This window comes from Rhodococcus sp. NPDC079359 (assembly GCF_040702585.1).
GTDB lineage: Bacteria > Actinomycetota > Actinomycetes > Mycobacteriales > Mycobacteriaceae > Rhodococcoides.
In genome coordinates this window covers 398,395-484,683 of the sequence record NZ_JBFBLH010000004.1, presented here as the reverse complement: position 1 = coordinate 484,683, position 86,289 = coordinate 398,395, and the positions used below count along the sequence as shown (strand labels likewise).

The window sequence follows — 86,289 nt, the reverse complement described above, 5'->3', positions numbered from 1 at the left end:
TCCGAGAAAGCAGCCCGGTTCGTGCGGACCTGCGACTGCTTCAACGTCCCGATCATCACCCTGGTCGATGTTCCCGGGTTCCTGCCCGGCACCGGGCAGGAATACAACGGCATCATCCGACGCGGCGCGAAACTGCTCTACGCCTACGGCGAAGCGACCGTCGGCAAGATCACCGTCATCACCCGCAAAGCGTACGGCGGCGCGTACGACGTGATGGGATCCAAGCACATGGGAGCCGACGTCAACCTCGCCTGGCCGACCGCGCAGATCGCCGTCATGGGAGCCTCCGGTGCCGTCGGATTCGTCTACCGCAAACAACTACTCGAAGCAGCGAAGAACGGTGAGGACGTCGACGCCCTGCGCCTGAGGTTGCAGCAGGAATACGAAGACACCCTCGTCAACCCCTACATCGCCGCCGAACGCGGCTACCTCGACGCCGTCATACCCCCCAGCCACACCCGCGGCCAGATCGTCACCGCACTACGACTACTCGAACGCAAACAAGTCACCCTCCCACCCAAGAAACACGGAAACATCCCACTATGAACGAAGCGAATCATGACGCAGCGAACGACGACGCGAATCCGAGCGAGGTGGTTTCCCCGTCCCCTGCGGCTGTTCGGGTGGTGAAGGGCAATCCGAGCGACGAGGAAATCGCCGCTCTGGTGACGGTTCTGACGGCTGCCCAGGGCGGATCCGAGTCGACGGGCGATTCTCGTCCTCGTGAGCTGTGGGGTTCTCCGGAGTTGCTGCATCGCCGATTCGCACCTCAGTCGGCGTATTCGTTTGCCGCGTCGGGCCGCTACCCACGGTGACGATGCGGTCGTCCGACGCTGTGCCGGGGTCTGTTCGTCTGGTCCTGGCGTCGGCGTCGCCTGCGCGTCTGTCTGTGCTGCGCGGTGCCGGGGTGGAGCCGATCGTCCGGGTGTCGGGTGTCGACGAGGATGCGTTGACAGCGGCGCTCGGGCCGTCGGTGTCGCCGGAAACGGTGGTCACGGAACTTGCCCGAGCCAAGGCCGCCGCGGTGGCCGAGACGTTCTCGGATTCGAGCGACGATCTGGTGATCGTCGGCTGCGATTCGATGTTGGCCATCGGCGGGGAGCTGCACGGTAAGCCACATTCGGTCGAGGTGGCGCGCACGAGATGGCAGTCGATGGCGGGCAACAGCGGCGACTTGCTGACCGGCCACGCTGTGCTCCGAGTGACCGACGGAGTGGTCGTGGCGCAGGCTGCAGCGCACAGCTCGACCGTCGTACATTTCTCGACGCCGTCCTCGGTGGACCTCGAGGCCTACCTCGACTCGGGTGAACCGTTGTCGGTGGCCGGGGCGTTCACGTTGGACGGGCTCGGCGGCTGGTTCGTCGACCGCATCGAGGGCGATCCGTCGTCGGTGATCGGCATCGGCCTACCGCTGGTGCGAACACTGCTCATTCGTGTGGGTACGTCCCTGGCCGCACTGTGGGGCAGCGCCCCGTCCTGACCGTCCGGCTCCGCCGACCGCTGGGCCGGACGGAGCCGAGTCCTGCCGTCAGGGCAGAAGATCGATCAATTCGCGAGCCCACTCCTCGGCCATGGTCTTCGGCTTGATGTTCGACGAGCTGTCGTGCCGAGCATGAGTACCGACCTGCTTGCCGCCGAGCTCGGTGAGCTTCTCGGCGATGATCTCGCCGCCGCGGTTGAAGGTGTCCTCGTAGACCCGGTCGCCCAGACCGAACACCGCGAACTGCAGTCCCGCGAGGTCCGGCGCATCCTCGACGAGCGCATCGAAGAAGGGTTCTGCACCGGTGGGGAGCTCTCCGTCTCCGTAGGTGGAGCAGATGACCACGTGGAAGTCGTCGGTGTCGATGTCGGACACCTCGTACTCGAGCATGTCGCGTACCTCGGCGTCATGATCGCTGAGCACGTCCGCAATCTTGTCGGCGACCTCCTCGGCCGTACCGGTCTCGGACCCGAACAACACGACCACTGCCATGGATCGCTCCCCTTTCTCACACCTGCTCGAACACTCGAACAGTCGGAAAGCATAGCCTCACCGGCGATCCGGTCGAAAATCCGTCCTTGCCCGCCATTGTGACTTGTCTCGAGGTCACCAGAACTCGGGCGTCAGGCCCCATCGATCGAACTCCACCTCGACGAGCCCTCTCAGGTGCTCCTTGCTGGGAAAGCTGTCCGGATCGAGCCCGGTGACGCACAGGGTGGCGCGTTCGCCCGATTCGTTCCACCAGGCGCTGACGCCACCGCCCGTGCGGCGCAGTAGGGCCACGTCGGTGTTCTGCGTGATGGACCTCATCGCCACCGCGGTGGCGTCCAGACCACCGATGGTCCGCAGTGCGACGCCTCTGGCACCGAGATTCGAGCACAGACACAGCGGGGCCGAGCCCGACGCGGCGAGTTTGGCCACGATCGCGTCGGGCAGCAACTGCATCAGCGGTTTGAGGAGCTCGAACGTCGTGGTGACCGTGCGATCGGCCTGGGTTCTGAAGGCGTTTTTGCTCGCCGCTCGAATTGCTCCGAGATCGTCGAGGTACGCCCCTCCCGGCTCGACGTGGATCGAGACGCCGGACGTCGCGTTGGCACGCCGATCACCCGTGGTCCTGGTACTGACCGGGAGGGCGACGCGTACCCGGTCCTCGGTCGAGACTCGGCCGCTGCCGGTCAGTATCCCGAGCACCACCGCGACCAGGAGGCTGTTGGAACTGCCGCCTTTGTTCGCCGCGGCGGCAGACCACTCCGCAGACAGACAATCGACGACGACGGTGCTCGGCGTCCACGCGCCCTCGGCAGGGGCGACGATCGCACGCGGACGGTCGGCACCGGTGCCCTCCGGTGTTCCTGCGCTCGCGTCGGCGGACGCCGTGGACCGTGCCCGTACCGCCGCCACCGCGGTGCGGCCGAGCGCTCGTGCCGCACCCGAGAGCGCTGCACCGACACGGCCGAGACCATCGGAGAGATCGGCACGGGAGATCGCCGTCGCGGACAGGGGACCGTCATCGAGGCCGACGCGCAGAAAATCGTCGGGGACGGCATGTCCGGCCAGCGCGGCCGCGGCTGCGGAGGTGAGTGCCCCGCCGTCGCCGACGACGTGAGAGCCGACCAACGACACGACCGTGCCGCCTTCTTCCACCGACGTGGCCGACAATCGCCACGCCGGTCCCCCGATCGGATCCAACGCCACGGCGGCCTCGTCCTCGATCCACCTGTCGACCGCCGCACGGGCGATCGGTGGCCCGATCACCACCGGATCGGCGGGTCGACGCGCTGCGGTCCAGCTGTCACGGGCTCCGGGCACCCGGGCCCGTCGAACGGATCGATCGATCGGGCCTTCGGCGAGCATTCGCCACATCGATCGCAGCGCGTCCGGAGCGACGGCGCGGTCGAACCGCCAGACGATCTGGTTCACCACCGGTACCCCGAGAACGCATTCCATCCGGAGGAACAGGTCGTCGTCGTACGTCAGTCTTTCCACCCCGCGAGACTATCGCTGCGCGAGCGCGGACGCAGGTGGGCCGCAAATGTGTTTCCCGCCATATGTTTTCCGATCCGAACTGCGGCGGGCGGGACTGATAGGTTGAGGACGTTTTCCACGCCGACGCGACTGCGAGTGACCCTATGAAGTTCGTGATGCCATTCAACGGCAGTCGCGGTGACGTGACGCCCGGTCTTGCGCTCGGCGTCGAACTCGCGGATCGCGGACACGACGTGGTGTTCGGCGCACCACCGAACCTCATGGACTTCGCTCGCGCGAAAACGGCTGAGTCCGAACGAATCGGCGTGGTCTCGTTCGGGCCGGACACCCAGCGACTGCTGGAGTCGGAGTTGATCAGGGTGCGGATCAAGTCGCGTAACCCGCGGACCAAGATGGCGGCACTCGCGGAACTGGCCAATTACGGCTGGGATCAGATGACGGGCGAACTCGAACGGATGGCCCAGGGCTGCCACGCGATCGTCACCGGTTCGCTGGGGCAGGAGATGGCGTTCAACATGGCGGAGCACACAGGCAATGCTTTTGTGGCACTGCACTATTGCCCGCTCCGGCGCAACGACGTCGTGCCCGTGACCCCGGGCATCGCATTACCGGGATACGTCAACCGGTCGATGTGGGCGCTGGCGGAGTCGATGCGCTGGAAATCCATGAAGGCCCGCGAGAACGCGCAGAGGAAGTCCCTGGGTCTGGCACCGACGCGTCATTCGCTGCCTGTTCGGTCCGAACGCTACGGCGGAGTGGAGATTCAGGCGTACGAGTCGGCGCTGTTCCCCGGGCTCGCAGAACAGTGGGGCTCACACCGCCCGTTCGTCGGATTCCTGGGGCTGAGCAGCGCTCGCGTCGACTCCGATCCCGCGTTGGAAGAATGGCTGCAGGCAGGCTCCCCGCCGGTGTACTTCGGCTTCGGCAGCATGCCCGTCCCCGATCCCGCGGCGCTGTTGCGCATGATCGAGAACGTGACCCGAAGGCTGGGCGTTCGCGCTCTCGTCTGTGCCGGCTGGAGCGACCTGATCGGTGCCGATTCTGCTGCTGTCCAATCGAATTCGAACATCATGATCGTCGAGTCGGTCGATCACGCGAGCATCCTGCCGCGATGCGTGGCTGCGGTCCACCACGGTGGCGCAGGCACGACGGCTGCGACGGCGCGGGCCGGCCTGCCGACACTCGTCTGCTGGTTCAGCGCCGATCAGCCGTTCTGGGGAGCCGCGCTGCGCAGGATCGGAGCCGGCACCAGCACGAAATTCTCGACCTTGACCGAATCCGTTCTCCAGCAGGGCATTACCGATATCACCACCGAACGCGCCAGGCAGGCGGCACGCCGACTCGCCGAGTCAGTCGCCCCGACTGCAACTGCAGTGGCCGCAGCTGCCGACATCACCGAGGCGGCAGCGCGGAACCGCTGACGCACTCACCAGAATCGCGCAGCCAACTCCCAGCGACCCAGCGCCTCCGCCAGATGGTCACGCAGTGCCCGGTCATCGACGAATCGATCTGGGTCCATACCGTGGACGGTCACGGTGACGCTCGCGCCCGTCTCGCACAGCCAGGCCGTCAGCCCACCGTCCAACGATCGCGCGAATGCGGCGTCGGCACCCGCGAAGGTCGCCCTGCCCGATACGGCACGAGCTTCGATACCGGCCACCGTGGTGAAGACCTCGGGCAGAGCACCCAGGTTCGACGCCAGGCCTTCCGCACCGTCACGCGGTTGCGGAACACGCGCGACCACGGCGTCGGGCAGCATCTGCACGAGGGCCTGCGAGATGCCTGCGGGTGGTAGACCGGCAGCCTGCCTCGCGGCGAAAGCGGTGAATGCCGCCTTGCTGATTTTCCGAATCGTCGACAGATCGCGGTCGGCCGCGTCGGTGACGGGGACCTCGATCTTGACGATCTTGGTGGCATTGGAGCGAGTGTCGTCGACGGTGCGATCGCTGACCGGCAAAGACCACTGCACCGAGTCTCCGATCGAGGCTCGCCCGGCCTGCCCGGAGGCTGCCGTGAGAACGGCGATGAACAGTGAATTGGACGTGCCACCCCATCGCTGGGCAGCCGCTTTCCAAGTACCTGCGTCCACCTCTGCCACCGCATGAGGCGATACCCAGTCTGCATCCACGGCACCGGCCGTCGGCTGTGAGCGAGTCGGCTGCGAGCGCGGGACAACGACGTCCGGACCGGATCGGGTGGGAATCGGTAGCGCGGACGCAGCGGTGTTCACCAACCAGCCGGCTACGGACCGCACTTGCCCCACGGCGTCTCGCAGGTCCGAGCCGATGGCCGCGATTCCGTCCTCGGTCGGAACCGACCGAGGGTGCACGGACGGGGAGTTCGCAGCCGCGAACGCGGCGATCAGAGCGCCGCCGTCGGCGACCATGTGCGAAGCGACCAACGAGAGCACCGTCCCTCCGTCGGTCAGAGGAGCTGCCGCCAGTCGCCAACCGAGACCGGTCTCGGGATCGATGTCGTCATCGATGCAACCGTCGGCCCAGGCCGACACTTCGGTCGATTCGATGAAGTGTGGGTGAAAATCCAGTGAATGGGAGACGTTCGAGGCCACCCATCGAGCGCGGGCAGTAGGCACCGTCGACGAGACCACTCGGCGCGCGAGCAGACCGCCGGACAGGTTGTCGCGTAGCTTTTCCAGGTCCACTCGCTGGACGGTTTCGTCGAACCACCACAAGAACTGGTTGTAGACGGGATATCCGATGCCGTGATGCATTCGCAAGAATAAGTGATCGGCAAATCCAATTCGAGTCACGCGCCGAACCTACTACATCCACGAAGCAGGGGTAGTGGTGTCAATTCGCCACACCAATGCATTCACATTCGGCAATAGGTGCACGAAAAAGACGTCCCGAATGTGCCCCGGACCATGTTCGATCCATTCAGTGGCGTGGGTCGTGTTTCGGGTCGCACGACAGTTTGCACCACACTTCGATTGTGAACTATCATCACGCTGACCAGCAAAGTCAGTGATTCGTTCATAAGATACGACAATCGGACGCTCCCTCGACTCCCGATCGGCGACCGGCGAGTCAAGACGCTCGACAGTGAGAAGTATTACTTTTTCGCGCTGCGAAATAATTTCGCTTTCGCCCTATCGTGTTCTCTGAACTCACTTCGGGTCGACGGCAACGACGTTGTTCTTTCAATGCGGAAAGCAGCAATCCAACAGCAATCGGATAAAGCGACCGGTCGGCTGCCCGATCATCGCCGACGGGTTTACACGATCGACTCGACCGTAATCGAACGTGCAATACCGAACCAACGCCGCGCACCGCTGACCGAGCCCGGAACGGAAGAGGACTCCCATGGAATACACCGAACTCGCCGACTACCCCCTCCCCGCCGGTCGCCTGACCGAGTGGGTCCCCCGCGTCGACGACGACCGTTGGGAACCGGACCCCCGCGGTCTGTCCTACACGCACCAGGACCATTGCGAGCGCAGCGCTCCGGGCTCGTGGATCGGCACGGTGTTCGAGATTCATCGCCGCTACGACGTCGATGCAGTGCGCGCAACCATCACCGCGTACATGGGTCGTCACGAGGCATTTCGGACCAAGGTCAGGCGCGACGAGGAATCCGGTTCCTGGCTGCGCTACACCGCACCCACAGATGCAGTGCAGGTGACCGACCGGGCCCACACCGAACCCCGGACAGAGACTCAGGTCTTCAGCCATCTGCACTCCTGGTTCGGCGACACCGTCTCCCCGACGGCATGGCCGCACTTCGTCCTCGCGACCATCGAACCGGACGACGCCTCCCGCGCTCTCTCGAACGGGCCGGGAGAGTCGTTTCTACTCGCGTTCGCCGCCGACCACTCGGTGATGGACGCCTACAGCCAGATCTACGCCATCAACGAGATCGACAGGCTCTACGCGCACGCCCTCGAAGGCATCGACCCACAATTGCCCGAGGTCGGCAGCTATGTGGACTTCAGCCAGTCCGAGAGGGCTCTCGGCGAGACGCTGACCGGTGACCACAGCGCCGTGCGCACCTGGCAGGACTTCCTGGCCGTGGAGGACGGACGCTTTCCCGCATTTCCCCTTCCGGTGTCGGTCGACCGGTCGCTCACCGGCCCGGCCGCACAGAGCAGCATCTCGTCCTGGCTGCTGACTTCCGAGCAGTCGGATGCCTTCAACGCTGCATGCCGCAAGGCCGGGTACAACATGCAGGCCGGAATACTGGCCGCTCTGGCGCTGACGAACGTCCGCCTGTCCGGTCGCACGACGTTGCGCACCGTGATGCCGATGCACACCAGAGACGAACAGAAGTGGGCCGCGGCGGTGGGGTGGTACGTCGGGATTCTGCCCATGGAGATCGAGCTCGGTGACGCTCGCACCTTCGGGGAGGCAGTCGCGGCTGCAGCAACTGCAGGCGCGGCGAACAAGGGGTTGGCACGGATGCCGTACTCCAAGATCGCCCAGATCCTCGAGTCGACGGAAATTCCTCGATTCGTGGTGTCCTACATAGACCTTCGATTCCTCCCGGATGCCGAGCAGTGGCAGGACCGCAAGGGTCGGGCTCTGCGGAGCAACTGCCACGCCGAGGACGAGGTCTACTTCTGGGTCAACCGGACGCTCCAAGGGCTCAACATCTCCGCGCGATTCCCCAGCTCGGATGTCGCGTCGACCAACGTCCACCGCTTCATCACCGAGTTCGTCGCCGTGTTGACGGCAGTGATCGACTCCGACAGTGGTACCGATACGGTGCTCACGTCGGCCTCACGGTCGGTGACCGTCGCCGCAGAGTGAGTCGTCGAATCAGCCCGCGGCCCTTATCGAGGAGGATGAAGCGACCATGATCATCACCGCTATGGGCAGATGGAATCCTGCTCCCGGCCGACTGCTCGAATGGCACCCCACTGCGGCTGCCCGTGCGAGTGCCCAAGCGGCACCTGTCGATTCGACTCCGGTCTCGTTTCTCCAGGAGGACCACCTGAAGGCCGCGTGGGCGGCCCGCGAACGCGGCGATGTGCACACCGCGTACACCGGGGTGGCAACCGAGATCGACGGTGACGTGGACACGGATGCGATGAGCCGCGCACTGGCCGCCTACGTGCTGCGTCACGAGGGCCTTCGATGCTGGTTCGAGGTCGAGGGAAACAACGTCGTTCGGCATCTCGCCCCACCCGAGGTCGCGGCGTTCGAGGTGACCGACGCCGGAGAAACCACGGACGACGACCGATTCCAACGGTACGTACGGGGGCGCTTCTCCTCCGAGGCGACCGCGGACGCCTGGCCGGGATTCGTCGTCGGTGTCGTGGCCAGGCCCGGCAGCTTCACCCTGTACTACGGCGCAGATCACGCATTCACCGACGGCGGCTCGCAAGCGTTGGTCATCAGCGAGTTGGCCGATCTGTACGCACTCGAGACCGGCGCGGACGTACCTACCCCGGCAGAGGCAGGTAGCCATCTGGCCTACGCCGCCGACGAACGGGCTCGGGCCGCGACGTTCGGGGCCGATTCTCCCGAAATCGCGGCCTGGCGAGACATTTTCACCCGACACGACGGCCGGATGCCTCGGTTCCCGCTCGACCTCGGCCTCGCGCCCGGCGAGAAAGCTCCGGTCCGCATCGTCGAACGCGACCTGTTGAGCAAAGAACTGACCGCTGCATTCGACGCCGCGTGCAAGGCCGCTGGGGCGCGGATGAGCAGCGGCATATTCGCCGCCGTCGGGATCACCGACTTCGAGTTGGCCGGTAACACCGACTACTTCGGGATCACCGTGCTCAGCACCCGGCAACACGGTGACTACGGACAGTCCCAGGGATGGTTCGTCAACTTCGCTCCGGTCGCATTCGAGGTGGCGGGACACGACAGGTTCTCCGACGTCGCGGCTGGAGCCCACCGAGGCTTCGAGCAGGCCAAGCAGATCGCAGAGGCTCCGGTGCACGCCGTGCTGGGCGCGCTGGCCGCCGACGGCACTCTCGGTAGCGAGTTGGCAGTGAGTCCGAACATGCTCTCGTACATCGACTTTCGCTGGTTCCCCGGCGTCGGACGAGACGCGGATACGCGCGCCAAGCATTTCACCGGCGAGGGTTCGACGTCGAACGCATCGATGTGGATCAACCGAGACGGTGAGCACCTGTACCTGGTGGCCCAGACCCCTGATACCGACGTTGCCGCCGCAGCGGTGAAGCGGTACCACGATCGTCTGGCGCAGGTACTGGAAACCATTGCACGCGAAGGTGATTACAATCTGACGCTCGAAAATCTGGTTCAGGAGCCGGCCGGTGCGGGTCACCTCGATCACTGAGTACACCCCACGCGCGGGCACCGTCGTCGAGTTCACCGCCGTCGTCACCGGGAAACCGCAGCCGTCGACGGTTCCGCCGTCGTTCAACCAACGGTTTCACCTCGGCGATCTGGACGAAGCCGAGCGCGTCTGGATTGCCGGAGCCTTCGAGGTGCAGGGCAGGCTCGACACCCGCGCACTGGGGTGGGCCTTCGAGCGCCTGATCGACCGACACGACACCCTGCGCAGTTCGTTCGTTCGCACGGCGGCGGGAATCGAGCGGACGGTTCACGAACCGGGTGCGGTCGAGATGAGGGAAACCACTCGAACCACCTTCTCGTCGGGGTCGATGCTCCGGAGTCACCTCCGAAGCTCGCTCGAACTACACTGCGACGCACGACGATTCCCGTCGTACACCTGTTTCGGAATCGATCGGCCGGACACCTCGACGGTGTTGTGCGCGTTCGATCATTCCAACGTCGACGCCATGTCGATCGCAGTCGTGGTCGACGAGATCAACACCCTGTACGACGCCTACCGCCGCTGCCCGTCGAACCCGGAGACAGCCCTGCCTCCGGTCGGTGGGTTCGTCGAGTACTGCCGTGTCGAAGCAACCCAGCCACTCGTCGATCCCACGGACGAACGCATGGTGCGGTGGTCGAACTTTCTCACCGAGTGCGGTGGCACCACGCCGCGTTTCCCGCTCGACCTCGGCGTCGCCGAGGGTGAAACCGCGCCTCAGGCAACGACTGTCACGCCCTTGCTCGACGCGCAGCACACCCTCGACTACGCGGAGCTCTGCGCCCGTTCCGGAGCCGGGATGTTCGCCGGGGTCGTCGCTGCGATCGGGCAGGCCTGCGCGGGTATCGGCGGACCGAGCCGCGTGCCGTTCCTGTTCCCGTTGCACACCCGCCATCAGCAGCAATTCTCGCGTGCACTGGGCTGGTTCACCACGAACGCTCCCATGACCGTGGAGGTAGAACACGACCTCACCGACACGATCACCGCGGCCCACACAGCGTTTCGTGCAGCACTGCCACTGAGCACCGTTCCGATCCCCCAGGTACTGAACAACCTCGGTGACGCGTTCACCCTGTCGCGTCGAGACGTGTTCATGGTGTCGTACATCGACTACACCAGAATCGGTGGACACGAACGCTTCGACCGAACCGATGCACACCACATCAGCAACGCCACGGTGTCCGACGACGCGCAGTTCTGGGTTTCCCGCACCACGGCGGGCCTGGCATTGCGGTCACGATTTCCCGACACTGCACAGGCACACTCGGTGATGAATGCGTTCACCGCCGAACTCGTCGCCCTCCTGCGGGTCTCCACAGCGAAACCCGAGAGCGCTGCCCTGACGCCCTGAGGCCCCAACCAACCCACTCCGCAGGCTCCACTCCTGCCCTCATAGAAGTCGTTCCGCAGGCTCCACTCCTGCCCCGTGACAGAGGTTCCGCATAGGATCGACAGTGCAGACCGTCCACCCCCGGGCGGGCCGCCAGCCGAATATCTTCCGTAGGAGCCGATACGTGCCTGTACCAACCGATTCCAACGCAACGTTCGCCGACTATGCGCATCCGGATCGTCTCGTATCGACCGAATGGCTCTCCGCTCATCTCGGTACCCCCGGCCTTCGGGTCGTCGAATCCGACGAGGACGTGTTGCTCTACGACGTCGGCCACATTCCCGGCGCGGTCAAGATCGATTGGCATCTCGACCTCAACGATCCGGTCACCCGCGACTACATCGACGGCGAGCAGTTCTCGAAACTGATGAGCCGCAAAGGCATTTCCCGGGACGACACCATCGTCGTGTACGGCGACAAGAGCAACTGGTGGGCCGCGTATGCACTGTGGGTCTTCACGCTGTTCGGACATCAGGACGTCCGTCTGCTCGACGGTGGCCGCGACGCCTGGTTGTCGGAGAACCGCGACACCACCCTCGACGTGCCCGAGTTCCCCGCCACCGACTACCCGGTGATCGAACGCGACGATGCACCCATTCGTGCGTTCGCCTCCGATGTCCTGGGCTCGCTCGGAACGGTGCCGTTGATCGACGTTCGCTCCCCCGCCGAGTACACCGGCGAGCGCACCCACATGCCCGACTACCCAGAAGAAGGTGCACTGCGCGGAGGTCACATCCCCACCGCCGTGAGCATCCCCTGGGCCAAGGCAGCCGCACCGGACGGACGCTTCCGGTCTCGCACGGAACTGGACGAGATCTACTCCGGCACCTCCGCCACCGACGACGTGATCGCGTACTGCCGGATCGGTGAGCGTTCGAGCCACACCTGGTTCGTGTTGACCCATCTGCTCGGGTACCAGTCGGTGCGCAACTACGACGGCTCGTGGACCGAATGGGGCAACGCCGTTCGCGTCCCGATCGCCAAGGGCGAGGAGCCCGGATCGGCTCCGGCCAGTCGATGAGCGCCTTGCCGGAATCCCTGGCCGAGATAGTCGAGGACTTCGCCGCGGTGGAGGGGCAGGACAAGCTGCAGCTGTTGCTGGAGTTCAGTCGCGAACTGCCTTCTCTGCCCGACCACCTTGCTCAGGATGCGATGGAGCCGGTGCCGGAGTGCCAGTCTCCGCTGTTCCTGTCGGTGGATGCAGGCGATCCGGCGCGGGTCCGGCTGTACTTCAGCGCCCCGCCGGAAGCTCCGACCACGCGGGGGTTCGCCTCGATCCTGGCGCAGGGACTCGACGGTCTCGGCGCACAGGAGATCCTCGACGTTCCGGACGACTTCTACTCGGCTCTGGGGCTGAGCGACGCGGTGAGCCCGTTGCGACTGCGCGGTATGTCGGCGATGTTGGCGCGGATCAAGCGTCACCTGCGTTGACCGGCGACGGCCGCAGGTGGCGTGCCGTCGTCTTGATCGATACAACGCGTCGTCGTTAGACTCCGCGGCAGGGCCCCTGGAGCCCAGTCACCCCGATGCGTACGACGAAGGTTGGTTGCTGCCGATATGGAGTTCACGGAGTTGGCGGACTACGCGGTTCCCGCGGGCACGCTCACCGAGTGGATACCCAGCGTCGGCCCGCAGGCCCGCACTCCGGAGGCTGCTGGCTGGCATCCCGACGCCAGGCCGACGTCCTACGTCCACGAGGCTCACCTTCGTACGAGCCTGAGCAGTCCTCGCCGCGGTCGTGAATCATGGCTCGGCGCGGCCTTCGAAATCGCAGGCCCGCTGGACAAGCCCGCGTTTCGCCAGGCAGTGCTGAACTGGATCGACCGGCACGAGGCGATGCGTTCGAGCGCGTCGATCGACGAGGTGACGGGCGAGATGACGCGGGTGACCGCCGCGCAGGGTGCCATCGACATCTGGCAGGTCGAGCAGGAACGGTGCGCGCAATCGAGTGAGGTGTTCGAGCACCTGCAGTATCTGTTCGACGAGTTCACCTCGCCGTTGATCTGGCCCGCCTACGCCTTCGTGACGCTCGAACCGGTGGACGAGACGCGTCCGGTCACCGTGTTCTTCGCAGCGGATCATTCGATCATCGACGGTCTGTCCACGGTGCTGGTCGCGCACGAGATAGCTGCTCTGTACGGCGAGGAACTCGGTGGTGCGCCCGCTGCCCTGTTCGAGGCCGGCAGCTACCTCGACTTCGGTTCCTCCGAACGCGAGAAGAATGCAGAGCTGGAGCATTCCCACGACGCGGTGCGGATATGGCGGGATTTTCTCGTCGACGGCGAAGGCGAGCTACCGGCCTTTCCACTCGACATCGGAGATCCGAGCCCGGACGATCTGCCGCAGGGCGGTTTGTCCGCGTGGGTGCTCGACCCGGACCAGGCCGACTCGTTCTCGGTCGCCTGCCGCAAGACCGGACACAGTCTGTTCGCCGGGTTGCTCGCAGTTCTGGCCATCACCGGCTCCGAACTGGGCGGCGGCACTCGTTTCCGCACGGTGACGCCGGTGCACACTCGCGACGAGCCGCAATGGGCGTCGGCGCTGGGTTGGTTCGTCGGACTGTGCCCCATCTCTTTCGACATCGCCGGTGCGGACTCGTTCGGCTCGGTGGTCGCGGCGGCATCGGCCGAGGTGAAGAAGACCAAACCGATCGCCCGAGTTCCTCTCGATCGCGTGTTCACCACTCTGGGCTACTCCGCCCGCCCGCGTTTCGTCGTCTCGTTCATGGACGTGCGGTTCGCGCCTGCCGCCGAGCACTGGCCGGACTGGAACGCCCGGGCGTTGCGCAGCAAGCAGTACCAGCACGACGTGTACATCTGGATCAACCGCACGCCGCAGGGAATCAACATCGCGGCTCGCTATCCCAACACCGAGCAGGCGACCGCGCGGGTTCACGAATACGTCGGTGCCTTCCGAAAATTGTTGAGCGATGTGGCGGACACCGGTACCGCCCGATTCCCCCTCACGGGCGACGAGCGATCCGATATCGGACATACCGACACCGGTCAGATCGCTACCAATCAGTAGCTCACCGCGGCTCGCCGCCGGTCAGCTGCAGCTCTGCAGACCGATTGCAGCGATGACAGTGCCGATGCTTAGACTCCGACGTGACGTTCGTAACGAAGCACGCGAGAAACACATCCGTAGGAGGCTCAGTGCCCAGCCATGCCAGTGCTCAGATCACCAAGGTTCTTGTCGCCAATCGTGGTGAGATCGCGGTGCGGGTGATCCGGGCTGCGGCCGATGCCGGGTTGGCCAGTGTCGCTGTGTACGCCGAACCCGACGCCGACGCCCCGTTCGTCCGTCTGGCCGACGAAGCGTTCGCGCTCGGCGGTCAAACCTCCGCGGAGTCGTACCTGGTGATCGACAAGATCATCGACGCCGCCGCCAAGTCCGGGGCCGACGCCATCCACCCCGGCTACGGATTCCTCTCCGAGAACGCCGACTTCGCCCAAGCCGTCATCGATGCCGGCCTGATCTGGATCGGACCGTCCCCACAGTCGATCCGCGACCTCGGCGACAAGGTCACCGCCCGCCACATCGCCGCCCGCGCCAAAGCCCCCTCGGTCCCCGGCACCTCCGAACCGGTCAAGGACGCCGACGAGATCCTCGCCTTCGTCGACGAACACGGCCTACCCATCGCGATCAAAGCCGCGTTCGGTGGCGGCGGCCGCGGCATGAAAGTCGCCCGCACCCGCGAGGAAATCCCCGAACTGTTCGACTCCGCCACCCGCGAAGCAGTCGCCGCGTTCGGCCGCGGAGAATGCTTCGTCGAGCGCTACCTCGACAAGCCCCGCCACGTCGAAGCTCAGGTCATCGCCGACCAACACGGCAACGTCATCGTCGCCGGCACCCGCGACTGCTCCCTGCAACGCCGCTTCCAGAAACTCGTCGAGGAAGCACCCGCCCCGTTCCTCACCGACGCCCAACGCAAAGAAATCCACTCCTCCGCGAAAGCCATCTGCCTCGAAGCCGGCTACTACGGTGCCGGCACGGTCGAATACCTCGTCGGCCAGGACGGCCTCGTGTCGTTCCTGGAAGTGAACACCCGTCTGCAGGTCGAGCATCCCGTCACCGAGGAAACCTCCGGCATCGACCTGGTGCTGCAGCAGTTCAAGATCGCCAACGGTGAAGAACTGTCCATCACCGACGACCCCGAACCACGCGGGCATTCGTTCGAGTTCCGGATCAACGGCGAAGACGCCGGACGCGGCTTCCTACCCGCCCCCGGACCGGTGACCACCTTCCGTGCGCCGTCGGGACCCGGGGTTCGCGTCGATTCCGGTGTCGAATCCGGCTCGGTGATCGGTGGCCAGTTCGATTCGATGCTCGCCAAGCTCATCGTCACCGGAGCGACCCGCGAGGAAGCCCTCGCCCGTTCACGTCGAGCACTCGCCGAATTCGATGTCCAAGGACTTGCCACGGTGATTCCGTTCCACGCCGCGGTGGTCTCCGATCCGGCGTTCATCGGCGACGGCGACTCCTTCGACGTCCACACCCGCTGGATCGAAACCGAATGGGACAACCAGGTTCCCCCGTTCACCGCCGGACAACCCATCGACGACGACGAGGTCCTGCCGCGGCAGTCCGTCGTCGTGGAGGTCGGTGGCCGCCGCGTCGAGGTCTCCCTGCCCGGGGAACTGTCCCTCGGCGGCGGCAACAGCGGCGGGCCTGCGGGCGCGGTACGCCGCAAGCCCAAAGCCCGCACCCGCGGCGGTGCCGGAGCCGGTGCCGCATCCGGCGACGCGGTCACCGCACCCATGCAGGGCACCGTGGTCAAAGTCGCCGTCGACGAAGGCCAAACCGTCGACGCCGGTGACCTCATCGCCGTCCTCGAAGCAATGAAAATGGAAAACCCCGTCAACGCCCACAAAGCAGGCACCATCACCGGCCTGACCGTCACCGCAGGCGACGCCATCACCCAAGGCACCGTCCTCGCAGAGATCAAATGACGTAGCGATGTCCGAGCTTCCGGAGATCCGAATCGGTACGGCTGATCGGGAGAAGGCCCTCGAGGCACTGAGTCTGCACTTCAGTGAGGGTCGGCTGACTGTGCCCGAATTCGACGAGCGCAGTGCCGTCGTTGCTTCGGCGACGACGCGTGGGGAGATCGACAAGGTATTCGTCGATCTCCCCGCTGCTTCGACGTCGCACACACCCGCCCAGCTCGGGAAATCTCCGGCACCGACCGAGGGCGGTGCCGGAATCGATTGGCGCGCAGTGGTGATGCCCCTGGTCATCTTCGGTTCACTGGCATTGTTCTTCCTCACCGACTTCGATCAGAAGTGGCTGTTCTTCCTTCTCATCCCACTGGCGGGTGCGCTGCTGTCGGCAGGCGGTCACTCGAAGAGTCCGAAGAAAAAGAAGAGGGATCGTTGAAGGCGCTTCTGTTCGATGTGTTCGGCACGGTGGTCGATTGGCGTACCAGCGTGGCCCGCGAGGTCGAGTCGCTGTGTGGTCCCGACATCGACAGTCATGCGTTCGCCGACCGCTGGCGCAGTCTGTATCAGCCGGCGATGGAACAGGTTCGGTCGGGCAATCGACCGTTCACCCGGCTCGATGTACTTCATCTCGAGTCACTTCGAGTCGTGTTGTCGGAGTTCGATGTTCAGCTCGACGACAGTGATGTCGCATCCTTGAATCACGCGTGGCATCGATTGGATCCGTGGCCGGATTCGGTTTCTGGGCTGACCCGACTACGCACCGAGTTCATCATCGCGCCGCTCTCCAACGGCAACATCTCGTTGCTACTCGACATGGCCAAGAATGCCGGACTGCCGTGGGACGCAATACTCGGAGCAGAACCGGTACAGACGTACAAGCCCATGCCCGATGCTTATCTCCGAACCGCGGACATTCTGGGTCTCGAGCCGAGCGAATGCATGATGGTGGCCGCACACAACAGTGATCTCGCTGCCGCCGCCGACTGCGGCTTCGCAACGGCATTCGTCGCTCGTCGCCTCGAACACGGGCCTAGTCAGACCACCGACCTCGCCGCGGAATCCGACTGGAATCACAGCATCGACTCGATCGATTCTCTCGCAACGCAATTGGGCTGCTGACAACAATTATCGGGTCAGAGGAATCAGCTGGTGCGCGATCCACGCGTCCACGTCCCGGTGCGAACGGAAGCGAACGATCGTCAACTCCGGGCGGCGCACACTCAGTCGCTGCACTCGCTCGGTAATCGAAGGGTAGGTGTTCCATGCCCATCGAACGATGTGGTCGCGGTCGAAGAATAGCTGCGTCCAGCGTGCTGTACCCGACTGATATTGCCCTCTACGGTTGGGCACACAGCGCTACGATCGCCTCCGCCATGTGGTTCACGAACTCTCGACGCGCCGACTCGGTCAGCCGGTCGAGTGAGAGGTACGGGTTCAGGTCTTCGAGCTCGACCAACAGCAGCGTTCCGTCGACGGTGCGGCATGCGTCCACCCGAGTGATTCCGTGGTCGATGTCGTTCCAGTCGACGAATCGTTGCGCGAACTCTCGGTCCTGAGCAGTAGTCGAGTACGGCTCCAGGTCCCAACGTCGGTCGGGGTCAGGAGCGTACAAGGCGTATTGAACTGTGCGGCCGATGAAGTAGAACGACACTTCGTACACGAAATCGATTCGCGGCTGAATCAGGCTGCCCGGCTCTAATTCCGATAATTCGGCGCGCCCGGAATGACGCATGCCGATCGAGTCGGCACCCCATTTCGGTTTCACCACATAGGTATTCACTTCGGGTAAGCGCGAGACGTTCCGTGGGTCGTCGACGGTAGGTATGACCGGAAAACCATCTGCGAAAAGATCGACCAGGTACTGCTTGCCTCTCTGGTCGCCTTTGCCGGTCAGCTGGGTGAAGACCTTCGTGCCGTTCTCGCGCGCATGCCGAGCAAACATTTCGAAAGCATCCTGGTACCCCAGCACAGGCCCGGAGTTCCGGATGACGACCACATCGAAGCCGTCCATCAGCGCAAGCGCGTCGAGCGGGTGGCAGAGCGCAATGTCGAACCACTCGCGGAGCTGCGACGACAGAAAGATGTCTTCGTCGCAGTAGCGTCGGCCCTTCGACAGATACGCCAGGTCGGTGACGAAGAGAACGCGTGGACGGGGTGCCTGCATCGGGCAGCTCCTACTGGTCTCGAGACATCACGATGTTCGTTTGCGGGCCAACAGAAATGCCTGCGATGTCGACTCGTTTCCCATCGGAGCTCGATGCACGCGGACGTCCACCTCGAAGTTCGCCTCGACGAGCATGCCTGCGACCATGTCGGGGTCGAGTCGGTATGCGTCGTACGAGACCGAGTGTCCGTACGCCTGCTCGAGTCGCACCCGCTCGTTGCCTGCTTGAAATGCCAACAGCAGCAGACCTTCCGGCATCAGCACCCGATGCAATTCGGCAAAGATCTTCGACAATTGGTGCGGAGGCGTGTGGATGATCGAGTACCAGGCAACGATCCCCGCCAGAGAGCTGTCACCCGCGTCCAATGCCTCCATCGATCCGACATCGAATCGCAGGTGCGGGTGTTCGCGCTGCGCGACCTCGATCATGTTGGGCGACAGATCCATTCCCGCTACGTCGAGACCGAGGCGGTGCAACTGGTCGGTAATGCGGCCGGTTCCGCATCCCACCTCGAGAACACCGCCGGTCGACACTCGGTCCGCGAATGTCGCCAACAGTGCATGCTCGAGATGCCGCCCTTCGAGTTCGTCGCGAACCAGGTCGGCGTAGCTCTCGGCAACGGTATCGTAGGCGGTCCTCGTCATCGAAACATGCTGTTGCTCGGCCACAGTGGCTACGGTACCGGCTCACCCGGTGTCGGCAGGTACGAGTGCGTCAGCATCTCGAAGAAGTGCCCGGTCGGGTCGCGGAAATACACTCCGCGGCCTCCGTGGTCGGTGTTGACGGTGCCGGGTTCGGTCATCCGAGGGTCGGCCCAGTGTTCGACGCCCTGGTCGACCAGCCTGGTATAGGCCGCGTCGAACAGATCGTCGCTGACCCGAAACGCGTAGTGCTGAAACTGAATATCGCCGAAGGGGGGTTCGGCGAATTGGATGAGAATTCCATCGGTGAGTTGCACATTGACGAACGGCCCCCATGACGGGGCCTCGGGTAAAGCGAACAGGGTGCAAAAGAACTCGGCCGATGCGGCACTGTTCTTCGCAACGATGATGGTGTGATCGAACGAAATGGACATGCGCTGCCTCCTGGGCAGTACGACGCCTCCATGCCTGACGCAGTCCGTCATCGACACGCGACGCTGAGGACGATGCTCGCACGGACCCCGAATCCGAGTCAACCGGTGAATTCACGGCCGCGATTCGGTCTTCTTCGATGACAGTATTTGCCGAGGAAAGGACCCCACTATGGTCGGTCGACTTCTGTTCATTCACGGTGCCGGCGGATTTTTGGCCGACGCACCGCTGGCCAACGGACTTGCACAGGCTTTGCACCTCGATCTGTGCATGCCCGAACTGTCCGACACCGCCATGAGTTTCGAGGACTGGGCCGAGCCGGTTCGCCGGCACCTGGACCGGCTCGGACCGGAGGATTCGGTGATTGCGCATTCCTTCGGCGCATCGATCCTCGTCGGGGTCCTGGCAGAGAATCGACGGGAACGGCCGCGGCGGGCAACTCTGTTGGCGATGCCGGACTGGACTCCTCGTGGATGGGACGTCGTCGACTACGCGTTCACCGGCCCGGAGCCCGAGACCGACCTGACGCTCGTCCACTGCCGGGACGACGACGTGGTTCCCATTTCTCACCTGGCGTCGAACTCGACGGCTCTCCCGTCGGCGAGAGTGATCGAGTTGTCGACCGGTGGTCATCAGTTCGACGGCATGATCGACGTCGTTGCCGCCGAGATCCGCGGGTTCGAGCGTCCCCGCGGGGACGCTTCTACTGGCCCCGATCCTCGTAGTCGATGACGAGGCCGACTCGGCCGAACATGCAGACTGGGCGTCCGCTCACCGATAGTCGTGGTCGATTCCCGTTGCCCATTGCGAACATTCGACGGCGATCACGTCGTCTCTCCCCCGCAGGAAGTCGCGTGCACCGAAGTCCCCCGAGGCCGATGCCACGGCTGCGTCGACGTGTCGCCGCGCCAGAACGACCGGATGTCCGGGACGGCCGTCGAACACGGCTCTTGCGAGACCGGTTTCCCGCGCAGCAGCGAGAACCGCCCGCACCACCTCCGCTCCCACGTCCGGCGTATCGACCACGTGCACCACCGCGTAGTCCGCGTCCGACGCTGCGGTCAGACCGGCCTCGAACGAAGCGCTCATTCCTTGTTCCCACTGGGGTGCATAAACAGCGATCACACCGTCGGGCACGGGCGCATCCGCCGCTCCCAGCACCACGACCACGCGATCACAGCCGCCGTCACGCAAGGCCCGCACCGCCGTCCTCAGCCACAGCCCGTCGTGGGCGAGCACTTTGGGCGATCCGTATCGCGTTCCGGCACCGGCGGCCAGTATTACTCCGACGGCAAGGTACGACACGATCGTTCCTTTCAGTCTCGGGTGGAGTCTTGGATGTTCGCACAACGTCAACGTCGAGTACGTCCCGAAGTTTGTGCTCGCTCGACTAGCGAGGATAGGCGTGATGACTGATTCTTAGTGCACTTCTCCTGCAGCGTCGCAGGAATCCTGCCCTGTTGCTTCCGCGAGGTGCCCACCCATGTCCGTCAAGCCCACCACACGCAAACGTGTCCATCCTGTCGACGAAGTGCTCCCCGTTCCGAAACTTGCTGCTTACGGGTTCCAACATGTCGTCGCGTTCTATGCAGGCGCGGTCTTGGTGCCGATCATCATCGGCAGCGCGATCGGACTGACCAACGAACAGTTGATCCACCTGATCAATGCGGATCTGTTCACCTGCGGCATCGCCTCGATCATTCAATCGGTCGGATTCTGGAAGATCGGTGTCCGCCTGCCGCTCCTGCAGGGCGTGACGTTCGCCGGTGTCTCTCCGGTGATCGCGATCGCGATGGCGAACGGCGGCGGCACCGAGGGGTTGCTGTACGTCTACGGCGCCGTCATCGTCGCCGGTCTCGTCACGTTCTTCATGGCTCCGTACTTCAGTAGGCTGCTGCGATTCTTCCCACCGGTGGTCACCGGTACCGTCATCACGATCATCGGTGTGGCGTTGCTGCCGGTGGCGGTCAACGATGCGGTGACCAATCCTGCTACCCACGAACAGGATCCGTCCAACGGACGGTGGATGGCCTACGCGATCGGCACGCTGCTGATCATCGTGCTGATCCAACGATTCTTCAAGGGCTTCATGGCCACCATCGCTGTGCTTCTGGGCCTGGTGATCGGTAGCGCCGTGGCGTTCGCTCTGGGAGACATGAACTTCGACGGCACCTCCGAGGCGTCGTGGGTCGGTTTCACGCAGCCCTTCCTGTTCGGTGTGCCCAAATTCAGTGTCGTCGCGATCATTTCGATGATCGTGGTCATGCTCATCATCGCCGTCGAAACCACCGGCAGTGTGTATGCGACGGGTGAGATCGTCGGCAAGCGCATCAAGAAGGACGACATCGCAGCGACTCTGCGCGCGGACGGCGTGGCCACCGTCATCGGCGGTACGTTCAACTCGTTCCCGTACACGGCCTTCTCGGAGAACGTCGGCCTGGTCCGCCTGACCGGCGTGCGCAGCCGTTGGGTGGTGGCCACGGCAGGCGGCATCATGATTCTCCTGGGTCTGCTGCCCAAGACGGCAGCAGTCGTGGCATCCATCCCGCCGCCGGTGCTCGGCGGAGCGGCGCTCGCCCTGTTCGCGACCGTCGCCGTGGTCGGAATCCAGACTCTGTCGAAGGTGGACTTCACCGATCACCGCAACCTGATCATCGTCGCGACGAGCCTCGGTCTCGCGATGCTCGTGACCATTCAGCCGACGGTCTCCGAGGGTGTGCCCGATTGGCTGGAAATGTTGTTCGGCAGTGGCATCGTTCTCGGCGCGGTCTCGGCAATCGTGCTCAACGTCTTGTTCTTCCACATCGGTAATCGCGGGCAGGCAGTCGCCGGTGGTCCGGGTAAGGGCATCACCCTCGACACGGTCAACGAGATGTCCGCCGAGGACTTCGCTGTTACGTTCGGCGGCTTGGTGCAGGGCACTCCGTGGGTGGTCGAACGCGCGTACCAGCAGCGGCCTTTCGCCGATGCGCACGGGTTGCGCGAGGCGTTCCAGGAGGCATTGTTGGCCGGCACCACCGAGGAACAGATCGAGCTGATCAACAGCTACCCCGATCTCGGTAGCGAGGACGCCACCGGCACCCTCAACGCAGCGGACCACGTCGGCTTGTCCAACCTGGAGGAGGACGAACACGACAACATCGTCCAACTCGCCGCCGAATACCGCGAACACTTCGGCTTCCCGCTGGTGATCTGTGCACGGGAGACGGAGCGTTACGATCGAGTTCTGGCCAACGGGTGGTCACGCGTCGAGAACGCACCGTCGGCGGAGCGGTCGTTCGCGATGATCGAGATCGCCAAGATCGCGAACTACCGGTTCGACGACCTTGTGGCCGACGCCAACCCGATCGCGGCCGCGCGGTTCGGTCGCATCAACGACTTCAGATAGCGAGCGAGATGTGCTGCACGAATGGATAGGGCTCGACGGGTTCAATCGGCTCAGTGATCGGCAAGCGATGCATGCACTCTACGAGTGCTGCGCATCGTCGATCTGGGCCCGTCGAGTCGCCCAGGGTCGCCCCTTCGAAAGTCGAGATCTGCTGTTGGACAGGGCGGATCGAGTACTTGCCGAACTACCCGAGGCCGAGATCGACCATGCACTCGACGGTCATCCACGCATCGGCGGCAAGGCCGACAACCCGTCCTCGAAACGTGAGCAGGCCGCTGTGACGACGGCGGGTACCGAGGTGCGCGAGAAGCTGGCGGCGGGAAACCGTGCGTACGAGGACAAGTTCGGCCATGTGTATCTGGTGTGCGCCACGGGCAGGTCCGCGGAGGACCTGCTCGCTATCCTCGAGGAGAGGCTCGACAACGATGCCGAAACCGAAAGACGGGTGCTCCGCGTGGAACTGGCCAAGATCAACCGAATTCGCCTCGGGCGCATGCTGGGACCAGAGCAGTGACGGGGCTGTCGACCCACGTCCTCGACGCCACCTCGGGGACACCTGCGGTGGGGATGCGGGTGCGGTTGTTCCATCCCGAGAAGGGCGAGATCTCCACCGCCACCACCGATGGCGACGGCCGAATCGGCGAGGTGGTGCCGGGGCCGATCGATCCGGGCGTGTATCGCCTCTCGTTCGACACCGGCGATTATTTCGAGGCGACATCGACACCGAGCTTCTATCCCGAGGTGTCGATCTCGTTCACCGTCACCGATCCCGATGCCCACTATCACGTCCCATTGCTGTTGTCCCCCTTTGCTTATTCGACCTATCGCGGGAGCTGACATGACCGACCTGACCGGAAAGATCGTCCTCGGATCCAATCAGTACGGCAAGGCGGAGAACCGCGTGGTGCGGATCTATCGCGACTCTCCCCGGCACGAGATCCACGACATCAACGTGTCGAGCGCCCTGCGCGGCGACTTCTCGCCCGCGCATCTGGTGGGAGATCAGTCCAATGTGCTTCCCACCGACACCCAGAAGCAGACCGCGTACGCGTACGCGAAGACCAAGGGGTTGCTGCATCTGGAGAGCTACGGCCTCGATCTCGCTCGGCACTTCGTCGACGATGTGGAACCCGTCGAAGGGGCCCGCATCGAACTCGAGGAGTACGCCTGGGCTCGCGCGGTGATCGACGGCGTCGAGCACGATCACACGTGGACCCGCAAGGGTGAGGAGATCCGTACGTCGGCGGTGACCGTCGAGGGTAAGGGCGACGCGCAGCAGACGTGGGTGATCAGCGGCTTCAAAGAGATGGTGATTCTCAAGTCCACGGGCTCGGAATTCCACGGATTCCTCGAAGATGACCTGACGATTCTCGAACCCACCACCGACCGCGTGATGGCGACATCGCTGACCGCGCAGTGGCGATACACCACCACCGACGTCGAGTGGGACGCCGTGTACGCGGGTGTGAAGGCGGCGATGATCGAGCGGTTCGCCAATCTGCAGTCGCTGGCCCTCCAGCAGACTCTGTACGCCATGGGCGAGGCGGTGCTGGAGAAGTATCCGTTCATCGCAGAGATCACGATGTCCGCACCGAACAAGCATCACTTCGTCTACGACCTGGGCAGGTTCGGCATCGAGAACAATCTCGAGGTGTTCAACGCGGACGATCGGCCGTACGGTCTGATTCAGGCAACCGTCGAGCGTGAGGATGCCCCGGACGCCGGAAGTGCCTGGCGGACATACTCTGTCGTCGGATAGAGCGCTGCGCTCACGTGTGCAGCGCCGCAGTCCACTCCACCAACGGGGTCAGGGCTCGCCAGGCATCGCGCACCTTCGTGGCGGCCTTGGGTGTCTCCAGCCACGCGGGTGAGCCGAAATGCTTGCCCGCGGTGAGTGACTTGTGGCGCAACAGGTCGATGCGCGGGTGTTCCAGCTCGTATCCCCGCGGCTTGGTCTTGAGCTTGTCGCCGCCGATCTCGTATCCGGCCTTGGTCAGCGTCGCCAGAATTCGCTCGAGTTCGGCACCGCGGACGTCGTCGTCGACGGTGCGGCGGTAGCGGGCGACACCCTCGGTCGAGGAGTTGTAGAAGCCGCCTGCGACGAACAAGCCGGCGGGGTCGATCTGGACGTAGTAGCCTAGACTGTCCCCACGAGCGAGGAATCCACCCTGATGGGTCTTGTACGGCGTCTTGTCCTTCGAGAAACGGACATCGCGGTAGGGGCGAAACACCTTGGCGCTGCCGAATTCCGGTTTGAGGGTCGCGAGCAATGCTGTCATCGGCCCCTTGACCGCGCTGTCGTAGACCTCCTTGTGCTCGCTCCACCAGAGCTTGCTGTTGTCGGCTTCGAGGTCCTCGTAGAAGTCCAGGGCAGCGAAGGGTATTCCGGTGAAGCCAGTCATTCCTCGATCCTATGCGGCCCCGGTGGCCGACGAACGAGGGATGGATTGAAGCGCGAGGTAGACATCGAGCCGGTCCGAGGTGGAATTCAGATCCCGGCCCAGCAACTCCTCCACTCGCTTGATTCGGTACCGCACGGTGTTGAGGTGGACGTGCAACGACTCGGCCGTCCGGTTCCACGATCCACCGGTCGCCAGGAATTCGCGGAGGGTGTCGGTGAGTCCGGCATCGGTGCGCCGGTCGTAGTCGAGCAGTGGAGCGAGTACGTGTTCGACGAACGACCGACGCACGTCGTCCGGCAGGGCCGAGAGCATCGACACCGCCGAGGTCAGTTGCGCACCCGCGGTGACGGTCACCGGGCTCGACCCTTGTCTGCTGACTTCGAGTGCGTGCCGGGCCGACCGCAGCGCGCCGTCGATGGTGATGCCGGTTGCCTCGGAGCTGACCCCCACGAGCAGACGGCTGTGCCCGATGCCGGAGCCCAAGCGAGTCAATCGAGTTCGCAGTGTCTGTGTGAAATCAGGATCGTCGGTGTTCACGACAGCGACGATGTCGCCGTGCGTGCTGCACCCGACGCATCCTCCACCGAAGGAGGTGAGTGTGTCGCTGAGAACCGTACGCAGCATCTCGCGCAGGTCGATCCGTCCGCTGTGAACGACCCTGACGACGACCAGCGAGCGGTCCGGGTCGACACCTGCCTGACGCAGCCGCGTCAGGGCTTCGGGTCTGGTGCTGTCGGCCTCGATCAACGCCACTGCCTGGTCGGCGATTTCGCGTCGGACCAGTCGCCCCTCCTCGCGTCGAGCACGATCGAGCGCGGCGATGGCCGCGAGCTGGCCGAACGCATCGGCGATGGCGGGTGGGAACGTCGCCATGTCTCCCGCCACCGCGAGGAACCATCGTGTGGTCCGCTGCGCGAGCGCAGGCCCGACACCGAAGATGCTGTACACACCTCCGTCACTGAGAGTGGTTGTCGTGGGCAGCCTTTCGGAGGACAGCGCAGCGTGCGTCAGAGTATCGACGTCGGCATCGGAGAACGCCGAGACCTCGGCCACCAGCCGGCGTCCGGTCGCCGTGAAGATCAGACACGCCATCCCGGTTTCCCTCGATGTGTGCAGGGCCAACTCGTCGAGCGCTCTGCCGTCTGCGATCGCGGTGAGCAGCTGGCGTTGCCGAACGAGCGAGCTGTTCAGCGAGGCTATGCGATCTCCGGTGACACGGCCGACGAGAAACTCCGTCACCTCGCCGAACGAGACGGTCTCGGGTACCGCGAGCAGGGGTAGTCCGTGCCGCTCGCATGCGTCGATCAGGTCGGGTGGAACGTGGCCGAGCAAGCCTTCACCGGCGGCCAGTGCCGAAGCCCCCGATTCGGCGACGGCCCTGACGAACATCTCACTGTCCGCGGGCGTTCGATGCCATACGAGACCGGTGATGACCAGCTCGCCACCCGCGATGTAGCGCGACGGATCGGGCAGATCGGTCGTGTAGGTCCAACGCAGCGTGCGGCCGAGGGCGTCGGTATCGGAGGTGAGCAATCGAATGCCGAGCTGCGTGGCGTCGAGCAAGTCCTTGACCTGCACTGCTGTTCCTCCCCCCGGCCCTCGCTGAGCGTGCTCGAAACAGCTGAGCTCGTAGGAAAAACAGTATGTGTGGGTTGTTTCGTGCGAGTTTCGGGCGTATCGCCGAACGACCGAAGATCGGTAACAGATACTCACTACAGTTCGAGGGGACACATCGGGTGTTGGATCTGTCGGCGTGGTGGATCTGCCGGCGAGAACGAGGTGAACGAAGGCCATGGATCTCGGCACTGTCGACGACATTCTGCTTCCCGGCTCCCGCGCGGACCTTCCGCCCGGACGCGCGGACACCGCCGTCCTTGCCGGCGGTACCTGGCTGTTCTCCGAGAAGCAGGACCACTTGGCCACCCTCGTCGATGTCACCGCCTTGGGCTGGGAGCCGTTGACCGTCACCGAGACCGGGCTCGAGATCGCTGCCACCTGCACCATCGAGACTTTGGCGCGCTACTCCTCTTCGTGGCCGGCCACCGCATTGTTCCCCCGCTGCGCAGCGGCGTTGTTGGCCTCGTTCAAGATCTGGAAGACCGCCACCGTCGGCGGCAACATCGCGCTGGCCCTGCCTGCTGGAGCGATGATCTCGTTGACCGCCGCTCTCGACGGTGTCGGGCAGGTGTGGTCGGGTGATGGGCCCGATCACGACTACCGCATCGCCATCGAAGATCTGGTCACGGGCCCGCACGCCAACGCCCTTCGACCGGGAGACGTGCTGCGCAGCATCGATATTCCGCTGCACGCGCTCCAGTCCAGAACGGCGATGCGCAAGCTCGCACTGTCACCGCTCGGGCGATCGGCCGCCGTGGTGATCGGACGGGTCGACGACGGCGGCGAATTCGTTCTGACCGTCAGCGCGTCGACCGTCCGTCCGTTCGTTCTGCGCTTCCCCGGCCTGCCGACGGCGGCCGAACTCGACGACGCGCTCGCTTCCACCATCGGTCTCCAGCACTGGTACGACGACCCCCACGGGGCTCCGGACTGGCGTCGACACATCAGTTGCACTGCAGCGCAGCAGATTCGCGAGGAGTTGTCATGATCGTAGACATCAACGGTGTGCCGACCGATGTCACTCCGCGGCCCGGTCAGTGCCTGCGCACCCTGCTCCGTGAACACGACCACTTCGAGGTGAAGAAAGGGTGCGACGCAGGCGACTGCGGCGCATGCTCGGTGCTCGTCGACGGCGAACCGGTGCACTCGTGCATCTTTCCCGCGTTCCGTGCCGCCGACCGGTCCGTCACCACCGTCGCGGGGCTCGGTACACCGGACGACCTCCATCCGATGCAGAGCCGATTCGTCGAAGCCGCCGGTTTCCAGTGCGGATTCTGCACTGCGGGAATGGTCGTCACCGCCTCGACGCTGACCGAGGAAGATCTGGACGAGCTTCCCGAACGGCTGAAGGGAAACCTGTGTCGCTGCACCGGATATCGCGCCGTGTCCGACGCCGTCTGCGGGGTGGTCAACACCGAGAAGTCCGTCGAAGGTCCGGCGTGTGGACGGTCGCTCGCGGCACCCGCCAGCACGCGCATCGTCACCGGAACCGAGCCCTACACACTCGACCACACCCCTGCCGGGTTGCTGCACGCCACTGTTCTCGGAAGTCCACACGCGCATGCCCGGATCGTTTCCGTCGATACCACCGCGGCAGAGCAGGTGCCGGGGGTGCACCTGATCCTGACTGCGAAAGACAGTCCGGCGACGGCATTCTCGACGGCCCGCCACGACCGCCGCGTCGACGATCCGGACGACACCCGTGTGCTCGATACCGTTGTGCGCTTCATCGGCCAGCGAGTGGCGATCGTGGTCGCAGAATCGGTTGCGGCGGCCGAAGAAGGGTGCCGCGCTCTTGTCGTCGAGTACGACGTGCTGCCGGCAGTGTTCGATCCGGAGTCCTCGCTCGCAGCCGATGCGCCGAAGATCCACGGCGACAAGGACGCGACGGCGCGAATCGCGGATCCGTCTCGCAATCTGGTGGCCGAGCTGCACGGCAGTACCGGGGACGTCGACGCTGCCGTTCGCGACGCGGCGGCGGTGGTCACCGGCCGCTGGACCACGCAGCGGATTCAGCACGTGCACCTGGAAACCCACGGCACCATCGGTTGGTTGGACGAGACCGGAAAACTGAATCTACGCACCAGCACTCAGGTTCCTTTTCTGGTGCGCGACGAGATCTGCGAGATCTTCGGTTTGGCACGCGATCGTGTTCGCGTGTTCACCGCGCGCGTCGGCGGCGGGTTCGGAGGCAAGCAGGAGTTGCTCACCGAGGACGTGGTGGCGCTGGCGGTACTGCGTACCGGTCGACCGGTGCAGTTCGAGTTCACGCGCACGGACGAGTTCACCGTGGCACCGTGCCGTCATCCGTTCCGCGTCGACGTCACGGCCGCCGCGAGCGCCGACGGCACGCTGACCGCCCTGTCGATCGACGTTCTCACCGACGCCGGTGCCTATGGGAACCACAGTGCCGGTGTGATGTTCCACGGCTGCGGCGAGTCGGTGGCGATCTACCGGTGCGCCAACAAACGGGTCGACGCAAAGACGGTGTACACCAACAACATCCCGTCCGGAGCTTTCCGCGGCTACGGGTTGGGACAGGTGATGTTCGCGATCGAATCGGCGATGGACGATCTGGCGCGAGAGATCGACGTCGATCCGTTCGAGTTCCGCAGACGCAACGTGATCGTCCCCGGCGACGACATCGTCGCCGCCCACCACGAGGGAGACGACCTGCAGTTCGGCAGCTACGGCCTCGATCAATGCATCGACCTTGCCGAAGCCGCTCTGCGACGAGGCAACGGCGAGCACGCACCGGCGGGCTGGAAGGTGGGCGAAGGAATGGCGGTGGCCATGATCGCGACCATTCCCCCGCGCGGCCACCGCGCCGAGACCTCGGTGGCACTGCTACCCGAGGGGCGGTACGAGATACGCGTCGGGACTGCGGAATTCGGCAACGGAACCACCACCGTCCACACTCAGATCGCGGCGAGCGAACTGGGCACGTCCGTCGACCGCATCGGAGTCGATCAATCCGACACCGACTCGGTCACCTACGACACGGGCGCATTCGGTTCGGCGGGCACCGTGGTGGCAGGCAAGGCCCTGTATGCGGCGGTTCGCGCGATGTCGGCTCGGATCCTGGATCTGGCCGCCACGGCGACCGGACACCGAAATTCGGACTGCACACTCGGACCGGAGGGCGTGCGCTGCGGAGATCGCTTCGTCACCCTCGACGACATTCTGGCGATGGCGGGAGGCACCCTCGTCACCGCAGGCAACAGTGGCGGGCTGCCGCGTTCGCTCGCCTTCAACGTGCACGCGTTCCGGGTGGCGGTGCACGAGGACACCGGCACCGTGAAAATACTGCAGTCGGTGCAGAGCGCGGACGCCGGAACCGTGATGAACCCGCAACAGTGCCGTGGTCAGGTCGAGGGCGGCGTCGCACAGGCGATCGGAAGCGCGCTGTACGAGGAGATCCGCACCGACGGTGCCGGTCTGGTCACCACCGATTCGATTCGTAGCTACCACGTTCCGCAGTTCGCGGACATTCCTCGCACCGAAGTTCTGTTCGCCGACACCTACGACCGTCTGGGCCCGTTCGGCGCGAAGTCGATGAGCGAGTCTCCGTACAACCCCGTGGCACCGGCTTTGGCCAACGCCATTCGCGACGCCGTCGGTGCCCGGCTGTACGACCTACCCATGTCGTCGGACCGCGTCTGGCGGACAGTCAGCGGTCGTAGAACGTCTGCAGAATGATCGTGCTGCGCGTCTGCACGTTGGCGGTTGCCCGGATCTCCTGCAGCAGGCGTTCGAGCGCCCTCGGCGATTCGACTCGCACCAGCAGAACGTAGCTTTCCTCACCGGCAACCGAGTGACACGACTCGATGGCCGACAGATGCTTCAACCTGGCGGGGGCATCGTCCGGTTGGGCCGGATCGATCGGAGTGATGGCGACGAATGCCGACAGCGGACGGCCGAGGGCCTCCGGATCGACCTGGGCCGTGTATCCACGGATGACGCGCCGGGACTCCAGCCGTCGAACCCTCGATTGAACGGCGGACACGGACAGGGAAGCCTTCTCCGCCAACGTCGCCAAAGTAGCGCGTCCGTCGGAGACAAGCTCGTCGATGATCAAGCGATCGACGCGATCGAGATTTTCACTCACCTGCGCAATGTAGCCCAGATCCGAGACGAATCAGCGGCCACATCCGTTTCTGCTGGTCGAATCGGTGCTTGTGCCTCTTTTTCACAGGAACAGAGGGGGTAGGGCGAGGACCATGACCGCCGACCAACTGACGTGCGTGAGAATCGGTGCCAGAATTCCGCCGGACGCGCGCCGTTGCAGGCCCATCACGTAGCCCAGCAGCACTGCGGCGAAGCCGAGCATCGGGTTGCCCGACGCGAGGGTGGCAATGGCGTAGATGACGGTGGAGATGATCACCGGATGCTTGACCCCGATGGCCGAGTACAGGGCTCCCCGGAAGAAGATCTCCTCGGCGACGCCGTTGAGCAGCGCGATGAAGACGATCAGAACCAGTGACCCCACCCGGGCGTGTGCGAGCACGTTCTCGGTGAAGTCGGCCAGCGGAGGAATCTGCCGAACCACGAGTCCGCCGAGCAAGAAGACTCCGCCCACGGCGAGTCCGATCAGGATGGGGGTGACGATCGGCCGTCTGATCGACCCGCCGACCTGGATACGGCCCAGGTGCAGTGGTCCGGACGCAAATCCACCGATCGTCCAGACTGCGGCCAGCACCAGCGTCAGCGCATAGAATGTCGGGTCACCCGGCTCCGTCTTGAGCGAGAAGTACAGCACCGTCGCGCCGATCACCAAAGTGATCATCACGACGATTCGGCGCTTGCGAAACGCAGCGTCGGACTGTCGGTGATCGCGCTCGACCGGATCGACCAGAGCGGACTTCATCACGTTGAGCGCGGTCGTGGACCACGTTCCCATCACGCCTCCTCGGTATCGGTCAGTCGGCGTACGGCCGACCTCGCGCGTCGATTCACGTCGGCTATCACGTCGAGATTGGTGCGCACCGCTGCCGCGACGGGCTTGGCGTACAGCAGTCGACGCCCGCCGAGGGCTTCGATCAACCCCCAGGTGCGGTCCGAGGATGCCGCGACACCGCGACGTCTGATCCCCAGAGCGTCACCGCCGCTCCAGGCCGCATCGGTGCTCGCGAGCCGAAGCGGATCCTTCAGCGCACACACACCGGGAGGGTCACCGACCATTCCCCGCACACTACGGGCCATGGCGTCGGCAATCGTGGTGAGACCTCGGGGAGGGTCGGGCACGAGTTCACGAATCCGACTCTCCGACGTCGTCATCGTGTTGTGCAGCGACCCGACGAGATCTTCGGCGAGTCCCGCGGGAACCGGAATGATCTTTCCGATGACCTTGCCTGCGAGCGAGGTCGGCACCAGCGGCACCGGAACGCCGATGCGCTGGAGGCCGGCAGCTTCGACATACGCGAACACCAGATCTCGATACGGCACCACATCCGGCCCACCGATGTCGTAGGAACCCGCCGGGACTGCATCGGTGTCGGCGCTTGAGAGCAGATAGTGCAGCACGTCGTCCACGGCAATGGGCTGCACGGGCTCGGCGAGCCAGCTCGGCAGCGGCAGCACCGGCAAGCGGTCGGCGAGGTAGCGCAACATCTCGTACGACGTCGAACCTGCACCCAGGACGATGGCCGCTCTGAGCCAGACCAACTCGACGCCGTCCACCGTCAGAGCCTCGCCGACGTCCGCCCGGCTCGCGAGGTGCTCCGACAGCTGGTCGTCATCGGGTACGAAACCACCGAGGTAGACGATTCGGCGTACTCCCGCCCGCGCCGCCGCCGCGGCGAACTGCTCGGCAGACCGCCGGTCCTGCGCGCGGTAATCGGACTCGCCGATGGCATGCACGAGGTAATAGGCCACGTCGATGTCGCCGGACTGCGCGAACGCGGCAGCGCAGGACTGTTCGTCGGTGACATCGAGCGAGACTGCGGTGACGGAGTCGAAGAAGTCGAAGGTCCGCAGGTTGTCCGGCGTTCGGGAGCCGACGACGACCTCGAACTCGTCGGCCAGCAGAGCTGCCACCAACCGCGACCCGATGTACCCGCTGGCACCGGTGACGAGAGCTCTCATGCTTCGAGGCTAACGGCACTCGGGGCGTTGTGTCGGTGTGGCATTGTCGCTCCTATGGCTCTGGTCTTGGCAGGTGTGGTTCTCCCCGATCCCCTCGGTACCGAAACTGTGCTCCGGCGAGGAGTCGCGGTCGCGCGGGCCGGTGCGGGCTGGATGCTCACCACGACCGCTTTCGCGCTTACCCTGCCCGGCCGAATCGAAGCACTGCTGACGCGCATTGAGATGTTGATGACACGTATCGATCACGTGATCGACTCCGCCGACGCCGTGGTCGCCAGCGTGCAGCGGACAACCGGGGCCGCGGACGAGGTGGTCGCGTCGGCGTCGGTCGCCTCACACACCGCGCTGGAGCTGATCGAGTTGTTCGATCCCATCGCCAAGAAGTCCGAGCCCATGGCCCGCAAGTTCGTCGACAACCTGTCCGAGGAGGAAGTCGACGCCGCGATCGCGATGGTCGATCAGCTCCCCGGACTCCTCGATCACATGGAAGCGCTGCTTCCCATTCTCGCCACCCTCGACACGGTGTCCCCCGAGATTCACGAGCTCCTCGGAGTCACCAAGGACGTTCGACGTGCGGTCATCGGCATTCCGGGATTCAAGTTCTTCCGCAATCGCGGTGAGGACAAGCTAGCCGACGAGGAACGAGACGCCGAGCAGTAACTGCTACTTGACGAAGGCGAAGTCTTCACCCGCATGGAAACGGGCGAGGGTCTCCGAAATCGATCGCCGTGACGGCGGGTGGAAAGCGAAGGCATGCAATGCCGCTGCGACGTAAGCGATTTCGGGTGACTTGATGAATCCGATTCCGCCGAGTGACTCGATCGCAGCGGAACTGCTCCGCACCAGAGCGTCGCGAATGGCGATGCGGTTGAACAACAACCTCACCGAGATATCTTGTCCGCGTTCACCTTCGTCGAAAGCGCGGGCCACGTTCTCGATGGCCGCCATGGATGTCTCCAGTTCGGCCGCCGCTCGAACGTAGCCCTCGTGATCGCCCTTGTCCTGCTCGATCATGCGCTCGAGCAGGGACGTCGCTGCACCGATGTAGTTCGCGGAGATCAACATGCCGAACCACAGGTAACCGGTCATCTCGTGCACGCCATCGGGATCGTCATCTTTGTTGGGCAGAACCAGACTCGCGGGCACTTCGACATCTTCGAGCAGGACTTCTTCGCTTTGCGCGCCGGCCAGAATATCGGTGGTCCAGAACGGCTTCACGCTCATACCTGGGAGGCTGGCCGGAATCAGAGCGACGGCGCGGTCACCGGAGTCGATCTCGACACTGCACGTCAACAGATCCATGGATCGTGCCAGGCTGCACGGCTTCTTGCTGCCGTTGACGATGTAGTTGTCGCCCTTCTTGACGGCGGTCATCGTCGGAATGAACACACTGCCGCCGGTGACGCCCTCGGAGAATCCAGAAGCAACGATCGCCTTCTGCTCGACCAATCCCTTGATCAACGCGCGATCGTCCTCGGTGGCACCGCGAGCGAACTCCGTCAGCGAGGCGAGCGAGAGATGATGCATCGTCGTTCCGGCACCGAGAGAGGGCGAGCGAGACCCGATGGCCCGTTGTGCGCGGACCGCATCGATGGCCGGAGCACCGAGGCCGCCCAGCTCGGCCGGGACCACCAAACCGGTGCCGCCGAATTCGCGAAACTTGTCGATCGCGTCCGAATCGCGCGCCTCGAGTCGGTCCAGCGGGGTTGTGTCCAAATAGTGCAACAAACCCGGCATGTACTTCTCGAGGGTTTCCCTCTCACGCACCATCAATCCAGTCACTGTTCGTCTCCTTGTGTCACTTTTTGATTTCGTACCAGTTTTTGATCACGGCAATTCGGACTTGAATCTACAAGCATTCCGAAGGTGGAACTGGGTGAATTTCTCCAGGTCATCAACGGTACCCGACGTTTCGAGAATGGAAACATAAAAGTTTTCGTAAAGCTTTCCTGAGAAAAGAACTTTGATTATCTTATTGCGACCGTATCCGACGCAATCCTCGATCCATGGGTACATCGGTTCACAGAAATATTCTTTCCATCAATACCCATCGCTATCCGGTACAGCTCCGAATGAACGAGAAATTGGCGAACATTCTATTTCAACTCTGTGAGGAGTTCTGGTCGATAATGGCTGTCAACAGATTGATGAAGAGACTCGGCGGCGACGAGCGCGTGGACTTGCTGCGGGCCGTTCGGGAAGCCGATGTGGCTCCGTACTTCCGCAGGATGGAGTCCGCCGTGGCACCGGTCGTCCGAGTCGAGGGCAAAGACAAGCTCATGCTCGGCTCCAACAACTATCTCGGAATCGCCGACCACCCCAAGGTAGTGGAAGGAGCCCAACATGCGTTGGACACCTTCGGAAGCGCGGTGACCGGTAGTCGGCTGCTCAACGGCACGATGGACCTGCATCTCGAGCTGGAGAACGAAGTTGCCCAGTGGCACGGAACCGACGACGCGTTGGTCTTCACCACCGGGTACCAGACCAACCTCGGAACCATCAGTGCAATCGTCGGACCCGGCGACACCGTCGTAGTCGACTCGGCGGCACATGCATCCATTCGCGACGGCAGCGCCCTTTCCGGCGCGTCGGTGGTCAAGTTCAAGCACAACGACATGGCAGACTTCGAAGCCAAACTCCAACAGCCCGTCGTCGACGACGGTGCCGTGCTGGTCATCGTGGACGGCCTGTATTCCATGGAGGGGGACCTCGCACCGCTCGACGTGGTGTCCGAGCTGTGCATCCGCTATCACTCGGCACTGATGGTCGACGAAGCGCACAGCCTCGGCATCTACGGGCCCGAACTCACCGGAGCCGCCGAACTGTTCGGCATCTCCAAGGACGTCGACGTCACGATGGCATCGCTGTCGAAGAGCCCCAGCTCCACCGGTGGGTTCGTCACCGGTTCGAGCGACTTGATCGACACCCTCCGAGTCAAGGCCCGCGCTTTTCTGTTCACAACCTCCGGCGTGCCTGCCGCAGTGGGTGCCGCGTTGGCATCCGTGCGCCTGATCCGAAGCGACGAGGGGAAAGATCGAGCTCGGCGCGTACTCGACAATGCCGAGATCCTGCGCGGCGGATTGCAGTCGGCAGGGCTCGACGTGGCAGGCCGCTCCGCCACCCCGTACGGAGACACCGCCTCCCCCATCGTCTCTCTCCACGTCGGCGACGATCTCGTAGCCATGAACCTGTGGAAGAACCTGTACGACCGTGGCATCTTCACCAGCGCCGCTTTGCATCCCGCCGTGCCCAAGTCCGGTGCACTGCTTCGCTTGTGCGTGATGGCCACGCACACCGAGCAGCAACTGGCGACCGCCACGGAACAGATCATCGAGGCCGTGGCAGGGCTGCCCGAATGAGTGAGCACACCCGTGGCCTGCGCGTTGCAGTCACCGGGGCAACGAGTGATTTCGCGGCGGCGATACTACCGCGGTTGTTCGAGGATCCCGAGGTGGATTCGGTAGTCGGCATATCTCGTCGCCCAGCTCGACTCGAAGACCCCAAATTCTCCTCACTTCGGTCCGATATCAGGTCATTGGACCTCGAGGAGATTTTCACCGGTTGCGACGTTGTCGTGCATCTCGCGTTCGTGGTCGAGGAGCTCAAGGACAAGGCCGAGACTCACGACATCAACCTCCGCGGCTCACGCAACGTCATCGATTCGGCGTATCGAGCGGGCGTGGCACGAGTGGTGATTGCGTCGAGCATCAACGCATACGGTGCCGACATCGCTCCCGAGCCGCTCACCGAGAACAGTTATCCCGCAGGCGATCCCAACCGTTATTACTTCTACGACAAGGCCGAGGTCGAACATTACGCGGAGTGGTGGCTCCGTAGACACCCCGGCGAGATGACCATCTCCATGTTGCGGTGTACGTACATCGTCGGACCCGACTTCGCCAACGACGGAATCGACCAGTTCACCGGGCCGATCGGTGCCTTCCCGGAGGCGGATCGGGCGTCGTATCAATTCCTGCACCAGGACGACATGGCCGACGCCTTCCACCGCGCAGTCAAGACCGATCTCATCGGCCCGTACAACCTCGGTCCGGTGGACTGGGTCGGTGTGCGCGAACTGGCTGCGATGCAGGGACAGTTGATGTTCGACGTACCGCAGAAAGCCGCAACCCACGTCGCCAATGTCGCGTTCAGACTCGGCCTGACACCCTTTTCCGGGCAGTGGGTCACACCCGGGGAGCCCATCGTCGATTCCTCGGCTCTCGGCCGAGCCACCGGCTGGGCACCGACGCTCACGGCACACGAGAGTGCAGCGATGATGATTCTGCTGCAAGGCAAGTCGCTCCTGCGACGTGGCGACGCCCTGGCACGCGGCATTGCCTGCGAAGCGGCACTGCGCCCGGCATCGGAGGCCGTTGCGCTGAGTCGCGAGGATGTTGCAGCACTGCAGGTGGAGCATCGACAACTCGATACCGGCCGCGGAAGCGTGCACGTCGAAATCCATCGAGCATCCGTCGGAACCGGAGAGTCGGTGGTACTCGTCGCCGACGCCGGTGTGCATGCACGCTATCTCACGTCGTTGGCCTCGGACGTCGCTGCCGGGGGCGTCCATGCTGTGGTGCTCGATCTACCCGGGCACGGCTTGAGCACCGGTCAGCGCGGGCGATCGTCGGCAGCGCAGACCACCGAGGCCGTCGATGCAGCACTACGATTCGCTCGAATCGAGCTCGATACCGCACCGATCTCCGTGCGCAGCGGAACCCGACACGTGGAGGACACACTGGTCAGCGGGATTCTGAGGCGGGCCACCGGCTGGAAGACGATGGAAGAACCGACCAGGCCCGACGGGTTGCTGCCGTCGAAGATTCGGGTCGACGGAACAGCCGGCATTCCGTTCGTGTCGACGGCCGCCGATGCGCTGGCCCTGCGCACAACGACGACGGGACTCACCGCCGCCAGGTGAGTGTCCGACGGACGCGCGCCCACCACGATGCTCCAGCTGTATCGGACGCTGCAACCAGGGGTTCGGCCGACTGCGAGCGATGCTCGCGGGCCAGTCGGTCGACCTCGGCGCGGTTGATCCGCCAGCTCTCCATCCAGTTCTCGACGTCCACCGGGCCGAGCGGCACGATCGGCGGCGTCGGGAACCGAATCCAGTCGACGATGCGAGCGTTCAACTCGTCCAACACCTCTCGTGCCGAATCCTCGCGCCGAATGCCGATCAATGTCGACGGCAGCCGCTCGATCTCCTTGCGCAGCTGCAATGCGGTGGGTAGCAAGGCGTCGGCGGGCAGGTTCTCCCGTTTCAGGTAGCCCCGCACCCACCACAGCTCGTCGCCGGGATCGCCGACCGGGATCGGCTTGCCGGTGCCCTCCAGGCCCTCGAACGCACCGTTGTCCTGCGCCTCGCGAATCTGCTTGTCGACCCAGGACTCGAACGTGACTCCTGGCTTCTTGCGTTCGGTCACCCCGTCGACTGTAGATCCGGTGCCGGGGTCCGCGCCACGGCTGCGAACACGACGAAGCCCCGGCCCGAGTGGGTGGGCCGGGGCCGGTGTCGTGCAGCGGTGCTGGTCAGCCGTACTCGGCGACCAGTCGATCGAATTCCTCGCGGTCGATGACCTGAGGCTCGTTGATGGCGAGAGCCTGCGCGTATTTGCTCGCCAGGTGGTAGTCGCGGCCGAGTGGCCCGTGCTCGGCATCGTCCTCGTCGGACTGGATGCTCGCGCCCGGAGGCACCTCGTTCTGCAGGCCGTTGGTCTTGCTGCCGAGCAGAGCGTCGAGTTTCGCGGAAATCTTCTGCATGATCTCTTGGTCGTCGGTCATGGGGGCGGTGTACCCGAATCGCTCGAATCGACACCGCCGCACGCTCGGGGAACGGCGTGAGGGTTATCTGTCGGTGCCCGGGGGCATGATGATGGGATGGCCAGGCAGAGGACGGGCACCGACGCAGCGGGCGAGCTGTCGGTGATGCAGAAGTTGTCGCGGCCGACCCGGGAATGGTTCACCGGCGCTTTTCCCGCTCCGACGTCCGCGCAGTTGGGCGCGTGGTCGTCCATCTCGAGTGGTTCGCACACCCTCGTGGTAGCTCCGACGGGTTCGGGCAAGACGCTCTCGGCCTTCCTGTGGGCCCTGGACGAGCTTGCGCAGCTGGGTGCGGACAGCACCCGCAAGACCAAAGTCCTCTACATCTCGCCGCTCAAGGCCCTTGCCGTCGACGTCGAGCGCAACCTGCGCGCTCCCCTCGTCGGCATCACCCAGACCGCCAAGCGCCTCGGCCTGAACCCACCGGAGATCTCGGTCGGTGTGCGATCCGGCGACACCAGCGCCGCCGACCGCAGGAACATGATCAAGACGCCGCCGGACATCCTGATCACCACCCCGGAATCGCTGTTCCTCATGCTCACCTCGGCCGCGCGAGACATCCTCGCCGAGGTCGACACCGTGATAGTCGACGAGGTACACGCCGTCGCGGGCACCAAACGTGGCGCACACCTCGCGGTGTCTCTCGAACGGCTCGACGCGATGCTGGACAAGCCGGCTCAACGCATCGGCCTGTCCGCGACGGTACGACCGCACGAAGAGGTGGGCCGATTCCTGGCCGGTGCCGCTCCCATCGAGATCGTCGCTCCGCCTGCACCGAAGACATTCGATCTGACGGTCCAGGTGCCGGTCGAGGACATGACCGAACTGGGCGTCACCGACCCGAATGCGGACACCTCGGCCGCTCCCCCGGCGCAGGGATCCATCTGGCCCCACGTCGAGGAGAAGATGGTCGATCTCATCCTCGAGCACAAATCGTGCATCGTCTTCGCCAATTCTCGACGTCTCGCAGAGCGGCTGACTGCGCGGCTCAATGAGGTGTACGCCGAACGGATCGGCGACGGCGTCGAGACCGAGCACAAACCGCCCTCGCAGGTCGGCACTCCCACCGACGTGAACCACGGTGCCGATCCATTGCTGGCCCGGGCCCACCACGGCAGTGTCAGCAAGGATCAGCGCGCGCTGATCGAAGACGATCTCAAGACCGGCAGGCTGCGCTGCGTCGTCGCCACCAGCAGCCTCGAACTCGGAATCGACATGGGCGCAGTCGATCTGGTCGTCCAGGTCGAAGCGCCGCCATCGGTGGCGAGTGGGTTGCAACGCGTCGGACGCGCAGGTCACCAGGTCGGCGAGATCTCCAAGGGTGTGTTGTTCCCCAAGCACCGCACCGACCTGATCCACTGCGCCGTCACCGTCGAACGCATGACGTCGGGCAAGATCGAGGCGTTGTTCGTTCCCGCCAATCCACTCGACGTGCTGGCGCAGCAGACGGTGGCGGCCTGCGCCCTCGAACCGATCGACGCCGAGGACTGGTTCGATTCCGTCCGTCGCACAGGCAGTTTCGCCACCCTGCCCCGATCTGCCTACGAGTCGACTCTCGATCTGCTCTCGGGCCGCTACCCCTCGGACGAGTTCGCGGAACTACGGCCAAGGCTCGTGTGGGACCGCGACGCCAACACTCTCACCGGCCGTCCCGGCTCGCAACGGCTGGCCGTCACCTCCGGTGGCACCATCCCCGACCGCGGCCTGTTCACCGTCTACATGGTGGGCGAAAAGCAGTCCAGGGTAGGCGAACTCGACGAGGAGATGGTCTACGAATCGCGAGTGGGTGACGTGTTCGCTCTCGGTGCCACCAGCTGGCGGATCGAGGAGATCACCCACGATCGGGTGCTCGTCAGCCCGGCGTACGGCCAACCCGGCCGGCTCCCCTTCTGGCACGGCGACGGCCTTGGCCGGCCGGCCGAACTGGGCCAGGCCCTGGGTGAGTTCCTGCGCAGCACCACCGATCGCAGCAACTTGGCCGACCGGTTGAGCTCCGACGGTCTCGACGCCAACGCCGTCAACAACCTCATCGCATTGCTCGACGAGCAACTCGAGGCCACCGGCCAGCTCCCCACCGACAAGACGATGATCGTCGAGCGGTTCCGCGACGAACTCGGTGACTGGCGACTGGTTCTGCATTCCACCTACGGCCAGCAGGTGCACGCGCCGTGGGCGCTCGCAGTCGGCGCGAGGCTGATCGAGCGGTACGGCATCGACGCCGCCCCCACCGCATCCGACGACGGCATCATCGTCCGGCTTCCCGACACCGACGACCAGCCACCGGGCGCAGAACTGTTCGTCTTCGAGCGCGACGAGATCGCCGACATCGTCACCGAACAGGTCGGCGGGTCGGCTCTGTTCGCATCGAGATTCCGCGAATGTGCCGCTCGCGCACTGCTTCTCCCCCGCCGCAACCCGGGCAAGCGAGCGCCGCTGTGGCAGCAGCGCCAGCGTTCGGCCCAGCTGCTCGACGTGGCACGCAAATACCCGACGTTCCCGATCCTGCTCGAGACCGTCCGTGAGTGCCTGCAAGACGTCTACGACCTCCCCGCCCTCGAGGACATCCTGGCCAGAATCGGCCGACGCCAGATCAGAATCGTCGACGTCGAGACGCCGTCACCGTCCCCGTTCGCCAATTCGCTGCTGTTCAACTACGTCGGCGCATTCATGTACGAGGGCGACAGCCCGTTGGCCGAACGCCGAGCCGCCGCACTGTCACTCGACTCGGCGCTCCTCGCCGAGCTGCTCGGACGCGTCGAACTGCGAGAGCTGCTCGACGACAGCGTCATCACCACCACCGAACTCGAGCTACAGCGCCTCCCCGAGGACCGCCACGCCAAGGACATCGAAGGCGTCGCGGATCTGCTGCGACTGCTCGGTCCGCTGACCGTCGAGGAAGTCGGCCTTCGAACCGACGGCGACGAATACCCGCAGTGGCTCACCGAACTCGCCGATGCCAAGCGGGCGATGGAGGTCTCGTTCGCCGGCAAGAACTGGTGGACGGCGATCGAGGACGCCGCGCGGCTGCGCGACGCACTGGGCGTCCCGCTTCCCATCGGAACTCCGGCCGCCTTCATCGAACCCGTCGACGACCCGCTGGTGGACCTGATCAGCCGGTACGCCCGAACCCACGGACCGTTCACCCTCGACGACGCCGCGGCGCGCTTCGGGGTGGGCACCGCCGTGGTACGCGACGTCCTGCGCAGACTCGCCGTCGACAAGCGCGTCGTCGAGGGCGAATTTCGGCCCGGAGCCACCGGCAGCGAATGGTGCGAGGCCGAGGTCCTGCGACGTTTGCGGCGCCGGTCGCTCGCTGCGGCTCGGCAGGAAATCGAACCCGTCTCCACCGCCACCCTCGGCCGCTTCCTGCCGGCGTGGCAGCACGTGGACAGCCGACGCCTGAGCGGAATCGACGGCGTCGCAACCGTCATCGAACAGCTTGCGGGCGTTCCTGTTCCGGCATCGGCCTGGGAATCGCTCGTGCTCTCGTCGCGGGTGACGGACTACAGCCCGGCGATGCTCGACGAACTGACCTCCACCGGGGAGGTGTTGTGGTCGGGACACGGCGCGATCTCATCGAAGGATGGCTGGGTGAGCCTGCACATGGCCGATACTGCTCCGCTGACCCTCGTGCCCGCTGCCGAATCCGACTTGTCGGAGTTGCAGATTCGTATTCAGGACGCCGTCGCGGGCGGCGGTGCGTACTTCTTCCGACAGCTCTCCGACACCGTCGGCAGTACCGACGACACCGCTCTGCAGGCTGCACTGTGGGAGCTGGTGTGGGCGGGCCGTCTGAGCAACGACACGTTCGCCCCGCTGCGCGCGCTGTTGAACTCCACGACCACCCGCTCGGCCCCGAGTCATCGAGCACCTCGTCGGACACCGCGGTTGCGCTCGTACCGGCAGTTCGAGCGGCCGTCCCTGCCCACCCGCACCGGACCCCCGACCGCGGGTGGACGATGGTCGAGGTTGCCCGAGCTCGAACCCGACCTGACCGTCCGCGCCCATGCGACCGCCGATGTACTGCTCGAACGCTACGGCGTGGTGACCCGCGGCTCGGTGATGAACGAGGGCGTGCCCGGCGGATTCGCCACGATGTACAAGGTGCTCACCGGATTCGAGGATTCCGGTCGCTGCCGTCGCGGCTACTTCGTCGATTCCCTCGGCGGAGCGCAGTTCTCCACCTCCGATGTGGTGGACCGGTTGCGCAGCTACGACGAACCGAAGAAGAACGCCACCGCCGTCGTGCTCGCGTCCTGCGATCCGGCCAACCCCTATGGTGGAGCACTGCCCTGGCCGAAAGCAGGCAGCGGCGAGGCCGGTGTCGGAGACAAGCCGGACGAGACGACGAAGCATCGGCCGGGTCGCAAGGCCGGTGCACTGGTGGTCCTCGTCCGGGGCGAATTGACGATGTTCGTCGAACGCGGCGGAAAGTCGGTGCTGACGTTCGGTGAGAACACCGAGGACATCGGCGCTGCAGCAACCGCTTTGGCGGCCACCGTTCGCCGCGGCGGAGTCGACAAGCTACTCGTCGAGCGGATCAACGGTCACGACATTCACGGCACGGACTTCTCCAAGACCCTGACCGAGGCCGGTTTCTCGGCGACCCCACGCGGCCTTCGTCTGCGTCGCTGAAGCACCGCAATACTCCCCAGGAACGAGAGAGGACACCGATGCCCGAGGGCGATACCGTCTGGCGCGCTGCCAACACCCTGCGCGCCGCACTCGAGGGCAGGCAGCTCACCACCTGCGACATTCGCGTACCCCGTTACGCCACAGTCGACTTCACCGGAGAGACCGTCGATTCCGTCGCCTCACGCGGTAAGCACCTGCTGATCAGAGTCGGCGGCTACGTCATTCATTCGCATCTGAAGATGGAAGGCACCTGGCACGTCTATGCACCCGGCGCTCGCTGGCGTCGCCCGGCGTTCCAGGCGCGGATCATCCTGAACACCGCCGACGCGCAGGCCATCGGTTTCGAGCTCGGAGTCCTCGACATCGTCGAGGACGAGGACGAGGTCGTCGGCTATCTCGGACCGGATCTACTCGGTCCCGACTGGGACCCAGTAGCCGCCCTGACCAATTTGGAGTCGGATCCGGCTCGTCCCGTCGGACTCGCTCTGCTCGATCAGCGCAACATCGCAGGGCTCGGCAACGTCTATCGAAACGAGATCTGCTTTCTGCGTGGCATAGACCCGCGTACACCGGTCGGCGACGCCGGTGACCTGAAGAAGACGATCGACCTGTCCTATCGATTGATCATGGCCAACAAGGATCGAAACCAACGCGTCACTACAGGGGATCGACGCCCGGGCCGACACTTCTGGGTGTACGGGCGCGAGAACAAGCCATGCCGACGCTGCGGAACCACCATCGAATTCGGGCTCATCGGTGACAACCCACTCGAGGAACGGCAGATCTACCACTGCCCACACTGTCAGAACTGAGGTCTGGCGAGATTGTCCGGTCCATGGTGTCCTTTTCGACGAACCCCGTTCGTCCTTCGTGTGTAGGTCGACGAATGGCGCCGACCACGACGATTCCAAGGAGACCTCATGACCGCATACGCAGCGATCGTCTACACCCATGACGCCGACTGGACATCGCCCGAGGTCGCGGACGAGATGGCCGAATACGGTGCATTCAGTGCCGCGGCCGGACCCGCGATCATCGGCGGAGCGGTCCTTCACCCCACCTCGACCGCCACCACGGTGCGCGTGTCGGGCGGGAAGGGAGGTGACGTCCTGACAACGGACGGTCCGTTCGCCGAAGCAAAAGAGGTACTCGCGGGGTTCTTCCTCCTCGAGGCACAGGACCTCGAAGCCGCGATCGCGCTGGCCGCACAGATCCCAGCGGCATGGAACGGAGCAATCGAAGTACGGCCGATCATCCCGATGGCTCAGTGAGCACACCGGCCGAGCACCTGGCGGCCGTGGTCCGTGACGAGGGTCGCCGAGTTCTGGCGACCCTCGTGCGCACCACCGGCAGTCTTGCCGTCGCCGAGGACGCAGTCTCCGAGGCCGTGGTGACCGCACTCGCTCACTGGCCTCGATCGGGTGTCCCCGACAATCCGCGCGCCTGGCTCACGACCGTGGCACGCAACAAGGCACTCGACATCATCAGACGCGAGGCCGGGCGCACCACGAAGGAACGGGAGGCGGCGGATCTCGCCGTGCTGAAGCAGAATTGGAGCGAGAGCGACGAGTCCGCGATCGCCGACGATCTGTTGCGGTTGGTCTTCACCTGCTGTCATCCGACGCTCTCCGTCGACGCCCAGGTGGCACTGAGCCTGCGCACGCTCTGCGGGCTCGCCACGTCCGACATCGCCCGATTGATGCTCGTGCCCGAGGCCACCATGGCCAAACGCCTCACACGCGCGAAGAAGAAGATCGCAGCTGCCAACATTCCGTATCGAGTACCGGACTCGGCAGAGTTACCGCAACGACTCGACGCTGTGGCCACCACGGTGTATTTGATGTTCACCGCCGGCCATCTCGGGGGCGAGACGCTGGTGCGGCCTCGACTCTGTGACGAGGCACTTCGGTTGGCCCGCTTGCTGATCGACCTGATGCCGGACGAGCCGTCACTCCAGGGGCTTCTGGCCCTCATGCTGTTCACGGACTCGCGCCGGGCGACCAGGACCGATGAATCGGGCGGCCTCGCCAGGCTGGAGGATCAGGACAGATCTCGGTGGAATCGAGAGGCTATCGAGGAGGGTGCTCGGTTGATGGACAGTGCACTGCGTCGCAACGACTCTCGGCCCAGCCGCTACACCGTCCAGGCAGCCATCGCAGCATGTCACTCCACCGCAGCGACCTACGCCGACACCGATTGGCCACGGATCGTCATGTTGTACGACGCGCTCGTGGTTGTCGAGAACACCCCGATCGTGGCACTCAACCGCAGTGTCGCCGTAGGGGAAAGCCAGGGTCCTGCCGCCGGGCTCGATGCACTCGACGCCATCGATTCTCTCGGCAGCCACTACCTGTGGCATGCCTGTCGAGCTGTGATGCTCGATCGCCTGGACCGCGCGGAAGAGGCCGAGAACGCACGAACGGCTGCGCTTGCTCTCGACCCGTCGCCGGTCGAGAGGGCGTATCTCCGGGCGCAGCTCGCGCCGTCCTCGCGCCCTGTCGAGCAAAGACCGGAAGAAACCTGAAAGCTCGCTGTCAGGTGCGGCCAAGCCTGTTCACAGCTTCGCCGATCACCATGGATCGTATGTTGACACTTGCGATACTCACCCTGCTGATCATGGCCGTGTCCGGCGCGACCGCGGCTCGTGCACCCCGGACGCTGGTTCGACTGCGCTAGATTGTGCGAACGGGTTCGAGGATTTCCTGGCGGGCCTCGGGAGCGACGACTCGCAGAGCGTCTGCCGATTCATCGTCGGGCTGGCGCTGCGACTCGATCTCGGCTTCCACCCGGGCGCGGTAGGTCTCGACCTCACGGTCGACCATGGCCTCGTCCCAACCCAGCACGGGTGCGATCAACGCCGCAACCTGACCCGCGCAGTTCATCCCGCGATGGGAGTACTCGATGGAAATCCTGGTACGACGCGACAGCACGTCCTCGAGATGCAGTGCGCCCTCGGCTGCTGCGGCGTACACCACCTCCACCTGAAGGTAGGCTGGCGCATCGGTGAGTGGTTGCAGCAGTTCGGGTTTGCCGTCGGCCATCGCCAGCACCTCGTCGATCAACGAACCGTATCGATCGAGCAGATGCGTCACCCGATGTGGATGCAGCTTGTACATCTCGCCCAGATGCGGTGCCTGATTGACCAGGGCGAAGTAACCGTCGGCACCGACGAGGGGCACCTTCTCGGTGATCGAGGACGCCACCCGCACCGGGATGTCCTCGGCCGCCAGATCGACGGCGTCCTCGGCCATGACCCGGTAGGTCGTGTACTTGCCGCCTGCGATGGCGATGAGTCCCGGGGCCACCCGAGCGACCGCGTGCTCGCGAGAGAGCTTGGAGGTCTCGTCGCTCTCGCCTGCCAGCAGTGGCCGCAGGCCCGCGTACACACCGTCGATGTCCGCGTGGGTGAGCGGCGTGACGAGCACGCCGTTGACCTCGCCCAGGATGTAGTCGATGTCGGCTTTGGTGGCGGCCGGGTGCGCCAGATCGAGATTCCAGTCGGTGTCGGTGGTACCGATGATCCAGTGCGCACCCCACGGAATGATGAACAGCACCGACTTCTCGGTGCGCAGAATGATCGCGGCCTCGCTGACGATTCGATCGCGCGGCACCACAATGTGCACGCCCTTCGAGGCGCGTACGCGGAAGCGTCCGCGCATGTTGGACAGCGACTGGATCTCGTCGGTCCACACGCCGGTGGCATTGATCACCACGTGTGCCCGCACCTCGGTGGTGGCACCGGTCTCCGAATCACGCACGCGCACACCGGATACCCGGTCGGCCTCACGCAGGAAACCGACGACCTGGGTGGAGGTTCGCACCACTGCGCCGTAGTGAGCGGCCGTCCTGGCGACGGTCATGGTGTGCCGGGCGTCGTCGACGACCGTGTCGTAGTACCTGATCCCGCCGATCAACGACTTGCGTTTGATCCCGGGCGACATCCGCAGCGCACCCGATCGAGTCAGGTGCTTCTGCTGCGGCACCGATTTGGCCCCACCCATGCGGTCGTACAGAAAAATACCCGCGGCGATGTACGGACGCTCCCACAACCGGTGGGTGAGCGGGAAGAGGAACTTCAGCGGCTTGACCAAGTGCGGTGCGAGCGTGGACAGGGAAAGTTCGCGTTCGTGCAGGGCCTCACGGACCAGCCCGAACTCGAGCTGCTCGAGGTATCGGAGCCCGCCGTGGAACATCTTGGACGAGCGAGACGACGTTCCCGACGCGTAATCCCGCGCCTCGACCAGCGCCACCTTCAGTCCGCGCGTCGCCGCGTCGAGGGCCGCACCGGAGCCGACGACGCCACCGCCGATCACCACCACGTCGAACTGCTCGGTTCCGAGCTGGTCCCACGCCTCCACCCGCTGGTCGGGTCCGAGGAACTTCGTATTCGATCGGTTGCTCATCTCGAACGCTCCATATCCATCGAAAATCCCCGCATTGCTTGCACGTCAGGCTACCGCCCCAGGTCCTCCGGGCGCAGAACCTGCCGTGGTCGAAACAGTCCGGTCGAAGCAGTCGGGTCGGGGCAATCAGATCAGCGCACTCGCATCGACGCCGTGTGCGCGGCACCCAATCGTCGCACTGCCTCTGCCAGCACGGCCGGGGTCGATCCGGCGAAGCTCAACCGCAGCGAGTGACGGTACTGCGCATCCGAAGCGAACGCCGTGCCCGGCACGAAGGCGACTCCGTGATCGAGCGCCGCGTCGAGCAACTCGCCGGTGTCGGTTCCGTCCCGGAAGGTGGCCCAGGCGAACATCCCGCCAGCGGGGCGCGAGACGGTCAGCCGATCACCGAACTCGGCACCGAGAGCATTCGTCAATGCCGTTGCACGAGAGCCGTACTCGCGCCGCAGAACGGCCACATGCGCATCGAGCCACGCGGTGTCGGCGAGCATGTCCGCTGCCATCAGCTGCGTCATCGAGGATCCACACAGATCCGCGCCCTGCTTGAGCAGTTCCACCGCCGCACAGACGCTGGGCGGGGCGACGAACCAGCCGACACGGAGCGTCGGAGCGAGGATCTTCGACGCACTGGAGAGTCGAATGACGCGATCGCTGTGACACGCGATCGGCAGCGGCGGAGCGCCGATATCGGATTCCGTTGTGTCGAAACATATCTCACCGTACGGGTCGTCCTCGATGACCCAGAATCCGTAGCGATCCGCGAGAGCCGCGAGGTGGCGTCGACGCTGCTCGCTCATCGTGACTCCCCGCGGATTGTGGAAGTTCGCGACAGTGTGGACCACCGCGGGACGCAGCCCCGCCGCCAGTCTGCGTTCGAGTTGGTCGGTGTCCATTCCGGTATCGGTGATGGGAATGGACGCGATGCGCGCTTCGGCGATCGAGAACACCTGCAGCGCACCGGTGTACGCGGGCTCGTCGACCACGACGACAGCACCGGGGTCGATCAGGGCCTGCGCGAGCAACGTCAGGGCCTGCTGCGAACCGTGCGTCACGATGACGGACTCGACCGGAACGGGCATTCCCCCGCGCGTGAGCGATTCCCTGGCTGCAACGACGCTACGCAGAGTGCGGTGGCCGGATGTCTCGCAGTACTGCACCGCGTCGGGGCGACGAAGCGCAGCCTCTGCTGCTGCGGCGATGCGGTCGATCGGTATCAGATCGGTGGCCGGTAGACCTCCGGCGAGGCTGATCACATCGTCGCGTGCAGTCAGAGCGAGGAGGTCACGGATGGCCGAGCTGGTGAGCGAGTCGGTGCGGGCGGCCAGGCCGGCGGGACGGTACGTAGTGGACATGAGAGAGGCTCCGGGGCAGCAGGAATGGGGAGACGGCCCGCGGATCCGCTGAGTCGAAGAAGGAGCGGACGGGTGTGTCCGCTCCTTGGACTGTCTCACGTGCTACCGAAATATGAAACGCGATTCTCACATGATGAGATCAGTCCAGATCGTCGTGCGCCATCAACTGACGCGCGGCCTCGATGACCGAACCGGACAGCGACGGGTACACCGAGAACGTGTTCGCCAGGTCGTTGACCGAAAGGTTGTTCTGTACCGCCATCGCGATCGGCAGAATCAGCTCCGACGCACTCGGGGCGACCACGACACCACCGATGACGACGCCGGTCGCCGGGCGGCAGAAGATCTTCACGAAACCACGCTTGAGCCCGCTCATCTTCGCTCGCGGATTCGTTGTCAACGGCAGCATCACCACGCGCGCCGGTACGTCACCGGCGTCGATCTTGGACTGCGCGACGCCGACCGACGCGATCTCCGGCCGCGTGAACACCGCCGAGGCGACGGTCTTGAGCTTGATCGGGCTGACGGCCTGTCCCAGTGCGTGATACATCGCAATGCGTCCCTGCATCGCCGCAACCGAGGCCAGCGGCAGCAGACCGGTGCAGTCACCGGCTGCATAGATACCGGCGACAGCGGTCCGCGAGACGCGATCCACCCGCAGGTATCCGCCCTTGTCGAGTTCGATACCCACCTTCTCGAGTCCGAGACCGGAGGTGTTGGGCACCGATCCGACGGTCATCAGGGCGTGGCTGCCCTCGACGGTGCGGCCGTCCGACAGCGTGACCAGAACGCCGTCGTCGGTGCGAACGACCGAATCGGCGCGGGCGTGCTTGACGAGGGTGACGCCGCGCTCGTTGAACGCGTCCTCGAGCACCAGCGCGGCGTCCTCGTCCTCGTGCGGAAGGACGCGGTCGCGGCTCGAGACCGCGGTGACCTTGACGCCCATCTCGGTGTAGGCCGAGACGAACTCGGCACCGGTCACACCGGATCCGACGACCACCAGGTGCTCGGGGAGGGACTCGAGATCGTAGAGCTGACGCCAGTTGAGGATGCGTTCGCCGTCGGGCTCGGCTCCCTTGACCACGCGGGGACGGGCACCGGTCGCGACGAGCACGACATCGGCGTCGAGGATGCGCTCTTCGCCGTCGGCGAGCACCGCCTTGATCTGGTGCGAGGCCATCCCGACGTGGGAGTCGATCATCTCGGCGCGTCCGGCCAGCAGCTCCACGCCGACGGAGGTGACGCGGTGGGCGATGTCGGAGGACTGCGCCTGCGCGAGGCTCTTCACACGGTCGTGAATCTTCGGCAGCGCGACGGCCGCCTGCGACGGATCGAGGGAGATACCGAGGTCGCTGGCTCGACGCATCTCGGTGCGAATGCCGGTCGAGGCGATGAACGTCTTCGACGGCACGCAGTCCCAGAGAACGCAGGCACCGCCGATACCGTCGGAATCGACGAGCGTCACCTCTCCGCCGTACTGTGCGGCAACCAACGCTGCTTCGTACCCTGCCGGACCACCACCGATGATCACAATCCGGGTCATTGATCCTCTTCTCGCATGCTCGAAATCTCTCGCTGTGTCGCGTCAACGGTATTCCAGAGGCTGCCCTCGCGCGTCGGTAGGGCTGGCTTGCCTTGCCCCGCAGGAGGGCGGACCTGCGGCGACGCACCGAAACACGACCACGAGGCGTCAGTGTGCACCGATACGGTTTAGGCTGGCCGACGTGCCAATTTATGCCGCCTACGGATCCAACATGCATCCGGAGCAGATGTTGCAGCGATGCCCTCACTCGCCCCTGTCGGGAACCGGGTGGCTGCACGGATGGCGGTTGACCTTCGGCGGTGGCGACATCGGTTGGGAAGGCGCGCTGGCCACGGTCGTGGAGGATCCCGACTCGCAGGTCTTCGTCGTGCTCTACGACGTGTCCGAGGAGGACGAGGAGAGCCTGGATCGCTGGGAGGGGTCGGAACTCGGTATTCACCGGAAGATCCGGCTGCGCATCGAGACCGGCCGGGAGCCGGTGCTCGCCTGGATGTACGTGCTCGACGCCTACGAGGGCGGCCTGCCGTCGGCACGCTACCTCGGCGTCATGGCCGAGGCAGCCGAAATCGCCGGTGCCCCAGCCGAATACGTGCGAGACCTACGAACCCGCAACAGCCGCAACGTCGGTCCCGGTACCGCCTCGTAGTTCGAGGGACGGATCAGAAGTAGTTCTTCATCACCGACGCCACCCAAGCCGGCTCGGTCACATCCGCACGTTCCGGAACCATGGACTGCAGGAACGGCTTGACATCGAACACCGGTGTGCCGTCGATCGCGTCGAGACCTCGGACTCGGATGCGCAGTCCGTCCACGTCGACGATCTCGCACCGCGACACCCCGAGATGATTGGGCCGGTCCTTGACCCGTTGAGCGAGGACTCCCACCCGAGGAAGCGTCGTGTCACCGCGGGGGTGCCGAGAACCGGTGGTCGTCTCGGCCGGATCGCACAGGTGGAAGCCGTAGACCACTTCGAGGTGGGAGAATTCCGCGAGACCGAGGGTCGAGTCGGCGTCGAGCACACTGTCGTGGAGGTCGAGGACGGATTCGACCGATCCCCAATTGTCGTCCACCACCTCGACGCGTTCGGATCTGACGATCCCGATCGGCGACACATCGAACGCCATCTCGTCTCCTGCCTCTAGTTCGGATCCAGCGCGATTCCGGTCATCACCTTCACGCCCACGGCCAGTGCTCGTTCGTCGAGATCGAAGGTGGGTTGGTGGATGTCGAGTTGCGGTCCGGTGCCCGGCCACACGCCGAGTCGAGCCATCGCGCCGGGCACTCGTTCGAGGTACCACGAGAAATCCTCGCCGCCACCGGACTGCGCGGTATCGGCCAATGCGTCGGGTCCGACCCTCTCGATCGCCTTCTCGAACGTGTGCGTGGACGCCGGATCGTTGACCACGGGAGGCACGCCGCGACGATAGTGCAGCTCGAAGCGGACACCGGTCGGTGCGAGCAATCCGGTGACGATCTCGCGGACCAGCGGCTCGAGCAACGCCCAGGTCTCGTGGTCGCCGGTGCGGACGGTGCCGGTCAGCATGCCGGTCTGCGGTATGGCGTTGGGGGCCTGGCCCGCGACCACAGCTCCCCACACCATGACCGTGCTGGTCCGCGGGTCGACGCGCCTGCTCAGCATTCCGGGCAGGCCGGTGATGACGGTGCCCAGTGCGTAGATCAGATCGGTGGTCAGGTGCGGCCGAGAGGTGTGTCCGCCGGGCGAATCCAGCCGCAGCTCGACGGTGTCGGCAGCAGAGGTGATCGCACCGAGGCGCACGCCGACCTGCCCCACCTCGAGCCGCGGATCACAGTGCAGCGCAAAGATCTTGGTGACACCGTCGAGCGCTCCCGCGGCCACCGCGTCGAGGGCACCGCCCGGCATGACCTCCTCGGCGGGCTGAAAGATCAGGCGCACCCCGTACTGCAGGTCCGGCAGTGACGCCAGCGCCAATCCGGTCGCGAGCAGCACCGTGGTGTGTGCGTCGTGCCCGCAGGCGTGCGACACCCCCGGCACGGTCGACGAGTACACCGCGCCGGTGTTCTCCTGCAGCGGCAGGGCGTCCATGTCCGCCCGCAACGCCACCCGCGGACCATCGGGCCCGATGTCGCAGATCAACCCCGTTCCACCGGGGAGTGGCTTGGGCGACAGACCCGCCGCTTCGAGATGCTCCATCACGAACGCGGTGGTGCCGAATTCGCGTCGAGCAAGTTCCGGATGTGCGTGAATGTGCCGCCGCCACAGAGGCAGATCTGCCGTGTGCGCGTGAATCCACCGATCGATCGCGTCCTCGCGGGTACTCACGACTGCGCCGCCGAGCGAGCGGTCACGCCGTCGAGCAGACGGGCGCGAGTACCGGGATCGGCTGCGGCGCGCGCAGCAGTTCTGGCGAGACCGAGAGCTCCGTCGAGCAACGCTCGATCGGCCGACTCGGTGACACACGCGGCGGCGAACTCCGGCTGATGGGTCACCGCTCCTCCCGCATCGAGGCCGACGACGGGATGAATACCGGGTAGAACATTCGTCACGTTTCCCATGTCTGTGCTGCCCAACGGGCGAAATCCTTCCAAATCCGGAGCCAGGGGCGACCGGCCCAATGCTTCGATCTCCTGCCGAAAAGCCGCAGCCAGCCACGAATCCGGCGTCAACGCCGCATAGGTCGGCGACACCGTACGGATCTCGTGAGTGCACCCGGTGGCGATCGCTCCTGCCTCGAAACACGCGTACGTCTTCGCCGTCAGAGCGTGGAGCGATTCGGTGGTGTTCGCGCGCAGGTAGTAGAGCAGCTCGGCATGGCCGGGCACGATGTTCGGTGCCACACCCCCGTCGCTGACGATGCCGTGCAGCTGCTGACCCGGCGACAGATGCTGGCGCAGGAGCCCGAGTGCCACCTGACTGATGGTCACCGCGTCGCCTGCGTTGATTCCCCACTCGGGAGCAGCCGACGCGTGCGCGGCACGGCCGGTGAACTTGACCGCGATGTCCGCCAGCGCCAGCGAGGTCGCACCCACGATGTCGAAGGGACCGGGATGGACCATCAACGCCGCGCCGACGCCGTCGAACACTCCTCGCTCGAGCATCAAGACCTTGCCGCCGCCGGTCTCCTCGGCCGGGGTACCGAGCACTCGCACGGTGATCCCGAGCGCGTCGGCGACCGGAGCGAGCGCAAGCGCAGCACCCACAGCCGAGGCCGCGATGATGTTGTGCCCGCACGCATGACCGATCTCGGGCAGAGCGTCGTACTCCGCACAGATTCCGATCACCAGATCGCCGCTGCCGAACGACGCGGTGAACGCGGTGTCGATGCCTGCGACGGCCGTCTCGACCTCGAAATCGTGGGCCCGGAGCGTGTCGAGGATCTTGGCGACGCTGCGATGTTCGGCGAACGCCAGCTCCGGTTCCGCGTGGATCGAGTGCGAAAGCGCAACCACTTCGTCGGTGGCGTCGGCCAGGGCGCGGTCCATCGCCTCACCCACGTCGGCATTGTTCGATTCGTCGATCACGAGAGACAGTGTGTCACTAGCGCGACCGACTGTCGGAACAGCTGTGCCGAGTGACTACTTCCCGAAGCTGAAGTTGCTGTCGTCGGTCGCAGTGTTCAGCGCGGCGAGCAGATCCACGTGCATGCGAGCCTTGATGCCGGCCAGGTTGGCACCCCGGGTGCTCGTCAGTGCGGCGGCCTTGGCGACCGCGTCGGACACCAGCGACTCCTCCGCCGCCGTCGCCTCGACGATTCCGGCAGCCACGGCGTCGGCACCGCCGTACCGACGACCGGTCGTCATCGCCTCGACGGCGGTCTGCTTGGGCAGCCGGGAGTTGATCAGAGCAGACATTCCGACGGTGAACGGCATGTTCAGGTTCACCTCGGGCAGGCAGTAGAAGCCGCGATCGACCCGTTGGATGCGGAAGTCGTGGGAGGTGGCGAACATCGCCCCTGCGCCGAATGCGTGGCCCTGCACAGCAGCGACGGTGGCCATCGGAAAAGCGAGCAACCTGGTGTAGAGAGTGTGCACGCGATCGAGATACCAGGTGATCTTGTCCAGGTTGGCGAACAGCCAGTCGGTGTCGAGGCCGTTGCTGTAGAACTTGCCCGCCGACGTGGTGACCAGCGCCGCCGGACCGGTCGAGGCCTCGACCTCGTCGAGCAACGCGTGGGTGGCGTTGATCCAATCCGGGTGAAAACGGTTCTCGGGATTGTCCGCTCCGTCCTGGGCACCGAGGAACAGGATGTGGACGTCACCGTCGCGTTCGAGATAAGGCATGCAGCGGATACTACCCAACAGTAACTTCCGCCGGTCGCACATCCGTTGCGTCGATCTCCTACTGTTGTTCATCGTGGCAACCACCGACGCACATGCGACCGACCCAGTGACCGATCCCGAGGGTGCCGCGCGCACCGCCGCCGACGCACTCGCCGCAGCAACCGGAGTCGACACCCACACCGTGGCCATCGTTCTCGGTTCCGGATGGCAGGCGGCAGCCGACGTCTTCGGCTCCCCCACCGCGACCGTGCGCATGGCCGACCTGCCCGGGTTCGCGCCACCGTCGGCGTCGGGCCACTCCGGCACCATCACCTCGGTGGACGTCGGCGGCACCCACACACTGCTGCTGCAGGGACGCACGCATGCCTACGAGGGGCACGACCTGCGACGCGTCGTGCATCCGGTGCGGACCGCGATCGCGGCAGGTGCCACGACCGTCGTGCTGACCAACGCTGCAGGCGGTATCCGAGACGGCATGAGCGTCGGGCAGCCCGTGCTGATCTCGGACCACCTCAATCTGACGGCTCGTTCGCCCCTCGTCGGGGCGGAGTTCGTCGATCTGGTCGACGCGTACTCCCCCGAACTTCGGGCCCTTGCGGCCGACATCGATCCGTCTCTCGAGGACGGCGTCTATGCCGGCCTTCCCGGTCCGCACTACGAGACGCCCGCCGAGATCAGGATGCTGCGCACACTCGGTGCGGACCTCGTGGGAATGTCGACCGTGCACGAGACGATCGCCGCGCGAGCGAAAGGCGCACGCGTCCTGGGCATCTCGCTGGTGACCAATCTCGCGGCCGGAATGACCGGTGAGCACCTGAATCACACCGAAGTACTCGCTGCAGGCAAGGAGTCCGCTGCCCGCATGGGATCGCTGTTGCACGAGTTGGTCTCCCGCCTGTGACCGAGAATCTCACCGAGCGAGTACAACGATGGATCGCAGGCGATCCCGACCCCGCTGCTCGCGAAGAACTCGACGGCCTGCCCGATGCCGAACTCGCCGACAGGTTCAGCGGACCGCTGACGTTCGGTACCGCAGGTCTTCGTGGCCCGGTGCGCGCGGGACCGAACGGGATGAACGTGGCGGTGGTGACGAAAACCTCGGCCGGCATCGCAGCCTGGTTGGTCGAGAACGGTCTGGGTGGGTCCACCGTCGTGGTCGGTCGCGACGCCAGGAACGGCTCGGAACAGTTCGCCTTCGCGGCCGCCGAAACCTTCTCCGCCCAGGGCTTTTCGGTGGTGATGCTGCCTCGGCCGCTCCCGACCCCCGTCGTCGCCTTCGCGGTGCGGGCACTCGATGCCGAGCTCGGCGTGCAGATCACCGCGTCGCACAATCCCGCTGCGGACAACGGGTACAAGGTGTATCTCCGCGGCGGCTCGCAACTGATCCCGCCGAGCGACGCCCAGATCGAAGCGCTCATCGAGGCCACTCCCGACGCGATCGAGATTCCGCGCGCGATCGTCCAGCCCGGCGGCTCCGACATCGCTTCTCGGTATCTCGATTCCGTTGTTGCACTGCCACGTTCGAGGGGTCGCGACATCCGCATCGCATTGACTCCCCTACACGGCGTCGGCGGTGAACTTGCGATGGCAGCACTACGTGGTGCGGGGTTCCGCGATATCCGGGTGGTCGAGGAGCAGTTCGAGCCCGATCCAGCGTTTCCGACCGTCACGTTTCCCAACCCCGAGGAGCCAGGAGCAGCCGACGCCGTGCTCGCGCTGGCGGCGGACATCGACGCCGACATCGCGATCGCCCTCGACCCCGACGCCGATCGTTGTGCGGTCGGGGTGCCGACGGACAGCGGGTGGCGCATGCTGACCGGCGACGAGACCGGGGCTCTGCTCGCGAACCATCTCCTCGCCGATGCGCCCGCCGACTCGTTGGTGGCCAACACGATCGTCTCGTCGCAACTGCTCTCGGCGCTCGCTCCGGCGCGGGGCGCTCGCTATGCCCGCACCCTGACCGGATTCAAATGGCTCGTCCGCGCGGGCGAGGGCCTCGTGTACGCCTACGAGGAGGCCATCGGGCACTGTGTGGATCCGAACGTGGTGCGCGACAAGGACGGTATCTCGGCCGCGGTGGTGCTGGCAGATCTGGCCGCCGGCCTGAAGCAGGATCGTCGCACCCTGCTCGACGTACTCGACGACCTCGCGGTCGAGTTCGGGGTTCACCTGGGTGCGCAGGTATCGCGGCGGGTCGCGGACCTCGCCGACATCGGGAACATGATGCACCGGTTGCGCAGCGCACCGCCGACGGAACTGGCCGGCCGGACGGTCACCGTCCTGGACTACGCCCAGCGCGACGACGAATTACGCACCGACGCAGTCGAGATCAGCGGGTCGGGGCTGCGGGTGATCGTGCGGCCCTCCGGCACCGAACCCAAGCTCAAGGCCTACCTCGAAGTGATCGAGCACGTCGACGGCCCCGAGGACCTGCCGAGAGCGCGGGCGGCGGCAGCCGAGATCCTGGCCGAACTGACCGACTTCGCCCAGCACCTCTAGGCGTCGACGACCCGAACGTCAGAACAGCGCCGACTGCACCGCAGGCAGATCTGATGTGAAGGCCCCGAGTTCGATTCGCCGACCCTTCAACGGCGCAAGATCCACGACGTAGGTCTCGTCGTCGACGGTCGCGATCACCGCCTGCCCGACGCATGTCCTGATCTCGAGTCCGTGGGAACCGGTTGCGACATCCGCGGGGTAGGCGACGCGGCTGACCTTCTCGCTCAACGCCTCCCGGCCTGCGGGCGGGACCCATGGTTCGTCGATCGGGGTGCAGCCGGCGACGCCGGCCTCGGTCAGCATCTCGCGGACCTGCTGGGCCCGGACGGCGACGGCGGCCTCGAGCCTGTCCACGTCGATCGGCAGACACAGCGACGCGGCTTTCGCCGCGGACCGCACGGCCTGCCGTAGCCCCATCGATTCGGTCACGAGGTCCTCGGCCACCCGGACGGCCTTGCCGTCGTCGGCATGGGCGACGTACTGCGCGCAGATGGCACCCTGCTCGGCGAGCCGACCCCATTTGCGCGTGTCCGCCGCCGTCCCGATCTTGAAGGTGCCGTTGGCGAACGCCGCAAGGTACAGCCAATGCGGTTGCATCACATGTTTTTCCAGATCGCGCGAGACGAATCCGCTGCGATGCACGGTGTGCACGAATCGAAAGCTGTCCTTGTCGGCGCACGTCGCGCACTGTCCCGACGCGACGGCCCGCTCCCGACCGGGGCACGGCACGTAGCGCGGCGGGCCGTCGGCCCGAAATGCCATGCGCCCGGTGCAGTACCGATCGGTCGAAGCACCCGGCGCACGGAAACCGAGCCTGCGGCCGACCAGTTCGTGGAACTCGATCTGCTCGGTGTCGACGTCGAGCACCCGCAATCTCGGTCGCGGTGCAGGTGACGCCTCCGAGGGCCAGGAGACGCCGAGAACCAATCGACCTGCGACAGAGGGAGTCAGCGCGGACCGAACTGACGATCGCCCGCGTCACCGAGGCCGGGAACGATGAAGGCGTTGTCGTTGAGGCCGTCGTCGATGCTCGCTGCCACCAGTCGCACCGGTAGTCCCGAGGCTTCGAGCGCGGCAACTCCTTCAGGAGCGGCCACGACGCAGATGGCGGTCACGTCCGCCGCACCGCGGCCGACGAGCAGTTCGATCGTGTGGACCATGGATCCGCCGGTGGCGAGCATCGGGTCCAGCACGTAGACGGGCGTCTGCGACAGGTCGTCGGGAAGGGATTCCATGTACGGGACGGGCTGGTGAGTTTCCTCGTCTCGGGCCATTCCGACGAAACCGACGCGGGACTGCGGAATGAGGCTGCTTGCCTTCTCGACCATGCCGAGGCCTGCGCGCAGAACCGGGACCAGCAACGGCGGTCGCGCCAGCCTGGTGCCCTCGGTGACCGCGACGGGCGTGCGTACCTCGAAGGTGTCGATCGCAGCGTCGCGAGTGGCCTCGTAGACCAGCATGTGAGTGAGCTGACGCAGAGCCGACCGGAACGTGGCATTGTCGCTGCGCTCGTCCCGCATCGTGGTGAGCAGGGCTGCGGCCAGTGGGTGATCGACCACGTGTGTTTCCATGCCGACAAGGATAGGACCTGGGCGGCAGGACGCGAACGGCAACTCGGGGGAACCGAATGGCACGTACCCGCGTCGAACCAATTGGGCGTCGCACTCGGCGACCGTGAATCGATCGCATTCTCAGGGGGGCACTGATGGCCGAGCTCGTCGTCGAAACCGAGGGGGTCCTCGCGTACGGTGCGGTGGCGTCGACCATGGCCGAGCAGATCGCCGCGGCAAGTGCCGCCGCCGCCGCGTGCGGCCCCGCGGTGCTGGCTCCGGTCTTCGGTCTGATCGGACAGGAATTTCTCGGTGCGGTCACCGGCACCCATCTGGCGCACACCGACGCCGTCGTACGCCTGGCGAGCACGGTGGCGAGCATCGGTTCCGCGGCCACCGCATCCGCGGTGTCGTACGCCCTCACCGATGCCGGCACCGGCGCAACCGTTGCGGCCTCGGCTGCTGATACCACCGCGGCCTCGGCCGCCGGTATCGCACAGGACGAGCGGTAAGCGCCGATGATCGATCTGCTGGCCCGTCCTATCGTCGATCTGCTCGGAGCCTTCGGGAACGGGGCGCTCCCCACCGGCGGTCCTGCCGACGTACTGCGTGTGTCCTCGGCAGCGATCGAGGCGGCGCAGGGAATCGGCAGGGTCGCGATCACCGAGCTCGCGGCGAACTGGAACGGTGACGCCGCCGACGCGGCCATTCGGTACGCCGAGAACGCTCATACGAGCGCACTTGCCCTCGCCGACCACGCCGACGACATCGCTGCCGTGGTCGACCAGGCCTGCCGCGACACCAATCGAGGCTTTCTCGAACTGCAGTCGATCGTGCACTCGTTCGTGGGAATCGCACTGTCGGCCGGACCGATCATCGCCACCCCGCCGGGGCAGACCATGCTGATCACGGCGGCCATCGAACACCTCGAACGAGCGCTCGTGGTCGTGGCGCGCGTGCGGGGCGAGTTGGCCGTCCACACCGCGAAAGTCGGCGAACTGGCCGCTCCCCCGACAGTTCCCGGCCCCGTAAGCGGCGGACCGACATCGTCCCCCGGCTCACCCTCGAATCTCATGACCTCGCCCGCGACATCACAGGTGATCGAAGCAGGCGAGAAGCTGGCGAAGACGTTCGCGCAGTCCGTCTCCTCCCCTGCCGCCGGAGCCGAGTCACCGAGCAACGGCGGTGCCCACAACTACCTGGGCAATCCGGGCACCGATCCCTACCGAACCCCCGACAGCACCGGCCGGGGAGTCGAGATCCGGCTACCGGACGGCAGTACCGTCACCGCACCCAACGCCGAAGCCGCAGGTGCCGTCCGTAGCGCACTGACCCAACAGGGCGTGCCCTACGCGTGGGGCGGCACCACGCCGGGCAGCGGACTCGACTGCAGCGGATTGACCCAGTGGGCGTACGCACAGCAGGGCGTCGAGATTCCGCGTCTGGCACAGGAACAGGACATCGGCTCCGCCGTGGCACCGGGTGAGGTGATGCCCGGTGACCTCGCCGTCTGGGACGGACACGTGGCCATGGTGATCGGCAACGGTCAGCTCGTCGAAGCTGCCGGTGAGATGGGGTCCAGTTCGGCTGACGGCGAGATACCGAATGCAGACGCTGATATAACTCACCCATGAAACGGACACTCTTCGTACTGGCCGCGGGCTCACTTCTACTGACGGGATGCTCGAGCGACACAGGTAGCGAACCGGCACCCACGACGGAGACCACCGTGCGGGCCGAGCCGCAGCAGACGACCACCACACCCGCGGCCGCGACGGCCAATCCAGCGCTCGGGGTCAGGGATCCACGCTGCGTTCCCGCTGACCCAGCGCTCGTGTCGTTCGTCCAGACCGGGTTTACCGACTCGACGCTCACACTGACCAACGGAACAGCAATCGTCCACGGAGACCTCACGTTCGTCGGCGCTACAACCCTCGACGGATCCGGCGAGATGGAGAACCGATCGGATGTATGGATCGTGCGCGACAGCCTGCCGTATTCGTTATCTGGCGGCGCGCGCAACGCGACCGAATGGCCCAATGCGAGTGGAACGCTCGGCATCTCCCCTGGCGACGAGCGAGTGCAGGCCGTCGATTCCTGTGTCGTCGCGATAACTACGGGCCGGTGATGACAGACCGCCCCGTGTTCACCCCAGCCGAAGAGGCGTGGCTCGCGAAGGTCGAGCAGACGCACAAGGTGCCGCTGAGCGATGAGCAGTACGCGGAGGTTCGTCGATTCTTCGGGTCTACGCCGAAGAATCGGGATCAGGCCTAGTCGCTGCCCGCGTTTGCACGTGCAGCCTCGCGCTGCTTGCGATCGAACTCACGCTCGGCCCACCACTTTTCGATCGTGAGCGGGAGCCAGCCCATGTTCCGACCGATCATGGCGTCAGGCTCAGGGAAGTCGTTGAGTCGCGTGTAGCCCTTCACGACGTCCAGACTCACGTTCAACTTCTCGGCAATTTCACCACGTGAGAGATAAAGAATCATTTGTTTTCGCCTTACGTAGAAAATTATCGAGCCCGGTTACCTGTAGACGTTACCACTTAAGTGTCAGCAATGCAACACTTAGGTGCCAACTATTTCCGGCTGACCCAGCCCCTCCCCCTCAGGCGGCTGCCAGCCAGGGGCAGAGCTGGTAGCCGGTGCCCTGGGTGCCGGTCTCGTCCAGCCACTCGGTGGCGGTCTCGATGTCGACCTGGGCCTCGGTGCCCTCGTCCTCGTTGTGGGCGGTGATGGCTGCCAGGGTGGCCTTGATGTCGAAGTGGCGGGGGCTGAGGCCGGCTGCGGTGATGATGTCGGTGAGTATCTGGGCGGTGATCATTTCGTTCTCCTTTGTGTTGGTCTCTCTTATGTTTATTATTCTACACACTTAAGTGTGAGGGCGCAACACCAATTCCAGTTTTTCTTTTTCCAACTTCCGCTTGCATCTGACACTTAGGTGCCGTATCGTCTATAGGTAACCGGGCTTCATCTTTTTCATTCGAACGCAGAAAAGCGCCCCCACCTCGCGATGAGGTGGGGGCGCTTTGTTCGTGCAGACGCGTCAGAGCGTCTTGGTGCCGTCGTCGTTGACGGTGGTCGGGTAGACCGATGCGGGGTCGGTAGCGGGCACCTCGGCCGTCTCGGCGGCTACCTCGGTGGTCTCGCTCGGCGCGGCCACATCCGTGCCCTCCTCGGCACCCTCGGGCTCGACTCCCGCTGAGGGGTCGACGAACTCGATCGGTGCCGGGTTCTCGGCCTCCGGGTCGACGAGCTTGGCGAAGGCGTCGGCGATCACCTTTGCCTCGTTCTTCACGCGCAGCACGCCGGACAGGTCGATGGCCGTGTGGCCGGCCGCGAGCTGCTCCTCGAGCTTGACGATCTCGGCCTCCAGCGCGTCGGTGTTGTCGGCCTGTGCCTTGACTCCTGCCGAGACCAGGTCGAGGGTGGCGTCGAGTTCGTCCACCGCTGCGTCGAGATCCTTCTGACTTGCCATGATTGCCTCCTGATTGGTGATGATCTCGGTAACCCAGGACGGGGTACCGAGTAGACGCCATAGCCATTGCATGACGGTTCCTCCTCTGGTCGAGGATCTGTGGGCCCGATTTGGGCATGAAAAAACACCCGCACTGTTCGTACGGGTGTTCGATAAATGTTAGGTTGTGGGTAGCGGGGTGAGGTTCGGAAGGGAAGCCGGACCGAGCCCCGCGTTTACGTTCGGGAGGCGTCGTGGAGCTGTACCGGCGAGGTGATCGGTGGGCAGAACCGGCGCCGAAATTCTGTCCTCGCGGCCACCGGCTCGGCCCTGGTCGCGTCCTGGTCGGATCGCAGGTCTGCTCGTGCGAGATCCACCATCACCGGACGCATGCCTGCCGGGAGTGCGGCCGAGTTGTTTACACGCCGCCAATTACGCCCGAGTGCACCGATTCGAGCTTCGATGGTCGCGCTCGCTGAAGGTCGTCTCTGATCCGCGCAAGAGCGACGATCACGGCCGGGTCGGCGGGGTCGAAACCCTCGTCGACGATCGCGGCCCACTCGACCTCATCCATACCTACTCCGACGCAGGAACCTCGGCCGCGGTTCCCTTGGTGATGAAGACGTCGTCCGAGCCCTCGTATCGGTAGCCGCGTCGGCCGTCCGGGAGCAGTACCCACCCGGCCTGTCCCTCGTCGGCAGGCGGTGTGAAGGTGTTCTCGTCGGCCATTCCGCGAGTATGCCAGGGGGCAGAGCTTGTATTCTGCGCCACATGACTAACCCCATTGAACCTTCATTCGCACCAGTCAAGCGCGACGGCGAGATTCAGACTGGAGGGCAGCCTGATGACCATGGACAGGTCACCGTCATCATTCCTACCAGCTACTACGACGCCGATTGGGAGACGACGCTACGAAAGGTAATCAAGGAATGGGGTGGCTACTTCCAGCTTGAGGGCTACCACTCCAGTCGGCGACTGATTGCCAAGGTCCATCCAAACCACTTGCTGAACGACCCAGGAGTCCCTGCTGTGGTCAAAGAGATCGAGATGCTCATCGACGCCACGAACTCGCACTTCGTGGCAGATGTGATGCCCAGGCGACGCGCTGACTACCAAAACCAGATGACCGCAAAACTCGCGGCCGATGAGCTCCAGGCCCAGATGAAGAAGGCCGTGGACGATTTCAACAACGGCTGAGTGCACGGAGCATTTCTCGCCTTATGCACCCGTTCGAGTGGGTCATTCGGATGGATGAATCTCTCCCGTTGCAGGTGTCCGATTCGGTAGCGTCTCGCGACATGACCCAGACCCTCAAGGATTTCAGCGATGACCCGAACTGGGAACGGTTGCGGGCCCGCACCTCCGATGCGATAACTCGCAGGATCGAGGCGGGAGGGAACATTCAAGGTCCACCAGAAACCCCGGACATCGAGTTCCTCACACCCGATGTGAAGTTGCTAGACGAGCAATTACGCGAACTTCGCGAGGACCTGAAAGATGCAGACCCGGAAGAGGTCCCCACATACGCAAAGGCCTTCGGGGTCGAGTAAGACCGGGCGGTACGGCACAATGCTCCGCATGGCTAAGAGCAGGGGCGGTCGGAGTTCGTCGAATCGGGATTACTGGAACATCGGCATGATCGTCGTCGCCGTCGCGGCGCTGGTGTTCGCCGGATACGCCGGGGTCGCAGCACTCACGCGAGACGGCGACTCGGACTACGTCTCCAGCTACGTTGCACCCAGTGGTTCGGACTCAACGAACCCGATTGCGCAGGGACCACGCTTCGGCCCGATCACGGCGACGGATGGCCGTGACGCCCCTGTGGTCGCAGTGTTCGGCGACTCGTACTCCGAGGGCACCGGCGCAACCGATCCAGCAGCGGACGGCTACACCACACTGCTCGCCGCCGACACAGGCTGGGATCTGCGGGTCACGTCGCTGTCGGGTGGCGGCTACCGCAACCCCGGCGTCGACGGCTCCGGGCCATACGTGCGAAAGATCGAAGCCGCGGACCTGGCCGCCATGAAGCCGGACCTCATTGTCATCCAAGGCGGGTTGAACGATTCCGGCTTCGGCGAGGAAACACGGACCGGTGCGCAGCGTGCAATCACCGCGGCACAGGCGGCGTCACCCGGTACGCCGATCGTCGTCGTCGGCCTGCTGTGGGGTCAGGGCAACCTCACCGAAGAAGCGCAACGCCCGTACGACTCGATCGAGCAGGCTGCTCGCGCCGCCGAGCGTGTTCTGTTCGTTCCGACCGAGGACCTGCGTTTCCCGCTCGTCGCGGACAACGTCCACCCGACGACCGAGGGGCACCGCATGATCGCAGAGCGAATCGAGCAGGGCCTCTCGGCAGCCGGGTTGAGCGTTTAGGCCGCAGCCTTCAACCAGTTCGTGAACACCAGTTCCGCCTCGGCCGCAGCCAGGGAATAGCCCTCGTCGGTGGGGTGGATACCGTCCGACTGCACCAGCGCGTCCGGATTCGCCGTCGCAGCGAACGTGCCCGCGATGTCGACGACCGCCCACCGCTGAGACCCAGCGAGTGCGCTGATCTTGCCGCCGCGGATGGCGTGCTCGATGATGTTCGACGCGGGCGACTTTTTTTGATTCTGGATCGTCGCGACAATCCCGGCGTCTGGCCACTTCGCCACCAACGCATCCGCGAGCTGCTTGTACGGCGGGCGGTAGTCGATCAACCCGATCTCGTTGTGGCTGTAGTTGATGAACGCCAGGTCCGAGACGAGTGGAGTCAGGATCGGGAACCGTGTCGCGTCGTTGGCGTAGGCGATTGCCTGCCCCGCAACGGCTCCGTTCATCACGTAGAGCACGGGAGCGCCGACCATCGACCCGGTGTTGCCGGTGCCGCGGACCTGCACGGTGTTGCCGACGAAGTCCAGGAACGATGCGGCCGAGGTGCCCAGTGAACCGAAGCCGTTCCATTGCGCGGTTCGGAAGTCGATGCCCGGTCGCGCCGTCGCGGTCGCCAGCGAGGACCAGACGCGCATCCCGTAGTACTCGATTGCGCCGCCCGTCGAGTTGCCGTTACCGCCGCGGCTGTTGAGCTGAGTGTCGGTCGCCGCGTCGAAGATCGACTGCACGCCCGCGTTGGTGATCGTCGTGCCGATCTGCGTGTACGTCACATCGTCGAGGGAGTAGAAGCACTTGAAGTCGTTGCCGCTCGCTCCGTTGTCGACGTCGAACTGCACACGAATCCACACGCGGACCCCGACTGCCGGGGCTGGAATCGAAACCGAAGAGACACGGGTGAGCTGCGTTGTGCCGAGACCGTCCGTCGAGAAGAACAGGCTGATTTTTCCGGCCGCGTCGACGGATACGAACCAGCCGCGGTTGTTGGTGGCTGTGTCGTACTTGCCGCCGAGGGTGAACGCGCCACCGAGCGCGGGGATCATGACCTCGAAGTCGGCGGTCAGGTCTCCGGTGGGGCTGGTGGCCGCCGAGTCTGCGACGGTGAAGTACTTGTCGGTGCTCGCGCCTGTTGCGACCATGCGCCGCGCGCCAGCGGTCCCGAGTTGCACGACCGTGCTCACCGGGTTGTAGCGCTGGTTGGTGTGGTCGAAGTCGCGGCGTACGACGGTGTACTTCGGGAAGAGCACGCCGAGTCGGGCCATGAGCAGGTTGAACCATCCCAGGGTCGCGGCCGATGTGGAGTCTCCGAGTACGGTGACGGCGGCATTGTCTGCACCAGCGGTCATCTTTCGCACCAGCGCGCCCACCTGTGGGCTGGTTGCAACGGCCCGCTGCGTGAACAGAGCCTTGGCCGAGGACTGGCTGAGACCCCCGCTAGCAGCGACCGTCCACAGTGCCTTCTCTGTCGCGTCGAACGACGCGCGCGACGTTCCGTTCGCGGTGCGGGTGCCGGTGGTTCCGTCTGGGAGCAGAATCGCTGCACCGGCCGCGTACGTCGTAGTGGGCTGCCACTGCGAGGCGACTCGCGAGGGCATGAACTTTTCGAGGATCTTGTCACCCGATCCGAGGGTGGGGATACGTGCCATGATGTTGCCTCTTTCTCAGGCCAGGACGAGAACGTCGGAGTCGGACGGATCGGGATTGACGTTGCCGCCGCTGCCCGGAGTGAAGACGAGAACATCGGCGTCGGACGGGTCGGGCACGATGCCGGACGAGCCACCGCCACTGGACGGCACCGTCCAGGCCGCGAGCTCAGTCGCGTCGAAGCTGGCGCGCGAGGTGCCCGCCGCGGTGCGCTTGCCGAGAGTGCCGTTTGGGAGCACAACGGGCGCGTTGATCGCGTACGCCGTCGAGGCCTGCCACAAGGGTGCATAACGCGTGTCAGCTTCCTCTTCGGTCAGCCCTCCCCCGCCCCCTGGAGGATTGAGCATCAAGTACGCCTCGACGGCCGCGCCCACGACGACGTCGGGAGTGCCGGCCGGAATCCCGAGCGCCGCGGCGATCAGAGTCGAGAGCGTCGGAGCGCCTGACGCCGGAACCGTGAACGCGAACTCGCGGCCACTCAGCATCACCGAGGCGGGCCCCGGCTGCAGATCGACGGTGATGACGCCGTTCACCGGCTTCACGACCTGGACGTCCTCGGTGACGAGGTTCGCCCCGGCCGTGCGCACCGCTGGTGACGTGAAATGCACGGGCGTGACGCGGGATACGCCCGCGATGTTGGTGAGCTTCTGGGTGACGACGGTCATCGGGATCTCCTATTCGTCCATCTCTGGGGGGCGCACGGGCACGTCGATGTTGCCGTCGATCAGCAGACGCACGAGCCGAGCGACGTATTGACGCAGCACGAACACCAACCTGTCGCGCTTGGTGAGTTCGGCGACGACCTCGGCGACCCGAGCGTTGGCTCTTTCTTCGTTCTCCCGAGCCTCGTCACGCTGCTTGATTGCCAAAGCAAGATCGTCGAGGTGGTTGTTCTTTCGAGTCGTCAGCACGCCGACGATGATCGCGCCGATACTGGCGATGACGCCGCCGATAGCGGCAATCACACTCGGGTCGTTCATCAGCGATGACCCCTATCCCTGCACCCGATCGCGATGCAGATATGCAGTAGGCCAACGAATGTCGCGTACGTTCCGTGCACGACAGGGACGGGGGGTTCGGTGAGGATCGCGGAGATCAGAATGCACGAGCCGTACAGCACGCTGATACCGGCTGCCGCGATGTGCGCGTTGACGAATCCCTTACCTCGGATAGCCACCACGATCAGCGCCAGGGCGGTGCCGAAGAACGCGACGGTCCAGAGGGGCCCGATCGATTCGATGTACGCGACTGCCGAGACCTGCCCCGGCAGGAGCGGTCGACGGACCAGCGTCTCAGGGAACGTGGGCAGGTAGAGCACGCCGACGGTCGCCTGCATGATCCCCGACGTCGCAGCGGTCAGCCGCGTGCCGAGCATCAGTCGCCCTTGCGATGCCGGCCGATGTACTCCTCGAGGTCGTGCGCCTGCTTCGCTGTTGCCGAGTTCGGGACTGCGATCACGCCGACGACACCGACGACGAACTGCACTGCGACAGCGACGCCGAATGCCCAGCCCGTCGGAACGAGCTGGGCCGGGAGGACGGTGAGCAGCCAGGCGAGGTTGATCAACCCGCCGACGAGCGCAGCGATCCCCTTCGCGTACTTCTTGTACACGGGCAGCGTCTGAATCCACTCCGCAACAGCGGAGTTCGATGCGGGTGTGGTCATTTCTGCAGTCCTTTCAAGAGTGCGAGGATCTCGTCGTTCTGACGCTTCACGTGCGCGATGCCGTCGACGAGCGTGCGCCTCGGAACAGCGGAGTCCTTGCCGTCGCCGAGCTGCTCCCAGCCCTCGAAGTTGGGTCCACCCGCGAGCTGGGTGAGGATGACAGCGACCGCCTCGGTGAGGAATCGCTTGCGTGAGGGATCGGTCTCGACGGCCTGGCCGAGGATGTCGAACCCCTTGCCGTCGGGGCCGAAGAACTGTCCTGCCACTGCGGATACGTCGCTCATCTCGGGCTCCTTCTCGGGGGTGGCCGCGCCGAACAGGGCGGCGAGTTGGTTGTCGTCACCGCGAAACGCGTTGACGTCGATCGATTGGCCGGCAACGAGGGCGGTCTCGGAGAACTGGAGGATCTGCACGGGCTTGCCGCCCATGTCCGCCCAGCCGCCGCGCTCGTTGTTGCCGCGTGCGGGTGCCCAGTCGTCGCCGGGGTACAGCCGAGACGCGTAGTTGCTGCCCGCAACGTAGTCGCTGTTCCAGATACCCATCGGCAGCTTGTCGAGCGGCTTGCGTCCCATGCGGGATTCCCAGAACCACCGCGGGATGTAGACCGGGAGGAACCGAGTGAAGCCGACAGCGCGGTAGGCGTCGATGCGGCGCAGCAGATCGTCGACCGACCCGCCGTTCTTCGTGTCCTCGTAGTCGATCTGCAGCGGGAAGTCGAGCGCTCCTGCGTGGTCCCGTAGCAGCCGAGCCTCGCTGCCGGGGTCGGTGTTGGTGCGACAGAAGACGTATCCACCCCAGCGGCCGGGAAAGTGCTTGGCCATCTCGTCGCGAGCACGCGGCCAGTACTTGTCTCGGTAGTCGTTGCCCTCGGTGATCTTGTGGGTGGCGAACGAGAAGCCCTCGCGCTTGGCTGCTGCGAAGTCGAAGTTGCCCTGGTGATTGCTGACGTCGATTCCGTAGAGCGTCATCGTCGTTCTCCGATCAGTTGGGTGAGGATTGCCGACCACCACACGTCATCGTTCTCGTCGACGGCCGGGATCGCTGGAGTTGGTGGCGCGGGCTGACCCGGCCACGCAGCGCCAGCGAGCCAGGGCGTCGGGTCGAGTCGGTCCGGTCCCGCAGGAGACCACACGGCGCGATGGACCTCGAAGTGCAGGTGCGGAGCGATCGGTTTCTGTCGTGTGCCGCCGTTGGTCGTCGAGTCGGGATTGATGTACCCGATCCGTTGGCCGGCTTCGACGCGCTGCCCGACGCGGATCTCGGGGATGATGTGGCCGTAGACGGTCAATCCCGATCCGTCAGTGGCCGAGTGGTCGATATTGATCCACTGCCCGAACCCCGACGCCGGTCCCGCCTTGGTGACGGTGCCACCCTGCGCGGCGAAGATCGGTCGGCCACCAGAACCGCCGTCGCGCCCATAGTCGTTGCCCCAGTGGAATATGCCCCACCGCTGCGCGAACGTCGAGGTGACGTAGAACCCGAACTCGACGGGTAGGTACCTCATGTGTCCTCCTGTGCTGGTCGGTTCAGGCGCGCCGCGACTCGGCCGGAAAGTGTTGCCGCGCGGGCCATGAGCGTCCCCGGCTCGGGATTGAGCAGGAACGTCAGATTGAGGAAGGCCACCGCGCCGTCGAGGCCGTGCTCGCGGATGTAGTTCTCGGCGTGATCGACGCGGATCAGATACATCGGCCAATGCGTATGCGCTTGCAGCTGGTCCAATTCTTCGGCAGTCGGAACGACGATCTCGGTGGTGCGATCCTCGTTCATGATCCACACGGCGTCGGGGTGACTGTCGTCGGCGAGCAGCTCAAGGAACTGTTCGCGGGTGACCTTCATGGTCATGCCGGCTCGATCTCCGGTTCTCCGGGGCCTGGTAGTTCCGGCCCGAGTTCCGGTTCGACCTCGATGACGGTGGACGCGGGGATGGGCGGCAGCGCGACGGCGATTGTGCCGCCGACCCAGACTCCATCTCGGTACGTGTGCATCAATCCGTCGTCGCCGAGAGCAACACTCCACTCGGTGCCGCCCTTGGTGAACGTTGCATCGAATTTCATGACGATCCCTCTTCCAGAATGACGTTGTCACGCAACGACCAGTAGTCGAATTTGCCGGACGTGGCGAAGTTGGATCGGCGGCATTCGAGACCGCCGTATCGGAATCCTGCGCCGCGAGTACCCAGCGCACCTGCGGTCGGTTCGGTGTAGCTGACGGCCGCGACCCACTCCGTGGTGCCCGGAGCTTTCTTCTCCACCACGTGAACTTCCTTGCCGCTAACGAGACCGACGGTGACGCGGTACGCCGCACCATCTGGGGTATCCGCGATCGTCGAAAGCACAGTCCGGCCTGTGGGGATGAACCGGCATATGGTCGTAGTCGCCGCGTCCTGCTCGATCGACATGTACGTCTTGCCACCTGAATCGGAGTGGTAGATGTACGACTGGATGCGCGCGTTCAGACCGACCGGTGACCACTCACCGACGATGTCGTCGTATGCCACGCGATCCTTGAACAGTGATCGCTGAGTGCCGTCCGTAGTGCCGTTGAATCGGGCCTGGCCAGCGTCAGCTACAAGACGGTAGAGGCCACCCACCACCTGTACCGCAACCCAGGTATCGCTCATCGATTCGGTGAATGGGTCAAACCACGAGCGAGGCAGGGGATCCCCGGTGCGCAGGCGAACGCCAATGCCCACCCACGGAACGAACGGGCTCGAATAGAGCTGCGATGCCTTCGGCAACGTCGACCCCGCTGCGATCGCAGAAGTAGAAGTGAAATGCACCTTTTGTTGCTTCGGGAATGTGTCCGGATCCAGCGGCAACTCGGACATCTCGTTGCAGTAGACGGCCCTGCGGGTACCTGATCCGACCTGATGGATGCCGACGAACATCCACTCCCCGAAGTCGAACAGGAGATCCTCGGGCATGGTCACGTTCACTAGCTGGATCTGATTGGTGATGATTGGGGTCTGGTTCGGTGAGACGTACTCGATCAGAAGATCGCCGTTCTCTGCCATCCGCCCGATGTAGACATACAGGGGTGGGCGCGACGATGCGCCTGAACCGACGAAGAACGACACCGTCGCGCGGCCAGCGCTGTACTTCGACTGAATCCAAACACCTTCGACGACGTTCGCAGCCGGAACATACGTTGGTTTCGACGCCGACGTGATGGTATGAGTGTGATCAGTGCCGCCCGAATAGCCGGTGAAAGACGAGACTGATTTGACTGTCTCGTTCAGCATGCTGATCGGGAAGCTGACCTGCTGTCCCGGAACCATCGACACCCATGAATCGATCGCGGGAATGTTGTCGGCGAGCTGCACAATCTGCGAACGAACCTGCTGCACCGTCAACGTATTCGCGGCTGCCGATGCCGCCGCATTTGCCGCAGCGGTCTGTGCTGCTGATGCCACTGTGTTCGCGCTCGTGGCCTGATTTCTAATACCCAAGATGCCGCCGATGAAATCGGAAACGCCGCCGATGATCCCGAATATGCCCTGCGTGAGAAATCCGAGGAATCCCCCACTCCCCCAAAGGTTGTTCTGGCCTTTTCCGTACGCCGTGATCGCCGGGTTCTTGAGTCGGCTCCGAATCCCGGCCTCGGTTTCCAGGCTGCCGAACTTCTCACCGTCGTTGACTACGTAGGCGCTGTCGGGTGGCGGCTGATTCGGATACGACACTCAGACCCCCCGGTGCTTGTTCAGGATCTGCTGCCGCGGCTTCCCTGACGCCATCTCGGCAGCGATGACGCGGCGCTTCTCAGCAGCCGAACACCCCATCAGGTACCCGTTGACGGTGCTCGGAGAGTGATCACGGGGATTGAACAGCTCTCCGTTGATCTCGGACGCAGCATCAACCGGTTCCGGCTCCTGGCCGGGCACCACGCCGAGGTACCTGAGCTGCTCGGCGTGGATCTTGTTCTCGTCGACGGTGAACTTCGACAGATCGGCCACCTCGAACTTGTCGCGCTCGGGTTCGTCACGGCCGATCCAATCCGACGTGCCGTTGAGGTAGTGATCCGGCCCGCGATATGGCGTGACGAGCTTGATGGTGCGCAGCTCGTCGTGGTACCGCAGGCCTCCGTCGAACCACCGCTGTGACCATTGCTTGCGCATGTCCGGTGGCGGGGTGAAATTCTGCACCGCAGTGAACGGCAGCTCGACCATGAGCGGCTGAAACATCTGCTCCGGGTCGTTCATGTCCATGTTGTCGAACGTGGGCAGTCTGGCCATGTGAATATTCCTCTCCGAGAACGCGGTTCGATGGAGCAGAGGTGGTTACAGAACGCCGAGCTGCTGGAGCATCGAGAAGAATTCCTGCAAATCCTGGAATGCACGCAAGACCGGGTCTTCGTGCTGGCGTTCGCCGATCTGGATCGTCCAGGTGCAGGCGTCGTCGCGTGACCATGCGAGCGTCAGCTCGGCAACGCGCTCGACGAAGATCCGGCCAGCCGGCATTCCGAGGATCGTGAAGCCGACACGGTCGCCGAGGAAGAAATCACCGAAGCCCTGAGCGCCTACACGCCACGGCGAGTTGTCCTCGACGGTGAGCGTGCAGCGATTGACCTCGCGCGACTCGTACATCGACGCGCGCTGCGCGAGGACGTATCCGATCGTGTAGGCCCGGTCGGCACCCTCGGCCCATTTCTCCTTCTTGTGCGACCAACCCGAACGCTGTGCTCGCGCAACGCTCTTCCAGACGCCGAACGCAAGGAACGTGTCGGTGTACAGCGGGGCCAGCAGTGCATCTGCGACGCCGCCGAGGGGCGGTACGCCGGTAATCATGGCCGTCAGATCGCCGGTCATGGTCACGAGGGCTTTCAAGGCCTCGTTGGTGCCCGGCATGGAGTGGCCACCGGCTACCGACTGCACGGGCCCAGCGGGCTTGTGCGAGAACGACGACGACGAGATGCCCGTCCGCTCCCCCTCGGGGAAGATGACGCCCGGCATCTGCGGCTTCGTGCCGCGGAATCCGGGCTGGAAGTACTCTCCCGGGATGTTCGGATCGTCGATCTGCTCGATGGTTTCGGTCAGACCGTCGCCGCCGATGTTGACGAGTTCGTTGATGATCCCGCCGAAGATGTCGCCGCGGAATGCCGTGCCCGTGGTGAAGCCTGACTTGTCGACGAGATCCCAGACCAGGCAGCCGTTGCGGAGATTTGCGCCTGGCCAGGGCGGTTCGTCGCCCTCGAAGTAGCGTCGCCACTCCCACGAGAGCTGCCCGTCTGTGACGGCTTTGCGGGTTGCCTCGTGCATGTTCTTGAACCGAGACAGGATGACGCCGCCGACACTGAGGTCGACACCCGTCATCGGCTTCACTGCCATCGACCACGTGCTCTGGTCGAGGTTGAACCACTTCGACAGGTCCAGTGGGTTGTCCGGAAGCATCCACAGGGAGGCTTCGAGCCGGAGGATGTTGCAGAAAAGCGTTGTGAGGCAGGAGAACTTGGCCGATCCGAACATGAGCCACTGGTGCGGGAACTGCACTTCGGCGGGCAGGAACGGATTCGCCCACGCGAGGATGTTCTTGAGTTCCTCGTAGTCGGACTTGAAGATGACCCGGACGTACTTTTCGCCGTTGTCGTCCTTGTTGACCTGTAGTTCTTCCATGCGGCCGGTCCACCGCGCGCCGTCCTTCTCGACCCGGACGTGGACATTGGTCGTCGGCCGCGCATCGATGTCGACCAGCCACTCGGACAGGTAGTAATCGATCGGCATGTCCATCTTGCCGATGCCGGTCTCGTTGTCGACCCACTGAAACGAGGCGTTGTACTCCTGCTTGCAGACTCCTCGGAAATTCCAGTCGCCGTCGTAGAGCTCGACGAGCGGAGGATGCAATCGGCGACGTTGTTCCGTCTCGATGCCCGCCGTCATCTCCTCGAACATCTTGTCGAAATCGAGGGTCTGCACTGTGGCCACGGCTATCACCAACCCGTCTACTATTGAGCTATACCGAGGGAGGTCCAATGCCTGAAAGATGGCTGCCTGTAGTCGGATTCGAGGGGCTTTACAGCGTTTCCGACCAAGGTCGGGTTCGATCCGAATCCCGTGTCGTACAGCGAAGCAACGGCCGAACGCAGACCGTGCCCGAGTGCATCAAAAGCACGCCGCCCGACGGGAAGGGTTATCCACGAGTCGTGCTGTACAGGCCCGATTCGAGGAGCGGCCGAACGGTTACTGTGCACAGCCTCGTGATGGCAGCGTTCGTAGGCCCTCGACCGCCCGCTCTCGAGGTGTGCCACCGCAACGGCAACCGCATGGATGCACGGTTAGCGAACCTGCGCTACGACACACGACGAGAGAACCACCGCGAGAAGGTCGTCCACGGCACTCACAACAACGCGAACAAAACGCACTGCCCGAGCGGCCATCCGTACAACGACGAGAACACCTACGTGTGGACGAAGCCCAACGGCGACAGACTGCGAATGTGCCGAGCCTGCCGCCAGCCTGGCGGGCGTCGCGCCACTCTCACTGCAAGCCCCATGGACGAGTCCACGGACGCGGCAGCCGTAGGTTGATGCCGACCCCAGCGGGTGCCAGCGACATCGCGACGTTCATCTGTCGCGCGGGTGTGTAGGGCGGGATGCCGTACAGGAAGCGGACCATCTTCATTCGCATGTAGTAGGCCGTGTCGATCGAGGACCGGAACTGCCCACCCTTGGATGCGGAATCGGTGTTCACGTAGACGTTCTCGCCCGCGAGCATCGCGGGCATGACGATCTGTCGATTGGCATGTCCGACAGCAGCATCGAATGTTCGCGTGCTGTAGTAATCGCTGCCGAACGAATAATCCGGGATCGTCGGCTTACCCGGTGCCTGGATCTGCCAGATGGGAAAGATCGGAATGTCGGTCGGGTTGAGCCATTCGTCGTCGGCGAACGATCCGTCCTCGCGCCGCCAGATGTTGCCGGTGACCGTGGAACCGTTCGTCGTGTCCGACGGCGACGGCCACACTTTCGACACCGTTTCCTCGTACCAGAACGGATCACCCGAGACGCAGGTGACGATGATCGTGTCCACCTGCGTCTGATTCGGGTCCGACTTCGCCGCGATCTTGAGTTCCTTCGCGAGACGGATCTTGAGGTACCGACGCGAGTTCTTCGTTTCGATCCAGAGCTTGCAATCCTTCTCGGCCGACCAGGCTTTCGCCCACTCCGAATCGTTGTCCTGCCAGTCGGGACCGCCGAGGCTCCCGGCAATCTCGACGGAGAACACCGTGCGCCGCTCCGGGAACTTCTTGCCCTGGAAATCGGCGCCGTTTTGGAACGCCCAGGACTTGTACATCGTGACGAACGGGGCGTCGTAGAAGTCGTCGATGTCCGACCCCAGTACGACGCCCCGGTTCCCCGCCTTCGGACCGGCGAGACAGAACATCTCGCCGTTGTGGCCCTCGAACTCGACCACCGTGGAGCGTGCTGCCATTCCAATCCCCCTATCTGGTTGCTTGGAATGCGAGAGCGTCCTCGCGTCGGCGTGCACGGTCCTTCGACATCGCCTCGTCCATATCGGCAACGTGGTAGTGGATGTGCTCTTCGACGATCTTCGCGCCTTCGAGCAGACCCTTGAGCAGACCACCTGCCTGCGTGGGGATTCCGAGATCGGAGAACGCCTGATCGACGTTCGCCTTCACGAAATCGCCCGCGATGGACCCCGGTGACGCAGAGGTATCGATGCTCGACTCGTACGCCGAATCGACACCACCTCCCGGTGAGAACGACGCTCCCGCAGAGGAACTGCTCGAACTCGAGCTGCTCGGTGCAGACCCAGCGCCGACACTCGGAGAGGCCGGAGCTTCGGACGTGGCAGCAGGCAGCTCGGACGGTGCCGGGTTGCCTCCGGAGAACGCCGATCCCGGCAGATGCCAGAAGTCGGTGAACTGCGCATCGTCGCCGCCTACGGTGCCGCCGAACTTGCCGCCGCCGTACGCGCCACCCATCTCGAAGTTCTCACCCGTCGGCAGCGTCGCCGCCGTGTGACCGCCGCCAGGACCGCCGTTCTTGAACCCGACGAGCAGATCCTCACCACGGACGCCCTTGCCCTGCACGAACCCGCGAGCGGCCAGCTCGTCGGCCTCGTTGCCGGTAGCGAACCTGCTGCCGAACGCATCACGTCCGGTCGCGTAGTTCGCCAGCGCCGAAACAGCTCCCGAGCAATCGCCCCAGTTGACGCCGCCCCAGTCGTACTCCTTGCCGTCGACGCCCCGGGCGAAGTCGCGCAGAGCCTCCTTGGTGACCATGCCGCCGTCGGCGAAGCCGGCCAACGCACGTCCACGCAGGATGGCGTCGACGAGTGGCGAGTCCTCCTCTTGACCGAGAAGGTTCCCGGTGTAGTCACCGCGGCCGATGAGCGAACCGAAGCCGCCGACCATCGAGTGCAGGAAGTCAGCCGAGGGCACCCAACCGTCGTTGATCGCTTCGAGGATCGGAAGCGTCTGCGGCGTGACCGAACTCGCCTTGTTGATGAACTCGCCCGTCGAGGCACGAATCAGCATCGAGTCCGATCGAGGCCCGCCCGGCCCGTTGAGCTTGCCGCCATCTCGGAAGTACGGGATGTCCGGCGTGTCGATACTGATCCGGTCACCACCGAGAATGCTCGGCAACGTGAATCCCAGCGAGAAGTTGTTCCACTTCCCGATGATCCAGTTCAGGACGCCCTTGAATCCGTTGCTCAGGCCGTCCCACATTCCTGACGCGGCATCGGTGACGCGGCCGGGGAGGCCGGTAACGAACCCGACGAGATCATCGAACTTGCCGACGACCCAATCCTTGGCCTCACCCGCCTTGTCACCGATGTAACCGAAGCCATCACCGAGCAGTGTGATGCCGCCAGAGACTTTGTCGTACATCCAATTCCAGCCCTGCAGGATGGCATCCCATGCGGCCGTGACGATCTTCTTTCCGGTCTCGGTCTGAGTAAAGAAATAGACCAGACCACCGACCAGCGCTGTGATCGCCAGAATGATGATGCCGATCGGGTTAGCGCTGAGGGCGAGGTTGAATGCCCACTGCGCCGCTGTCGCGATACCGGTGGCTGCGGCACCGCCGATCATCACAGCGCGTTGCGCGACGAACGCTGCGCCCTGTACAGCGAGAGCGCCGACAGTCCGTGCCGAGGATGCGACCCAGGCACCGGTGGCGATACCGGCTTGCAGAGTTGCCGATGCACCGGCAGCGACGTAACTGCCGACGAGGGTGGCACCACTGACCACTGCCGATCCCGCCGTGGTCACCCAACCGGCGACGATGCGGTACTGAGCGAGAACTTGAGCACCCGCGCTAGCGACCGCGCTGGCCTGAGTGGAGATCCAGACGCCGGTCAGCGTGACTCCGCTCGTGACTGCTCCGGCTGCCGTGGTAGCGAATCCCACCGTGAGAGTGACCAGAGCCGGGAGGAGACCGACGGTGATCACGCTTGCGACGACACCGAGTACGACCTGATGGTCCTGGAAGAATCCGGTGGCTGTAGCGACACCACTGCCGAGTCCGGTGACGACGTCGCCGAGAGTGCGCCCGGCATCGACGACGACGGGAAGTGCGGTCTGTCCCATCGAGAGCAGTGTCGAACCGAAGCTCGATACGCCGGACAGCGCGCCACCCTCCGAAAATGCACCTGTGACAACGTCTCCGAAGTTCTGCATCGCCGGGATCCCGTTGTCCGCAATCCAGCCCATCCCCTGCGAGATGACGCCGAACACTTTGGATGCGATGGGTTCGATCAGGATCAGCGTCTTGTTCTTGAAGAGCTGCCACTGCTCGGCGAAGTCGGCCGTGTCGGCTGCCGCGCCGAGAATGGTGTCCGAGCTGGCACCCGTTGCGGACACGAAATCGTCGACACTGAGGGTGCCGAGCTTGACCGCCTGGACGAACTGGCCGGCACCCTTGGTCCCGAACAGTCCGGCAGCGAGATCGATTGCCGCGCCGTCATTTCCGACGTCGATAAGATTCTGCATCTCGGTCACGACGCCGAACAGAGCCTCTTGCGGATCCTTGCCGTCCTTCGCGAACGCGACGAGGGCTTTGTTCATCGCGCCGAGGGTCTTGTCCGCGTCGAGACCGGCCTTGTCGAGCGTGCCGACCAGGCCTGCGGACTCGGCGAGGGAGAACCCGAACTGCTGGAGCTGAGGTGCGCCCTTGACCGCCGAGGCCGCGAGCTCGTTCAGGCCGACACCGGTCGCCTGAGAGACGCGGAACAGCTCGTCCATGACGCCGATGGTCTGATCGCCGCCGACACCGAAGGCCGAGAACGACGCCGTGAGACCGTTGATGTCGATTTCTTCGCCGAGCATGTTGCCCGCCTGCAGGATCTGCGACGAGAACGTTTCGAGCGTGGGTCCGGTCAGGCCGAGACGCTGGTTGACGTCGGCGATCGTGGTCCCGATGAGATCGAGAGACGCAGGGACGGACGAGCCGACGTTCTTCGCCGATTGCTCGAGCGCGGACAGTTCGTCACCGGTCGCGCCGGTACCGATCCGGATCGAGTCCGAGACGTCGTCGAACAGCGAGCCTGCGGTGAACAGCGCGGTCGCTATGCCGCCGATCGCAGCAGCGCCGAGAGCGCCGAGCTTGACTAGATTGTCCGTCGTGATCAGGGACTTCTTGCCCATGTTCTCGGTCGACGTTGCAGCATCGTCGGTCGCCCGAGCTGCCTGCTCTTCGGCCTGCGCATGATCGGTCGCAGCACGGCTCGCGGCCTCGGTCGATCGGGTCGCTGCGCGCTGCGCAGCCTCCAGTCGCTCGACGGCGGCGGTGTGCCGAGCTCCGGTCGTGATGCCGCGGGCTCGGAGATCTTCGAGCTTGGCCTCTTCGACGCGCACCTTGCCCGCAGCGTCGGCCTCTTTGTCGCGGGCGAGGGCCATCTTCGCCGCTGCCGCTTGGACTTTCGCGCGCGAGGCCTCGATACCCTGTGCGACACCGTCACCCGCTGCGCGTCCTGCTGCGCGGCCGGCGGTTCCGAGCGTGCCGGTCAGCTCTGACTCGAGAGCACCAGCCGCGCCACGCATCGAGGGGATGACCTGCAGGACTGCGTAACCCACGTTCTCCATGCAGGCACCCCCTCGCAACTAGATTTCGCCAGCCTCGATTGCGCGATTGCGCTCGGCGAACTGCTTCTTGAGCTGACGAATTCGGCGATCGCGCGCCGCGCTCTGCTTCGGCTGCACACGCGGGATCGGCCGGGCCGGGTGATCCTTGCCGGTCCAGGCCTTCCAGATGTCCGAGAGCAGGTACTCGACGTGCCCCCAGCGGGGTTGATCCTTGTTCAGGGCAATCACGATCGGAGAATCGTTGGGCGGGTACTGGAGTCGCACCCAGATCTCCCGCAGCGTGAGTCGGCGTTGCCCGGCATCGTCGAACCTCCACCGGTCGGAGTACCGGATGCCGTGGACCGCCGACAGGTGCGCTTCCACGGCAACCGGATGTTCCTCGAGCAACCGAAGGAGGGCGGTCAGTTTCCCGTGTTCAGCTCCGTCACGGTCTCGTTGATGAGATCGAAGAGCGCGCGGATCTCGATATTGGTGATATCGGGCTTCTTCTGACGCAAGAGCACCGCCTGCGCCGGGCCGAGCAGCCCCATGAGGCCCTGCGGGATGTTCCCGGCAGAGAGCGGCTGCGTGACGGTCCAGAACGGCCACGCGTCGGGATCGGAGGGAATCTCGAACGTCATCCCTTCCCACTCGACGGTGACAGTCTCGATGCCCTCGGCCTCGATCTGCGCTGCGGGCTTCTTACGGTCCTGCGGCTGCTTCACGTTGGCAGGCTTGTGCGGCTGTGCTCGCTTGGCTGCGGCCCTCTTGGCCGGGGCGCGGCGAGTGGCGGACTTGATCGGTGTCGGTTCTGCTGCGGTCATGGTCGCGGTTCCTTCGTGTCAGTGGTGAGTTTCAGTCCTTCGGTGCGGAGCAGGTGACGCATCAGCTCGACGATCAATAGGTCGCGCACGTGGGCGTCGGCCTCGTCGTCGTAACCGGACTGAGTTTTCAGCTCACGATCGAACGCGGCGAGCGTGTCGACCGTTGTTCGATTCGACGGGTCTGCCTCCGCTGCCGCCTCGCGCTTCGCGATCTGCACAGCGGCGAACAATTTGTTGCGCGTGATCGCGTCGTTCGGATTGGAGATTCCCAGACGCTCTGCTGCGGCCCGGATCTCGTCATCGGTGGGAATGTCGGACATTCGCGGTTCTTTCTCTCGTTCGCGGTTCGGATCAGGTGAAGACAGCGGGCCGGTCGAACCGCGTGAACTCCCGGCCCGCTGTCGATCAGGAGCCGACGACCGTGACGCGCGAGGCGGGCGTCGGAGTCAGCAGGCTTGCGTCAGCGACGAGCAGCTGATTGGTCTCGCCGAGGAACTCACCGGCGAGCTTGATCACGTACGCCCCGACGGTTCCGGTGACGGTGACCTGCCCGGTTCCGAGGATTGCCTCGAGCGCAGCCTGTACGGCCGTGGTCGGGGCGTTGTAGGCGATTGCGCTGGTGACCTGATCCTCGAACGCGAGCGTGAACGTGCCGGTCGTCGCGCCGACGACGGTGACAGTCTGCGTCTCGTTGACCGGCGTGTACTGCCGGACGTAGAGCAGGCCATCGCCCTGCGCGTAGATCGTGGCGGTGCACTCCATGCCGGAGGGATCGGACTCGTTGCGGTCCAGGTTCGGGATCCACAGCGACGCCGGCACCGCGGTGAAGTACCGCTCCTTGCGGCCGAAGTCGTTGATGGTCTCGAAGCACACGCCCATCAGTGCGGGTCGCGGTACGCGGATACCCGTTGCAGACGAACCCGGGTGCGCGATCTTGCGCGTGATCCGGTTGTTCTCCAGCAGGGTGAGCTTCCGCGACTCCTCGTAGTTCTTGTAACCCTTGCGGTACAGGCCGATTCCCCAGCCGAAGTGGGTCGACTCGTCCCACTTGCGCTCGTTCGAGAATCCGGCGTCGCCGTCGAGAATGCCTCCATTCGCCCATGCGCGAGGCAGAGGGTCGGTGATGGTCGCGGGCTTGAGGGCGGTACCGGTCGGGTCGAAGTAGACCCCGGCATTCGCCCAGATGTTCACTGCTGTGGGGTTGTTTGCGGGCATGACTGAATCCCCTTTCGGGAGTTGGTGTGATGGAGCCACCCGAAAGGGGTGGTCGAGCGCGAATTAAATTGCGGCTGTTCGCATGCGAGTGCGCACCGTCGCCGATGCCATGAGGCCGTGATTCTTCGAGTCGCGGGCGTCGAGCACATCGGTGCCGGGGAGGATTTTCGCGACACCGGGAACGGTCGAGCAGAGGAGCAATCCGACGGCGACGGCGACGATCTCGCACGACCGGCTCCGACTGTTGGACCAGACGGTGAGCCGCAGTGTCGGCCTGCTCAGGACCGGCCACATCAGCCCGCCGCCATCGACGGCCACCACGAGCATCGGAGGTCGGTTCGGCTTCCACTCGTCATCGAGGGCGAGTGCGCACCGGACGCCAGGGAATCGGCCGGCGAAGTCCTCTGCGAGGAAGTCCTTCACCGGCCGAGCTGCATCCTGCGGAACGTAGACGGTCACGACGTCACCTCAAGTCCCACCGCCGCAGCCGCGCGAGTGAGTGCGCCGTCGGAGACTTGGAGCTCGACGCCGCGCGGATCCGCGATGATCACCAGCGCGGCCGAACGGTCCGACGTGTACGGAGCCACCACGACATCGATCTCGTCGTCGTCGATCGCAGCACGGACATTCTGTGCGATCTGCTCGGACGCCGCATTGGTCATCGGGCCGAACGACTTAAGCAACTTCCCGACGCCCGCGCGGTCGAGGCGTAGGCGAACCCCCGAGGCCATCAGCCCACCGCCTTCATCAGCTCGACGACCCAGCTGCAATCCTCAGGATCTTCGTCGTCGATGTTCTCGGCAACGTCGCCGTCGATCTCGAACTCGACACCGCGCACGATGATCGTGCCGGTGTTGAGGATGGAAACCGGTGGACGTTCGGTGATGTAAACCCGCATCCGGGTTACGCGTCCGTTGCGACCGCGCTCGGGTGCCTCGGTCGAGCCGAGCGGCTCGATCACGCAGCCGGGGATCGTGACGGGAATCGACGAACCCGGAATCGGATCGTCGTTGTCGTCGCGCCGTTCCCCCGGTTTGTAGACGACCGATTCATCGAAGGTCGACACAGTCGCTCCGATCGCCGAAGTGTCCGACGGGCATCTCGCGGAACGAGATTCCGAGCAGTTGGCAATGCCATTTCAGGAATCGGAGTTCACCGTCCGGATTGGTGAGAGTTCCTGCGCGCGAACGAGGCCCGACTGCCTTGGTGTACGACGAATGCCCACGCATCGAGCCGGACGTCATCGCATCACGCACCACCGACGTCACGACGGTGCGAGCATCGTCCTCGTCGATCGGCTTCGTCGATTTGCGTCGAATGATCCGAGACGCTGCGGCGAGAAGATCCGCAGCGTCGTTCCGCTCGAACTCGCTGAGGGGACGCCATTTCGACTCGAACACGCCGACTTCCACGAACGTATCGGTGTCAGCCATGACGTCCCCCCTTCATCACGGCAGCAGCTCGATGAGCTTCGCGCGTGTGAGTTCCTCGGCCGCATCCTCGGCGAATCCGGCCGCGCCGTCTGTCGCGTTGTGAACCTTGACGGCGTATGCGACCCACTCGGCCTTGGTCGCTGTCGGCTCCGGTCGATCGGGATTCCCGGTGGCCGGAGGGTCAACGGGTGGCTCGTCGGCCGGGGGAAAGAGCGGCTCGACCGGGTCGTCGAGCACAACGACCTCGGCGATGAAGCCCTCGTCTTCGAGGCGCTTGATCTCCTCGCGCGAGACGTCGGTGCCGACCGGCTGCCCCTTGTAGACGTAGGCGCGTGAGCCGGTGCTCTTGAGCTTGACGATGGTCAGGGCGGCTACGCCGATGTACTGCTTCGCCATGTCAGACTCCCGTCACCTTGATAGCGGCATTCGGTTCCTGGACCATCGGGACTCCGACCTTGCGGGCCTGAACCCGGTTTCCGTCGGCCGTCTCGATGCGGAACTTCTTGGTCTGCACACCATCTGCAGAGCCGGTGTAGCCGCCGCCCTGGTCCTCGTAGGCGATCGACCCGAGCTGAGTCGAGTCGAGCATCATCACCGTGGTCGACGGCGGCATGTTCGTCGTCTTGACGATGGTGAAACCGGCGATCTTCTGGATGCGACCGGTCAGTACGGGCGACTCGCCTTCGCGAGGCAGATGGTCGAGGATCTTCGCTGCCGCGAGGAGCCGGGCGAACTGGACCGGGCGAGCGAGGATCATGTTGACCTCGAAGCCTTCGTTCAGTTCGTCGATCACCGCGCCGGACAGCAGCGCATCGAGGAACGGATCCGCGCCCGCGGTGTTCCATGCGGCCGACGCGGCCTGCGTCTGCGTGACAGCGGACGCCACGGCAGACAGAACCGTCTCGTCGAACTGCTTCGCCAGACGGTTCGCGAGCTTGATCAGCTTGCGAGTAACGATGTCCATCCGGTTGCGCGAGACCAGAGTGTCGGGGAACTCGGTTGCGAGAGCCCACTTCTCGGTCTTGACCTGCGTGATGGGACCGGCAGTATCACCGGTGAGCGGGTACTCGCCCATGTCACCGACACGCTCGGCCAGACGATCGGAGTAGATCGACTCGCCGGTCTCGAAGATGGCCGATCCGGATCCGGTCAGGTCGACGCGGCCGGAGAGGATCTGGTCGCCGACGAGACGCTGATCGACGAGCGTCCGGAGCATCCGGTAGATCAGGACGGGATTGTTCATCAGTCGGTCGACGGTGATCCGCTGACCGTTGATCGTGGGCCCCTGGTCGGGGTAAGTGGTAGGCATCTGCCCAATTCCTTTCTCAGCGAGTGAACTTGACGGGGAACTGGACACCAGCGCCGGAGGCGGCTTCCAGCGCGGTACCGACCAACGCGTCCGGCGCATCGGTGCCGGAGACCCAGGTCGTGACCTGACCATTGGCAGCGCACTTCACGCGCGCTCCCTGAGCGATCGCACCGGCAGCGGTCGGGTACTGCACCGCTCCCGAGTAGGCGACGAACAGCTGACCGACTGCAGCGTCCTGAGACGCGACACCGATCCAGTCGAGTGCGCCCGCTCCCGCGGTGACGCCCGAGGCCGTCACGAGCTGGCCACCGACGACCCCGCCAGATCCCGCGACGCGCGTGGGCTGGCTCTGACCTCCGGTGAACTTGGGCAGGTAATCAGGCATTGAGAGCTCCCTTCGGAAGGCCGAGGCTTGCCTCGAGCGCGCCGAGATCATCGGCGTTCAGTTCGGATTCGGGCGCGTCCTTCGCGGTGCCGATCGATGCGCCGACGGGAATGAGATTGGCTGCCAGGCCCGCCAGGATCTCGCGGCCACCCTTGGGGTCGGCCTTGAGGTACGAGACCCAGTGCTCGCGCTGAGCGGGCGAGAACTTGCCTGCGCGCACAGCCTCGTCGACCAGACGGTTCCGGTCTTCGTCCTCCTGTCGGAGCGCTGCCTGCTCCCCGCGTGCGGCCGAGGCCTGCAGTGCTGCGAGCTGCGTCGCGTCGATCTGGACCACACCGGGGGCCGCAGCGCGAGACGCTGCAGCGGCCGCGGGGGCCGGCTCTTCGGGCGTGGTGGCCAGCTCTTCGGCTGCCGTCACCATCGCATCGACATCCGCGTCCGCGTCCACCCCGAGGGCTTCACGGAAGGCGGCTTCCTGCTCGTCAGTGAGTGTGAGTGCCACTGTCGAGCCTCCTTTCGGATCGTTCCCGCCCGCGTGAACCGCGGTAGGGGTTGACGCCGAGGCCGATTGGCCGGGGCGTGATTCGGCACGGTTCGCGTACCGAATGGCTGTGGGTGCAGACGCCGCAATGTCCGGCGCTGCAGCAGGATCGGCAGGTGCTGCCGGGGTGACGTCCTCGTAGCGGACGACGACCGGAACGGCGGGCTCGAAGGTCACGCCGTCGGCACCGTCTCCAGTGACCGTGATCGGCACTCGTGAACGCGTTCCGGTGTCGTCGTCGATGACGATCAGCTGCAGTGGATCGAGTTGCATCTCTTCGATCCACACCGACCAGGGCGCGTCCTCGTAGTAGGCGCGGCGTACGTCCTCGGTACTGACGCCCAGCGCTACGGCGGGCGGCTTCGGGTTGGGCATGGCAGATCCCTTCAGGTGGACTGTGACCCGCTGGCCGTGACCACCGGACGACGCCGCGACGCCGTACAAAGTGGCGACGTCCTGCAGCGATTCGAGAGTTCCGATGGCCGGGTGCTCGACGCCGAGCAGTGCCACCGCGGTGATGACGAACGGGTGGGTGTGGCCGATGGCGCACTGGTATTCCCACTGCCCCTCGATCGAGCGATCCGGAAAGGCCGACGCCAGAACGGGTCCGAGCCAACCGGGCATGCCGACGTAATCGCCGACCATCGTGTGACCGTCCTCGGCGACCGCCATGTTCGCGATCCATCCGACAGCAGGCTCACCGTCGAACCGAGGATCGGTGTGTCCGAGCTTGAGAACCGGTCGGCGTACCGCGGGACAGTCGAGCGCCGCCACCGCAGAGGCGAAGTCGCCCGTGGTGAACGTGTGCACTCCCGTACTGGCCGACCATGTGCCCGTATGCATCAGCTCCACCGACGGCAGGTGGGAGAGCGCAGGGGCGATAGGGACGGTCATGCTGTCACCCCTTCCGGCGCCGGTTCCGGAGCAGGCTCAACGGGTGCACCCGAGCCCAGCGGCAGGCCGTACGCCTGGCGCACCGCCGCTTTGATCGCCTCGTCGGGATCGAGCAGGCCACCATCAACCAGCATCTTGAGGGCGGGAGCGACGGCATCGTGCCGAGATCCGATCTCGTCGAACACGATTCGCGGAGCCGCGACCTCGGGGCCCCAGTTCAGGTCCACGAGGTCTTCGACGATGTGTTGATTCGCCGTCTCGCACAGCGCATCCGCGAGCGTCTGCAGTGACATCACGAAGAAGTCGGCGAATGTGCTGCCGAGTGCCCACGATCCCGTCTTGTCGCCGAGGTTCAGGAAGTGAGCGAGCACCGCGCGGCCGATCTGCGCATCGTGGTAGTTGATGGCCGGCTGTGCGTCGGGCAGGTTCCCCTCGACGCCGAGCAGTCGCAGTCGCGCCTTCCACGGCAGCGCCGCTCCGGACGCATCACCCGAGCGGTACGACCGAGCGATGTCCTCACCCTTGTCGAGCTGGGCCTGCTCGTCCCGCTCCCCCGCCTCGTAGACCGGGACGCCCATACCGTTTCGCTCGATCGTCTGTGCCTGGACGCGGAGCAGACGATCCTTGAGAAGCCAGTTCTTATACGCGGGCCGCAGCAACGAATTGCCGAGC

Annotated in this window: 94 protein-coding genes (1 of these 94 only partly in view); 38 read left to right on the top strand and 56 right to left on the bottom strand. The window is 64.8% G+C overall.

Going from position 1 to position 86,289, the window contains the following annotated elements:
* The 3 genes from AB0362_RS13490 to AB0362_RS13480 form a co-directional block, all read left to right on the top strand.
* The coding region (locus tag AB0362_RS13490; RefSeq protein WP_366235633.1) for a carboxyl transferase domain-containing protein at positions 1-546 on the top strand (546 nt) is incomplete at its 5' end.
* The gene (locus AB0362_RS13485; protein WP_317808771.1) at positions 543-815 is read left to right on the top strand and encodes an acyl-CoA carboxylase subunit epsilon; all 273 of its coding nucleotides are present in this window, start codon (positions 543-545) and stop codon (positions 813-815) included. The genes AB0362_RS13490 and AB0362_RS13485, both read left to right, overlap by 4 nt.
* 2 nt (positions 816-817) lie before the next feature.
* The gene (locus AB0362_RS13480) at positions 818-1,480 is read left to right on the top strand and encodes a Maf family nucleotide pyrophosphatase (protein ID WP_149405433.1); all 663 of its coding nucleotides are present in this window, start codon (positions 818-820) and stop codon (positions 1,478-1,480) included.
* A 48-nt stretch (positions 1,481-1,528) separates the two neighbouring features.
* On the opposite strand, the gene AB0362_RS13475 is transcribed toward AB0362_RS13480, so the two are convergent.
* Positions 1,529-1,972, bottom strand: coding sequence for a flavodoxin domain-containing protein (locus AB0362_RS13475; RefSeq protein ID WP_068051234.1), 444 nt, complete (start codon positions 1,970-1,972; stop codon positions 1,529-1,531).
* Between the two features lie 114 nt (positions 1,973-2,086).
* Complete coding sequence (locus AB0362_RS13470) at positions 2,087-3,466, bottom strand: hypothetical protein (RefSeq protein WP_149405432.1); 1,380 nt, start codon at positions 3,464-3,466, stop codon at positions 2,087-2,089.
* A gap of 155 nt (positions 3,467-3,621) precedes the next feature.
* On the opposite strand from AB0362_RS13470, the gene AB0362_RS13465 reads away from it, so the two are divergent.
* On the top strand, positions 3,622-4,887 hold the full coding sequence (locus tag AB0362_RS13465; RefSeq protein ID WP_188078566.1) for a glycosyltransferase: 1,266 nt from the start codon (positions 3,622-3,624) through the stop codon (positions 4,885-4,887).
* A 5-nt stretch (positions 4,888-4,892) separates the two neighbouring features.
* Here AB0362_RS13465 and AB0362_RS13460 read toward each other — a convergent pair whose 3' ends face one another.
* Positions 4,893-6,197, bottom strand: a complete 1,305-nt coding sequence (locus AB0362_RS13460; RefSeq protein ID WP_317808770.1) for a hypothetical protein — start codon at positions 6,195-6,197, stop codon at positions 4,893-4,895.
* A 592-nt stretch (positions 6,198-6,789) separates the two neighbouring features.
* Between AB0362_RS13460 and AB0362_RS13455 the strand changes: the two genes are divergently transcribed.
* The 9 genes from AB0362_RS13455 (at position 6,790) to AB0362_RS13415 (ending at position 17,188) form a co-directional block, all read left to right on the top strand.
* Positions 6,790-8,232, top strand: coding sequence for a condensation domain-containing protein (locus AB0362_RS13455; RefSeq protein ID WP_149405429.1), 1,443 nt, complete (start codon positions 6,790-6,792; stop codon positions 8,230-8,232).
* A gap of 46 nt (positions 8,233-8,278) precedes the next feature.
* Positions 8,279-9,736, top strand: a complete 1,458-nt coding sequence (locus AB0362_RS13450; RefSeq protein WP_149405428.1) for a condensation domain-containing protein — start codon at positions 8,279-8,281, stop codon at positions 9,734-9,736.
* On the top strand, positions 9,714-11,087 hold the full coding sequence (locus AB0362_RS13445) for a condensation domain-containing protein (RefSeq protein ID WP_317808769.1): 1,374 nt from the start codon (positions 9,714-9,716) through the stop codon (positions 11,085-11,087). Before AB0362_RS13450 ends, AB0362_RS13445 begins: the two co-directional genes overlap by 23 nt.
* A gap of 163 nt (positions 11,088-11,250) precedes the next feature.
* Positions 11,251-12,147, top strand: coding sequence for a sulfurtransferase (locus tag AB0362_RS13440; protein ID WP_317808767.1), 897 nt, complete (start codon positions 11,251-11,253; stop codon positions 12,145-12,147).
* A complete protein-coding gene (locus AB0362_RS13435; protein ID WP_317808766.1) occupies positions 12,144-12,557 on the top strand; it encodes a SufE family protein in 414 nt (137 codons plus the stop codon). Before AB0362_RS13440 ends, AB0362_RS13435 begins: the two co-directional genes overlap by 4 nt.
* A gap of 126 nt (positions 12,558-12,683) precedes the next feature.
* Entirely contained in the window at positions 12,684-14,153 is a 1,470-nt protein-coding gene (locus AB0362_RS13430; protein WP_317808765.1) for a condensation domain-containing protein, read from the top strand.
* Positions 14,154-14,281: 128 nt separating this feature from the next.
* Entirely contained in the window at positions 14,282-16,078 is a 1,797-nt protein-coding gene (locus AB0362_RS13425) for an acetyl/propionyl/methylcrotonyl-CoA carboxylase subunit alpha (RefSeq protein ID WP_317808764.1), read from the top strand.
* A 7-nt stretch (positions 16,079-16,085) separates the two neighbouring features.
* Complete coding sequence (locus AB0362_RS13420; RefSeq protein ID WP_068051410.1) at positions 16,086-16,505, top strand: DUF1707 domain-containing protein; 420 nt, start codon at positions 16,086-16,088, stop codon at positions 16,503-16,505.
* A complete protein-coding gene (locus tag AB0362_RS13415; protein WP_317547090.1) occupies positions 16,502-17,188 on the top strand; it encodes a haloacid dehalogenase type II in 687 nt (228 codons plus the stop codon). Before AB0362_RS13420 ends, AB0362_RS13415 begins: the two co-directional genes overlap by 4 nt.
* A 217-nt stretch (positions 17,189-17,405) precedes the next feature.
* Here AB0362_RS13415 and AB0362_RS13410 read toward each other — a convergent pair whose 3' ends face one another.
* Genes AB0362_RS13410 through AB0362_RS13400 form a run of 3 tightly spaced genes read right to left on the bottom strand, consistent with a single transcriptional unit; the run spans position 17,406 to position 19,309 of the window.
* Entirely contained in the window at positions 17,406-18,233 is an 828-nt protein-coding gene (locus AB0362_RS13410; protein ID WP_149405423.1) for a hypothetical protein, read from the bottom strand.
* A gap of 27 nt (positions 18,234-18,260) precedes the next feature.
* Complete coding sequence (locus AB0362_RS13405) at positions 18,261-18,878, bottom strand: class I SAM-dependent methyltransferase (RefSeq protein WP_149405422.1); 618 nt, start codon at positions 18,876-18,878, stop codon at positions 18,261-18,263.
* Positions 18,879-18,907: 29 nt separating this feature from the next.
* Positions 18,908-19,309: a VOC family protein gene (locus AB0362_RS13400; RefSeq protein ID WP_149405421.1), complete on the bottom strand. Its 402-nt coding sequence runs from the start codon at positions 19,307-19,309 to the stop codon at positions 18,908-18,910.
* Between the two features lie 169 nt (positions 19,310-19,478).
* Here AB0362_RS13400 and AB0362_RS13395 point away from each other — a divergent pair, with 169 nt between their 5' ends.
* Positions 19,479-20,039 (top strand): alpha/beta hydrolase, encoded by a 561-nt coding sequence (locus AB0362_RS13395; RefSeq protein WP_317808763.1) that lies wholly within the window; start codon positions 19,479-19,481, stop codon positions 20,037-20,039.
* Positions 20,040-20,078: 39 nt separating this feature from the next.
* Here the strand turns inward: AB0362_RS13395 and AB0362_RS13390 are convergent, their stop codons facing one another.
* Positions 20,079-20,612, bottom strand: coding sequence for a nucleotidyltransferase family protein (locus AB0362_RS13390; protein WP_149405419.1), 534 nt, complete (start codon positions 20,610-20,612; stop codon positions 20,079-20,081).
* Positions 20,613-20,790: 178 nt separating this feature from the next.
* Here AB0362_RS13390 and uraD (AB0362_RS13385) point away from each other — a divergent pair, with 178 nt between their 5' ends.
* Genes uraD (AB0362_RS13385) through pucL form a run of 4 tightly spaced genes read left to right on the top strand, consistent with a single transcriptional unit; the run spans position 20,791 to position 24,454 of the window.
* On the top strand, positions 20,791-22,695 hold the full coding sequence (uraD, locus tag AB0362_RS13385; protein ID WP_149405418.1) for a 2-oxo-4-hydroxy-4-carboxy-5-ureidoimidazoline decarboxylase: 1,905 nt from the start codon (positions 20,791-20,793) through the stop codon (positions 22,693-22,695).
* A gap of 10 nt (positions 22,696-22,705) precedes the next feature.
* Positions 22,706-23,209: a 2-oxo-4-hydroxy-4-carboxy-5-ureidoimidazoline decarboxylase gene (gene uraD, locus AB0362_RS13380; RefSeq protein WP_094686415.1), complete on the top strand. Its 504-nt coding sequence runs from the start codon at positions 22,706-22,708 to the stop codon at positions 23,207-23,209.
* Complete coding sequence (gene uraH, locus AB0362_RS13375; protein ID WP_032376865.1) at positions 23,206-23,532, top strand: hydroxyisourate hydrolase; 327 nt, start codon at positions 23,206-23,208, stop codon at positions 23,530-23,532. Before uraD (AB0362_RS13380) ends, uraH begins: the two co-directional genes overlap by 4 nt.
* Position 23,533: 1 nt before the next feature.
* Entirely contained in the window at positions 23,534-24,454 is a 921-nt protein-coding gene (gene pucL / locus AB0362_RS13370) for a factor-independent urate hydroxylase (RefSeq protein ID WP_094638994.1), read from the top strand.
* Between the two features lie 10 nt (positions 24,455-24,464).
* Here the strand turns inward: pucL and AB0362_RS13365 are convergent, their stop codons facing one another.
* The gene (locus AB0362_RS13365; RefSeq protein ID WP_317808762.1) at positions 24,465-25,097 is read right to left on the bottom strand and encodes a DUF2461 domain-containing protein; all 633 of its coding nucleotides are present in this window, start codon (positions 25,095-25,097) and stop codon (positions 24,465-24,467) included.
* Between the two features lie 9 nt (positions 25,098-25,106).
* Entirely contained in the window at positions 25,107-26,675 is a 1,569-nt protein-coding gene (locus tag AB0362_RS13360; RefSeq protein WP_149405416.1) for a PucR family transcriptional regulator, read from the bottom strand.
* Positions 26,676-26,889: 214 nt separating this feature from the next.
* Here AB0362_RS13360 and AB0362_RS13355 point away from each other — a divergent pair, with 214 nt between their 5' ends.
* Entirely contained in the window at positions 26,890-27,702 is an 813-nt protein-coding gene (locus AB0362_RS13355; RefSeq protein ID WP_317808761.1) for an FAD binding domain-containing protein, read from the top strand.
* Entirely contained in the window at positions 27,699-30,413 is a 2,715-nt protein-coding gene (locus tag AB0362_RS13350) for a molybdopterin cofactor-binding domain-containing protein (RefSeq protein ID WP_149405414.1), read from the top strand. The genes AB0362_RS13355 and AB0362_RS13350 overlap by 4 nt, the downstream gene beginning before the upstream one ends.
* Here AB0362_RS13350 and AB0362_RS13345 read toward each other — a convergent pair.
* The 3 genes from AB0362_RS13345 to AB0362_RS13335 form a co-directional block, all read right to left on the bottom strand.
* Complete coding sequence (locus AB0362_RS13345; protein ID WP_032376860.1) at positions 30,385-30,822, bottom strand: Lrp/AsnC family transcriptional regulator; 438 nt, start codon at positions 30,820-30,822, stop codon at positions 30,385-30,387. The two genes, AB0362_RS13350 and AB0362_RS13345, sit on opposite strands and share 29 nt — an antisense overlap.
* 81 nt (positions 30,823-30,903) lie before the next feature.
* The gene (locus tag AB0362_RS13340) at positions 30,904-31,614 is read right to left on the bottom strand and encodes a type II CAAX endopeptidase family protein (protein ID WP_068051435.1); all 711 of its coding nucleotides are present in this window, start codon (positions 31,612-31,614) and stop codon (positions 30,904-30,906) included.
* The gene (locus tag AB0362_RS13335; protein ID WP_149405413.1) at positions 31,614-32,798 is read right to left on the bottom strand and encodes an NAD(P)H-binding protein; all 1,185 of its coding nucleotides are present in this window, start codon (positions 32,796-32,798) and stop codon (positions 31,614-31,616) included. The genes AB0362_RS13340 and AB0362_RS13335 overlap by 1 nt, the downstream gene beginning before the upstream one ends.
* Positions 32,799-32,852: 54 nt before the next feature.
* On the opposite strand from AB0362_RS13335, the gene AB0362_RS13330 reads away from it, so the two are divergent.
* Positions 32,853-33,458 (top strand): ribulose 1,5-bisphosphate carboxylase large subunit, encoded by a 606-nt coding sequence (locus AB0362_RS13330; RefSeq protein WP_149405412.1) that lies wholly within the window; start codon positions 32,853-32,855, stop codon positions 33,456-33,458.
* 3 nt (positions 33,459-33,461) lie between these two features.
* On the opposite strand, the gene AB0362_RS13325 is transcribed toward AB0362_RS13330, so the two are convergent.
* The gene (locus AB0362_RS13325; protein WP_149405411.1) at positions 33,462-34,580 is read right to left on the bottom strand and encodes an acyl-CoA dehydrogenase family protein; all 1,119 of its coding nucleotides are present in this window, start codon (positions 34,578-34,580) and stop codon (positions 33,462-33,464) included.
* Positions 34,581-34,927: 347 nt separating this feature from the next.
* Here AB0362_RS13325 and AB0362_RS13320 point away from each other — a divergent pair, with 347 nt between their 5' ends.
* Together AB0362_RS13320 and AB0362_RS13315 are read left to right on the top strand one after the other, a co-directional pair.
* Positions 34,928-36,157: an aminotransferase class I/II-fold pyridoxal phosphate-dependent enzyme gene (locus tag AB0362_RS13320; RefSeq protein ID WP_317808759.1), complete on the top strand. Its 1,230-nt coding sequence runs from the start codon at positions 34,928-34,930 to the stop codon at positions 36,155-36,157.
* Positions 36,154-37,719 carry an NAD-dependent epimerase/dehydratase family protein gene (locus tag AB0362_RS13315; RefSeq protein WP_149405409.1) on the top strand — a complete coding sequence of 522 codons (1,566 nt, stop codon included), beginning with the start codon at positions 36,154-36,156 and terminating at the stop codon, positions 37,717-37,719. The genes AB0362_RS13320 and AB0362_RS13315 overlap by 4 nt, the downstream gene beginning before the upstream one ends.
* Here AB0362_RS13315 and AB0362_RS13310 read toward each other — a convergent pair.
* Entirely contained in the window at positions 37,703-38,224 is a 522-nt protein-coding gene (locus tag AB0362_RS13310) for a DUF1992 domain-containing protein (protein WP_317808757.1), read from the bottom strand. The genes AB0362_RS13315 and AB0362_RS13310 overlap by 17 nt on opposite strands.
* 106 nt (positions 38,225-38,330) lie before the next feature.
* On the bottom strand, positions 38,331-38,582 hold the full coding sequence (locus AB0362_RS13305; protein ID WP_068051442.1) for a modification methylase HgiDII: 252 nt from the start codon (positions 38,580-38,582) through the stop codon (positions 38,331-38,333).
* Positions 38,583-38,726: 144 nt separating this feature from the next.
* Here AB0362_RS13305 and AB0362_RS13300 point away from each other — a divergent pair, with 144 nt between their 5' ends.
* The 4 genes from AB0362_RS13300 (at position 38,727) to AB0362_RS13285 (ending at position 45,780) form a co-directional block, all read left to right on the top strand.
* Entirely contained in the window at positions 38,727-43,256 is a 4,530-nt protein-coding gene (locus AB0362_RS13300; protein ID WP_317808814.1) for an ATP-dependent helicase, read from the top strand.
* Positions 43,257-43,294: 38 nt separating this feature from the next.
* Positions 43,295-44,068, top strand: coding sequence for a DNA-formamidopyrimidine glycosylase family protein (locus tag AB0362_RS13295; protein WP_317808756.1), 774 nt, complete (start codon positions 43,295-43,297; stop codon positions 44,066-44,068).
* A gap of 108 nt (positions 44,069-44,176) precedes the next feature.
* Positions 44,177-44,527: a YciI family protein gene (locus AB0362_RS13290; RefSeq protein WP_149405405.1), complete on the top strand. Its 351-nt coding sequence runs from the start codon at positions 44,177-44,179 to the stop codon at positions 44,525-44,527.
* Positions 44,524-45,780 carry a sigma-70 family RNA polymerase sigma factor gene (locus tag AB0362_RS13285; protein ID WP_317808755.1) on the top strand — a complete coding sequence of 419 codons (1,257 nt, stop codon included), beginning with the start codon at positions 44,524-44,526 and terminating at the stop codon, positions 45,778-45,780. Before AB0362_RS13290 ends, AB0362_RS13285 begins: the two co-directional genes overlap by 4 nt.
* Positions 45,781-45,928: 148 nt before the next feature.
* Here AB0362_RS13285 and glpD read toward each other — a convergent pair whose 3' ends face one another.
* The 3 genes from glpD to AB0362_RS13270 all read right to left on the bottom strand — a co-directional run bounded on the left by glpD (position 45,929) and on the right by AB0362_RS13270 (position 50,554).
* Positions 45,929-47,659, bottom strand: a complete 1,731-nt coding sequence (gene glpD, locus AB0362_RS13280) for a glycerol-3-phosphate dehydrogenase (protein WP_149405403.1) — start codon at positions 47,657-47,659, stop codon at positions 45,929-45,931.
* A gap of 131 nt (positions 47,660-47,790) precedes the next feature.
* On the bottom strand, positions 47,791-49,011 hold the full coding sequence (locus AB0362_RS13275) for a PLP-dependent aminotransferase family protein (RefSeq protein ID WP_149405402.1): 1,221 nt from the start codon (positions 49,009-49,011) through the stop codon (positions 47,791-47,793).
* 139 nt (positions 49,012-49,150) lie between these two features.
* A complete protein-coding gene (locus AB0362_RS13270; RefSeq protein WP_149405401.1) occupies positions 49,151-50,554 on the bottom strand; it encodes an NAD(P)H-quinone dehydrogenase in 1,404 nt (467 codons plus the stop codon).
* Positions 50,555-50,735: 181 nt separating this feature from the next.
* On the opposite strand from AB0362_RS13270, the gene AB0362_RS13265 reads away from it, so the two are divergent.
* Positions 50,736-51,200, top strand: a complete 465-nt coding sequence (locus tag AB0362_RS13265; protein WP_037188123.1) for a gamma-glutamylcyclotransferase — start codon at positions 50,736-50,738, stop codon at positions 51,198-51,200.
* 13 nt (positions 51,201-51,213) lie between these two features.
* On the opposite strand, the gene AB0362_RS13260 is transcribed toward AB0362_RS13265, so the two are convergent.
* The 4 genes from AB0362_RS13260 to AB0362_RS13245 all read right to left on the bottom strand — a co-directional run bounded on the left by AB0362_RS13260 (position 51,214) and on the right by AB0362_RS13245 (position 54,814).
* Entirely contained in the window at positions 51,214-51,678 is a 465-nt protein-coding gene (locus tag AB0362_RS13260) for an SAM-dependent methyltransferase (RefSeq protein WP_149405400.1), read from the bottom strand.
* Positions 51,679-51,692: 14 nt separating this feature from the next.
* A complete protein-coding gene (locus AB0362_RS13255; RefSeq protein ID WP_149405399.1) occupies positions 51,693-52,856 on the bottom strand; it encodes a M20 family metallopeptidase in 1,164 nt (387 codons plus the stop codon).
* A complete protein-coding gene (locus tag AB0362_RS13250) occupies positions 52,853-54,016 on the bottom strand; it encodes a M20 family metallopeptidase (RefSeq protein ID WP_149405633.1) in 1,164 nt (387 codons plus the stop codon). The genes AB0362_RS13255 and AB0362_RS13250 overlap by 4 nt, the downstream gene beginning before the upstream one ends.
* A gap of 93 nt (positions 54,017-54,109) precedes the next feature.
* Positions 54,110-54,814, bottom strand: coding sequence for an enoyl-CoA hydratase/isomerase family protein (locus tag AB0362_RS13245; protein WP_317532290.1), 705 nt, complete (start codon positions 54,812-54,814; stop codon positions 54,110-54,112).
* A 73-nt stretch (positions 54,815-54,887) separates the two neighbouring features.
* Here AB0362_RS13245 and AB0362_RS13240 point away from each other — a divergent pair, with 73 nt between their 5' ends.
* On the top strand, positions 54,888-55,715 hold the full coding sequence (locus tag AB0362_RS13240; protein WP_255183255.1) for a purine-nucleoside phosphorylase: 828 nt from the start codon (positions 54,888-54,890) through the stop codon (positions 55,713-55,715).
* Positions 55,712-57,313, top strand: coding sequence for a phospho-sugar mutase (locus AB0362_RS13235; RefSeq protein ID WP_149405397.1), 1,602 nt, complete (start codon positions 55,712-55,714; stop codon positions 57,311-57,313). The genes AB0362_RS13240 and AB0362_RS13235 overlap by 4 nt, the downstream gene beginning before the upstream one ends.
* Before the next feature lie 18 nt (positions 57,314-57,331).
* Here AB0362_RS13235 and AB0362_RS13230 read toward each other — a convergent pair whose 3' ends face one another.
* Complete coding sequence (locus tag AB0362_RS13230; protein ID WP_262498292.1) at positions 57,332-58,180, bottom strand: DUF2797 domain-containing protein; 849 nt, start codon at positions 58,178-58,180, stop codon at positions 57,332-57,334.
* An 80-nt stretch (positions 58,181-58,260) separates the two neighbouring features.
* Positions 58,261-58,884: a uracil phosphoribosyltransferase gene (gene upp, locus AB0362_RS13225; protein WP_037188128.1), complete on the bottom strand. Its 624-nt coding sequence runs from the start codon at positions 58,882-58,884 to the stop codon at positions 58,261-58,263.
* Between the two features lie 134 nt (positions 58,885-59,018).
* Here upp and AB0362_RS13220 point away from each other — a divergent pair, with 134 nt between their 5' ends.
* The 4 genes from AB0362_RS13220 to AB0362_RS13205 are packed head-to-tail and all read left to right on the top strand — an operon-like array spanning position 59,019 to position 61,137.
* The gene (locus tag AB0362_RS13220) at positions 59,019-59,375 is read left to right on the top strand and encodes a type VII secretion target (protein WP_141215329.1); all 357 of its coding nucleotides are present in this window, start codon (positions 59,019-59,021) and stop codon (positions 59,373-59,375) included.
* Positions 59,376-59,381: 6 nt separating this feature from the next.
* On the top strand, positions 59,382-60,497 hold the full coding sequence (locus AB0362_RS13215; protein ID WP_366235703.1) for an NlpC/P60 family protein: 1,116 nt from the start codon (positions 59,382-59,384) through the stop codon (positions 60,495-60,497).
* Positions 60,494-60,991 carry a hypothetical protein gene (locus AB0362_RS13210; RefSeq protein WP_366235702.1) on the top strand — a complete coding sequence of 166 codons (498 nt, stop codon included), beginning with the start codon at positions 60,494-60,496 and terminating at the stop codon, positions 60,989-60,991. Before AB0362_RS13215 ends, AB0362_RS13210 begins: the two co-directional genes overlap by 4 nt.
* Positions 60,991-61,137: a hypothetical protein gene (locus AB0362_RS13205; RefSeq protein WP_366235701.1), complete on the top strand. Its 147-nt coding sequence runs from the start codon at positions 60,991-60,993 to the stop codon at positions 61,135-61,137. The genes AB0362_RS13210 and AB0362_RS13205 overlap by 1 nt, the downstream gene beginning before the upstream one ends.
* Here AB0362_RS13205 and AB0362_RS13200 read toward each other — a convergent pair.
* The 5 genes from AB0362_RS13200 to AB0362_RS13180 all read right to left on the bottom strand — a co-directional run bounded on the left by AB0362_RS13200 (position 61,134) and on the right by AB0362_RS13180 (position 63,048).
* Positions 61,134-61,352 carry a transcriptional regulator gene (locus AB0362_RS13200; protein ID WP_366235700.1) on the bottom strand — a complete coding sequence of 73 codons (219 nt, stop codon included), beginning with the start codon at positions 61,350-61,352 and terminating at the stop codon, positions 61,134-61,136. The two genes, AB0362_RS13205 and AB0362_RS13200, sit on opposite strands and share 4 nt — an antisense overlap.
* 118 nt (positions 61,353-61,470) lie before the next feature.
* Positions 61,471-61,686 (bottom strand): hypothetical protein, encoded by a 216-nt coding sequence (locus AB0362_RS13195; RefSeq protein ID WP_366235699.1) that lies wholly within the window; start codon positions 61,684-61,686, stop codon positions 61,471-61,473.
* 222 nt (positions 61,687-61,908) lie between these two features.
* A complete protein-coding gene (locus AB0362_RS13190; protein ID WP_366235698.1) occupies positions 61,909-62,412 on the bottom strand; it encodes a hypothetical protein in 504 nt (167 codons plus the stop codon).
* Between the two features lie 325 nt (positions 62,413-62,737).
* Positions 62,738-62,893 carry a hypothetical protein gene (locus tag AB0362_RS13185; RefSeq protein ID WP_366235697.1) on the bottom strand — a complete coding sequence of 52 codons (156 nt, stop codon included), beginning with the start codon at positions 62,891-62,893 and terminating at the stop codon, positions 62,738-62,740.
* Positions 62,894-62,895: 2 nt separating this feature from the next.
* The gene (locus AB0362_RS13180) at positions 62,896-63,048 is read right to left on the bottom strand and encodes a hypothetical protein (RefSeq protein ID WP_366235696.1); all 153 of its coding nucleotides are present in this window, start codon (positions 63,046-63,048) and stop codon (positions 62,896-62,898) included.
* Positions 63,049-63,090: 42 nt separating this feature from the next.
* Here AB0362_RS13180 and AB0362_RS13175 point away from each other — a divergent pair, with 42 nt between their 5' ends.
* The 3 genes from AB0362_RS13175 (at position 63,091) to AB0362_RS13165 (ending at position 64,692) form a co-directional block, all read left to right on the top strand.
* On the top strand, positions 63,091-63,516 hold the full coding sequence (locus AB0362_RS13175) for a hypothetical protein (RefSeq protein WP_366235695.1): 426 nt from the start codon (positions 63,091-63,093) through the stop codon (positions 63,514-63,516).
* A gap of 101 nt (positions 63,517-63,617) precedes the next feature.
* On the top strand, positions 63,618-63,869 hold the full coding sequence (locus AB0362_RS13170) for a hypothetical protein (protein ID WP_366235694.1): 252 nt from the start codon (positions 63,618-63,620) through the stop codon (positions 63,867-63,869).
* A 28-nt stretch (positions 63,870-63,897) separates the two neighbouring features.
* Positions 63,898-64,692: an SGNH/GDSL hydrolase family protein gene (locus AB0362_RS13165; protein WP_366235693.1), complete on the top strand. Its 795-nt coding sequence runs from the start codon at positions 63,898-63,900 to the stop codon at positions 64,690-64,692.
* On the opposite strand, the gene AB0362_RS13160 is transcribed toward AB0362_RS13165, so the two are convergent.
* The 12 genes from AB0362_RS13160 to AB0362_RS13105 are packed head-to-tail and all read right to left on the bottom strand — an operon-like array spanning position 64,689 to position 73,912.
* Positions 64,689-66,332, bottom strand: coding sequence for an SGNH/GDSL hydrolase family protein (locus tag AB0362_RS13160; protein WP_366235692.1), 1,644 nt, complete (start codon positions 66,330-66,332; stop codon positions 64,689-64,691). The two genes, AB0362_RS13165 and AB0362_RS13160, sit on opposite strands and share 4 nt — an antisense overlap.
* 15 nt (positions 66,333-66,347) lie before the next feature.
* A complete protein-coding gene (locus AB0362_RS13155) occupies positions 66,348-66,995 on the bottom strand; it encodes a hypothetical protein (RefSeq protein ID WP_366235691.1) in 648 nt (215 codons plus the stop codon).
* 9 nt (positions 66,996-67,004) lie between these two features.
* The gene (locus tag AB0362_RS13150) at positions 67,005-67,310 is read right to left on the bottom strand and encodes a hypothetical protein (protein WP_366235690.1); all 306 of its coding nucleotides are present in this window, start codon (positions 67,308-67,310) and stop codon (positions 67,005-67,007) included.
* A complete protein-coding gene (locus tag AB0362_RS13145) occupies positions 67,310-67,705 on the bottom strand; it encodes a hypothetical protein (RefSeq protein ID WP_306904654.1) in 396 nt (131 codons plus the stop codon). The genes AB0362_RS13150 and AB0362_RS13145 overlap by 1 nt, the downstream gene beginning before the upstream one ends.
* Complete coding sequence (locus AB0362_RS13140) at positions 67,705-67,995, bottom strand: hypothetical protein (RefSeq protein WP_366235689.1); 291 nt, start codon at positions 67,993-67,995, stop codon at positions 67,705-67,707. Before AB0362_RS13140 ends, AB0362_RS13145 begins: the two co-directional genes overlap by 1 nt.
* Positions 67,992-68,963 (bottom strand): glycoside hydrolase family 25 protein, encoded by a 972-nt coding sequence (locus tag AB0362_RS13135; protein ID WP_366235688.1) that lies wholly within the window; start codon positions 68,961-68,963, stop codon positions 67,992-67,994. Before AB0362_RS13135 ends, AB0362_RS13140 begins: the two co-directional genes overlap by 4 nt.
* On the bottom strand, positions 68,960-69,499 hold the full coding sequence (locus AB0362_RS13130) for a M23 family metallopeptidase (protein ID WP_366235687.1): 540 nt from the start codon (positions 69,497-69,499) through the stop codon (positions 68,960-68,962). Before AB0362_RS13130 ends, AB0362_RS13135 begins: the two co-directional genes overlap by 4 nt.
* Positions 69,496-69,837 (bottom strand): hypothetical protein, encoded by a 342-nt coding sequence (locus AB0362_RS13125; protein WP_366235686.1) that lies wholly within the window; start codon positions 69,835-69,837, stop codon positions 69,496-69,498. Before AB0362_RS13125 ends, AB0362_RS13130 begins: the two co-directional genes overlap by 4 nt.
* Positions 69,834-70,049: a hypothetical protein gene (locus AB0362_RS13120; RefSeq protein ID WP_366235685.1), complete on the bottom strand. Its 216-nt coding sequence runs from the start codon at positions 70,047-70,049 to the stop codon at positions 69,834-69,836. The genes AB0362_RS13125 and AB0362_RS13120 overlap by 4 nt, the downstream gene beginning before the upstream one ends.
* A complete protein-coding gene (locus AB0362_RS13115; protein ID WP_366235684.1) occupies positions 70,046-71,674 on the bottom strand; it encodes a hypothetical protein in 1,629 nt (542 codons plus the stop codon). The genes AB0362_RS13120 and AB0362_RS13115 overlap by 4 nt, the downstream gene beginning before the upstream one ends.
* Positions 71,675-72,226: a DUF2744 domain-containing protein gene (locus tag AB0362_RS13110; RefSeq protein ID WP_366235683.1), complete on the bottom strand. Its 552-nt coding sequence runs from the start codon at positions 72,224-72,226 to the stop codon at positions 71,675-71,677.
* A gap of 45 nt (positions 72,227-72,271) precedes the next feature.
* On the bottom strand, positions 72,272-73,912 hold the full coding sequence (locus tag AB0362_RS13105; protein ID WP_366235682.1) for a phage tail protein: 1,641 nt from the start codon (positions 73,910-73,912) through the stop codon (positions 72,272-72,274).
* Positions 73,913-73,959: 47 nt separating this feature from the next.
* On the opposite strand from AB0362_RS13105, the gene AB0362_RS13100 reads away from it, so the two are divergent.
* Complete coding sequence (locus AB0362_RS13100) at positions 73,960-74,514, top strand: NUMOD4 motif-containing HNH endonuclease (RefSeq protein ID WP_366235681.1); 555 nt, start codon at positions 73,960-73,962, stop codon at positions 74,512-74,514.
* On the opposite strand, the gene AB0362_RS13095 is transcribed toward AB0362_RS13100, so the two are convergent.
* The 15 genes from AB0362_RS13095 to AB0362_RS13025 form a co-directional block, all read right to left on the bottom strand.
* Positions 74,465-75,418 (bottom strand): phage tail protein, encoded by a 954-nt coding sequence (locus tag AB0362_RS13095; RefSeq protein WP_366235680.1) that lies wholly within the window; start codon positions 75,416-75,418, stop codon positions 74,465-74,467. The two genes, AB0362_RS13100 and AB0362_RS13095, sit on opposite strands and share 50 nt — an antisense overlap.
* Positions 75,419-75,428: 10 nt before the next feature.
* A complete protein-coding gene (locus tag AB0362_RS13090) occupies positions 75,429-79,037 on the bottom strand; it encodes a phage tail tape measure protein (RefSeq protein ID WP_366235679.1) in 3,609 nt (1,202 codons plus the stop codon).
* Positions 79,038-79,055: 18 nt separating this feature from the next.
* On the bottom strand, positions 79,056-79,400 hold the full coding sequence (locus AB0362_RS13085; protein ID WP_366235678.1) for a hypothetical protein: 345 nt from the start codon (positions 79,398-79,400) through the stop codon (positions 79,056-79,058).
* 38 nt (positions 79,401-79,438) lie between these two features.
* Entirely contained in the window at positions 79,439-79,840 is a 402-nt protein-coding gene (locus AB0362_RS13080; protein WP_366235677.1) for a hypothetical protein, read from the bottom strand.
* Positions 79,837-80,160 (bottom strand): hypothetical protein, encoded by a 324-nt coding sequence (locus tag AB0362_RS13075; protein ID WP_366235676.1) that lies wholly within the window; start codon positions 80,158-80,160, stop codon positions 79,837-79,839. The genes AB0362_RS13080 and AB0362_RS13075 overlap by 4 nt, the downstream gene beginning before the upstream one ends.
* 85 nt (positions 80,161-80,245) lie before the next feature.
* Positions 80,246-81,055, bottom strand: coding sequence for a hypothetical protein (locus tag AB0362_RS13070; protein ID WP_366235675.1), 810 nt, complete (start codon positions 81,053-81,055; stop codon positions 80,246-80,248).
* A gap of 63 nt (positions 81,056-81,118) precedes the next feature.
* The gene (locus AB0362_RS13065) at positions 81,119-81,514 is read right to left on the bottom strand and encodes a hypothetical protein (protein ID WP_366235674.1); all 396 of its coding nucleotides are present in this window, start codon (positions 81,512-81,514) and stop codon (positions 81,119-81,121) included.
* Positions 81,511-81,786 (bottom strand): hypothetical protein, encoded by a 276-nt coding sequence (locus AB0362_RS13060; protein WP_366235673.1) that lies wholly within the window; start codon positions 81,784-81,786, stop codon positions 81,511-81,513. The genes AB0362_RS13065 and AB0362_RS13060 overlap by 4 nt, the downstream gene beginning before the upstream one ends.
* Entirely contained in the window at positions 81,786-82,121 is a 336-nt protein-coding gene (locus AB0362_RS13055) for a hypothetical protein (RefSeq protein ID WP_366235672.1), read from the bottom strand. The genes AB0362_RS13060 and AB0362_RS13055 overlap by 1 nt, the downstream gene beginning before the upstream one ends.
* Positions 82,105-82,488, bottom strand: a complete 384-nt coding sequence (locus AB0362_RS13050) for a hypothetical protein (RefSeq protein ID WP_366235671.1) — start codon at positions 82,486-82,488, stop codon at positions 82,105-82,107. The genes AB0362_RS13055 and AB0362_RS13050 overlap by 17 nt, the downstream gene beginning before the upstream one ends.
* Before the next feature lie 15 nt (positions 82,489-82,503).
* A complete protein-coding gene (locus AB0362_RS13045; protein WP_366235670.1) occupies positions 82,504-82,884 on the bottom strand; it encodes a hypothetical protein in 381 nt (126 codons plus the stop codon).
* 1 nt (position 82,885) lies between these two features.
* Complete coding sequence (locus AB0362_RS13040; RefSeq protein WP_306904687.1) at positions 82,886-83,797, bottom strand: hypothetical protein; 912 nt, start codon at positions 83,795-83,797, stop codon at positions 82,886-82,888.
* A 16-nt stretch (positions 83,798-83,813) separates the two neighbouring features.
* On the bottom strand, positions 83,814-84,182 hold the full coding sequence (locus tag AB0362_RS13035; RefSeq protein WP_366235669.1) for a DUF2190 family protein: 369 nt from the start codon (positions 84,180-84,182) through the stop codon (positions 83,814-83,816).
* Positions 84,175-85,617: a phage protease gene (locus AB0362_RS13030; protein WP_366235668.1), complete on the bottom strand. Its 1,443-nt coding sequence runs from the start codon at positions 85,615-85,617 to the stop codon at positions 84,175-84,177. Before AB0362_RS13030 ends, AB0362_RS13035 begins: the two co-directional genes overlap by 8 nt.
* A protein-coding gene (locus AB0362_RS13025; protein WP_366235667.1) for a hypothetical protein crosses the window boundary here: on the bottom strand, positions 85,614-86,289 show its 3' portion. It continues 599 nt past the right edge of the window; only the last 676 of its 1,275 coding nucleotides appear in the window; its start codon lies beyond the right edge, outside the window; the stop codon is at positions 85,614-85,616. The genes AB0362_RS13030 and AB0362_RS13025 overlap by 4 nt, the downstream gene beginning before the upstream one ends.

Coding starts and splice junctions, on each gene's coding strand:
- AB0362_RS13485 (WP_317808771.1), top strand. CDS start 543: ATGAACGAAGCGAATCATGACGCAGCGAACGACGACGCGAATCCGAGC.
- AB0362_RS13480 (WP_149405433.1), top strand. CDS start 818: ATGCGGTCGTCCGACGCTGTGCCGGGGTCTGTTCGTCTGGTCCTGGCG.
- AB0362_RS13475 (WP_068051234.1), bottom strand. CDS start 1,972: ATGGCAGTGGTCGTGTTGTTCGGGTCCGAGACCGGTACGGCCGAGGAG.
- AB0362_RS13465 (WP_188078566.1), top strand. CDS start 3,622: ATGCCATTCAACGGCAGTCGCGGTGACGTGACGCCCGGTCTTGCGCTC.
- AB0362_RS13460 (WP_317808770.1), bottom strand. CDS start 6,197: ATGCATCACGGCATCGGATATCCCGTCTACAACCAGTTCTTGTGGTGG.
- AB0362_RS13455 (WP_149405429.1), top strand. CDS start 6,790: ATGGAATACACCGAACTCGCCGACTACCCCCTCCCCGCCGGTCGCCTG.
- AB0362_RS13450 (WP_149405428.1), top strand. CDS start 8,279: ATGATCATCACCGCTATGGGCAGATGGAATCCTGCTCCCGGCCGACTG.
- AB0362_RS13435 (WP_317808766.1), top strand. CDS start 12,144: ATGAGCGCCTTGCCGGAATCCCTGGCCGAGATAGTCGAGGACTTCGCC.
- AB0362_RS13430 (WP_317808765.1), top strand. CDS start 12,684: ATGGAGTTCACGGAGTTGGCGGACTACGCGGTTCCCGCGGGCACGCTC.
- AB0362_RS13420 (WP_068051410.1), top strand. CDS start 16,086: ATGTCCGAGCTTCCGGAGATCCGAATCGGTACGGCTGATCGGGAGAAG.
- AB0362_RS13410 (WP_149405423.1), bottom strand. CDS start 18,233: ATGCAGGCACCCCGTCCACGCGTTCTCTTCGTCACCGACCTGGCGTAT.
- AB0362_RS13405 (WP_149405422.1), bottom strand. CDS start 18,878: ATGACGAGGACCGCCTACGATACCGTTGCCGAGAGCTACGCCGACCTG.
- AB0362_RS13400 (WP_149405421.1), bottom strand. CDS start 19,309: ATGTCCATTTCGTTCGATCACACCATCATCGTTGCGAAGAACAGTGCC.
- AB0362_RS13395 (WP_317808763.1), top strand. CDS start 19,479: ATGGTCGGTCGACTTCTGTTCATTCACGGTGCCGGCGGATTTTTGGCC.
- uraD (WP_149405418.1), top strand. CDS start 20,791: ATGTCCGTCAAGCCCACCACACGCAAACGTGTCCATCCTGTCGACGAA.
- pucL (WP_094638994.1), top strand. CDS start 23,534: ATGACCGACCTGACCGGAAAGATCGTCCTCGGATCCAATCAGTACGGC.
- AB0362_RS13365 (WP_317808762.1), bottom strand. CDS start 25,097: ATGACTGGCTTCACCGGAATACCCTTCGCTGCCCTGGACTTCTACGAG.
- AB0362_RS13355 (WP_317808761.1), top strand. CDS start 26,890: ATGGATCTCGGCACTGTCGACGACATTCTGCTTCCCGGCTCCCGCGCG.
- AB0362_RS13350 (WP_149405414.1), top strand. CDS start 27,699: ATGATCGTAGACATCAACGGTGTGCCGACCGATGTCACTCCGCGGCCC.
- AB0362_RS13340 (WP_068051435.1), bottom strand. CDS start 31,614: ATGGGAACGTGGTCCACGACCGCGCTCAACGTGATGAAGTCCGCTCTG.
- AB0362_RS13335 (WP_149405413.1), bottom strand. CDS start 32,798: ATGAGAGCTCTCGTCACCGGTGCCAGCGGGTACATCGGGTCGCGGTTG.
- AB0362_RS13330 (WP_149405412.1), top strand. CDS start 32,853: ATGGCTCTGGTCTTGGCAGGTGTGGTTCTCCCCGATCCCCTCGGTACC.
- AB0362_RS13320 (WP_317808759.1), top strand. CDS start 34,928: ATGGCTGTCAACAGATTGATGAAGAGACTCGGCGGCGACGAGCGCGTG.
- AB0362_RS13315 (WP_149405409.1), top strand. CDS start 36,154: ATGAGTGAGCACACCCGTGGCCTGCGCGTTGCAGTCACCGGGGCAACG.
- AB0362_RS13305 (WP_068051442.1), bottom strand. CDS start 38,582: ATGACCGACGACCAAGAGATCATGCAGAAGATTTCCGCGAAACTCGAC.
- AB0362_RS13300 (WP_317808814.1), top strand. CDS start 38,727: ATGCAGAAGTTGTCGCGGCCGACCCGGGAATGGTTCACCGGCGCTTTT.
- AB0362_RS13295 (WP_317808756.1), top strand. CDS start 43,295: ATGCCCGAGGGCGATACCGTCTGGCGCGCTGCCAACACCCTGCGCGCC.
- AB0362_RS13290 (WP_149405405.1), top strand. CDS start 44,177: ATGACCGCATACGCAGCGATCGTCTACACCCATGACGCCGACTGGACA.
- glpD (WP_149405403.1), bottom strand. CDS start 47,659: ATGAGCAACCGATCGAATACGAAGTTCCTCGGACCCGACCAGCGGGTG.
- AB0362_RS13275 (WP_149405402.1), bottom strand. CDS start 49,011: ATGTCCACTACGTACCGTCCCGCCGGCCTGGCCGCCCGCACCGACTCG.
- AB0362_RS13270 (WP_149405401.1), bottom strand. CDS start 50,554: ATGACCCGGATTGTGATCATCGGTGGTGGTCCGGCAGGGTACGAAGCA.
- AB0362_RS13260 (WP_149405400.1), bottom strand. CDS start 51,678: ATGGCGTTCGATGTGTCGCCGATCGGGATCGTCAGATCCGAACGCGTC.
- AB0362_RS13250 (WP_149405633.1), bottom strand. CDS start 54,016: ATGGACCGCGCCCTGGCCGACGCCACCGACGAAGTGGTTGCGCTTTCG.
- AB0362_RS13245 (WP_317532290.1), bottom strand. CDS start 54,814: ATGCCTTATCTCGAACGCGACGGTGACGTCCACATCCTGTTCCTCGGT.
- upp (WP_037188128.1), bottom strand. CDS start 58,884: ATGGAAACACACGTGGTCGATCACCCACTGGCCGCAGCCCTGCTCACC.
- AB0362_RS13220 (WP_141215329.1), top strand. CDS start 59,019: ATGGCCGAGCTCGTCGTCGAAACCGAGGGGGTCCTCGCGTACGGTGCG.
- AB0362_RS13215 (WP_366235703.1), top strand. CDS start 59,382: ATGATCGATCTGCTGGCCCGTCCTATCGTCGATCTGCTCGGAGCCTTC.
- AB0362_RS13210 (WP_366235702.1), top strand. CDS start 60,494: ATGAAACGGACACTCTTCGTACTGGCCGCGGGCTCACTTCTACTGACG.
- AB0362_RS13205 (WP_366235701.1), top strand. CDS start 60,991: ATGACAGACCGCCCCGTGTTCACCCCAGCCGAAGAGGCGTGGCTCGCG.
- AB0362_RS13200 (WP_366235700.1), bottom strand. CDS start 61,352: ATGATTCTTTATCTCTCACGTGGTGAAATTGCCGAGAAGTTGAACGTG.
- AB0362_RS13195 (WP_366235699.1), bottom strand. CDS start 61,686: ATGATCACCGCCCAGATACTCACCGACATCATCACCGCAGCCGGCCTC.
- AB0362_RS13190 (WP_366235698.1), bottom strand. CDS start 62,412: ATGCAATGGCTATGGCGTCTACTCGGTACCCCGTCCTGGGTTACCGAG.
- AB0362_RS13185 (WP_366235697.1), bottom strand. CDS start 62,893: ATGGATGAGGTCGAGTGGGCCGCGATCGTCGACGAGGGTTTCGACCCC.
- AB0362_RS13180 (WP_366235696.1), bottom strand. CDS start 63,048: ATGGCCGACGAGAACACCTTCACACCGCCTGCCGACGAGGGACAGGCC.
- AB0362_RS13175 (WP_366235695.1), top strand. CDS start 63,091: ATGACTAACCCCATTGAACCTTCATTCGCACCAGTCAAGCGCGACGGC.
- AB0362_RS13170 (WP_366235694.1), top strand. CDS start 63,618: ATGACCCAGACCCTCAAGGATTTCAGCGATGACCCGAACTGGGAACGG.
- AB0362_RS13165 (WP_366235693.1), top strand. CDS start 63,898: ATGGCTAAGAGCAGGGGCGGTCGGAGTTCGTCGAATCGGGATTACTGG.
- AB0362_RS13160 (WP_366235692.1), bottom strand. CDS start 66,332: ATGGCACGTATCCCCACCCTCGGATCGGGTGACAAGATCCTCGAAAAG.
- AB0362_RS13155 (WP_366235691.1), bottom strand. CDS start 66,995: ATGACCGTCGTCACCCAGAAGCTCACCAACATCGCGGGCGTATCCCGC.
- AB0362_RS13150 (WP_366235690.1), bottom strand. CDS start 67,310: ATGAACGACCCGAGTGTGATTGCCGCTATCGGCGGCGTCATCGCCAGT.
- AB0362_RS13145 (WP_306904654.1), bottom strand. CDS start 67,705: ATGCTCGGCACGCGGCTGACCGCTGCGACGTCGGGGATCATGCAGGCG.
- AB0362_RS13140 (WP_366235689.1), bottom strand. CDS start 67,995: ATGACCACACCCGCATCGAACTCCGCTGTTGCGGAGTGGATTCAGACG.
- AB0362_RS13135 (WP_366235688.1), bottom strand. CDS start 68,963: ATGACGCTCTACGGAATCGACGTCAGCAATCACCAGGGCAACTTCGAC.
- AB0362_RS13130 (WP_366235687.1), bottom strand. CDS start 69,499: ATGAGGTACCTACCCGTCGAGTTCGGGTTCTACGTCACCTCGACGTTC.
- AB0362_RS13125 (WP_366235686.1), bottom strand. CDS start 69,837: ATGACCATGAAGGTCACCCGCGAACAGTTCCTTGAGCTGCTCGCCGAC.
- AB0362_RS13120 (WP_366235685.1), bottom strand. CDS start 70,049: ATGAAATTCGATGCAACGTTCACCAAGGGCGGCACCGAGTGGAGTGTT.
- AB0362_RS13110 (WP_366235683.1), bottom strand. CDS start 72,226: ATGGCCAGACTGCCCACGTTCGACAACATGGACATGAACGACCCGGAG.
- AB0362_RS13100 (WP_366235681.1), top strand. CDS start 73,960: ATGCCTGAAAGATGGCTGCCTGTAGTCGGATTCGAGGGGCTTTACAGC.
- AB0362_RS13095 (WP_366235680.1), bottom strand. CDS start 75,418: ATGGCAGCACGCTCCACGGTGGTCGAGTTCGAGGGCCACAACGGCGAG.
- AB0362_RS13090 (WP_366235679.1), bottom strand. CDS start 79,037: ATGGAGAACGTGGGTTACGCAGTCCTGCAGGTCATCCCCTCGATGCGT.
- AB0362_RS13080 (WP_366235677.1), bottom strand. CDS start 79,840: ATGACCGCAGCAGAACCGACACCGATCAAGTCCGCCACTCGCCGCGCC.
- AB0362_RS13075 (WP_366235676.1), bottom strand. CDS start 80,160: ATGTCCGACATTCCCACCGATGACGAGATCCGGGCCGCAGCAGAGCGT.
- AB0362_RS13070 (WP_366235675.1), bottom strand. CDS start 81,055: ATGCCCGCAAACAACCCCACAGCAGTGAACATCTGGGCGAATGCCGGG.
- AB0362_RS13060 (WP_366235673.1), bottom strand. CDS start 81,786: ATGGCCTCGGGGGTTCGCCTACGCCTCGACCGCGCGGGCGTCGGGAAG.
- AB0362_RS13050 (WP_366235671.1), bottom strand. CDS start 82,488: ATGGCTGACACCGATACGTTCGTGGAAGTCGGCGTGTTCGAGTCGAAA.
- AB0362_RS13045 (WP_366235670.1), bottom strand. CDS start 82,884: ATGGCGAAGCAGTACATCGGCGTAGCCGCCCTGACCATCGTCAAGCTC.
- AB0362_RS13040 (WP_306904687.1), bottom strand. CDS start 83,797: ATGCCTACCACTTACCCCGACCAGGGGCCCACGATCAACGGTCAGCGG.
- AB0362_RS13035 (WP_366235669.1), bottom strand. CDS start 84,182: ATGCCTGATTACCTGCCCAAGTTCACCGGAGGTCAGAGCCAGCCCACG.
- AB0362_RS13030 (WP_366235668.1), bottom strand. CDS start 85,617: ATGACCGTCCCTATCGCCCCTGCGCTCTCCCACCTGCCGTCGGTGGAG.